This is a genomic window from Micrococcus sp. UYEF5, from assembly GCF_040546065.1.
GTDB lineage: Bacteria > Actinomycetota > Actinomycetes > Actinomycetales > Micrococcaceae > Micrococcus > Micrococcus luteus.
On record NZ_JBEPNB010000008.1, the window covers coordinates 1 to 109,963 of the forward strand.

Here is a 109,963-nt window from a genome sequence, read left to right on the forward strand (position 1 = left end):
GAGAGGTTGACTCGAAGGATCACACGGTGGCCGCGTCCACGTCTGGAACGACGTGCCCGACCACCGGGCGCTACACCACTATGCGGGACTCAACTGATCGCTCCCTCGAGGGGGCCGAGCCTTACGACGAGGACAAGGTCAATGTGGAGCGGTTCAACCGCGGAGGCATGAGTCAGGGCCTCGTCCATCTGCCCTGGTGGGAGGACCAGGCCATCCCCCTCCTCCTCGACCGCTGGGGAGCCTGGGCGGACACCCGGGGTCTCCTCGGCCCGGAGGACTACATCGGGAGCTGGTGACCCGACAGTGTGTGGTGCCTGCCGCCGTCCTCGATGGCCTCCTTCGCCACCGGCCGGGTGACGTGGGGCGCACAGGGAAGGGCCACGTGTTGCCGGTGAGCAGCGCAATGAGCTCCGCGCGGTCCGCGCCGGCGGGGTCGAGACGGGTGATGGCGACGGTCATGGGGCGAGGGTGGGCGCCGGCATCATGGGCGCCTCCCCACCCGGACCCCTTCCGAGTCCGACACAATGCATACATCCATGCATGCATCCGATTACTCTGGCCCGCATGACTCCACTCTCCGACCCCTTATGGGGCAGTCGTGCCACGGCTGCCGGCCGCCTGGCCCACGACGTCGCCTGGCGCATCGTCCGCGGTGAGATCGCCGCGGGGGAGATGCTCACCGAGGTCCAGCTCTCCACGGAGGCCGGCATCTCCCGGACGCCGGCCCGGGAGGCCCTCCTCCAGCTCGAGCGCTGGGGCCTGGTGCGGCTCCTCCCCAAGAAGGGCGCGGCCGTGCAGGCCCTCACGCCGCAGAGCGTGGCCGACCTCACGGCCCTGCGCGGCCTCCTCGAGTCCACCGCCCTCGCCACGGTCGCCGCGCGGCCCGACGCCGTCGGGCCCCTCGTCGCCACGCTCACCGCCAACCTGGAGCAGCAGCGCGCCGCCCTGGACGCCGGCGACCTCGCTGCCTTCTCCGCGCTGGACGTGCGCTTCCACCGGGACGTGATCGCCACGTGCGGCAACGCCGCCTTCGACGAGGTCGTGCGCACCTTCGCCCCCCGCCTGGCACGCCTGATCCACGCCGCCACCGGCGGATCCGTCGACGCCGCCCGCCGCCTCCTCGATGGGCACGCCGAGATCTGCGCCCAGCTGGCCGCCGGGCGCGCCGCAGACGCCCAGCGCGCCCTGCAGGCGCACCTCGACGCCGCGGGGAGCGGCGTCGTCCCCGGCCTGCCGCCAGTGGGCCCGTCCGAGGCAGGTGAACCCCGATGATCGAGGGCCTGCTGATCCTGCTGCTCTGCCAGCTGGCGGGCACGCTCGTGGCCGACACGCTGCACCTGCCGATCCCCGGGGCCGTGCTGGGCATGCTCCTGCTGCTCGGCCTGCTCGCGTGGCGCCGGCCGGCCGAGGACGCGCCGGTGATGACGGCGAGCCATCACCTGCTCCAGCACCTGCCGCTGCTGTTCGTCCCGGCGGGCGTCGGCGTCGTCGCGGTGCTGGGCCTCATCGAGGAACACCGGGCGCTGATGCTGGTCGGCTTCGTGGTGCCCTGGCTGCTGGGGCTGGTGGTCACCGCCGGCGTCGCCGCCCCGCTCGCCCGCCGCCTCACGGACAAGGAGGACGCACAGTGAACGCCGCCGAACTCACCGACTCCCTCGCCGAGGCCTGGGACGCGCTCCTGCACACACCGCTGTTCGGCATCGCGCTGACCCTCGCCGTCGCCGTGCTCTCCCGCCGTCTGTGGCTCGCCGCCCGGCAGACCGCCCTGCTCACGCCCGTGCTCGTGACGATCGTGCTGGTGGCCGCGTTCCTGGCCCTGACCGGCATCGACTACGAGACCTACATGATCGGCGGCAGTTACCTCACCTTCCTGCTGGGCCCCGCCACCGTGGCCCTCGCCGTCCCCCTCTACCGGGCCGGCCCTGACATCCGGAAGCTGCTCCTGCCGGTCGCCGTCGGGGTCACCGTCGGCTCGCTGACCGCCATGGTGAGCGCCGTGCTGATCGTGCGGGCGATGGGCGGGGACGCCGCGCTGGCCGCCACGTTCGCCCCCAAGTCCGCGACGACGCCGATCGCCATGGCGGTGGCCGACGCCGGCGGCGGGATCGTCTCCCTCGCCGCCGTGCTCCCCGTGCTCACCGGCGTGCTCGGCGCCGTGTTCGCCCCCTGGGTGCTCGACCGGCTGCGCGTGCGCGACCCCCGCGTGCGCGGTCTGGCCATCGGCGTGAGCTCCCACGGCATCGGCACCGCCCGCGCCCTCGCTGAGGGGCCGAAGACCGGTGCGTTCTCCGCCCTCGCCATGGCCTGCTCCGGTGTGCTCACCGCCCTGCTGGCCCCGCTGGTGCTGGCGATGACGGGGTGAGGGGCCGGGCGGCCGCCCCCGGCCGGGCAGCCGCCTCGACCCGCTCCGGCCGCGGCGGCCGCCTTACCGTGTCCGCCCCGCCTGCCACCCTGGTCCTCTTCCTTCCCCGCGGGCCGCCCGCCGGCCCTCGCAGGCGCAGTGACGCGGCCCGGTCCTGCGAACGAGAGGACCCCACCCATGATGGGCCCGTCCCACGCGGCCACCGGCGCCGCGGCCTGGCTGGCGCTCACGCACTGGCAGTCGCCGATCGCCGTGCTGCACCTGCCCGCCGAGCTCCAGCTGCTCGGCGCCGTGACCACCGCCGGCGCGGCCATGATCAGCGACTGGGACCACCCCCGCGCCACCGTCGTCCACGCCCTGCCGCCCCTGACCGAGTGGCTGAGCCGCGGCATCCGCCACGTGGCCGGCGGGCATCGGCGCGGCACACACTCGCTGGTGGGGATCGCGGCGTTCACCGCCGTCGCGACGGCGGCCGCCTCCATCCAGGTGCCGATCGCGGGGCACGTCTACACACCGGGGCAGGGGGTCATCGCCGCGTTCCTGGCGGCCGTGGCCGCCAAGGCCCTCCGACTGCTCCCGAACCGGGGATGGAGGGCCGCGTGGGCACTCGGCATCCTGGTCGCGGTGTCGGCGACCGTCCTCAGCGACGGGCTGTGGTGGATCCCCGCCTCCGTGGCCGTCGGCGTGAGCGTGCACATCCTCGGCGACGCCCTCACCAACAACGGGGTGGCCCTGCTCTGGCCGCTCAGCCCGGAGCCTCCCGCGCGCCTGTGGTGGTGGCAGTCCTCCGGACGGTTCCGGCTTCCCCTGCTCGGCCGGACCGGGTCCTGGCGGGAGTGGGCGCTCGTCTCGGTGGTCACCGCGTTCACCGTGGTGCGGGCCGTGCGGCTCGTCCCGCTCGCCGCTCGGGGGGTGGCGGCACTGTTCTGAGCGGCGGCACCCGGCCACCGCCGCCCCCTCACGCCTCCGGGAGCCACCCCGCCCGCACGGTCGCCTCGGTCCCGCGGGGCAGCCTCGGGCGGCCGCCGGCGGCCAGGTCCCGGCAGGCGTCCGTGAGCGCCTCGAACGACCACCCCGGGACCCGGCCCAGCGCCTCGGCCGTGCCGTCCTCGCGCCAGTGCACGTGCCAGTCCCGGCGCCGCAGCCCATGACGGCCCCGCAGGCTCACCCCCGTCCCGACCGCGTGCACGACCGCCTGGTCCACGGCCTCGAGCAGCTCATCCGACCCGGGGTCGCAGGCGTCGCATCCGCAGTCCGGGAGCAGCGCGTGCACCTGCCCCGGGGCACCGACCGCCACCCGGAGCACCGGCAGGACGCCGCCGTCGTCGTCCTGGGGCACGTCCGTCTCCAGCAGCCACCAGGGGGAGGCGCCGTCGACGCAGGCCGGCGGCGCCACCCGCAGCGCCCGGTCCACGGGGGCCGCCAGGTCGGCGCGCCCGGCCTCGTCGAGCGGGATGCCACGCACCGGGTCCGGCACGACGACGGCGCCCGCCTCCGCGAGCACCTCGGCCCACACGCGGGCCCGGGCGCCCGCGATCCGATACCGCTGCGGGTCGGTCACCCGGGAGTACTCCTCCTCCCGAGGCGGGGCGCCGTCCGGGTGCGGGGCAGGCCAGGCGGGCAGGTCGAGGGCGGCGTACCGCCGGGCCACCTCCGCCCGCAGACGCGGCAGGGTCGTCATGGGAGGCTCACCCGTGTGTCCGGCCCGGGCGGTCACCCCGCTCACTCCGCCGGCGTCAGTTCCCGCTTGAGGATCTTGCCGGTGGCGGTCTTGGGCAGCCCGTCCCGCACGGTCACGGTGCGCGGGTACTTGTAGGGCGCCACCTGGGACTTCACGTGCTGGATCAGCTCCTCCTCCGTGGCGTGCGCACCGGGGGCGAGCACCACGTGCGCGGCGACCTCCTGGCCGAGCTCCGGGTGGGGCACCCCCACCACGGCGGCCTCCGCGACGGCCGGGTGCTCGTAGAGCACCTCCTCGATCTCGCGCGGGTACACGTTGAGCCCGCCGCGCAGGATCATGTCCTTCGTGCGGTCCACGATGTAGTAGTTGCCCGCGGCATCGCGCCGGGCGAGGTCGCCGGAGCGGAACCAGCCGTCCTCGGTGATGGCCTGGGCGGTGGCCTCCGGCTTGCCCCAGTAGCCCTTCATCACGTTCTCCCCGCGGATCCACACCTCGCCCAGGGTCTCCTCATCGCCCTCGGGCACCACGGCCCCGTCCGGCGTCACCAGCTGCAGTTCGCACCCGCGGACGGCGCGTCCGATCGAGCCCGGCTGATGCTCCTCACCCGGATGGTTGAAGCACGCCACCGGGGAGGTCTCGGACAGGCCGTAGCCCTCGAGGATCTCGCAGTCGAAGGTGGCCTCGAAGCGGCGCAGCAGCTCCACGGGCAGGGCCGATCCGCCGGAGACGCCCAGGCGCAGGCTGGCCAGGTCCTCCGGATGGTCCTTGGCCGCGGCCAGCACGGCCCCGTACATGGTGGGCACGCCGATGAACACGTCCACCGCGCACTCCCGGACGGTCTGCGCGGCCACGGCGGGATCGAAGCGGGGGATCAACGCCAGGCTGGCGCCCGTCGTCACGGGCGCCATGAGCGCGCACGTGAGGCCGAAGACGTGGAACAGCGGCAGGCAGCCGAGCACGGTCTCCCCGTGCTGGAGCTGGATCAGCGTCTCCGCCGCGGTGTCCGCGTTGGTGCCCATGTTCCGGTGGGTCAGCTGGGCGCCCTTGGGGCGGCCGGTGGTGCCGGAGGTGTAGAGGATGACGGCGTCGTCCTCGAGGTCCCGCTCGACGGTCTCGGTCACCGGGCCGGGGCTCGCCGCGAGGTGCGGGGCGAGGCCGTCCTCGCCGAGGGTGCGCAGCGGCACACCGCGCTCGCGGGCGCCCTCCACGGCTTCCTCGGACGGCACGGACCACAGCATCGACGCGCCCGAGTCCTCCAGGTAGTACTCGATCTCGCGGCGCTTGAACAGCGGGTTCATCGGGACGACGACGGCGCCCAGCTGCAGGGCCGCGAAGAACACCACCGGGAACGCCGGGATGTTCGGCACCATGAGCGCCACGCGGTCCCCGGGGCCGATGCCCTCCTGCCGCATGAGCCCGGCCAGACGCTGGGACTGGTCCTGCAGCTCGGCGTACGTCATGCGGTTCTCGCCGAGGATCAGGGCGGTGGAGTTCGGGTGCTCGGCGGCGGTGCGCTCGAGGCGGGCGGGCAGGGTGAGGGTCACGACGGGCCTCCGAGGGGAGTCGGATGTGATGGGAACCACAGCGTAACGCCCGGCGGTGCTCGTTCGCTGTGAGCCGAGCGGGGTGTGTCGGCGGACCTCACGCCAGCGACATCACCGCGGTTCTGCCCGGCGGTGATGTCGCTGGCGCGCGGTCATCCACCGGCCCCGCCTGCGACGTCGATGTGTCGTCTCCACGGCTCAGGGGCGCAAGACTGGTCCCCGCACACCGCCGCCCGGACCGCCGGGCCAGACCGGAGGACAGACCATGACCGCACAGACCCCCGCCACCCCTGCCATCCCCGAGACGATGAAGGCCGTCGTCATGCGCGCGCCGGGCGACGTCGTCGTGGAGGAGGTGGACACCCCGCGCGTCGCTCAGCCCACGGACGTCGTCCTGAAGCTGGCCGCCGCGTGCGTGTGCGGCTCGGACCTGTGGCCCTACCGCGGTCACAACGACGTCGACCACCGGCGCATGGGCCACGAGTACGTCGGCACGATCGTGGAGAAGGGCGAGGACGTCGCCACCCTCGAGGTCGGTGACTTCGTGATCGGCTCGTTCATGCTCTCGGACAACACGTGCGAGATCTGCCAGGCCGGCTACCAGTCCCGCTGCGTCAACGCCGGCGAGTACACGGGCAGCCAGGCGCAGTACATGCGTGTCGAGCTCGCGGACGGCTCCCTCGTGAAGGTGCCCGGGGGTGAGCCCTCGGACCCGGACCGCCTGGCCGACTACCTCGCCGCCTCGGATGTGCTCGGCACCGGCTGGTACGCCGCCGTCGCCGCGCAGGCCGGCCCCGGCAAGACCATCGCCGTGGTCGGCGACGGCGCCGTCGGCCTGTGCGCCGTCCTGGCCGCCAAGACCCTCGGCGCGGAGCAGGTCATCGTGTTCTCCCGCCATGAGGATCGGGCCGCGCTCGCCCGTGAGTTCGGCGCGGACGTCGTGATCGCCGAGCGCGGCGAGGAGGGCGCCGCCCAGGTGCGCGAGCTCACCGGCGGCTACGGCGCGCACGGGGTGTGCGAGGCCGTCGGCACGCAGGGCTCCATGGACCAGGCCCTGGCCTCGGTGCGCCCCGGCGGGTACGTCGGGTTCGTGGGCGTCTCCCACGACCAGACCCTCGACGGCTCCGACCTCTTCGCCCGGGAGATCCACCTCGAGGGCGGGCCCGCCCCCGTCCGCCGCTTCCTACCCGAGCTGATCGAGCGCATCCAGTCCGGCGAGATCCAGCCCGGCCGCGTGTTCACCGCGCGCATGCCGCTCGACGACGCCGCCGAGGCGTACCAGGCCATGGACGAGCGCCGCGAGATCAAGGTGCTGCTGGAGGTCTGAGCCCCCTGCGGAGTGCGGAGGTGCCGAGGGGCTCCTCCGCCCCTCAGCCCTTCTTCACGGTGATCGTCCACTCCGCGGCGCCGCGCTTCACGAAGTCGGTGACCTCGTGGCCGTTCTCCGCGGCCCAGCGGGGCAGGGAGTCGGTGGCCTGGGTGCAGTCGAAGTCGATCACGAGCTCGTCCCCGGAGGGGATCTGCTGCATCGCCTGGTTGGCCTCCACGAGCGGGAAGGGGCAGACCTGGCCGTCGGTCTCGAGCAGGTGCTTCGCCATGATGTTCTCTCCTTGGTGTCGGTGGTCAGAGGTCGTTCGTGGGCGGGTCGGCTCAGCCGATCGGCGTGAGCTTCACGGGGCGGGCCGCCCCGGCGTCCGCCGCCGCGCCCTCGGCCGAGGTGAGGCCAGAGCCGGAGGTGGGGGCCGGCGTCGTGCCCTTGCCGCGGTGGTTGAGGATGAAGAGCTTGGCCGCCAGGCCGGTGCCCAGCACCATGAACACGAGGGCGGTCCAGCCCTGGAAGCTGAAGGTCGCGGTGTTCACCATCGCGTTGCCGATGGTGCAGCCGCCGGCCCACGCCGCGCCCCAGCCCATGCCGAGGCCGCCGATGATCGAGCGGACGGTGGTCTGCGCGTCGGGAACGCGGACGCGGAACTCGCCGGAGGCCTTCGCGGCGATGAACGAGCCGATCAGCAGGCCCGTCACCATCAGCACGCCCCAGTCCACGAGCTCGAGTTCGCCCGTGCCGATGAACGCGCCGATGTTCGCGGACGGGCCGGTGATGCCCAGGCCGGACTCGCGGCCGGTCGCCCAGGAGAGCGGCCACGCGAGGATCGCCAGCACGCCGATGATCGCGGCGGTGACGAACGGGTGCCACGCCTTCTCGGTGAGCACGTGCGCGAGGCCGGTCTTGGCGGCGGGCAGGCGGAAGCGGGTCATGGCCGCCTCGCGGCGCAGGTGATGACGCACGGCCAGGCCGACGCCGGCCACGAGCAGCGCCACGAACACCCACGGGGACAGCCCCGTGAGCTGCTGGAACGAACCCGTCTGCGTCTCGACGGAGCGGACGGCCTCGGTGGTGCCGGCCAGCGGGCCCTTGCGGAACGCGGTGGCGCCCACGATGTAGAAGATCAGCGCGAACCACGAGCCCACGAGGCCCTCGCCCGCGCGGTAGTACGTGCCGGTGGCACAGCCGCCCGCGAGCACGATCGAGAAGCCGAAGATCAGGCCGCCGATGATCGTGCCGAGCCACGGGAACGTCTCCGCCTCCAGGGTGATCACGCCGAGCGCGTCGAGGGCGAACACGCCCACCGACTGGACGGCCACGATCACCATGAACGCGGTGAGCCAGCGGGTGGACCGGATGGTGAACAGGTCACGGAAGGCGCCCGTGACGCAGAAGCGTCCGCGCTGGAACACGAAGCCCAGGACGAGGCCGAGGAGGAGTCCGGTGATGATCATGCCTGCCATGAGACAGTGTGCGGCCGGGCCCGCGCGCCGCGCAGGACGCGCGGGGTAACAGTCGCAGAGCTGTGCCGGGGACGGCGCGCGGCGGCGCCGTGGGCGACGCTTGACCCTCCCCTTGGGGGAACGCCCACGCTGGGATCACCTGAGAGAGAGGTCGCCCCATGAGCCCCCTGATGACCGTCGGCGAGTTCGCCCTCGCCACCGGACTGAGCGCGAAGGCGCACGCGGCCGAGCTGCGACGCCGCCGCGACCTCGAGGACCGCGCGCTCGCGCTCGCGGTCGCCGGTGTCTACGCGGCCCCGGATCCCGACGACGACGGCGGCCCCGCCCGTCCCGGCCCCGTGGCGGAGCGCACGGTCGGGCCGACGCCGTGGGCCGGCGTCGTGCAGCGGGTGGCCCTGGACGAGGCCGGTGAGGAGTCGACCACCGAGCGCGCGAACGCCGCCTTCGCGACGCTGTTCCAGGCACTCGCGGAGGCGGGGTCGGCACCCGCCGGGCCGCTGTGGACGGCGCTGCGTCCGGTGCCGGGCGCCGCCGACGTCGTGGAGACCGTCCTGGCCGTCCCGCTGAGCGGCCCGGCTCCCGCGGGTCTCAGGGTCGACGGGCACGAGGTGGTGGCCGGGACGCTGCCGCGCCGCGTGGAGCGGTACGTGGACGTGCGGGCCGACACGGGCGAGGTCGACCTGCTCGACGACGCCCCCGGCGGCGCGCTGCCCCATCCGGATCTGCTGGGGCTCATGGACGCGTTCGACATGGAGGACGCCGGTGCCGCGCCGGAGATCCGCCAGATCCTCGCGGACCCGGAGGCCGGACACATCGAGCTGGCGGTGACAGTGCGGGAGGAGGCGGGAGCGGGGCAGGGGTGAGCCGGTGCGGGGGCGGCACGGCGTGTCTGGCCGGCCGACCCTGCCGGTCCCGCGCGGACCCCCGGGGGCTCAGGGGTGCCCGGGGTGGCCCGAATGTGATGGAGTGCACGGATCCTGTCCGCGACCTGGGAAGTGACCATGGAGCAGTTCGTCACCGCCGCCAACTCGATCATGTGGAGCCTGCCCATGGTCGTCGGGCTCCTCGCCCTGGGCCTGTACTTCACGATCCGCATGGCGGCTCCCCAGGTGCGGCTGCTCAAGGACATGGTGGGCCAGCTGGTCAGGGGAGGATCGTCGTCGGCGGGGATCAGCTCGTTCCAGTCGTTCGCCATGGCCCTGGGCGGGCGCATCGGGGTCGGCAACATCGCGGGCGTCGCGGCCGCGATCTACCTGGGCGGCCCGGGCGCGCTGTTCTGGATGTGGGTGACGGCGATCCTCGGCGCCCCCGTGGCGCTCGTGGAGAGCTCGCTGGCGCAGCTCTACAAGCACAAGGTCCGCGGCGAGTACCGCGGCGGGCCCGCGTACTACATCCTCGAGGGGCTCGGCCGGAACTGGCGGTGGCTGGCGGTCGCGTACGCCGCGGCCACCGTGTTCGCGACGGTCTTCACCGGCCCGCAGATCCAGGCCAACGCCGTCACCGCCGCCACGACCGAGGCATGGGGTTGGGATCCGCTGTGGGTGGGTCTCGGGATGGCCGTGCTGTTCTGCGTGATCGTGTTCGGCGGCATGCACCGCCTGGGCCGCACGGTGGGCCTCGTGGTCCCGTTCATGGCCGGCGCGTACATCCTGGTGGGGCTGCTCGTCGTCGGGCTCATGTGGCAGCAGGTCCCCGCGATGTTCGGGCTGATCTTCTCCAGCGCGCTGGGCCTGGACTCGGTCTACGGCGGCATCCTCGGTGCCGCCGTCGCGTGGGGCGTGCGCCGTGCCGTGTACTCCACCGAGATCGGCACCGGTTCGGGCGCCCAGGCCTCGGCGGCCGCCCACGTCTCCCACCCCGTGAAGCAGGGCCTGGCCCAGGCGTTCTCCGCCTACGTGGACACCCTGTTCGTCTGCACCATGACCGGCCTGATGATCCTCGCCACGAACAGCTTCAACGTGCTGGGCCCGGACGGGGAGAGTCTGCTCGCGGAGCACGTGCCCGGCGTCGAGGAGGGCCCGGCGTGGGTCCAGATCGCCATCGACGAGGCACTGCCCGCCTTCGGCCCGTCCTTCGTGGCGATTGCCGTCTTCCTCTTCTCCTTCACCACCCTGCTCTCCTTCGCGTTCTACGCGGAGACGAATGTCGCCTACCTCATCCCGAACAAGACGGCGCAGCGCGCGGTCATCGCGATCGCCCGGCTGATGCTGGCCGGCTCCATGGTGTTCGGGTCCGTGCAGAGCTCGGCCCTCGTGTGGGCGTTCGCCGACTTCGGCGTCGGCCTCTACACGTGGGTGAACATCGTGGCACTCATCCTGCTGAGCCCCGTGGCCATCCGGCTGTTCAAGGACTACGACCGCCAGCGCCGAGCGGGCCAGGACCCCGTGCTGGATCCGGCGGCGATCGGCGTCCGCAACGCCCGCCTGTGGGAGCAGATCCACGCGGCCTACGAGCGCACCGGGGACGTGGACGAGGCCATGGACCACGTCGCGGACACCGCCCCGGACACCCGGGCCATCACCGTGGTCCCGCGCCGGGAGGGCTGAGGACCGACGACGGCGGCCCGGGGCGCCGGACGTCCGCGACGACGTCGGGCCACGGGCCAGGGCCGTCCGCGCGGCCTGAATCCCGGCAGGCTCACCCCATGGACCACAAGGAGATCCTCCATCAGGGGCTGCGCCGGCAGCGCGACGCCCTCTTCGCGAAGCTGGACGGCCTGCCCGAGCGGGAGGTCCGCCTGCCCCGCACCCCCACCGGCACCAACCTGCTGGGCCTGCTCAAGCACGCGGCCACGTGCGAGCTCGAGTACTTCGGCGAGGTCTTCGGCCGCCCCGCCGGCATCCCCCTGCCCTGGGACGCGCCGGGGGTGGGCGAGGAGAACGGCGCGGACCTGTTCGCCGCCGAGGACGAGACCCTCGAGGACGTCCTCGACTACGCGCGGCGATGCTTCGCGCACGCGGACGCGACCATCGAGGCCCTCGTCCTCGACGCGCGGGGGCGGGTCCCCTGGTGGCCCGCGCACCTGGCCGAGGTGACTCTGGCGCAGATCCTCTCCCACGTGGCCCTCGACGCGGCCCGCCATGCCGGCCACGCCGACATCCTGCGCGAGGGGATCGACGGGCAGGCCGGCCTGCGCGGCCCCGGGGACAACCTGCCCGGCTGGGACGCCGAGCGGTGGGCCGCGCACGTGCGGCGGCTCGAGGGGATCGCCCGGGGTGCGGGCCCGGTGCGCTAGCGTCCGCGGTGATGACTCCCCGCTCGCTCGCCGGTCTGGCCCTCACCGTCGCCGCCCTGATGTCCGCCTTCGTGCTGATGGCGCCGACGGCGCCGGGGCTGTTCGTCGGCGTGCTCACGGTGGGGACCTTCGGGTTCGGCCCGTTCTACGGGGAGCCCTCGCGGCAGCTCGTGGACCGGCCGTGGAGGCGGGACACGCGCTGGCGCGATCTCGCCCGCCGGGTCCGCACCGACTGGCTCTCCCGGCAGCTGGGCGCCGTCGGCTGGAACGCGGCCATCAGCCGCCGCATCACCGGCCGGGCCGACCTGCGGCGCATCCGCACCGCCGCCGTGGGCTCCCTCGTCAGCCACGCCGCCTCCGCGGGTCTGCACGCGGTGGCGGGCGTGGCGCTGGCGGCCGTCGGGCATCCGGTCTGGGGCGTGGTCGCGGTGGCCCTGGGGCTCGTGGTGCACGCCTGGCCAGCCCTGCTGCAGGTCTCCGTGCTCGGGCGCATCGACGGACTCCAGACGCAGATCCGCGGGGACCAGCTGCTCTGGTGACCGGCCGGCACCGGGCGGCCCGGCCGAGCACTTTGTGGGCCGAATCCGACGGATGAGCCCCTGAATCGGGCACGGGAGCGTCGCATTCGGCCCGCAAAGCGGTGGGGAGGGGGCAGCGGGGAGAGGGCGGCGAGGAGAGGGCGGCGGGGAGAGGGCGGCACCGCGCGCTCAGCCCTACGCTCGGACCCATGACCGAGCACACATCCGAGCACACCCCCGAGAACCCCCACGTCGTCCGCCGCGGCTCCGGCGTCCCGCTGATCGCGGTGCACGGCAACAGCGTGGACCACCGGCTGCTGCTGCCGCTCGACGACGCCCTCGCCGAGGCCGGGGAGGTCGAGCGGATCTACGTGGACCTGCCGGGCTTCGGCCGGACCTCGGCCCTCCAGGACGACGGCGGCCTCCCCGAGCTCGCCGCCTGGCTCGTGGACTGGATCCGCGCGGAGGTCGGCGAGCGGCCGTTCGCGGTGCTCGGCAACTCCCTCGGCGGCCTGCTCGCCCGGCACGTGGCGGCCGAGTTCGGCGCGCAGGTGTTGGGGCTGGGGCTGCTCGCGCCCGTCGTCGACCCGGACGAGGACCGGCGCACCCGCACCGACCTGGTGGTGCGCGAGCGCGACGACGCCTTCATGTCTACCCTCGACCCCGACGACGCCGCCCCGTTCCTCGAGATGTCCCCGCGGCTGACGCGGGACACGTGGGAGCGGTTCCGCGAGCACGCGCTGCCGGGCGTCCGCGCCGTGGACGAGGAGGCGCTGAAGCGCCTGTCCGCGCGCTACGTCCTGGACGCCGTGCCGGAGGAGGCCGCGCCGCCGTTCGAGGGGCCCGCCCTGATCCTCACCGGCCGGGAGGACCACCTCGTCGGCTACCGGGACCAGGCCGCGCTCCTGGAGCATTACCCGCGCGCCACCTACGCGGCGCTCGACGCCGCCGGCCACAACGTGCACCTGGACCAGCCGGAGGTCGCCGAGGCGCTCGTCCGCGCGTGGGCGGTGCAGGTGGGCCGCGCGGCGTCGGACTGAGGCGGGGTCAGGGGGAGGGACGGGCCTCCACCCGGGCCTCCGCCTCGGCGCCCGCCCCCACCCCGACGCCGGCCCGCGCCAGCAGGCCGTCGGCCACCCGCAGCAGGGCGGCGACCGCCACGAAGAACACGAGGATCGCCACCACGTAGACGGCGACGCCGTCGTAGCCCAGCCGCGGGACGTCCAGGATCGTGTACGGGTACCAGTCCAGCCACGGCCCGCGCAGCAGCGTGAACGCCAGCCAGGCGAGCGGGATGAGCGTGGACAACCACACCACCCGCCACGTGATCTGCCGCCGCGGCCCGAAGACCGCCCACAGCACCGGGGTGAGGATCGGCGTGACGATGTGCTGCAGGGTGTCGTTGAACCGCTCGACGGCGGTCATCGGGTCGGCGTCCCGCAGCAGCACGTTGAACACCACGCCCGTGATCACGATGCACACCACCCCCGTCACCCGCAGCACCCGGAACAGCGTGCCCGGCCGGTGCAGGCGCAGCGCCAGCAGCAGGGACGTCAGCCCCACCAGGAAGTTCGAGAGGAACGTGAAGTACGTGGGCTGGTTGAGCATGTGCTCCCAGCCGCCCTCGAGCACGCCCGCGTAGCCCGCGTCGGCCGGCAGGTCCGAGGACTTCCACGAGCCGATCCACAGTGAGAGCAGGTTGCCGCCCAGGGACAGGGCCGCGGCGACGGCGAAGGCAGGCCGCGCCGTCGTCGTCCAGCGGCCGGAGGGGGTGGGGAGGGTCATGCGCCCATCCTGCCGGAGCGCGACGCCGCCCCCGGTGCACTGGCCGAGCCGCTCGGGCCGGCGGGCGTGTCCCGGCCGGCGGTCCGGACCCTACGCTCGGCACCATGATCCGGACCCCCTGGACCCGCACCCCCGCCGGCGCGAGGCGCGCGCGCCGCCCCCGACAGTTCCGCCGCGTGACGACGACCGGGCCCGCCGCCGTGGACGTGGCCTGGGCCCGCTACGCCGACCTGCGCCTGTGGCCGCGGTGGGCTCCGCAGATCCGCGCCGTGGAGGCGCCACGGCGCCGGCTGCGGGCCGGGCTTCGCGGCGTGGTCCACGCGCCCCTGGGGCTGCGCGTCCCGTTCGTGGTCGAGGAGGTCGACGACGACGCCCGCACCTGGCGGTGGACGGTGCGGGTGGCCGGGACGGCGGTCTCCATGACGCACGACCTCACCGCCACCCCCCGCGGCACCCGGGCGGGGCTGACGGTCCACGGGCCCGCCGTCGTCGCCCTGGCCTACCGACTGCCGGCCCGCGTGGCGCTGCGGCGGCTGTGCCGGGCGCACCTCTGAGGGCGGACCGCCGGGCCGGGCCTGTGGCCAGGGGCCCCGCCCGCCTCACACCGCCGCGGCGTCGGTCCGCAGCTCGACGCGCGGCCAGTCGGCGAGGTCGGCGAGCATCTGCCGGTCGTGGGTCACCACGACGACGGCCTGCTCCGTGACCTGCAGGGCCTCGGTCATCTCGTCCACGAGCGCGGGGGAGAGGTGGTTCGTCGGCTCGTCCAGCAGCAGCACGTGGGGGCGCTCGATGAGCACCATCGCCAGGTGCAGACGGGCCTGCTGCCCCTGGGACAGGCGTCCGACCGGGGTGTCCGCGGCCTCGGCGGTGAGCAGCCCGAGCGAGGGCAGCGTGGGGGCCGGCAGGGGACGGCCCAGGTCGTCGACGCCGGCCTCGTCCGCGCCGACGCGGCGCACGTGCTCCTCGAACACGGCGGCGGCGGTGCGCTCCTCGTCCCACGCGGGGGTCTCCTGCGCCACGAGGCGCACGCGCACGTCGGCGCCCACGGTCACCAAGCCGCTCGTGGGCTCCAGGTCCCCGGCGAGCACGCGCAGCAGCGTGGACTTCCCGGCCCCGTTCGGGCCCGTCACCAGCACGCGGCCGCCCGGCACGAGGGCCGCGCCCATCGGCTGCTCGAGCCGCCCGGCCACGCGCACGGCGTCCGCGGTGAGCAGGACGTCGTCGCCCGCCGTGCCCGGCCCGCCCGCCGTGCCCGCCGCCGCGTCCGCGCCGTCCCGCGGGTCGCCGTCGGGCATGTCCGCGAACGGCCAGTCCAGGCGCAGGGGCGGCTCGGGCACGGTGATCCGGTGCGCCTCCAGCTCGTCGAAGCGCCGGTTGAACATCTGCACGATCCCCGCCGACCGGCTCGAGCGCTGGTGCTTGCCGGTGCCCTTCGGGGGCCGCCACGAGCCCTGCATCTGCTCCCGCGCGTCCTCCACGGCCAGCTCCAGCCGCTCGCGCTCGGCGTTCTGCTCGGCGTACTCCTGCTCCCAGGCGGCCCGGGCGCGGCGGCGCCCCTTCGCCCAGCCGGCGTACCCGCCGGAGTACCGCCGCGGCCGCCCGTCCTGGCTGGGATCCAGGTCCACGATGTCGGTGCACACGGCGCGCAGCAGGGCGCGGTCGTGGCTGACGACGGCGACCCCGCCCGGGTGCTCCACCAGCCGGCGGGTGAGGAAGTCCAGGGCGACGTCGTCCAGGTGGTTGGTCGGCTCGTCCAGCAGCAGCAGGTCCGGCCGGGAGCCGAGGGTGACGGCCAGGCGCACCCGGTGGCGCTGGCCGACCGAGAGCGATGTGAGGGGGCGCTCGCGGTCCGTGCACGCGTGCAGCCCCTCGAGGTCCATGTCCACGCGCCGGCCGGCGTCCCAGGCGTCGTAGAGGTGGGCCCGCTCCAGCGCGGTGGAGTACCGGTGTCCGGCGCCGGCGTCGTCGGGGGCCTCGGCCAGGGCGGCCGCGGCGGCGTCCAGGGCCTCGAGTGCGGCGTGCGGGCCCGTGAGGGCGTCGCGGACCAGGTCGCCCACCGTGCGGGAGCGCCCGTCGGCCCGCGCCCGCAGCGCCTGCGGGACGAACGCGAGCGTGCCCGCCCGCGTCACGCGGCCGACGTCGGGCGTGATCCGGCCCGTGAGCACGTGGAGCAGCGTGGTCTTGCCGCGCCCGTTCTCACCCACGATCCCGAGCCGCGAGCCGGCGTTGATCCGCACCGTGGCGTCCGTGAGCACGCGGTGCCCGCCGAGCGAGACGGTCAGGTGCTCGCCGCGCAGGTGGGCGGCGGGCCCGGCGGGCAGGGCGGGGGAGGGAGGGCCGGAGGTCATGTCCGCCAGTCTAGGGAGGGGGCGCGCTGCCGCGTCCGGGGTCGGGACTACGCTCGGGGCCATGTCCGCCGCCCCGCCGCCGCCCGCCTTCGGCACCGTCCTGCACCACCGCGCCCACGGGATGGCCCCGGGGGAGTCCATCTCCCCGCCGCTGGTCCACGCGAGCGCGTTCCACCTGCCCGGCGCGGACCCGGACGGCGCCCCCACCGCCCCCGGCGCGGACGTGCCTTTCCAGTACGCGCGCTGGGCCACGCCCACCTGGTCCGCGCTCGAGGCCGCCCTGGGCGCGCTGGAGGACGCCGACGTCGCCGTGGTCCCCTCCGGCATGGCCGCGATCGCCGCCGTCCTGCTGCCCCTGCTGCACCCGGGGGACCGCGCCCTCCTGCCCGCGGACGGCTACGGGCCCACCCGCGCCCTCGCCGCCGAGCACCTCACGCCCCGAGGCGTGCACGTGGACCTGGTCGCCACCCAGGGGCTCGCCCATGCGGACCTGAGCGGCTACGACCTGGTGCTCGTGGAGACCCCCTCCAACCCGGGGCTGCGCGTGGCGGACCTGGCGGACGTCGCCGCCCGCGCCCACGCGAACGGCCGCCGGGACGGCGCGGGGGCCCTCGTGGTGGTGGACAACACGCTGCTGACCCCCCTGGGGCAGCGCCCGCTGGAGCTGGGGGCGGACGTGGTCATGGCCTCGGACACGAAGGCCGTCAACGGGCACACGGACGCCCTCGGCGGGCACGTGGCCAGCCGGGACCCGCAGGTGATGGCGCGGGTGCGCGGCTGGCGGACCCTGGCCGGCGGGATCCTGGGCACCCACGAGGCCTGGCTCATCCACCGCGGTCTCGAGACCCTCGAGGTCCGCTTCGCCCGGATGTGCGCCTCGGCGCAGGCGGTCGCGGAGCTGGCCGCGGGCCACCCGGCGGTGCGCGCCGTGGTCTACCCGGGGCTGGCGGACCACCCGGACGCGGAGGTCGTGGCGCGTCAGATGACGGCGGCGGGCGGCCTCGTCGGGCTGCGGTTCGCGGACGCGGCGGCGGCCGAGCGGTTCATCGCCGCGGCGCAGTACGTGGTGCCGCAGACCAGCTTCGGCGGCACGCACACGGCGGCCGAGCGCCGCGCCCGCTGGGGCGACGACGTCCCGGACGGTTTCGTGCGTCTGTCCGTGGGCGTGGAGCCCACCGCCGAGCTGCTGGCCGACCTGGAACGCGCGATGACCGCCGCGGGCGGCGGGCCGACCGCCTGACCCGCGCCCTCCGCACTTTGTGGGCCGAATACGACTCTCCCGGGGGCTCTGGGGCCCGGGAGAGTCGTATTCGGCCCTGAAAGTGAGCGCCGCCGAGACCTCACCCTGACCCGCGTCCCGGCTACGCTCGCGGACGAGGCCGCCCACCCGCGCCTCGCCCGCCCGCCCCGCCCCAGGAGACCCGCCCCATGCAGCTCGACCTGATCGTGGAGAACGCCCGCCTCATCACCGGCGACCCCGCCCGCCCGTCGGCCTCGCGGCTGGGGGTGTGGCGGGGCGTCGTCGTCGGGGTGGACGAGGAGCTGGACGGCTTGACGGCGCGCGAACGCCTCGACGCGCGGGGGCGCACCGTCCTCGCCGGGTTCAACGACGCCCACGCGCACAGCGTCTGGTTCGGCCAGTCCCGGCTGGACGTGGACCTCGAGGGTGCGCGCACCGCGGAGGAGGTCCACCGCCGGGTCCGCGCCCGCGCCGCCGAGCTCGACCCCGGCGCCTGGGTGACGTGCACCGGCTTCGATCCCGGCCACCTCACCGGCCCCCAGCCGGACCGGGACAGCCTCGACGCCGCCGCCTCCGGGCGCCCCGTGCTCATCCGCCACAACACGGGCCACGCCGTCACGGTGTCCGGGGCGGTGCTGGTCCTGGCCGGCGTGGGGGAGCAGGTGCTGCAGCAGCCCGAGGGCGGGCGGATCCTCACGGACGCCGCCGGCCGGCCCACCGGTCTGTTGGAGGAGACCGCCATGAGCCTGGTGACCCGGCTGCTGCAGCCGGAGTCCCACGAGCACATCGGCGCGTGCCTGGCGCGGGCGTCGCAGGAGTACGCGGCCGAGGGCATCACCTCGGTGACCGATGCGGGGGTGGCCGGCGGGTGGATCGGGCACAGCCCGCTCGAGTTCGGCGCGTATCAGCGCGCCCGGGACGCGGGGCTGCTGCGCACCCGCTTCCAGACGATGGTCGCCCTGGATGCGCTGCGCCCGGTGGACGGCCACCCCGACGACGGCACGCACCTCACCCTCGACGCCGGCGTGCGCACGGGGGTGGGCGACGAGTGGCTGCAGATCGGGCCGGCGAAGGTGTTCACGGACGGGTCGATGCTCGGGCAGACCGCCGCGATGACCGAGGACTACTGCGGGCACGGCCACGGCCGCGGCTACCTGCAGCAGGACGCGGGGGAGATGCGCCGGGCGTGCCTCGGTGCGGCGGCCGCCGGCTGGGCCCTGGCCCTGCACGCGATCGGCGACGCCGCCCTCGACTTCGCCCTCGACGTGATCGCCGAGGCGCGGGGCCGGTTCGGGCGGCCCGTGATGCCGCACCGCGTGGAGCACGGCGGGGTGGTCCGCGACGACCAGGTGGCCCGCATGGCCGAGCTGGAGGTCGTGATGGCCACCCAGCCGAACTTCATCGGTGCGTTCGGCGGGTCGGTGCGGGAGCGGATCGGGCCGGAGCGGGCCGCGCTGTCGTACCCGGCCGGCCGGCTGCTGCGTGCGGGCCTGGTGCTGCCCGGCAGCTCGGACCGCCCCGTGGCCGGCGGCCGCCCGCTGGAGGTCATCCAGGACTTCGTGCTGCGCCGCACCGAGACCGGCGAGCAGTACGGCCCGGACGCGGAGCGGCTCACGGTGGCCGAAGCCCTGCACGCCTACACGGTCGGCTCCGCGGAGGCGACCGGCTGGGGCGGCCGCAAGGGACGGCTCGTCGCAGGCCAGCTCGCGGACTTCACGGTGCTCAGCGAGGACCCGCGCGCGGTGCCGAGCGACCAGATCGCGGCGATCGACGTCGTCGCCACCGCCGTGGGCGGGGAGTTCGTGCACGGCGGGCTGTGACGCCCGGCCCCGGCACCGGCCCCGACTCCTCGCGACGAGCCCTGCGATATGGCCCCTAAACGCGTGGTTTAGGGGCCATATCGCAGGGCTCGTCATCCAGGGGAGCGGGTGGGGCACGTCCGGTGACCCGGGGATCAGCCGTGGCGCCGCCGGGGGGCTGCTCCCTACGCTCGGAGGACGGCGCGCAGACCGCGCGTCGCCCCGAGACCGTGAGGAGCACCCCGTGGCGCACGACGACGCGAACACCACCACCACCGACCAGCTCACCCTGCAGGACCCCACGAAGCGCTACCCCGTGATCAGCCCGCCGGAGCAGTCGCTGCCGGGCACCGGCCTGGACGCGGAGATGACGCCGAAGGCCGACCTGGGTGAGAAGTCCTACCGCGGCACCGGCCGTCTCGAGGGCCGCAAGGCGCTCATCACCGGCGGTGACTCCGGCATCGGCGCGGCCACCGCGATCGCGTTCGCGCGCGAGGGCGCCGACGTCGTCATCAGCTACCTGCCCGAGGAGGAGAAGGACGCCCAGCACGTCCTCGAGGTCCTGCAGGCGGAGGGGCGCACCGCCGCTGGGATCCCCGGCGACCTGCGCGACAAGACGTTCTGCGCCGACCTCGTGGCCCAGGCGGTCGAGAAGCTCGGCGGGCTGGACGTGCTGGTGAACAACGGCGGCAAGCAGGTGGCGCAGGACTCGATCGAGGACATCGACGACGAGCAGCTCGAGGCCACCTTCGACATCAACATCCTGGCCCAGTTCCGCCTGGTCAAGGCCGCCCTGCCGCACCTGAAGCCGGGCTCCACGATCATCAACACCACCTCCGTGGTCGCCTACATGGCCCCGGAGCAGCTGGTGGACTACTCCGCCACGAAGGCCGCCATCAACACCTTCACGAAGGCCCTGGGCCAGCAGCTGGCCCCGAAGGGCATCCGCGTGAACGCCGTGGCGCCCGGTCCGATCTGGACCCCGCTGCAGCCCTCCGGCGGCCAGAAGTCGGAGGACCTGCCGGAGTTCGGCCAGTCCACCCCGCTGGGCCGCGCCGGGCAGCCCACCGAGCTGGCCCCGGCCTACGTGTTCCTGGCCTCGCCGGAGTCCTCCTATGTGGTGGGCGCGACCATCCCGGTGACCGGCGGCATGCCCACCCCGTGACCGGAGTCGGGCGTTCCTGTCCCTGGGCGGTCACACCACCAGGGACAGGAACGCGCCGAGCGCGAAGCCGACCACGGTGAGCAGCCCGGCCTTCTCCCCGCCCTTCTCTCGGGCCTCGGGGATCATCGTGTCGATCAGCATGACCAGCAGGGCGCCGGCCGCGAACCCCTGGATGCCGCCGGTCAGGGTGGGGGAGGCGACGTCGGCGATCAGCCCGCCGCCCCACGTCGCCAGAGCGCAGACCACCGCCACGAGCGACCACTGGACCAGCAGGTGGCGCCGCGTCTTGCCGCCGTCGAGGGAGTCGGCCGTGGCGGCGATGGACTCGGGCAGGTTGGACATGAAGATCGCCACGAGCAGCGCAAGGGAGACGCCCTCGCCCGCGGCCAGCCCGATGCCCAGCACGAGCTGCTCCGGGATGCCGTCCAGCAGCGCGCCCACGGTCAGCGCCGCGCCCGAGGACGAGCCGCCGGACCTCGCGGCGGAGCGCTCCACCGCACGGTCGCCGAGGAAGTAGGCGGCCGCGCCGAGCGTCAGCCCGATGCCGACGGCGGCAGGTCCGGCCGCCTGCACGCCCGCCTCCGCGAGCTCGAAGGACACGGACGCGATCAGGGCGCCGGCGCCGAAGGCGAGCACGAGTCCGATCGTGCCCATGTGCCAGCGGCGCAGGGTCGCCAGGACGGCGCCCACGAGCAGGGAGGACGCGGCGACCGCGCCCCACATCAGGGTCATCACGGCAGCCAGGCTACGCGCTGACCGGGGGCGACGCCGGGCCGCCGCCTCAGCTCACCGCACGACCTCGTCCGCCTCGCCCGTGAGCCCGAGCTTCTCGGCCACGTAGTCCACGTCCTTGTCTCCGCGGCCGGAGAGGTTGACCAGGATCCGCGCGTCCCGGCCCATCTGCGGGGCGAGGCGGATCGCGTGCGCCACGGCGTGCGCGGACTCGAGCGCGGGGATGACGCCCTCGAGCCGCGTGAGCCGCTGGAACGCGTCGAGCACGGCCGCGTCGTCCTCGGCCACGTACCGGACGCGGCCGACGCTCGCGAAGTGGGCGTGCTGTGGACCGACGCCCGGGTAGTCCAGGCCCGAGGCGATCGAGTGCACGGGATCCGGGGTGCCGTCGTCGTCGGCGAGGACGAGGGTGGCCATGCCGTGGAGGACGCCGTCGCGGCCCTGGGTCATGGTCATCGCGTGCTCGCCCTTGGTCGCGGAGCGGCCGCCGGGCTCGACGCCCACGAGCGCGACGTCGGCGTCGTCGAGGAACGCGGTGAACGCGCCCATCGCGTTGGAGCCGCCGCCCACCGCGGCGACGACGGCGCTGGGCAGCGCCCCGAACCGCTCCTGGAACTGGGCGCGGGCCTCGCGGCCGACCACGGACTGGAAGTCGCGGATCATCGTGGGGAACGGGTGCGGGCCCACCACGGAGCCGATCGCGAACAGGTACTTCTCCGGGTTCGCCGCGTACACCTCGAACGCCGAGTCCACGGCCTCCTTCAGGGAGCGGCCCTCGCGCTCCACCGAGACGACCTTCGTGCCGAGCAGGCGCATGCGCACCACGTTGGGGTGCTGCTTGGCCACGTCGATCGCGCCCATGTGGATCTCGCAGTCGAGGCCGACCATCGCGGCCGCCGTCGCCAGGGCCACGCCGTGCTGGCCGGCGCCGGTCTCCGCGATCAGGCTGCGCTTGCCCATGCGCTTGGCGAGCAGCGCCTCGCCGATCGTGTGGTTGATCTTGTGGGCGCCCGTGTGGTTCAGGTCCTCGCGCTTGAGCACGATCCGTGCGCCGCCGAGCTCGTCGGAGAGGCGGTCCAGCGGGGTCAGGGGGGAGGGGCGCCCGACGGCGTCGCGCAGCAGGCGTCGGTATTCGGCGTAGAACTCGGGGTCCTGGCGCGCCTCGGCGTACGCGCGGGCGACCTCGGCCATGGGGCCGGCCAGCTGCGGGGGCAGGTGGGCGCCGCCGTACTGGCCGAACATGCCGTCCGCGGAGACGTCCAGGTCCGGGGTGGTGACGAGGTCGCAGGCCTCGGCGAGGGTGCGGGGCTCGGGGGCGCCTCTCAGGGCGTTGTCCTCGGGGTTGCGGTGGGTCATCGGGGGTCCTCCTGGGATGGGGCCCGCCGGAGCCGCTCATGACCGAGCCGCCCGGCAGGCGAGCGGCTCGTCGTGTCAGATGCGCATGACCGGGGCCGCCCTCAGGCGGTCCACCACTGCTGCGCGCGCATCTGCATGGGGCCAGCGTACTGCACATCGGGCGGCGTGGGTCTCACCATGTGATTGCAAATCTCAGAATATGGACATCGCTCCCCGTCTCAGTGAATCGCGATTCACCCTGGATCCATGACCATCACCGCCGTCGACACCCCGTCCCCGACCGCCGAGGCCGCCGCTGTGCTCGCCGCCACTCCGGGCATGCGGTACGCCGAGTTCCTCACCGCCGCCCCCGCAGTGCCCGGCATCGTGGCCGTGGTGGCCGAGGAGTCAGCCCGTGCCGCCCTGGGCCTCACCCCCGCCGCCGGTGATGTCCTCGCCGTCGACGTGGCCGACGAGAGCCTGCAGCGCCGCGAGGTGCGCGCCGCCTTCCAGTCCGGTCGTACCGGCGTCTCACCGCTGCGCCAGGCGTTCGCCGCCCTGCTGGCGGGCGAGCTCGGCCTGGATGTGGAGCGCACCAGCCCGGGTGCGGCGGGGGTGGGCTTCGCCCTCACCCCGGAGTCCGAGGAGACGCTCACGGCGTGGATGCGGGAGCACCTGACGCTGCGCGCCTGGGTCGCCCAGGACGCCTCCGCCCTCGAGGGGGTCGCCCGAGAGGTGGCCGCCGATCTCGCCCCGGCCCTGCAGCCGGGCGCTCTGGAGGCCCCTGTGGCGCAGCGGGTCGCGGCCATGAGGGCCTCCGCCCGCCGTTCCGCCACGCTCTGAGCCGGCCGGGCGCCGGAGGCGACGCCCTCGTCCGTGGCGCTCGGTCTCGTCGTGCCGGGAGATCACCCCGAGTCCGCTGACAGGATGGGTGCATGAAGCACGAGATCGTCCTCACCCGCGGGGACCTCACCCTGCGCCCCCTCTCACCCACCGACGGCCCCGCCCTGCGCGAGCTCGTCGACGCGGTCATGTGGGCGGGGAACAGCGCGCCTCTGCCGGTGGACGGTGCGGCCATGTCCGCGCACCTCGCCGAGCTGATCGAGCGGGAGGGCACCTTCGCGTTCGCCGTCGAGCAGGGCGGGGAGCTGGTGGGGCGCACGAGCCTCTATGACCTGGTGCCGGGGCTGCGGGTGGAGGTGGGGCACACGGTCTACGCCCGTCGGGTGTGGGGCACCTCCGTGAACCCCGGCTGCAAGCTGCTGTTGTTCGGGCACGCGTTCGAGGAATGGACGCTGGAGCGGGTGGCCCTGCGCTGCGACCACCGCAACGCCCGTTCGCACGCCGCCATCGCCCGTCTGGGGGCGACGTTCGAGGGCACTCTGCGCCGCTTCCGTCCGGCGGCGGACGGCACGATCGCCGACGTCGACTACTTCAGCGTGGTGCGCGAGGAGTGGCCCGCGGTGCGCGCCGGGCTCGAGGCGCGCCTGGCCGCCTAGGGGTGTAGAACGGGGGGATGCCACCCGCATCCTCTGCCCCGTCCGCAGAGCGCGGACGCTCCCGCCCCCGCCCGGCCGACGTCGCCGCCCGCCCGGACGCCCCCTCCCCGCGGGCGACCGCCCTGCTGTTCGCTCTCGCGGTGGCCGCCGGCTCCGTGATGCCGCTGCAGGGCCGCATCAACTCCCGCCTCGCCCACCTGACGGGCGACCCCGTCCTCGCCGCGCTGTGCTCCTTCGCGGCGGGCCTGGTCGTCATGGTGCTCGTGAGCGTGCTGACGCCGCGGGGCCGCCGGGGCCTGGCCCGCATCCGCCCGGCCCTGGCCGCGGGGTCCGTGCGCCCGTGGTACGCGGTGGCGGGCGTGATCGGCGGGCTCCTGGTGCTCACCCAGTCCGCGACGATCGGCCCCCTCGGCGTGGCCGTGTTCACGGTCGCCGTGGTCACCGGGCAGGTGGTCGGCGGAATGGTCGTGGACCGGTTCGGGCTCAGCCCCGCCGGGGTGCAGCGCCTGACGCCGCGGCGCCTCACGGGGGCGGCGCTCGCCCTGGCCGCGGTCGCCCTCGTGGTGTGGCCCTCGCTCGGCGAGGCCGGCGGCGGGCCCGGCTGGGCGCTGCTGGCCCTGCTGCCCCTGCTGACCGGTCTGGCCACCGCCGGGCAGCAGGTGTTCAACGCCCGTCAGACCACGGCCTACGGCACCGCCATCCCGGCGACCCTGGTCAACTTCACTGCCGGCGTCCTCTTCCTCGGGGTCGTGTGGGGCGGGATCGCCCTGGCCTCCGGCCACGGCATGCCCGCGCTGCCGCACGACTGGCGGCTCTACCTCGGCGGCCCGCTGGGGTGCGTGTTCATCGGGGTGGGCGCCATGGTCGTCCCGCGCCTGGGCGTCTTCGCCGCCACCCTCGGCCTGGTCTCGGGCAACCTCCTGGGCTCCCTCGTGGTGGACCTGGTGGCCCCCACCGACGGATCCACGGTCACCACGACGACGGTGCTGGGCACCCTGGGCGCCCTCGCCGCCGTCATGCTCGCGTCCTGGCCGGCGCGGCGCCGGTAGCGTCGCCCGCGGCGGCAGGCCGCCGTCACCGCGCGGGACTCAGGCGCGGGCCACGGTCCCCCGCCGCCCGTGCCGGCGTCCGTGCATCACGAAGTAGTACCCGGCGGCGATCACCAGCACGCCCGCCAGGGCCGCGTACATGGCGCCGTAGCCGGCGGAGGCCACGAGCCCGCCGAGGAGCACGGGGCCCAGGCCCAGCCCCACGTCCGCGAAGAGCATGAGGGTGGAGATGCCGGCGCCGAGCTGGTGGGAGGGCACCGCGTTCACGGCGATCGCCTGGGCCGCGGGCATGAGCGTGCCGTAGCCGAGGCCGCTCAGCGCCCCGGCCAGCACCACCTGCCAGTCGCGCGTGGCGAAGGCCAGCACCAGGAGCGCGGCCGTGAAGCAGAGGAGCGCGGGGTAGACGACGGCGTCGTCCCCCCGGCGGTCCTGCAGGGTGCCCAGGGTGAGGCGCATGACGAGCATCGCCGCGGCGTAGGCCAGGAAGAAGAGGCCGGCGCCGGCCGTGAGCCCGCGCTCCACCGAGTAGGCGTTCAGGTAGGTGAGGATCCCGGCGTAGCTCAGGCCCACCAGCAGCATGAAGCCGCTGATCGGCAGCACCGCCGGGTGCAGCACGGAGCGCAGGCGGAAGCCCACCGCGGGGGCGGGGTGCTCCAGGGGGACCTCGCCGGCGGCGCGCTCGCCGTCGACGTCCGCCGCGGCGGGCGCCTCGCGCACCAGCAGGCCCAGCACGAGGCTGACCACCGTGATCCCCAGAGTCGCCCGGAACAGCCACGCGTAGCCGATGGAGCCGGCGAGGAAGAGTCCCAGGGCGGGGCCGATCGCGGTGGCCAGGGTGGTGCCCAGCGCGAGGTGGCCGGTGGCCTCCGCGCGTCGCCCGTCGGGGATGGCCGCCTGGGCCAGGGCCATGACGGCGGTGCTGGCGAAGGCGTAGCTGGCGCCGTGGAGCATGCGCACCGCCACCAGGGCCGGCAGCGAGGAGGCGACGAGGTAGAGCGTGCAGGACAGCGCGACGGCGACCAGGGCCACCACCAGGACGCGGCGCTTGCCGAAGCGGTCCACCACGTGGCCGGTGACCACGCGGCTGAGGGTGGCGCCGATGACGAAGGCGCTCGAGGCCAGCCCCGCCCCGGCGTCCGAGGCGGCGAACTGCCGGACCGCGTACACAGCCATGGTGGTGACGAGGGCGTAGAACGCGAGGAACTGGAGGAAGGAGACCACCCAGGCGAGGACGAAGGTGGGGGAGGCGATGCGTTCCTGCTCGGCGATTTGCATGATGCAAAAGGTAGCATCGTTTGCATGATGCAATCATCTGAGGGGGCGTGGCCCGACCCGGTCGAAGGGATCATGTACGAGCACATGCTCCTGCTGCGGGTGGCCACGCAGGGGGTGGCACCCTACGGCCGGTCGAGTGCGCTGGAGCGCAGCGCCACCGTGCTGCTCGCCCGCCTGGACGCAGGCGGGGCCATGAGCGTCGGCGAGCTGGCCGAGGCCTTCGACCTCGACGTCTCCACCGTCCACCGGCAGGTGGCCGCCGCCATGAAGGCCGGCCTCGTCGAGCGGGTGGCGGACCCCGACGGCGGCTCCGCCCGGCTGCACCGCCCCACGGAGGAGGGGCGCGCCCGCCTCGCCGCGGAGCTGAGCTCCCGCGCGGACAACGTGGCGCAGATCGTCGCCTCCTGGCCCGCCGAAGACGTCGTCGAGTTCAGCAGGCTCCTGCGGCGTTTCAACGAGGGGGCGGAGGAGCGCCGGGGCCACCCGTGGCCCCGGCCGCAGACGGGCCCCGGTGCGGAGGACCCCCGGCCCTGAGCGCCGCGCCCGCCCTCAGGCGCGACGGATGCGGGCGGCCAGCGCGGCCGATTCCGCCGGGTCCAGCACGGCCGCCGGATGCGGCCCCGCCGCGGCGAGGCGCTCCGTGCAGCCGGCCTCTCCCAGCGGCGCCCCCGCGGCCAGCACGACGTTGCCCCAGTCCAGGCGCTCCAGCATCCCCTGGTCCGCGAGCGTCCACGGGCCGGGCACCCCGGCCTCGGCGGCCGCCTCCTCGAGGGCGCCCAGCTCGGCGCCCAGGAAGTGCAGGCCGGCGTCGTCGCCGATGTTCACCAGCAGCACCCCACCCGCCGTCAGCAGCTCGAGCAGCTCCCCGTAGAACACGGCGCCGCGCAGGTGCTCGGCGCCCTCCTCGCCGGTGCCGATGTCCAGCACGACGGCGTCGAACCGCTCCCCGTCCAGCGCGAGGTCGACGGCGGCCAGGCGCGCGTCCGCGACCACGGAGACGAGGTCCGTGCCCGCCGGCAGGGGCAGCTCAGCGAGCACGAAGGACACGAGCTCCCGGTCCAGGTCGACCACCGTCTGCTCCGAGCCGGGTCGGGTCGCCTGGAGGTAGCGCGGCAGGGTCAGCGCGCCCGCGCCGAGGTGCAGGACCCGCACCGGCGCGCCCGTCGGGGAGGCTACGTCGAGCACGTGGGCCATGCGGCGCAGGTACTCGTAGCGGATGCGAGCGGGGTCGGCCAGGTCCACGTGGGACTGGACAGCCCCGCCGATCTCCAGGACGAACCCGCCGAACTCGTCGGGGGCGATGCGGGCGTCCACGCCCGACGTGGACAGGTGGACGGTGCGGCCGGAGGGGGAGGGCTGGGCGGGCATGCCCCCCAGCATCCCACCCCTCAGTACGCTGGACGGATGAGTCAGAACGTCCTCACCGTCGACGGCGCCGACTGGTGCCGCGACTGCCTGCGCACCCGGCGCCAGAAGGACATCCCCGTGGTCGTGTTCCCCGACGGCGACCACCAGGTGGAGCCGACCAACGAGGAGACCGCGGCCAAGCTCACCGCGCTGGGCCTGATCTGAGATCGGGGGCCGCTCCCCGAGCGAGCCCCGCCGACCCTCTCGGCGGGTGCGCATCGGGGTCTACGCTCTCCCCATGGAGCACATCGACGAGACCGCCCTGCCCGCCCCCGAGGACCGCGTCGTGTCCGCGACCCACCACGTCGACGCCCCGGCCGGCGTCGTCTTCGAGCTGATCGCGGACCCCTCCCGCCAGCCCGAGTGGGACGGCAACGACAACCTGGCCGAGGCCGCCCCCGGGCAGCGGGTGACCGCCGTCGGGGACGTGTTCGTGATGACCCTGCAGAAGGGCGTGGACCGCGCGAACCACGTGGTCGAGTTCGAGGAGGGCCGCCGCATCGCCTGGAAGCCCTCCGAGGTCGGCGGGGAGCCGTTCGGCCAGCTGTGGCGGTGGGAGGTCGAGGGCGACGACGAGGGCGGCTGCCGCGTCACCCACACCTACGACTGGACCGCCCTGACCGACCCGAAGCGCATCCAGAAGGCGCTGCGGACCGGAGAAGAGCAGCTCCGCGCGTCGATCGACCGGCTCGCGGACCTCGCCGAGCGTCAGGACTGAGGGCAGGCGACGCCCGCCGCCGTCACGCCGCCCCGCGCCGCCGTCAGCGGTTGAGTCGCTCGCCGGTGTCGGCGTGGAACAGGTGCACGCGCTCCGGGTCCGGGACCACGTGCACCACGGACCCCTTCTCCGGCGCCGTGTAGCCCACCGTCCGCAGGGTGATGAGCCGCTCCTCGCCGCCGATCGTCGCGTGACCGTACACGTACGCGTCCGCGCCGAGCTCCTCCACGGTGTCCACCTCCACGGGCAGGCCGGCGGCGTCGTCGCTGATCACCAGGTTCTCGGGGCGCACGCCGAGGTCCACCGTCGTGCCGGCGTCGGCCAGATCCTCCCGCGGCACGGGGATGACCGTCTCGCCCCAGTGCACGCCCTCGTGCGTGGCGGGCATGCGGAAGATGTTCATGGCGGGGGAGCCGATGAACCCGGCGACGAACACGTTCATCGGGCGCTCGTAGAGGTTGCGCGGCGTGTCCACCTGCTGGAGGCGGCCCTCCTTGAGGACCGCCACCCGGTCGCCCATGGTCATGGCCTCGGTCTGGTCATGGGTCACGTACACGGTGGTGGTGCCCAGGCGACGGGTCAGGTTGGCGATCTGGGCGCGGGTCTGCACGCGCAGCTTTGCGTCCAGGTTGGAGAGCGGCTCGTCCATGAGGAACACCTGCGGGTCGCGCACGATCGCCCGGCCCATGGCCACGCGCTGACGCTGGCCCCCGGAGAGGGCCTTCGGCTTGCGGTCCAGGTACTCGGTCAGGTCCAGCAGCTTTGCGGCGTCCTCGACGCGGCGGCGCCGCTCGTCCGCGGGGACGCCGGCGATCTTCAGGGCGAAGCCCATGTTGTCCGCCACGGTCATGTGCGGGTACAGGGCGTAGTTCTGGAACACCATCGCGATGTCCCGGTCCTTGGGGTCCACGTCGGTGACGTCCCGGTCGCCGATCAGGATGCTGCCGTGGGAGAGCTCCTCGAGGCCGGCGAGCATGCGCAGGGAGGTGGACTTGCCGCAGCCGGAGGGGCCCACGAGCACGAGGAACTCGCCGTCGGCGATCTCCAGGTCGAGGGAGTCGACGGCGGGGCGGGGGGAGCCGGGGTACTGGCGGCTGGCGGAGCGGAAGGTCACGGAGGCCATGGTGGGGTTCCTTTCACGGGCAGGTACGTGCCCGACGATCCAAGGTGAAGGAGAGGGGTGGGTGAGGGTCGGGGCTGACGGTCTACGGCGGCGCGGTGCTCGCTCTCGGCCGCAGGGCCAGGTGGTGCATGATCCGGTGGGGGTGGGCGGCGCCGTCGAGGGCGCCGAGCGCCAGGCGGACGGCGCGGCGGCCCTGCTCGAGCGGGTTCTGGTCCACGGTGCTGATGCCCAGGCGGGCGGCCTCGGGGTGGCCGTCCAGGCCCATCACGGACACGTCCTCGGGCACGCGCAGCCCCAGGGAGTGGGCTGCCATCCAGGTGCCCATGGCCATCTCGTCCGAGATGCACATGACCGCCGTCGGCCGGCGCCGCGGGTCGGCGAGAAGGGCGCGCGCCTGGTGGTAGGTGCCGCCGATGGTGAAGTCCGCGGGCACCATCCAGTCGGCCGGCGTGCGCACCCCGATGGCGGCGAGGGCGTGCAGGAACCCGCGGGTGCGCTCGGTGCTGACCTGGAACTCGATGTCCTCGTCCACGCGGCCCACGTAGGCGATGTCCCGGTGTCCGAGCTCCAGCAGGTGCTCGGTGGCCATCCGTGCGGCGCGGGCGTCGTCCACCTGGACGGCGGTGAACCAGTCCGGCAGGGTCTCACCCGCCGGCAGGCGGCCGCCGACGGCGATCACGGGCAGGCCGAGGCGTTCGAGTCCGGCGAACTCGAACACGCTCAGCCGGAACGAGAGGGTGATCAGGGCGTCCAGCCGCCGTCGGGGCAGCAGGTCGGAGATGACCGTGGATCGACGCTCCGGGTCCTGGCCGACGTCGTAGAGCGTCAGGTCGTACCCGTGCCGCACGAGCTCGTCCGCGGCGCCCTCGAGCACGGCGGCGAAGAACCACCGGTGGACGGAGGGGGTCACCAGCCCGATGTTGCGGGTGCGGCCCGAGGCGAGCGAAGAAGCGGCGGAGTCCGCCACGTAGCCGAGCGTGGCGACGGCCTCCTGGACTCGGGTGCGCGTGGCGGCCGCCACGGGGCCGGAGCCGGTGAGGGCGCGGGAGGCGGTGGCGGTGGAGACCCCGGCCATGCGGGCGACGTCCTTGATGCCGACCATCGGCGGTCCTCCTCCCGGTTCATGGGGTTCTGCGGCGGGGCGGGTGCACGACGGCGGCGGGCCGGGGGTCGATGCGTGGCACCAGAGTACGGCACGGCAGGCGCGGTGGTGGAAGCGCTTCCATTCCGGTTTCAGCCGGTCTTGACCTCCGCCCCCACTCCCGCATGCCCGTGTTCATGCGGGAGCGCACCTCTGTGTGGCATATCACAGTGGAAGCGTTTACACTCCTGGGGACTGACTCCTTCAGCCGCCGGGGGCAGGCGCCGTCTCACCGCGGGGCCCACGTCGGCGACGCAACGGCCGGCGCATGCCGCGGGCCACCCCTCGTGAAAGGCACATCATGCAGTCGACGACGACCGGCGGCCTCTTCCGCCGCCCGCTCAGCCTGACCCTCACCGCGGCGTTCTCCGCCCTCGCGCTCACCGCGTGCGGCGGCGGCTCCTCCGCCCCGGCGTCCTCCTCCCCGGCCGGCGCCACCGAGCAGGGCACGGCCACCGCGTCCCCGAGCCAGGACCTCTCCGAGGCCGGCGCCAGCACCATCACCATGTGGGTGGACCAGAACCGCCAGGAGCCGCTGCAGGCCGTGGCGGAGGACTTCAAGGAGGACACCGGGATCACGGTGGAGCTCGTGGTCAAGGACAACTCCACGATGAAGGACGACTTCATCACCCAGAACCCCACGGGCGAGGGCCCGGACGTGATCGTCGGCGCCCACGACTGGATCGGCTCGCTCGTGCAGAACGGCACCATCGAGCCCCTTGAGCTGGGCGAGAGAGCCGGCGACTTCGTGGAGTCCTCCGTGCAGGCCGTCACCTATGAGGGTCAGACCTGGGGCGTGCCGTACTCCGTGGAGAACATCGCCATCCTGCGCAACACCGAGCTGGCCGAGTCCACCCCGGCCTCCTTCGACGAGATGATCGCGGAGGGCCGGAAGGCCGTCGACGCCGGCGAGGCCGAGTACCCGTTCGTGGTGGGCCTGGACGCCGTCAACGGCGACCCGTACCACTTGTACCCGTTCCAGACCTCCATGGGCGCCCCCGTGTTCAAGCAGGCCGAGGACGGCTCGTACGACACCGGCTCGCTGGCCATGGGCGGGCCCGAGGGTGAGGCCTTCGCCGAGAAGCTGGCCGAGTACGGCGAGTCCGGGGTGCTGAACCCGAACATGACCGCGGACATCGCCAAGGAGCAGTTCAACTCCGGCAACGCGGCCTACTTCATCACCGGCCCGTGGAACATCGAGGAGGCCGAGGCGGCCGGCGTCGACTTCGAGGTCGAGGCCATCCCGTCCATGGGCGACCAGCCGGCGCAGCCGTTCGTGGGCGTCAACGCCTTCTTCGTCTCCTCAGAGTCCGAGAACCAGCTGGCCGCGAATGAGTTCGTGGTCAACTACCTCTCCACCGAGGCGGCCCAGGACGCGCTCTTCGCCGAGGGCAAGCGTCCCCCGGCGCTGACCGCCTCCTTCGACAAGGCGGCCTCGGACGAGACCGTGAAGGCGTTCGGCGAGATCGGCGAGAACGGCGTCCCCATGCCGGCGGCCCCCGAGATGGGCGCGGTGTTCGAGTTCTGGGGCGGCGCCGAGATGAGCATCATCAAGGGCGAGGGCGACCCGGTCCAGACCTGGCAGAAGATGATCTCCGACATCGAGGGCCGCATCGGCCAGTGATCCGGCGCGGTCCACCTCCGGCGTCCCCGCGGGGACGCCGGAGGCGGACCGTGGCCCTGCGCCCTCGGGGCGCGCATCCCCCCCTTCCACGGCAGGCCCTCGGGCCGGATGAGGAACCATGAGCCCGTCTTCCACCGCGTCGGACCGGTCCGACGCCGCCACCGCCGCCCTCGACGACGCCGCGCGCCGCACCGGCCCGGGCCGCCGTCGTCGTGCGGACGCCCGGGGTACCGAGGGCCTCGGCGGCACGCTGGCCAAGATCGTCCTGCTGGGCCTCGTGGACGCCTTCGCGGCGTTCCTGCTGTTCCAGCTCGCGGCCGCGGGGGACTGGGTGGTGTTCGCGCTGACCCTGGCGGTCACGATCGGCATCAACTGGATCTACCTGCGCCGCGGCGGCCTGCCGGCCAAGTACCTCGCCCCCGGCCTGTTCTTCCTGATGCTGTTCCAGGTGTTCGTGGTGGTCTACTCCTCCTACGTCGCCTTCACGAACTACGGCGCCGGGCACAACTCGGACAAGGCCGCGGCGATCGAGATCATCCAGCGCTCCTCCTCCATCCGCGTGCCGGACTCCCCGGTGTACGACATCACGGTGCTGGAGGAGGGCGGCGACCTCTACCTGCTGACCCTGCGGGACGGGGAGCCCGTCCTCGGCGGCGCGGACCAGGCGCTGGAGCCGGTCGAGGCCCAGATGCAGGACGGGGAGCCGGTGGGGGTGGAGGGGTACACCACCCTGCGGTTCGGCGACCTGCTGCAGCGTCAGGACCAGGTCGCCCGCCTGAAGGTCCCGCTGAGCGACGACGCCGCGGACGGCACCCTGGAGACGCGCGACGGCTCCCGCGGGTACGTGTACGCGCCGCGTCTGGAGTACGACGAGGCCCGGGACACCTTCACGGACCTCGAGAGCGGCGTGGAGTACCGGGACAACGGCGAGGGCCAGTTCCAGGCGGACGACGGCAGCACGCTGCAGACCGGCTGGCGGGTGTTCGTCGGCCTGGACAACTTCACGCGCGCGTTCACCGACCCCGAGCTGCGCGACCCGCTCCTGCGGGTCACCGTGTGGACCTTCGCCTTCGCGTTCCTGAGCGTGGCCACGACGTTCGCCGTCGGGCTGCTGCTGGCGATCGCCTTCAACCGTTCGGACATGCGCGGCAAGAAGGTCTACCGGGTGATGATGATCCTGCCGTACGCGTTCCCGGCGTTCCTGTCCGGCCTCGTGTGGGCCGGCCTGCTCAACCCGGAGTTCGGCTTCGTCAACACCGTGTTCTTCGGCGGCGCGGACATCCCGTGGCTCACCGACCCGTGGCTGGCCCGGCTGTCGGTGCTCGTGGTGAACCTGTGGCTGGGCTTCCCCTACATGTTCCTGGTGACCACGGGCGCCCTGCAGTCCCTGCCCGAGGACGTGGACGAGGCCGCCCGCATGGACGGCGCCGGCCCGTGGCGCATCTTCCGCTCCATCAAGCTGCCCCTGCTGCTGGTCTCGGTGGCGCCGCTGCTGATCTCCTCGTTCGCGTTCAACTTCAACAACTTCAACATCATCTACATGCTGACCGGCGGCGGACCGCGGTTCCCCGACGCGGGCTCGAACATCGGCGCCACAGACCTGCTGATCACGGTCGTCTACAAGACGGCGTTCAGCGGGGTGGGGCGCGACTACGGCCTGGCCTCCGCCCTGTCCATCGTGATCTTCCTGATCGTGGCGACCATCTCGGCGATCAGCTTCCGGCAGACCAAGGCGCTCGAGGAGATCGACAAGTGAGCATCCCCCAGGATTCCGGACGGCCCCGGCCGGACGCCCCGACCTCGCCCCTCGCCGCCGCCCTGGCGCAGCAGGAGACGGACCCGCTGCGCTGGGAGGAGGACCCGGCCCCGCCACGACGCCGCCGCTCGTTCGGCCGCTGGATGCGGGAGCTGGGCTGGCGTCACGCGGTGGGCGTGCTGGCCAGCGCGTTCGCACTGTTCCCGCTGCTGTACGTGCTGTCCGCGTCGCTCGACCCGACCGGCACGATGGCGAGCTCGAACCGGCTGTTCTCCTCGTTCAGCGGGCAGAACTACGTGGACCTGTTCAGCGACCCGAACCGGCCCTTCGGCCGCTGGTTCCTCAACACGATGGTGATCGGCGTCATCACGTCCGTGATGACGGTGTTCCTCGGCGCCCTGGCCGCCTACGCGTTCTCCCGGATGCGGTTCACGGGCCGCCGCGTGGGGCTGCTGACGCTGCTGCTGGTGCAGATGTTCCCGCAGCTGCTCGCGGTGGTGGCGATCTTCCTGCTGCTGACCTACATCGGCAACCTGGTGCCCGTCCTGGGCATCGGCTCGCAGCTCGGCCTCATCCTCGTGTACCTGGGCGGCGCGCTCGGGGTGAACACGTACCTGATGTACGGGTTCTTCAACACCATCCCGCCGTCGCTGGACGAGGCTGCCAAGCTCGACGGCGCCTCGCACGCGCGGATCTTCTTCTCGATCATCCTGCGCCTGGTGACCCCCATCCTCGCGGTGGTGGCCCTGCTGTCCTTCATCACCACGGTCTCGGAGTTCGTGATCGCCTCCGTGGTGCTCACGGACCCGTCCGCGCAGACGCTCGCGGTGGGCCTCTACGGCTACGTCTCGGAGACCCGCTCCGAGAACTGGGGTGTGTTCGCGGCCGGCGCCGTGCTGGCAGCCCTGCCCGTGATGGCGCTGTTCCTGTTCCTGCAGCGGTACATCGTCTCCGGCCTCACGGCCGGCGGCGTGAAGGGCTGAGCCGAGGGCGGCGGTGGGAGGGGCGCCCGCCCCTCCCGCCTCACGGCAGCGCCAGCCGGAACACCTTCTTCCACGCGGAGCCCACCTGCCGCAGCAGCGGGCCGGTCGTGTAGGGCAGGCCGTAGCGGGCGCAGATCTCCCGGACCCTGGGCGCCACCTCGGCGTACCGGCTGGACGGCAGGTCCGGGAACAGGTGGTGCTCCACCTGGTGGGAGAGGTTGCCGGTCATGAAGTGCATCAGCTTCGAACCGGAGATGTTCGCGGAGCCGATCATCTGCCGCACGTACCAGTCGCCGCGGGTCTCGCCGTCCACCATCTCCTCGGAGAACGTCTCCGCACCCTCCGGGAAGTGCCCGCAGAAGATGACCGCGTGCGCCCAGATGTTGCGCAGGCCGTTGGCGAGCAGCGTGCCCACGAGCGCGGCCTTGCCCGAGCCGGTCAGCACCTCGGCGACGGCCGGCGTGGCCACGTAGTCCTTCGCGAACTGCCGTGCGGCCTTGACGCCCACGGAGCGCAGATCCGTCATCAGTTCCTCGCGGGACTTCTCGCCGCTCTGCACGCGGTCCAGCTCGAGGTCGTAGAGCGCGATGCCCCACTCGAAGATCGGCGCCAGCCCCGCATTGATCACGGGGTTGAGCAGGTGGCGGGGCCGCCACGGCTCGGACTCGTCCATGCGCAGGACGTTGTAGCCCACGTCGCGGTCCTTGCCCACCACGTTGGTCCAGCGGTGGTGCAGGTCGTTGTGGGTGTTCTGCCACGCCCGCGACGGCGTCACGAAGTCCCACTCCCACGTGGTGGAGTGGATGTCCGGGTCGCGCATCCAGTCCCACTGGCCGTGGAGCACGTTGTGCCCGATCTCCATGTTCTCCACGATCTTCGCGACCGTGAGCATGGCTGTTCCCGCCACGAACGCGGCGGGGTGGCGTGCGTTGAGCAGGAGGGCGCGGCCGCCGAGCTCGAGCCGGCGCTGCCAGCGGATGACGCGGCGGATGTAGGCCGCGTCGGAGGCGCCGCGGCGGGCGAGCACGTCGTCGCGGATCGCGTCCAGCTCCCGGCCCAGCTCGGCCACCTGCGCGTCCGTCAGGTGGGCGGCGCCGGGCGGGCGCACCGCCGGGCTCCCGACGACGCCCGGCAGCCCCGGCGTCGTGGCGGCGGCACGGGACTCGGCGGTGCGGGGAGCCCAGCTCGTGGTGTCGGGGCGGTCCTGCGGCAGGACCCGGGCGGCGCGGCCGCGCACGGTGGTGCCGGGGATGGCCAGGGCCAGATCGTCCGGGGCGGTGGCGCCGGTGCGGTCGGGGGCGGTGGGGGTCTGGGTCATGTGATGCTCCTGGGGGCGGGAGGCGGGGATGGTCGGGGAGGCCCGGGTCGCGGGCCGGGCGTCAGGTTCACAGGCTGAGGCTCAGCGGGCCGGCGGCGGCGCTCACGCAGGTCTGGACCAGCTCGCCGGGCTCGCCGTGGACCTGCCCGGTCCGCAGGTCCGTGACCCGGCCCGAGCGCAGCGGCGTGAGGCACGCGTGGCAGATGCCCATGCGGCAGCCGGCGGGCGCGGCGACGCCGGCCTCCTCGGCCACCACGAGCAGCGGCACGTCGCCGGGAGCGTCCACCTCCACGTCGGCGTGCTCGAACACCACGCGGCCGCCGGCCCCCGCCACGCCCGGGGCGAAGTCGGCCTGGAACCGCTCGATGGTGAGGTCCGCGGCCGCCTCGCGCCGCCACAGGGCCTCGGCGTCGTCGAGGAACCCGGCCGGCCCGCACGCGTAGCCGGCGCGCTCGCGCCAGTCCGGGCAGAGGCCCTCGAGCTGTGCGGGGGAGGAGAGGTCGAGGCGGCCCGTCTCCGCGGTGTGGTGGTGCACCACGCGCAGGCCCGGGAACTGGTCGGCCAGCTCGGCCAGCTCCTCGCGGAACAGGGCGTCCTCGGGGGTGCGGGAGGAGTGGATGAGCACGACGTCGGCATCCCGGCGCGTCGGCACGAGCGTGCGGATCATGGACATCACCGGGGTCAGGCCCGAGCCGGCGGTGAGCATGAGCAGTGGGCGCGGCTCGTCCGGCAGGGTGAAGTCGCCCTCGGGGATGTCGAGGAAGAGGACGTCGCCGGGCTTCGTGTGGCGCACGAGCGTGCCGGAGACGAGGCCGATGTCGGACACCGTGATCTCGGGGTCGGCGCCCGCGGGAGCGGAGAGCGAGTAGGAGCGCCACTGGCGCACGCCGTCCACGTCCACCCCGATGCGGGCCCACTGGCCGGCGTCGTGGGCCCGCCAGCCCGGGCCCGGGCGGAAGGCGATGGTGGCGGTGCCGGGCGTCTCGCGCGTCACGGAGGTGACCACGCCGCGCAGCTGCCGCGAGGAGTGCACGGGGTCGAGCAGGCTGAGGACGTCCTGCGGGGCGAGCGGGTGCAGGAGCGTCGACGCCAGACGGGAGAACAGAGACGGGCCGACCATGGCTCCAGTCTATGGCTCGGCATGCCGCAGTTCTTCGTCTTCAGCGTACGATCTGGGCCATCACTTCATCGCGAGGAGACAAGATTGAGTGTGACGCAGACCATCCCCGCCCCCGACTGGCGCCCGCCCTGGCAGTCCCTCCCCGACGACCTCGCGGAGCGCCTGGCCCCGGCGATCCCCGGGATCATGGAGCGCATCATCGAGACGGTCCCGGACCAGATCCCCGCCTACGCGGCGGCGCGCGACGGCCACTACGGCAAGAACCTCACCGCCGGCGTGACCACCGCCCTCGAGCAGCTGATGAGCCTGCCCGGCACCACCCGCCCGGCCCTGAACAGCGAGTCCCGCGTCCTCATGGCCCGCCTGGGGGCCGGCGAGTTCCGCGAGGGGCGCTCCATGGACGCCCTGCTCGGCGCGTACCGCACCTCCGCGCGGATCGTGTTCCGCGAGCTCTCCGCCGAGTGCGCGCGCCTGGGCCTGGAGATGTCCGTGGTGATCGAGCTGGGCGAGTCCATCTGGGCGTACATCGACGAGCTCTCCTCCGTCAGCGCCCAGGCGTACGCGGAGGCGCAGTCCGCCCAGGCGGGCGTGCTCGAGCTGCACCGCGCCGCCCTCGCCACCGCCCTGGTCCGGGGCGGGACCGAGGAGAAGGAGGTGCAACGGCTGGCCGCGCTCGCGGACTGGCGGCTGCCGCGCCGGCTGGCGGTGGTGGTGCTGCCCGCGGACGCCGGCGTCGCCGTCCGGGAGAGGCTGGGCCGGGCCGGGCTCGTGGTGGAGCGGGACTCGGAGGTGGTCGCCGTGATCGACGCGACGCCCTCCCAGGGCCGCCGCGAGCGCATGCTGCGCCTGCTGGCGGGGACGGCCGCCGTCGTCGGGCCGGCCGTGGACTGGCCGCTCGTGCCCCACTCCTACCGGGTGGCCCGCACGCTGGCCGTCCAGGAGGCGGCGGGCCGGACGGCGGAGCCCGCGCAGGGGGAGGACGACGACGGCGCCCCGTCCCCGATCCTCGCCGCGGACCACCTGGCGCGCGTGGTGCTGGGGGCCGAGCCGCGCGTCGTGACGCAGCTGGCCGAACGCGTGCTGGCGCCCCTGGACGAGGTGAGCGAGGCGAAGCGGGCGGTGCTGGAGGAGACCCTGCTCGCCTGGCTCACGCACTGGGGCCAGCGGGCGCCGATCGCCGCGGAGCTCGGCGTGCACCCCCAGACCGTGGGGTACCGGGTGGGCCGGCTGCGCGAGCTGTTCGGGGAGGCCCTCGAGGACCCCGACGCGCGGTTCGACCTGGAGATCGTGCTGCGGGCGCGGCGGGACGGGGTCGGGTGAGCGGGGCGGCAGGGGGTGCCGTCTGACGGGGGCCTTCACTAGCGTGGGTGGACCACGCATCCCGACGAGGGACCCCGACGAGAGAAGAGGGACAGTGCCATGACGAACGCCCCGAACCGCGACGAGCTCCCCCTGCCGGACTACGACCACATCCCCAACGGCACGCTGTCGACCCGGATCACCGGCCTCGACGAGTCGCAGGTGGAGCAGCTGCTCGCCTACGAGCGCGCCCACGGCGACCGCCTGCCCGTGGTGCAGGTCCTCGAGACGCGGCTCGAGGCGCTGCGCTCCGGCGCCCAGCCCTCCGGCGATCAGGTGCCGGACACCCCGGAGGTCGGCGGCTCCCGCACCGGCTCGCCCGTGACCCCGGAGACGAGCGGCCCGCCCGTGGAGCCCCTGAGCCGCGGCATCCCGGCCGACCCGCAGCACCCCGGCAACCGCTGAGCCGGCCGGGCGTCGCCTGACAGGGCGGCCCCCCGCGGAACGCGGCCACGACGCCCCGTCTCCTTCCTGTGAGAGGCGACGCGTCGTGGCCGCCTCGCGTTCCGGGCGATCCCGCGGTCCGGCCACGGAGCGCCTGCGAGGGTCCCCGTAGCGTGTTTGTGAGCTGGGTTATATTTCGACACAGCTGCGGCGGGCCTTCGGGCGCTGACGTGCGAGGCTGCCGGATTCCCGGCTGTCCGGCTCCTACTCACGGATGGGTGAAACGGCATGACTGAATTCGAGGACAAGCTTGCGCAAGTGGCTCGGCGAGCCCGCGACTACGCAAGCTCCCTGGACACGGAAGAGGCGACGAAGAACGCGCTCGTCATGCCATTCATCTCGCAGGTGTTGGGCTACGACGTGTTCGATCCCCAGGAGGTCGTCCCGGAGTTCGTCGCAGATCTGGGCCTGAAGAAGGGGGAGAAGATCGACTACGCCATCATGCGGGAGGGGAAGGTCAACATCCTCGTGGAGGCCAAGAAGGTCGGCTCGGAGCTGTCCCTGGCGCACGCGAGCCAGCTGGTGCGCTACTTCCACACCAGTGAAGCGCGGATCGGCGTGCTCACCAACGGGCGGGTGTGGAACTTCTACACGGACCTCGACAAGGCCAACATCCTCGACGAGCGTCCGTTCCTCGTCCTCGATCTTCTGGACATCGACCCGGTCACCGTGCCGAAGCTCGAGCAGCTGGCGAAGGGATCCTTCGATCTCGACTCGGTCATCGCCGCAGCCGAGGAGCTGAAGTACGTATCGGCCATCAAGCGCGAGATTTCTGCCGAGATGGCTGCGCCGAGCGATGAGTTGGTGAAGGTCCTCGCCAAGCGCGTGTACTCCGGGTACATGAACGCCAAGGCGGTGGAGACCTTCACCCGGCTCACCGAGGAGGCTGCGCGCCAGTACATCAACGATCGCGTCAACGCGCGGCTGAAGACTGCCCTGGGCGACCAGGTCGCTCCGGTACTGGCGGCTCCCGCTGAGCCCGTGGCCACCGGCGATCAGACGGTCCTGTCCGACGAGGAGAACGGTCAGGAGGGCCAGCTCAAGCCGGGCGTGGTGACGACCGAAGAGGAGATCGAGGGTTTCCGCATCATCAAGGCGATTCTCGCCGGAATCGTGCCGATGAACCGCGTCTACATGCGCGACGCAGCCTCGTACTGCAGCGTCATCCTGGACGACAACAATCGGAAGCCGATCGCGCGCCTTCACTTCGACGGGAAGGTGAAATATCTGGTGCTGTTCGATGCGGACAAGAACAGGACGCGGGCCGACCTCGAGAACTTGGAGGACATCTACGAATCCGCCGAGGCACTGCGGAGCGTCGTCAGCTCCTACGTCGGGGCCTGAGCGGACTCTGACCCGCCTACTGACCGGATCCGGCCCGCGGGCGGGCAGGACTGTGCCCCGCCGCCGTCGATGCGCCACCCTGGTGCGCACGCCCCGGTGGGACAGACCCGCCGGGCGCCGACCCGAGAGGACGTCATGACCCATCACGAGCGCGACGACCGCCAGGCCCTGGCCGCCGGCGAGACCTACCTGATCCACGTGCTGGAGACCTCCGACCCGCCCGGCAACCCGGACCACTACCGGATCACGGACGCGGTCGAGGCCCACCACGCGTCCACCGGCTCCTACGACGTCGAGGCCGGCGGCCTGGACGCCGCCCGCGAGCTGCTCGCCCGCCACGCCAAGTGAGCGACCGGGGCTGAGACGTCCGGCCGGGCCGCGCCTCACGCGCCCGGCCGGAGCCTCATCCCCAGCACGGTGCGCGCCTCGAGCCCCAGAGCCGCGCGGGCCTCGGGCGCGCCGGTGCGGTCCTCGCCCACCACGGTCATCCCGATCCGCTCGGCCACCCGGCGCGAGGCCGTGTTCTCCGGGTGGATGATCGCCACGAGCTCGTGGTGCCCCAGCACGTCCCGGGCGTGGTCCCGGCAGGCGGCGGCCGCTTCGGTGGCGTAGCCGCGCCCCCACAGGTCGGCCCGCACGTGGTAGCCGACCTCCAGGCGAGGCTCCCCGTTGACCTCCTGCCACGTCAGGCCGCAGTCGCCCACGAAGCCGGGCCCGCCGTCGTCGTGGGTCTCGATGATCCACAGCCCGTGCCCGTCCTGCGCGTACCGGCGCCGGTTGCCCGCGATCCACGCCGCCGCCTCCGCGCGCGTGCGCGGGGCGGGGTAGAAGCGCATCACCACGGGATCGGCGAGGAGGCCGGCCAGGTGGTCGAGGTCGGCGTCGGCCATCTCGCGGAAGCGCAGACGGGCGGTGGGGGCGGGCGGCATGCGCCCAGGCTAGCGGCGGGCGGATGCGCCCCGCCTCTTGTCTGCGCGGGGCCGGGCTGGTCGACTGTGCCCATGCCGCATTCCCTCTCCCTGCGCCCGTTGCGGGTGGATGACGCCGAGGCCATGGCCGCGGTCCTCGCCGACCCGGACCTGTACACGTACACCGGCGGGACGCCGCCGGGCGAGGAGGAGCTGCGGCAGCGGTACGCGATCCTCGCGCGCGGTCGCTCCGAGGACGGCGCGGAGGACTGGGCCAACTGGATCGTGGTGCTGGAGCCGGAGGGCCGGCCGGTCGGCTACGTCCAGGCCACCATCCCCGTGGACGGGGGACCCACGCAGATCGCCTGGCTGATCGGCACGCCGTGGCAGGGCCGCGGGCTGGCGAAGGAGGCCGCCGGCCTCCTCAAGGGCGAGCTGCGGGACCGGGGGGTGCGGCGCCTCGTGGCGGATGTCCACCCCGAGCACACGGCCTCCCAGCGGGTCGCCCAGGCGATCGGCCTGGCGCCGACGGACGAGGTCGTGGACGGGGAGGTCCGCTGGGCCGGGTCCGTGGACGACGGCGGCGGCCCGGTCACCGGCTGAGGCCGCGGCGCCGCTCCGGGTAGGAGCCGCCGAGCTCCACGCCCCGCTCGGCCAGGTAGGCCTCCGGGTCCACCGGCTCGCCGTCCACGCGCAGCTCCAGGTGCAGGTGCACGCCGGTGGCGGCGCCGGTCTGCCCGACGCCGGCCAGGTGGTCCCCGGCGGAGACGCGCTGGCCCGCGTCCACCACGGTGGAGTCCGGGGCGGCGTGCAGGTAGCGCCACACGTGGCCGTCCCCGGCGTCCACGGCGAGCAGGTTGCCGCCCGCGTCCCCGCCGGCCTCCACGAATAGGACTCGGCCGTCGGACACCGAGTGGAAGGGCGTGCCCTCCGGCACCCCGCCGAGGTCCACGCCGTCGTGGCGGGTCAGGGCCTCCTCGGACACCCCCGAGGGCACCACGCCCTCGCCGAACGGGTTGGGGCGGGGCCCGAAGCGGGAGGTCACGCGGCCCTGCACGGGCTCGGCGTACCCCTGCGTGTTCACCGTGGGCGGGGCGGGGGTGAAGCCGCCGTTCCAGCGCCGCCGCTCGGCGCCCGCGCCGGCGTCGTCCCGGCCGGCCGGACCGAACGCGAGGACCAGCGCCAGGACGGTCGCGATCAGGGCCAGCGCCCCCACTGCGGCCAGCACGCCCCCGGCCACACCGCTGCCCGGGGAGCCGGCGCCGGGGGTCGGGGTGGTCATCCCCTCAGTCTGTCATGCAGGGTCGGGACGGCCCCGGCCTTCGCCCACGGCATCCCGGCCCGCCACCAGCTCCCGCCCGCGCTCGTAGTCCTCGTCCGCGTTGTAGGTCAGCACGCCCACCACGCGGTCCTGCGCGTCCATGTACCAGAGAGTGAACCCGCCGGTGCGCTCCACCATGCGGGCCTGCTCGTGGCCGTCGCCCCACGCGGCGTGCTTGAGCGTGTGCTCGCCGATGGTGCTCCAGAACCCGGGCACGGCCTCCCACCGCCGCAGGGACTCCGGGTCCGCCGTCGCCGCGTGGGCCAGCACGGAGGCCTGGCCGGCGCCGCCCGGCACGCCGACCTCGGTGCGGGCCGCGTTGTGCCCGGCGACCTCGCCCATGCCGAGGGCGTCGCCCCAGTGCTCCACGGGGATCGGCCGGCCGGCCACGGCGTGGTGGGCGCGGGCCACGTCCCCGGCCACCCACACGCCCGGCGCCGCCGCCAGGTGCTCGTCCGCCACGATCCGCCCCTCGTGCATGGTCAGCTCGGAGTCCTCGAGCCACCCGCCCCCCGGCTCGACCCCCACCGCGGCGAGGATCAGGTCCGGGGCGAGCGTGGCGCCGTCGTCGAGGTGGACGGTGCGCGGGGCGCGCACCTGCCCCACCCGCACGCCGGTGCGCAGCTCGACGCCGGCGCCGATCAGCCACTGCGCGATCCGATCGCCCGCCTCGCGGCCGAGCCGCTTCTGCTGCGGCACCTCGTCCGGGGTGACCAGCGTGGTGGCCACCCCGCGCAGGGCCAGGGAGGCGGCCGCCTCGCAGCCGATGAACCCCGAGCCGATCACGACGGCGGAGCGCGCGTGCCCGGCGGAGGCCACCAGGCGGCGGGCGTGGTCGAGAGAGCGCAGCAGGTGCACCTCGGCGTCGTCGTCCGCGACGGGCAGGGGCTTCGGGTGCGCGCCGAGGGCGAGGATCAGGCGCTCGAAGCGGACCGGCTCCTCGCCGACCCGCAGCGTCCGGGCACCCAGGTCCGCGTGGGTGACGGTCACGCCCCGGCGCAGCTCGACGGCGTCCGGCAGGTCCTCCAGCACCGTCGGCTCCGGTTCGGCGGTGCCGCGCAGGAGCTCCTTGGACAGCGGCGGACGCTCGTACGGGTGGTCCACGTCCGAGGTGAGCATGAGGACGGGGCCGGGTCCCCCGGCGTCGACGTAGGCGCGGGCGGCGCTGACGCCGGCGGGGCCGCTGCCCACGATCACGAGCGGGAACGGGGTGGAGCTGTGCTGGGCCATGCGGCCAGCATGCGCACCCGTCACGGGCGGAAGCCAGGGCCGACGGACACCCCGGCTCCGGCATACTGCCCGCATGGACCCCTCCCTGGTGTGGCTGCCGGCCGTCGTCGCGCTGGCCGCGATCACCGTGGGCGGCACGCTCCAGCGGGTGAGCGGCATGGGCGTCGGCATGATCGCCGCACCCACGCTGTCCCTGCTCCTGGGCCCGGTGGCGGGGGTGACGCTGTCCAACGTGGCCGCCTCGGTGTCCGCGGTGCTGCTGTTCGCGGTGCTCCACAGGCACGTGGACTGGCCGCGCTTCGTCCGCCTCGCACCCCTGCTCGTGGCCGGCTCGTTCGCGGGGGCGTGGGCCGTGCGGGTCCTGGACGCCCACGCCCTCGAGATCCTCCTGGGGTCCTCCGTGCTGGTGGCCGTGGCCGCCGTCCTGGGCCTGCAGCAGCGCTTCACCGCCCAGGGGAACGGGGCCGTGTTCGCCTCCGGCGCCGTGGCCGGGTTCATGAACACCACCGCGGGCATCGCCGGGCCGGCGCTCGCGGTCTACGCGGTGGCGAGCCGGTGGGACCAGCGCTCGTGGGCGGCCACCCTCCAGCCCGTGTTCCTGCTGGCCAATCTCACCTCGCTGGTCACCAAGTCGCTGTTCGGCGCGGCCGTGCCCGCGGGGCTGCACGTGCCGTGGCCGGTGTGGGTCGCCGTGGTGGTGGGCGGCCCGCTGGGTGTCCTGCCCGGTTCGGTGGTGGCCCGCCGGGTGGACCCCGCGAAGGCGCGCGTCCTCGCGATCTGCCTGGCCGGCGTCGGGGGCACGCTGGCGCTGGTGCGCGGTGTGGCCGGCACCCTGGGCTGAGGCGGGGCCGGCGCGCAGGCGTCAGGGCAGGAGGGAGCGCACGGCCGCGGCCAGCGTGTCCCGCACGTCGTCCACCGTCAGGTCCTCCGGGGCCAGGTGCCGCTCGACCGACAGCGTGTGCACGAGCATCAGGAGCATGGCCGCAGTGTGCGTGACCTGCTCGTCCGGGACGTCGGCCAGCACGCGGTGCTCGCGCAGCAGGCCGGCCAGGAAGTCCCGCCGCCGGACGGTCAGCGTCCGGTAGGCTCTCCCCACGGCGGGCTCGCGCAGGCCCACGGCCTGGAACTCGTGGAGGAGCAGGGGCCAGGAGCCCGTGGTCTCGAGCACGACGTCGGCCAGGGCCTCCGCCACGCGGGCCACCAGGTCCTCGCGCGGCAGGTCGGGGTCGTCCAGGGCGTCGGCGACGCCGTCCATGGCTCGGGTGGTCGCCCGCTCGAACTGGACGGTGCAGGCGGCGGCGAAGAGGTCCGGCTTCCCCGCGAAACCGGAATAGACGGCGCCCTTCGTGTAGCCGGCCTCCGCCGCGATGCGGGCGAGGGAGGAGCGCGCGTAACCCTCCCGTCCGAACACCCGAGCCGCGTGGTCGAGGATGGCCGCGCGGACATCCTCGCGGCGGGGTCGGGTCGCCATGTTGCCCTCTCGATGCCGATGGTATTGAATACCGATGGTATTGAATCCGCCTCGACTCGGCAAAGAGGGCCCATGTCTTCCACTCCCACCGACGCCGATCACCATGGCCCCGGGCCCGCCCCCGACCCGGCGCACCTCGACGACCTCCCGCCCGCCACCCTCGTGGCGCGCGGTCTGACCCTGCGCGGCAGTCGCGGGCCGGTGTTCGGCTCCCTCGACCTCGTGCTGCCCCCGCAGACCCACCTGGCCGTGCTCGGAACCCAGGGCTCGGGCCGCTCGGCCCTGCTGCTCGCCCTCACGGGGCGCCTGCAGGGCGTGCGGGGCGAGCTCGTGCTCACCGGCGGCCCCGTGGACGTCGCCCTGGACGGGCCGGAGCGGCCCGCCGCCCGCGCGTACCGGCCCCCGATCGACGCCGCGCGCCACCCGCACGCCCTGCGCGCCCGCACCGCCGTCGCCCACACCACCGACGTGGTGGAGCTCGAGCCGGCGCTGACCGCGGCCGAGGTCGTGGACGAGCGCTGTCTCACCGACGGCGTGCGCCGCCGCGCCGGCCGCGCACGCTTCGCCCTCCTCGCGGACGCGGTGAGGCTGACCGTGGCGCCGGAGGCCGTCGTCCGGGAGCTGTCCGCGCCCGATCGCGCGCTGCTGGCCGCCGTCGTCGCCTGCCTGCGCCCGGCCCGCCTCGTCACCTTCGACGACGTGGACGCCACCCTGACCATCGATGAGCTGGTCGCGCTCCACGCGGCCCTGGACGTCCTCAAGGACCACGGCCACCCGTTCGCGGTGAGCGCCGTGGCCTCCGCGCCCGTGCCGCGCGACGCCGTCGTCCTCACCCTGCCCCCCGTCCGGGAGAACTGATGCTGTTCCGCTACGAGCTGCGACGCTTCCGCCGTGGCCTGCCCCTGCTCGCCCTGCTGTTCATCTTCCTCGTCCCCGCCATCTACGGCGCTCTGTACCTGTCCGCGAACTGGGACCCCTACGGGGCCATGGACCGTCTGCCGGTGGCGATCGTCAACGAGGACGAACCCGTCCAGCGCGGCGACACCACGCTGCGCACCGGCGCGGACATGACCGAACGCCTCAAGGACGACCGCGCCTTCGACTGGCGCGAGACCACGCGCGAGGAGGCCGAGGAGGGACTGCGGGAGGGCCGGTACTACCTCGTCCTGGAGATCCCCGCCGAGCTCAGTCGTGACCTCGTCAGCCCCGAGGGCGGCGGGACACCGCGGCAGGCGCAGATCACCCTGCGCCGAGACGACGCCAACGGCTTCGTGATCGGCTCCGTCACGAACGCGAGCCAGGCCAAGGTCGAGGCCGCCGTGAACCGGTCCGCGATCGAGGCGTACTTCGAGGCCGTCTTCTCCAGCCTCGGCGAGCTGCGGTCGGGCATGGTGGACGCCGCCGACGGCGCCGCGCAGCTGGCCGACGGCACGGCCTCCGCGGAGGACGGCGCGAGCCAGCTGGAGGACGGGATCGTCCAGGCCCACGACGGCTCGGGCAAGCTGGCCGAGGGCGCGGGCCAGCTCGCCACGGGTGCGGGTGACCTCGCGGACGGCGCCGCCCAGGCCGACGACGGCGCCCAGCGACTCGCCGAGGGCGCCGCGTCCGCGCAGGACGGGGCCGGGCGCCTGGCCGACGGGCTCGACCAGGCGCGCGGGGGCTCCCAGGCCCTCGCCGACGGTGCCGGGCAGCTCGCCGAGAACGCCCCCGCCCTGCGTCAGGGCGCCACGGACCTCTCCGACGGGCTGGCCCAGCTGCAGACCGGATCGGCCGAGCTCACCGACGGCGCCACGCAGGTGGCCGACGGCACCCAGCAGCTCTACGACACGGTGATCCCCGGCCTGGACCAGGTGATCGAGCGGCAGGACGCGGTGGCCGCCGACGTCGCCGCGGTGGACGAGGACGTCCAGCGCGTCGCCGAGGTGGCCGGCACGGCCGAGGACGGCGCGGGCGCCCGCATCGCCGACGCGCAGGCCGCCCTGGCCGAGCTCGCCGAAGAGGACCCGACGCTCGCCGAGTCCGAGCAGTACGCCGCGCTCCAGGAGGCGCTCACCGGCGCGGACGAGCGGGTGACCGCCGTCGCCGGCCGCGCCGAGGAGGCCGCCGCGACCTCCGCGGCCGCCAACGAGCGCGTCCAGGGCTTCGTCGAGGACGACGTCGCCGCCTCCGCCAAGGCGGATCTGACGGACCTCAACGACGGCGCCCACGCCGTGGCCGCGGGCGCGGAGAAGCTGCAGGGCGGGATCGGTGAGGCGAAGGACGGGGCCGACTCCCTCGCCGACGGCGCCGGGAAGTTCGCGGACGGCCTCGAGCAGCTGGGCTCCGGCGCGACCGAGCTCGACGGCGGCCTGGCCCAGCTCCAGGACGGCGCCGGGGAGCTGCAGTCCGGCCTCGGCGAGCTGACGGACGGGGCGACCACCCTCGCCGAGGGCAACGCCGCGCTCCACGACGGGGCGCTGACCCTGCAGGACGGTGCGGGCCAGCTGGAGTCCGGCGCCACCGAGCTCGACGGCGGCCTGGCCCAGCTCCAGGACGGCGCCGGGGAGCTGCGCGCCGGCCTCGGCACCCTCGACGACGGCGCCCACGAGCTCGCCTCCGGGCTCTCCGACGGCGTCGACCGCGTCCCCGCCCTGACCGAGGACGAGCGGGACGAGGCCGCCCTGGTGATGTCCCGGCCCGTGGAGGCCGTGATGCAGGTGGACAACTCCGCGGAGGTCTACGGCCGCGGCATGGCGCCGATGTTCTTCTCCATCGCCCTGTGGGTGTTCGGCATCGCCGCGTTCAACATCATGCGGCCCATCAGCGGGCGGCTGCTGGCCGGGCGCCGCAACCCGGTGGCGATCGCGCTGGCCGCGTGGCTGCCCGTGGGCATCGTGGCCGTGGGCGGCGGCCTGCTCATGCTCGCCGCGACGCTGCCGCTGGGCCTGGCCCCCGTGCACCCGGTGCGGGCCGTGGCCCTGACGGTGCTCGTGGCCGTGGTGTTCTCCCTCATCGCGCACCTGGTGCAGACGGCGCTCGGCACCCCCGGTTCGGCGCTGCTGCTGGTCCTGCTGGTCCTGCAGCTGGCCTCCACCGGCGGCACCTACCCGGCCGAGGTGCTGCCCGGCTTCTTCCAGGCGCTGCACCCGTTCATGCCGATGAGCTACTCCATCGAGGCGTTCCGCAACGCGATCTCCGGCGGTCCGGACCAGCGCTTCTGGGTGCCGGTGGTCGTGCTGATGGGCATCGGGGCGGCGGCGCTCGCCCTGGACGTGCTCGTGGTGCGGCGCCGGCGTCGGTTCCGCATGAAGGACCTGCACCCCGCGCTGCAGGCCTGAGCGGGGATGACTTCCGCACCCCGCGCCGCCGTCGTCCGTCCGGCCCGCCCCGAGGACGCGCCCGCGATCGCCGCGATCGCCGCGGCCACCTTCCCGGACGCCTCCCCGGCCTCGCTGCCGCGTGCCGCGGTGGAGGCGCACATCGCGTTGCACCTGAGTGAGGCCGCCGTGGCCGCGTGGATCGCGGACCCGGAGCGGATCGTGCTCGTGGGCGCCGCGGCCGACGCCCCGGAGACCCTGCTCGGCTACGCCATGTACGAGACCGCCGCGGCCCCCGAGGCACCCGTCACGGAGCGGCTCGGCGACGTGCCGGCCGGCCACCTCTCGAAGCTGTACGTGCTCGCCGAGGGGCGCGGCACCGGGCTGGCCGAGGCCCTCGTGCACGACGGCGTCGAGCGGCTGCGGCGGCTGGGGTTCCGGCACGTGTGGCTCGGCACGAACGCGCAGAACGCACGGGCCAACCGGTTCTACGAGCGCCTCGGCTTCGAGACGGTCGGGGCGCGGCAGTTCGTGGTCGGCGGGGAGCGGGTCGAGGACGACTGGGTGCGGCTGCTGACGGTGGCGTGAGCCGGTCGCCGCTCAGCAGGCCTCCGGGCCGTCCGGGTCCTCGTCGGGGTCGAACCACGCGGACGGGTGATAGTGCACCGCGGCGAGCCCCTCGTCGTCGGCCAGGTGGGTCTGGGCCCCGGGCACGGAATCCGTGTTCTGCCCGGCCACCGCCTCCCACGCCCCGGTCTCGGTGCGGCGCACCACGAGCAGCAGGACGCCGGTGCGCTCGCCGGCCTCGTCGCCGTCGGGCGCGGTCTGCCCCGTCATGGTCCACGGCGCGTGCACCACTGCCACGTCCCCGAGCTCCCGCACCCGCACGCGCCCGAGCTCGAGCCGCGAGTGCGGGAACATCCAGCGGAAGCCGAGCGCGTGGTTCACCCGGATCTGCCGACGCCGCCTCCACCACACGCCCACCACGTTCACGAAGTCCGCGTCCTCGGCGAACAGCTCGGCGAGCGCGTCGGCGTCGGCGGCGTTCCAGGCGGCCGCGAAGGCTTCGGCCACCGCGGCGGGGCCGGTCGGTCGGGCCGCGACGTCGGCGGTGGGGTCCGCGGGGGACATGGCTGCTCCTGGATCGGGGAAGGGCGGGTTCAGCGGGCGGGTCCGTAGGCCAGCGTCAGCACGACGGCGGCGAACAGCACCGCCATCACGGCCAGGACCGTGAGCACGGCGCGCAGGGCCGCACGCGTGCGCGGGTCGGCCGGGGGCGGTGCATCCGGACGTCGGGTCACGCTCGCCAGTGTGGCACGCGGCACGGCGCGAGGGGCGCGTGCGTCGGCGCGCGTCGAAGGCGCCTCCCAGCCGGGGCTCAGTCGACGCTGAAGCTGCGGATGTGGTTGCTGAACACGAAGCGGTCGAACACGGTCCGCGCCGAGCTCGGGTCGTCCGCGTGACCACTCTGGGCCGTCTACGGCGGATCGAGCCCCGCCGCCGGCCGGCCTCCCATGCCCGGCCGGTTCCCACCTCCGCCCGCCCGCCCGGCAGGGGTGGTCCCGGGCCGGGCGGCCTTGGGATGATGGGTGCCCCCGGAGAAAGGTGCCCGATGCCCCCGCCCGTGCCGCAGCCGACCCGCCGACAGATGCTCCTGGCCGGTTCCGCCCTGCTCGGATCGGGACTGCTGGCCGCCTGCGGGCAGGACGGGGAGGACGCGGCGTCGTCGTCCGTGCCGACCTCGTCCGCGCCCACCTCCGCCGCCCCCGCTGGTCCGCCGCCCGCCGGCGAACCGGTGGCCTGGTCGGACGTGGCCCGGGTTCCGCACCTGTTCTTCCACTCCCTCGTGGTGGACCCGGCCCGCGCCTTCGACGGCGACGACAAGGCCGGCGGCTATCTGGACTTCATGGTCACGGTGGACGAGTTCGACGCCGTCATCCGGCAGGTCTACGAGCGCGGTTACGTGCTGGTCTCCCCGCACGAGCTGTACGAGGTGGGGGAGGACGACGTCGTGCGCCCGAAGACCCTCATGGTCCCCGAGGGCCGGACCCCGCTGATCCTCTCCCTGGACGACTGCTCGTACTACCTCTACATGGACGGCGACGGCTTCGCGGACCGCCTGATCGTGGCCGAGGACGGCCGCGTCCGCAACGAGTACACGGACGCCGAGGGCACCACGCACGTCGGGGCGTTCGACGTCGTCCCGCGCCTGGACGACTTCCTCGCCGAGCACCCGGACTTCAGCCTCAACGGCGCCCGCGGCGTGCTGGCCATGACCGGCTACGACGGCGTGTTCGGCTACCGCACCTCGGCCCGCGAGTTCGGGGACAGCCCCACGTTCGACGCCGACGTCGCGGCCGCCACCGAGGTCGCCGACGCGCTCAAGGACAGCGGCTGGGAGTTCGCCTCCCACACGTGGGGCCACCGGACGGTGCCGAAGCTGACCATGGAGGAGCTCGAGTTCGACATGAGGCACTGGCACGAGGAGGTCGAGCCGATCCTCGGCCCCACGGACATGCTCATCTACCCGTTCGGCGCGGACGTCACCGGCCCCGGCAAGTACACGGAGGACAACGAGCGGTACCGCTACTTCCGCGAGCTCGGCTACCGCTCCTTCTTCCTCGTGGACGGCACCTCCAAGGCGTGGGGCCAGCTCGAGCCCGGCTACTACCGCGGCTCGCGCATCAACGTGGACGGCATCAGCCTCGCCGCGGCCGTCTCGGGCGAGCGGCCCGTGCTGGAGGAGTTCTTCGACCCCCGGTCCGTCCTGGACCCGGCCCGCCCCGAGTCCATCCGCGGCCCGAAGAAGCCGAGCCCGGCGCCGTCGTCGCCCGCCGCGGCCCCGAGAACCCCGCGACCCTGAGGAGAGCACCATGTCCATCCCCGCCACCGAGGTCGAGGCCCGCTGGAACGCGGCCGCCGAGCCGTTCACCGCCGTCGTCCGGGAGGTGCGGGACTGGGACGCCGCCACCCCGTGTGAGGGCTGGGACGCGCTGGACCTGCTGGACCACGTGATCGCCGGCCAGCGCGACTTCGCCGCCCGCCAGGGCCGGGAGGTGCCCCTCTTCGACGGGTCCCGCCAGCAGCTGGCCACCCAGTGGGCCAAGCACGCCGCCGCCATGTCCGCCCTCGCCGGTGACGAGGAGTTCATCATGCGGCCCATGAAGACCGCGCTCGGGGAGATGCCCGTGGGTGAGGCGTTGATCCGCTTCCACGCGTTCGACGTGATCGTGCACCGTTGGGACCTGGCCCGCTCGCAGGGCGTGGACGCGCGGTTCACGGACGCGGAGATCGACTGCGTGGAGGAGTCGCTGGAACTGTTCGGCGACGCCGCCTACACGCCCGGCATCCTGGGCGAGCCCGTCCCCGTGGCCGACGACGCCGACCGGCAGACCCGCCTGCTCGGTCGCCTGGGCCGTCGGGGCTGAGACCAGGGCAGGACCCGTCCCCGCACCCCAGGAGGCACCGTGAGCGAGTCCACCGGTTTCAGCGCCGCGGAGCAGGCCGCGATCGCCGAGCGCGCGCAGGAGCTGCGCGCCCAGCGCGGCGGCAGGAAGAAGGCCGACGCCCTGCAGGACCTGCTGGTGAAGATCGAGGAGATGCCCGAGCAGGACCGCGCCATGGCGGTGGGGGTGCACCGGATCGTCACGGAGGCGGCCCCGGAGCTCGAACCCCGCACCTGGTACGGCATGCCCGCCTACGCGCGCGGCACGGACGTGCTCGTGTTCCTGCAGGTCAGCAGCAAGTTCGGCGTGCGGTACACAACCCTCGGCTGACGTCCGGCGCAGAGTGGTCACGACACGCCGCGTCGCGCACGCGGAGACGGCGTGTCCTGACCACTCCGCGGGCTTTCCGGCCCCTCCGAGCCCGCCGGCCCCTCCGCGGCCCGGGCTGCCCGTCGCCAGCGCCGCACCGCCCACAGGGTCAGACCGCCCACGGCGAGCCAGCCCACCCCGAGCAGCACGCCGTTCACGACGCCCGGGCGCACCGCGAACGCCCCCATCGCCACGAGGGAGAGCTGCCCGGGGATCACGCCGACCGCGGTGGAGCCGGCGAAGATCCCCAGCGGCACGGCGAGCGCGCCCGCCCCGTAGTTCACGGGCCAGTACGGCAGCCCCGGGGCGACGCGCAGGGCCAGCAGGGCGAGGAACCCGGTGTCCTCGAGCCGCCGCTCCACGGTCTCGGCGTGGCGGCCGAGCCCGCGCAGGACCACCTCGCGTCCGACCGCGCGCGCGATGCCGTACGCCCCGAGCGAGCCCAGCAGGGCTCCGACGACGGACAGCACCGTCCCCTCGATCGCGCCGAAGAGCACACCGGCGGTGACCGCCATGATCGTCACGGGGATGGGGGTGAGCGCCACGGCCGCGTACAGCACGGTGAACGCCAGCCAGCTCCACCAGCCGAAGCCGTCCAGCTGGGCGCGCAGCTCGTCCACGCCGGGCAGGCGCACGGTGAGTGCCAGCCACACGAACGCCGCCACCACGAGGACGAGGGCGGCGGTGCGCAGGATCGACACCCCGCGGTGCCCTGTGCGGGCGGGCAGGGTGGAGGCGGCGCCGGAGTCGCGCGGCGGCACGGCGGTGGAGGGCATCGGCTCAGGCTACCGGCAGCCGCTCCCTCCGCATGTCCTCCCTGGCCTGCGGTCACGCCCTGCTCTGCTTTGCTGGATCACACGCGTGTGACTCATCCACACCTGTGGACAACTCTGTGGAGAACCCTGTGCACGCGGCCCGCCGGGTGTGGACGGAGGGGCTCAGACGGTGGACGCGCCGGGCGCGTCGTCACCCGGCCGCGCCTCGCCCGGCCCCGCCGCCGGCTCGTCCTCGAAGACGGGACCGCCGTCGTCCTCCCAGGCCGCGGCGGCGTCGTCGTCCCTGTCGGTCTCCTGCACCTGGTCGTGCAGGCGCTCCATGCGGGTGTCCAGGTCCGCAGCCACGCGGGCGGCGGCCACGAGCTCGGTCGCGATGTCCGGGGGCACGCCGCCGTCGAACTTGTAGTTGATCTTGTGCTCGAGCGTGGCCCAGAAGTCCATGGCGCTCGTGCGGAACTGCATCTCCACGGTCACCGGGATCGTGCCGGTGGACAGGTGGATCGGCACCTGCACGAGGCAGTGCAGACTGCGGTAGCCGGAGGGCTTGGGCCGGGAGATGTAGTCCTCCACCTCGAGCACCCGGATGTCCGGCTGCTGCGTGAACTGGCGGAACACGCGGTACACGTCCCGGGCGAAGCTGACGATCACGCGCGCCCCGGCGATGTCCGTGACGTTGGTGCGCAGCGCGTCCAGGTCCAGGGACAGCCCGCGGGCGGAGGCCTTGCGCAGGATCGACTCCGGCGACTTCACCCGCGTGACGATGTGCTCGATGGGGTTGTAGTCGTGCAGGTGCGTGAACTCGTCCCGCAGCACCTCGAGCCGCGCCTCCACCTGGAGCAGGGCCGAGCGGTACTCGAGGTCGAAGCGCTCGACGTCTCGGCGCAGCCGCTCCAGCGCCCCTGACGCCGCGGGGGTGAGCTGCGTCAACTCGGACACGGGGGAGCTGCGCAGCGCCTCGACGTCCGCCGAGGGCGCGGGCGCGTCCGGGGAAGGGTCCTGCTCCATGGCCTCAGAGCCTACGGCGGGATCCTGCGAGACGGCTGGCCGTCCACAGGCCCGACGGCGGCCCGTCAGTCCTCGGCGGGGATCAGCACGCGTTCGAAGACGGCGCGCTCCTCGTCGGAGACGGCCACGGGCCGCCCGGCCGCCGGGTCCACCTGCACGAACACGGCGTCGCACAGCACGCAGCGCCGCCCGTCCTGCCACAGCTCGTGTCGCAGCGTGAAGGACGTCCGGCCGATCCGCAGGATCCACACCCGCGCCGTCACCTCGGGCCCGGCGTAGACCACGGGCGCCTCGTACTGGACCTCCATGGACCGCACGACGCGCTGGACGTCCCCGGACGCCGTCGTCGTGGCCCACGCGCCCAGGGCGCGCACGCGCGCCTCCTCGGTGAGGGTGAGTAGTCGGGCGTTGTTGACGTGGCCGTAGCGGTCCTCGTCGGACCAGCGCAGCTGCAGCCCGACCTCGAACGGGGTCGGCGTGCCGGCGTCGGCGGGGGTCTCGGGGGTGGTCGGCTGCGTCATGGGGTGAACACCTTTCCTGGGTTGAGGATGCCGTGCGGGTCGAACACGGCCTTGATGCGCTGCTGGAGGTCGTGCTGGGCGTCGCCGAGCTCGTCCCGCAGGAACGCGCGCTTGAGCAGGCCCACGCCGTGCTCCCCGGTGAGCGTGCCGCCGAGTTCCAGACCCGCGCGGAACAGCTCGCCGGCGGCCTCCCACACGTCCGCCGGGATCGACGCGGCGTCCTCAGCCGCGCCACCCACCCGCGCCGCCGCGCCGAACAGCAGGATCGGGTGCAGGTTGCCGTCCCCGGCGTGGGCCGTGGTGGGGATGGCGACGCCGGTGCGTGCCTCGATCTCACGGATCCGCGCGAACATCTCGGCCATGCGGCTGCGCGGGACGGCCACGTCCTCCACGAGCGGGGTGCCGAGGCGCTCGAGCGCGGGGAACGCGGTGCGGCGCAGGGCCATGAGGGCCTCCCCCTCGGCGGGGTCCACGGTCACGGTGACGTCCCCGCCGTGGGCGCGCATGAGGGCGGCCATGGCCTCCCCGTCCGCCTCGGCGCCGGCGCCGTCGGCCTGCACCAGCAGGAACGCGCCGGACTCGGGCAGGGCGGCCCCGCGTTCGGGCCCCGCGTGCGCGCGCACCGCGGCGAGCGTCGCCTCGTCCATCAGCTCCATCAGGGCGGGCACGTGACCGGCCCCGGTGATCGCCTCGGCCGCGGCGGCGCCCGCGACGACGTCCGGGAAGAACCCGCCGAGCGTCACCGGCACGCCGCGCACGGCCGGCCGCAGCGCCAGCGTCGCGCCCACGATCACGCCGAGCGTGCCCTCCGAGCCGATCATCAGCGCGACCAGGTCGTAGCCGGTCACCCCCTTGACGGTGCGGTGGCCCAGCCGCAGCAGGGTGCCGTCCGCGAGCACCACGTCCAGGCCCAGCACCGCCTCGCGCGTCACGCCGTACTTGGCGCACAGCAGCCCGCCGGCGTTCATCGCGATGTTGCCGCCCACCGTGGAGATGTCCTTCGACGCGGGGTCCGGGGCCCACCACAGCCCGTGCTCGGCGAGCGCGGCGTTCAGCGCCCCGTTGAGGATCCCCGGCTCGACGACGGCCACGCGGTCCGCGGGGGAGACCTCCAGGATCCGGTCCATCGCGGTCATGTCCAGGACGATCTCGCCCGCCCCCGCGACAGCGCCGCCGGCCAGCCCCGTGCCCGCTCCGCGGGTGACCAGCGGGGTGCGGGTGCCGTGCGCGATCCGGCACGCGGCCTGCACGTCCTCCACCGTCCGTGCGCGGACCACGGCCCGCGGCGCGGCGGGGGAGCGATGCCCCGAGCGGTCCGCCCGGGCGGCCTCGAGTGCGGCGACGGAGACGTCCACGCGGCCGGGAAGCTCCGCCTGCAGACGGGCGACGACGTCGGCGGGTGGGGCGTCCGCAGCGGAGGCCGGGGCGGCCGGGGCGGCGGGGGTCGGGTCGAGCGGTGCGGCGGAGTCCATGCCCACCAGTGTCGCCGATCACACGGGGCGGAACGCTCGTCGGCCGGTCCGATGACGCGCCCGGCCCCGTCCCTAGACTGGGGGCCATGACCTCCCCGGACCCCGCTGCGCCGCGCCCCCGCGTCCACGTGCTCACCCTGCGCCCGGATGGAGCCCGCGAGGACACCGCCCGCCGCGTGGGCGCCGTCCTCGCCGAGGCCTTCGCCACGGACCCGTACACGCTCGGGCTCGTGCCCGAGGACCGGCGCGAGGCCCGCCTCGAGCGCAAGTTCACCGCCGCCGTGCGCCACGGGCTGCGCGCGGGGGCCGACGGCGCCCCGCTCGGCGCCGTGGACGTCGCCGTGGACGCCGACGATGGCACGCTGCTCGGCGCCGCCGTGTGGACCTCCCCCGCCGCACCCCGCGGGGTCGACGTGCCGGGCCTGCTGGCGGGGCTGCCCACCGCCGTCGCCGTCCACGGCCGCCACACCCTCGCCCTGAAGCGGATCCAGGCCGCCTGCGAGCGGGCCCGCCCGGCAGGCCGGCACTGGTACCTTGAGGAGGTCGGCACCGTCCCGTCCGCCCGCGGGCGCGGGGCGGCGAGCGCGCTGGTGCGCCACGGCCAGCGCCGCGCGGCGGGGCTGCCCGTGCACCTCGAGGCGTCCGTGCCCGCCACCGTCCCGTTCTATGAGCGGCTCGGCTTCCGTGCCACCGGCCACGTGCCCGTGCCCGGCGGCGAGCCCCTGACCTGCCTGCGCTGGGAGGCCTGAGATGAGACACCCGATCCCCGACTACCTGGCGAGCCTGGTCACCGAGCTCGGCGCCGTGAACCCGGGCGAGACGGCCCAGTACATCCCCGTGCTCGCGGAGGCGGACCCGGACCGCTTCGGCATCGCGCTGGCCACCCCCACCGGGCGGCTGCACTTCGCGGGCGACGCGGACGTGGAGTTCACCATCCAGTCCGCGTCCAAGCCGTTCACGTACGCGGCCGCGCTCGTGGACCGGGGCTTCGCCGCCGTGGACCGGCAGGTGGGGTTGAACCCCTCGGGCGAGGCCTTCAACGAGCTCTCCCTCGAGGCGGAGTCGCACCGCCCGGACAACGCCATGATCAACGCCGGCGCGCTCGCGGTGCACCAGCTGCTCGTGGGACCGGAGGCGAGCCGGAAGGAGCGGCTGGACCGGGCCGTGGAGATCATGTCCCTGCTCGCCGGGCGTCGGCTCTCGGTGGACCGGGAGACGTACGAGTCCGAGATGGCGGTCTCGGACCGCAACCTCGCCCTGGCGCACATGCTCCGCAGCTACGGGGTGCTGCAGGACTCCGCCGGGGAGATCGTGGCCGGGTATGTGGCGCAGTGCGCCGTGCTCGTCACCGTCAAGGACCTCGCCGTGATGGGCGCGTGTCTGGCGACGGGCGGCATCCACCCGATGACGGGCGAGCGCGTGCTGCCGTCCATCGTGGTGCGGCGCGTGGTGTCCGTGATGACCTCCTCCGGCATGTACGACGCCGCCGGGCAGTGGCTCGCCGACGTCGGGATCCCGGCCAAGTCCGGGGTGGCCGGCGGTGTGCTCGGCGCGCTGCCGGGCCGCGTGGGGATCGGCGTGTTCTCGCCGCGCCTGGACGAGGTGGGCAACTCGGCGCGCGGCGTGCTGGCGTGCCGCCGCCTCTCCGAGGACTTCCGGCTGCACCTCATGGACGGGGACAGCCTGGGCGGCACCGCCGTGCGCTTCGTAAAACGCGAGGGTGACCGCGTGTTCGTGCATCTGCAGGGCGTGATCCGGTTCGGCGGCGCCGAGGCGGTGCTGGACGCGCTCACGGACCTGCACACCGGGGCGGAGAAACCCGGCACCGGGTGGGACGCCGCCGTCTACCCGCGGTGGCAGGAGGCCGCGGCGGACAGCGCGGCGCTCGCGGCCGCGACCAGCGGCGGTGCGGTGCACGAGGCCGCCGCCGTGGCCGCCCGAGACGAGAACGACGGGCCCATCCGCACCGTGGTGCTCAACCTCGAGCGGGTGGACCGGATCGACGACGTCGGCCGGCGGCTGATCGCCGAGGGTGTGCGCCGGCTGCAGGCCGACGGCGTGCGCGTGGAGGTCGAGGATCCGGAGCGCATCCTGCCGCTGGAGGAGGCCGGCGCCCACTGAGGCGGCGGGGCGGGCAGGAGGGGGGCGCGGCGGTGTTCTCCGTCTCGCTCCCTTTCGTTCAACTGCTGTTCATGTGAGAATGGGCGGTCTGTGATCCCTTGACCCGGTTGTTCGAGGACGACCCCCATGCCCCTTTCCACCCTCCGCGTCAGCCTGCCCTCCCTCCGCCGCACCCGCCCCGCCCCGCAGGGGGTCCGTGAGCGGATCGCGCACGCCGTCGTGCCCCGGCTGCAGCCGCGTCCCGTGCCGCCGGTGGACCGTCGGAGCCGCCTGGCGTGGCAGGTCTCGGGGGCACTGCCGCTGATCGGGTGCCTGACCTCGTTCCCCATCGGCATGTCCAAGGACTCCATGGTGATCCCGGGCGTCGGCTATCAGGGCGGTTTCCCCGCGGGCTGGTCCCACGCCCTCAACCAGCCGGCGTACTTCACGTGGCTGTCCAACGCCCTGGTCGCGGGCACGTCGCTGACGCTGGCCGCGCGTCGTGAGGCGCCCACGTCGGACGCGTTCTGGGCCGTGCGCACCGCCGGCCTCGGCTCGGTGATGGTCACGGGGATCGTCTACAACGCGGTGCTGCGCGGCCGCGAACAGGACACCTTCCTCTACCGGCTCAACGACACGCTGCAGCACATCGTCAACCCCGTGCTCGCCCCGGCGGTGTGGGCGCTGTTCGACCCCCGCGGGCAGATCACGCGGCGGCGCGCCGGGCTGGCCTCGGTCATCCCGCTGATGTGGGCGGCGGCGACCATGGCGCGCGGGCCCCGCATCGACTGGTACCCGTACCCGTTCCTCGACGTGCCGCGGCTCGGCCGACGCAGCGTGGGCGTCGTGCTCGCCGGGATCCTGGCCGGCTTCACCGGGCTCATGGGTGTGCTCGGCACCGTGGACCGCCGCCTCGGCCTGGCCTGAGGGGCGGTCCCCGGCGCTGGCGGCCGCCGCCCGGCGCTTTCGAACGTGAGAGAGGGCCTATCTCACGTTCGAAAGCCCCCATTCGCCCCCTTTCACGTTCGAAAGCGCGGGTGGGAGGGGCCGACGACGGCGGCGGCGCGTCAGTCGCCGCGGACGGCCTCGGCCACGGGCACGTCGCCGTCCACGAAGTCGATCTTCCGGCCCACCGTGCCCGGCTCGCTGAGCACGGCCACGATCGCCCGGGCGACGTTGCCGCGGCTGGCCCCACGCTGCGGGGCATCGGAGTCGGAGAGGTCCGGGTCCACGGTGATGCGGCCGGACGGCTCCTCGTCGGTCAGGGCGCCGGGACCGAGGATGGTCCAGGCCAGCCCGGAGTCCCGCAGCGCCTCGTCCGCCTCGGCCTTGGCCTGCGCGTAGGTGTAGAAGGGGTCGTCCTCGGGCACGTCGTGGTGCAGGGACGCGCCGAGGTAGGACACCATCACGTAGCGCCGCACGCCCGCGGCCTCGGCGGCGCGCATGCTGGCGACGGCGGCGTCGTGGTCCACGGCCCGGGTGCGCTGGGCGTCCCCGCCGCCCGCGCCCGCGGAGAACACGACGTTGTCCGCGTCGCGCAGCGCGTGGAGCAGCTCCTCCTGGTCCGCCTTCTCGATGTCCAGGACGAGCGGTTCGGCGCCGGCGGCGCGGACGTCCTCGGCGTGATCGGGGTTGCGGATGATCGAGACGACGTCGTGGCCGGCCTCCGCCAGCAGAGGTGCGGCGAGCAGGGCCACCTTGCCGTGGCCGCCGATGATCACGGTGCGGGTCATGGGAATCTCTCCTTCGGTTCGATCGGGTGCTGAACTCCCACAGTAGGGAGAGCCCGACGCCGGTGCGAGGGCGGAGCGGCGCTCCACCACCCCACTCCTCAGCTCTCCGCCTGGCCCTCCCGCCAGTAGCCCATGAAGGAGACGTGCTTCTTCGGCACGCCGCCGGGGCCCACGCTGAGCCGGCGCAGGGCGCGCACCATCGCGGACTCCCCGGCGAGGAACACGTAGGCCTCGGGCCGTTCGTCGGCCTCGAGGGCGGCGACGGTCCACTCGCGCTCGACGGAGGCCGCGGGCGGCGCGACCGGCCCGCCGGCGTCGTCGGGGTCCACGCCCAGCAGGGCGGCGAGGCGGGCGTGCGCCCAGGACCCCGACGGCGCCCCCGGCGCCCGGCGGCCCACGTGCAGGCGCACGCGGCCCCGGTCCGTCAGCTCCGTCACGGCCCGCCAGTCCCACGGCTCGGGGACGGCCAGGCGCTCGGCGATGAGGTCGGCGGCCTGCCCGTCGTGGGGCAGCTCGAGCACGAGGTCCGCCTCGCCGTCGAACCCGCCGAACGGGTCCGCGAGCTCCTCCGCCACGGACACCAGGGCGGGGACGGCGGTCTCGTCGCCCACGGCCAGCACACGGTGCGCCCCCGTCTGCCGCCAGCCGGACCACGCCGGCGCCTCCGCCGAGGGCACCAGCACGTTCACCGCGTCCCCCGCCTGGACGGCGCGCGCCCAGCGCAGGCCCGGCCCCTGATGCGGGTCGGCGGGGTCGTCCGGGTCGCCGTGCAGCACCACGTCCACGGTCAGCGAGGGCACCTGCCGCCCGTCGAGCCGCACGAGCCCGGCCGAGCGCACCGTGTACGTGCGCATCCAGCCGCGCTCCTCCTCGGGGATGGCCAGGAACCCGGCGCGGAACCCGGCGGACAGGTCCGGGTCCGCCGACGTCCCGCCCGGCGGGGGGATCAGCAGCTTCACATAGGCGTCCCGGCGCGGCCGCGCGCCCCGGTACAGGGCGTGCAGGTCGGCGACGCCGGGCGGCAGCAGTCCCAGCAGGTCCCCGCTGGCGGCCTCCAGGTCCGGGCCCGCCAGCACGATCCGCCGGAACCCGCGGCACGGCTGCTCCACGGACACCACGCGCGTGTGCGCCACGATCATGCCGTCGGCGCTCATCGGCGGTCCCCGTCCCCCCGCGGCAGCACCACGGGGTGGCCCAGCAGCGGGTCGGCCACCACGTCCGCGTCCAGGCCGAACACCTCGGCCAGCACCTCCGGCACGATCACCTCGCCCGGCGTGCCCTGCGCCACCACCCGGCCCGCGGCCATCGCCACGATGTGGTCCGCACTGCGCGCCGCCAGGTTCAGCTCGTGCAGCACCGCGACGACGGTCGCCCGGCCCTCGCCACGCGGGTCCGGGAGCGTGCGCACCAGGTCGAGCACCTCCACCTGATGGCTGAGGTCGAGGTAGCTCGTGGGCTCGTCGAGGAGCACCACCGGGGTCTGCTGGGCGAGCACGAGGGCGAGCCACGCCCGCTGCCGCTGCCCGCCGGAGAGCGTGCCGGCCTCGCGCTCGGCGAGCTCCACGAGGTCGGTGCGCTCGAGCGCCGCGGCGACCGCGGCGTCGTCGCCGGCGGCCCGGCCGCCCAGGAGCCCGCGGTGCGGGTGACGGCCGCGCGCCACGAGCTGCGCCACCGTCATGCCCTCGGGCGCCACGGGATGCTGGGGCAGCAGCGCCACGGTGCGGGCGTAGTCGCGCGCGGACACGCGGGCGGCGTCCCGACCGAGCACCTCGATGCTCCCGGCGCGCGGGGCGAGCTGGCGGGTCAGGCCGCGCAGCAGCGTGGACTTGCCGCAGCCGTTGGCGCCGATGATCGCGGTGACGCGCCCGGCGGGCACGTCCAGGTCGAGGTCCGCGACGATCGGCGGCGCCGAGGCCGGGCCGTAGCCGAGCGTCAGGCCGCGCAGGCGGATCGCGACGTCGTCGGCGGCCCCGGCGCGCGGTGCGGCGGGGGACGGGACGGTGAGCGGGGGAGCGGTCATGCGGAGCGCACGCCTCCTGGGGTCCGGCCCTGGCACAGCAGCAGCCAGAGCATGAGCGGGGCGCCGGCGGCGCCGGTGAGCACACCGGTGGGCAGGGCGGCGCCGGTGAGCAGGGGGACGGCCTCACCGGCCACGAGGTCCGCGAGCAGCACGAGCGCGGCGCCCGTGAGCGCCGCCGCGGGCAGGGAGGGCAGGCCACGGGTGAGCCCGCGCGCCACCGGGGTGGCCAGCAGCGCCACGAACGCCAGCGGCCCCACGACGGCGGTCGCCACGGCGGCCAGCACCGCGCCGAGCCCCAGCGCCGCGGCCGAGGTGGGACGCGGCCGGGCGCCGAGGGCGTGCGCGAGGTCCGGGCCGACGTCGGCGGGGGCCAGCCGCGCGTGGAGCACCCCCGCCAGCGGCAGGGCGACCACGAGCACGCCCGCGAGCAGCGCGATGCGGCCCCACGTGACCCCGTTGAGCGAGCCGGCGATCCAGACGGTGGCCGACTGCAGGTCGTGCTGGGCCAGCGAGAGCATGGCCCCGGCCACCACGGCCTGGCCCGCCGCCGCCACCGCGATGCCGGCCACGACGAACCGCTCGCCCCCCACCGAGCGGGCCGTGGCGAACACGGCGACCACCGCCGCGAGGCCACCGATCAGTGCCGTGGCGGCGCGCATCAGGTCCGATCCTCCGCCGGTCTGCCCGGCGGTCGCCAGCATCCCCAGCACGACCGCCGCCGCGGCGCCCTGGGTGACGCCCAGGATGTCCGGCGAGGCCAGGGGGTTGCGCAGCGTGCGCCGGTAGAGCGCGCCGGCCGCGCCCAGGGCGGCGCCGGTGAGCACTGCGGCCACGGCGCGGGGCAGCTTCTCCTCCAGCACGATGAAGCTCGCTCCCGGGATCGTCTCCCCGCCCAGGATCCGCACGAGGTCCGGGACGGTCACCTGGTACGTGCCCCACACCACGCGCAGCAGGGCGAGGACCAGCACGGCCACGGCGAGGCCCGCGCAGGCCCCTCCGAGGCGGCGCCGGTCGGCGCGGCGCAGGCGGGCGACGACGTCGTCCGGGGCGGTGCACTGGAGGCTCATGCGGCCACCCCCGGGCGGCGCAGCAGCGCCAGCAGCACGGGCACGCCGAGCAGGACGGTGGTCACCCCGAGGTGGATCTCCCCGGGCGCCACGACGAGCCGCCCGGCGAGGTCCGCGAGGATCACGAGGACGGCGCCCCACAGGGCGCAGCCGACCATCAGGGCCCGCGTGCTCGGCGGCCGCAGACGGCGCAGCGCGTGGGGCACGAGCAGTCCCACGAACCCGACCGGCCCGGCCAGCGCCACCGCCGCGGCCGTGAGCAGCACGACCGCGCCCAGCAGCACCGCGCGCACCCGCTCCGGGCGCCCGCCCAGGCCGTGCGCGAGGTCGTCGCCGAGGGCGAGGGCGTCGAGCCCGGGGGCCACGGCGACGGCGGCGAGCAGCCCGACGGCGATGACGGGTGCCAGGGCGAGCGCCTCGCCGAGGTCGGCGCGGGCCACCGTGCCCACGGCCCAGAACCGCAGTCGGTCCTGGACCGTGGGGGAGAGCACGAGCAGCGCCGTGGTGCCGGCGGTGGCGCCGGCGGTGAGCGCCGCGCCGGCCAGCACGAGCGCCATGGGGGAGGGGGCGCCGGGCGTCCGGCCACTCCGTGTGGCGGCCGCCGCCACCGCGTAGCCGAGCGCGGCCGCGACCAGCGTCCCGACGGCGGCCAGCGCCAGCACTCCGAACGTGGACCCGGCGACGCCGAGCGCCATGCCCGCCGCCACGGCCAGCCCCGCGCCGGCGGAGAGCCCGAGCAGCCCCGGGTCGCCGAGCGGGTTGCGGGTGGCCCCCTGCAGGGCGGCGCCGGCCACGGCCAGCGCCGCCCCCACGAGCGCCCCCGTCACCACGCGGGGCACGCGGGAGGCCACGGCCGCCGCCTCGATGCCCTCCGGCACGGGGTGCCCGGTGAGGATCGCGCCCAGGGTGTCGAGCGCCGTCGTCGCCGGCACGGTGCGCGCGCCGAGGGCGACGCCGGCCACGAGCGCCGCCAGCAGCAGCGCCGCGGGCAGGGCGCCCATCAGCACGCCCGCGCGGACGCGGGCCGGGGAGGCCAGGGCCGTGGACGGCATGGGGAGGGATCAGCCCTGCGCGGTCTTCGCGGCCTCGGCGATCGGCGGGACGACCTTCTCGAGCGCGAACGGGATGGACAGCGGGGAGATCGCGGAGACGGAGAGGACCTCCTGCTCGTCCGTCTGCAGGACGAGGGCGCCGGCCTTCACGGCCGGGATCGAGCCCAGCAGGGGGTCGGACTCGATGGCCTCGCGGACCGAGTCCTGGGCGGCCCAGGAGACGAACACGTCCGACTCCAGCTCGTCCGCGCGCTCGGGCGACCACGTGAAGAAGAACGCCTGGTCCTCCGGGGAGTTCTCCGTCACCACCGGCGCCTGCTCCATGCCGAGCAGCTCGAGGAACTTCGGGCGGTTGTCCACGTCCGTGTAGATGCTGATCTGGTCCGCGGCGGCGGGGTCGATGGTGCCGTAGACGAAGGACGCGCCCTGGAGGTCCGCGTGCTTCTCGCCGGCGTCCTTGATCTGCTGCTCGAGGTCCGCGATGAGCTCCTCCGCCTCCTGCTCCTTGCCGAGCACGCGGCCGATGACCTCCGTGGACTGCTGCCACGAGGTGCCGTAGGCGGGGACGTCCTTCGGGTAGGCCACGGTGGGGGCGATCTTCGAGAGGCGGTCGTAGTCCTCCTGCGTGATGCCGGAGTAGACGGCGAGGATGACGTCCGGCTTCACGGCGGCGATCGCCTCGGCGTCGATGCCGGAGGCCTCGGACCACTGCACGGGCTTCTGGGCGCCCTCGGTCTCGGCGAGCTTCGCGTCGAACCAGTCGGTGGACTTCTCCGCGTTCCCCCCGAACTCCACGGCGGCCATGCCCACCGGCACCACCCCGAGGGCGAGGGCCACGTCCTGGTTCACCCAGGACACGGTGGCCACGCGGGTCGGGCGCTGCGGGATCTCGGTGGTGCCGTAGACGTGCTCGATGCTGCGGGGGAACGCGGCGTCCCCGCCCGCGGCGTCCGACGACGACGCACCGGCCGACGAGGACGAGGCCGAGCCTCCGGCCGGGCCGGTGGAGCACGCGGCGAGCAGGAGGGTGAGGCCGACTCCCCCGCCGGCGAGGAGGGAGCGGCGGGACAGGGGGGACGGTGCCATGGTGGTGGCCTTTCACGGTCGCGACGCGCGGGCGCCGGGCGGAGGGGGTCGGGTCTGCGGTCGGAGGATGCGTCGGCCCTGCCGGGCCGGTATTAGCAAACACCGACGTGAGGTAACTCTGGAAGATTAGGGCAACCTAACTCCCCTGTGCAATCCCGGTGAGGGGCGTCGTCGGGGGAGGTGGGCGGGATACGGTGGCCTGGTGAGCCAGAACCCCCTCCCCGCCCCGCGCGGCGACGCGCAGCGCGGCGCCGCCGACCACCACGACCGGGTCTCCGCGATGTTCGACGCCATCGCCGGCCGCTACGACCTGATGAACGCCGTCATGACATGGGGTCAGGAGCCGCGCCTGGTGCGCCGCACGGTGGCGCGGGCCAACATCCCCGCGCAGGCCCGCGTGCTCGACCTGGCCACCGGCACCGGGGACCTCGCGTTCGAGGTGCTCAAGCAGCACCCCGACGCGCAGGTGGTGGGCGCCGACATCGCCGCCGAGATGATGGAGGTCGGCCGTGCCCGCGCGGGCGGGGACCGCATCGAGTGGGTCGTCGCGGACGCCACGGACCTGCCGTTCGAGGCCGGCTCGTTCGACGCCGTGACCCACGGCTACCTGCTGCGCAACGTCGCGGACATCCCGGCGACCCTCGCCGAGCAGTTCCGCGTGCTGCGCCCCGGCGGCTGGGTCGCGGCCCTCGAGACGTCGCCGGCGCCGGACAACGTGCTCAAGCCCTTCTCCTCCTTCTACATCCACCGGGTGATGCCACAGCTGGCGAAGCTGATGGCCGACCGGCCGGAGGCCTACGCGTACCTGTCCTCCTCGACGAAGGCGTTCCACACGCCGGACGAGGTCGCGGACCTCTTCGCGGACGCCGGCTTCGTGAACATCGGGCACGAGACCCACATGTTCGGCACCCTGGCCACGCACTGGGCCATGAAGCCGGTCGACTGACGCCGGCCACGCGGCGCGGCGTGGGCGTGAGGCGGCCCCGGTGGCGCCGCCGGATGTGTCAGGGCTGTGACGAGTCACGCTGATGTCCGCGTTCCGAGAAGACTCTGGGCCGACCCGGCTGGTCCGCGTAGCATGGGGCCCCGTCGAGGGGGATCCGCGCACCCCCGGCCTCCGGTCGCCGCCCGTCCATCATCCCCCGGAACGGCGTCGCCCTCCGTCGCGAGGCGCTCGTCCCCGCAGTCCGCGACGTCCGCGTGGGCACCGTGAACCGTCTCCAGAACGTAGAGGAACCTTGTGAGTCCCATCCAGAGCACCACCGGCCCGTCATCCATGGCGGAGCTGAAGAAGGTCCTGCCCGAGCTCTCGCACCCGGACGGCGCGCCGGTGCGGGTGCTCGTCGTGGACGACGAGCCGATGATCGCCGACCTGCTCTCCATGGGCTTCACCCTCTGCGGCTGGGAGGTGATCGTGGCCCACGACGGCGCGACCGCCGTCGAGCTGGGCACCGCCGGCCGTCCGGACCTGGCGATCCTGGACGTCATGCTGCCGGACATGGACGGCCTGGACGTCCTGGAGCGCCTGCGCGCCCACTGGTCGGAGATGCCCGCCATGTTCCTCACCGCCAAGGACGCGACGGAGGACCGCGTGGCGGGCCTGGCCGCCGGCGGCGACGACTACGTGACCAAGCCCTTCTCCATGGAGGAGGTGCTCATCCGCGCGCACCGGCTCGTGCAGCGCTCCGGCGTGGTCTCGGGCGGCTCCGAGGTGCTCGTGGTCGGCGACCTGGTGATGAACACCCGCACTCACGAGGTGACCCGCGGCGGCGACGAGATCGAGCTGACCGCCACGCAGTACAACCTGCTGAAGTTCCTCATGGCCAACGTCCGCACGGTGCTCTCCAAGGAGCGCATCCTGCAGGACGTCTGGGGCTACGACTTCGGCGGCCGCGCGAACATCGTCGAGCTGTACATCTCCTACCTGCGGAAGAAGATCGACGCGGATCGGGATCCGATGATCCACACCATCCGCGGCGCCGGGTATGTCATCCGGCCTGCCTGAGACCGGCGCGGTCCCGTCGGGGCACGGCAGCACCCGCCGCAGGCGGCCCACGTCGCTGGCCCGCCGCGTCGGCGCCGGCGTCCTTCTGATCCTGGTGGCCACCATCACGGCCTACTCGTTCTTCGCGGCCGGCATCACGAAGGCCCTGCTGACCGAATCCGCCTCCCGGGACGCCTCCGAAGCATGGATCCGCGCCTCGGAGCAGCTGACGGTCCCCTCGCCGGGCGGAGGGGACGACGTCGGCCCCGGGGAGGGGTACCTGCGCGCGCCAGGCACCCTCGGCCAGCCCGAGGGCACGGTGGTCGCGCTCGTCCCGCTCTCCGGTCTGGAGGAGCATCGGCAGGACGCCCTCACCGGGCACCGGGTCGGTGACGCCGGGCAGTCCGTGCCGCTCACGGCGCGGGAGGCCCACGACCTTCTGCGCGCCGTCCGGGACCGGCCGGGTGGGCCGATGCTGGACGCCGTCGTCGGTGACGTCTCCTATCGCGTCCAGGCCCAGACCCTGACCGCGCCGGGCCCCTGGGTGGCCGCGGACCAGGGACTCGTGGTGGGGGCGCCGACCGGCGCCATGTCCGACGTCGCGCGCCAGGCGCTGGTCGCGGTCGCCGTCGGACTGTCCGTCACCGTCCTCACCACCGCGATCCTGGTGACCCTGTGGCTGCGTCGGGGACTGGCCCCGCTGCGCGAGGTCGCCGCCGTCGCCGAGCGGGTCGCCCAGGTGGACATGGCCCGCGCCGGGCTCGATCCGGAGGACTCACGCATGCCGCCTCGGCTCCTGCAAGGGCCGGACGAGGTGGCCGTCGTCGCCCAGGCGCTCGAACGGTTCACCGGCTCGGTCGAGGCGGCCCTGGAGCAGCGACGCGTGCAGGAGCAGCAGATGCGCCGGTTCATGGCGGACGCCTCCCACGAGCTGCGCACGCCGCTCGCCTCGGTGCGCGGCTACGCCGAGATGATCGCGATGACGGAGGAGCTCTCCGCGACCGGCCGGCGGTCGCTCGGCCGGGTGCTGTTCCAGGCCGACCGGATGGCGGCCCTCGTGGACGACATGCTCCTGCTCGAACGGCTCGAGTCCGTCTCGCGCGGCCGGGCCATGGGTCTGGAGCCCTCCGAGGAGGTGGCGCTGGCCGAACAGGTGGACCTGTCCGAGGTGGTCCTCGAGGGCGTGATGGACGCCCGCGCTGCGTGGCCGGACCACACGTGGGTGGTGGACCTGCCCGAGGGGGCGGAGCCGGGCACCCAGCGGTCCGTCACCGGCGACCGGTCGCAGCTGGCCCGCGTGGTCGGCAACCTGCTCTCCAACGCGGCCAAGCACACCCCCGTCGGGACCACCGTCACGGCCTCCGTGCGGGAGGACCGGCCCCGGCCCGGCCTCATGCTCGTCAGCGTCCACGACGACGGCGGCGGCATCCCGGCCGACCGACACGCCACCCTCTTCCACCGCTTCGTCCGCGGCCCCGGGAAGGGCCGGACGGACCCCCCGGGCACGGAGCCGTCCACGGGTCTGGGTCTGGCCATCGTGCGCTCGATCGCGCGCAGCCACGGCGGGGACGTGACCGTGGCGTCCGAGGACGGGTGGACGCGCTTCGACGTCGTCGTGCCCTGCACCCCGGGGCGCGCCGGGCCGGGGGCTGCGGGCTCCTGCTGCGGCTCCGCCCGGGGCGGCCGGCCCTGACCCCGGGTCGGCAACCGTTGACGGACCCCCACCCCCCTGTACGTACGGTGCCTGTGTATGACCGAAAGGGTCGTCCGGGACTTCCGGCCGATCCACCCCGACGCCGGTCGGCGAAGGCCGCCGGTGAGAGGAGCACGAACATGACTGACATCCGCCGAACCGCCACTGCCCTGACCCTCGCCGCCGCCGTCGTCACCGGCCTCGGTGCCCCCGCCGCCGTCGCGCAGACCACGGCCCCGGCCACCGAGGCCGCCACGACGGCACCGGCCTCCGAGTCGCCCGCCCCCCAGGAGGAGGAGAAGGACGACAACGGCAACTGGGGCCTGTGGGGCCTGGCCGGCCTGCTGGGCCTGGCGGGCCTGGCCGGCCGCCGCAAGCGTGAGGTGCACGCCGAGCCCGTGCGCCGCGACCACCACGTGGGCGGCGCGCACCGCGACCATGACGTGCACCGCGTGGACGACCGCGCCGGCGACGTGCGCGCCGAGGGCGCGGACACCCGCCGCCCGGGCACCGGCGACGCCCGCTGACCCGACCCCGGCCGCCCCGAGCGGCCCGTGACCGCGACCCCCGCCCCTCCGGCGGGGGTCGCGGCGCGTCCGGGGCGGGTCTCGAATGCGCCCGTCAGTCCGCGGTGTCCCCCGCCGAGGGCGCGGCGCGCAGCACCGCGTCCGTGAGGCGGTCCAGGGCCGCGGTCCCGGCCGTCCAGCGCTGCCAGTGCAGGTGCACGTCGGCCGCGCCGAGGGCCGGGATCGGCTCGAGGTCGGGGTGCCGGCCCTCGAGCACGCCCGGCGGGATCTGCACCGAGGGGAGCATGCCCCAGCCCAGCCCGAGCTCCACCGCCCGCAGATACGCGTGCACGGACGGCACCAGGTGGGTCGGCGGGACGATCGCGGGGCGGCCCCGGGTGACGCGGCGCAGCACCGTGTGCTGCAGGCCGTCGCGGGGGCCGTAGTCCACGATCGGCAGCGTGCCGAAGTCCACCCGGCCCCGCGCGTCGCGGTGCAGCTCCAGCAGGAAGGACGCGCACACCGCGTGATAGCGCATCGTGCCCAGCGGGGTGGAGGTGCACCCGGCCACGGGCGTGGGGTCGTCCGTCACGGCGGCCACCACCGCACCGTCCCGCAGCAGGACGGCGGTGTGCTCCTGGTCCTCGGACTGCATCTGCAGGACGACGTCGTCCCACGTCGCCGCCTCGCGCAGCACGGGCTCCCACCACGTGTCGAGGGAGTCCGCGTTGAGGGCCACGCGCAGCGGCACGCGGCCGCCGTCGCCCCGGCCGAGTGCGGCGAGCGCCTCGTCCTCGAGTGCGAGGGTCTGCCGGGCGAGGCGGAGCATGCGCTCTCCGGCCGCGGTCGGCCGGACGGGGACGGTGCGGGCCAGGAGCACCTGGCCCACCTGCCGCTCCAGGGCCTTGATCCGCTGCGAGAAGGCCGAGCCGGAGATCCGCAGGGAGTCCGCGGCGGCGTCGAAGGTGCCGTGGTCGACGGCCGCGACGAGTGCGCGCAGGTGGTCGGAGTTCATGCGGTCCAGGGTAGGGGTGGCCATGAAGGATGTCTTCAGATCCTGAAGAAGATCGCGATGGCACGGACGTGGGACGGCTCCTATCCTCGCTCGGTGACCATCTTCGCCACCGGATTCCTGACCTACCTCGCCCTCATCGTCGCCATCGGCGCGCAGACCCTGTTCCTGCTGCGCCAGATCGTCCGACGCGACCGCGTGTGGACCGTCCTGACCGTGTGCTTCGTGGCCGATGTGGCGCTGCTCGTGCTCGGCGCCGGCGGCGTGGGCGTGGTGGCCGAACGCTGGCCGTGGCTCGTGCCCGCGCTGACCGTGGCCGGCGTGGTCTACCTCCTCGCGTTCGCCGTGGGCGCGCTGCGCTCCGCCTGGCGCGGGGACCGGACCCTCAGCACCGCGGCCGCGGACGGCGCGGGGACCGGGCACGGCCCCGACCGCATGGACCTCGCGGTCCTCACCGGCGAGCTGCCCCTGATCGACCCGGCGACCGGCCGCCTGGCCGAGCGCGAGCCGGCCGGGGCCGGCGTCGGGCGTCACGACGACGGCGCGCCCGGCGTCGGCGCCCCCTCGGGCGGCGGATCGGTGGCGGTGCGGCAGCGCGTGCAGCCGCGCCGCGTGGCGCTGGACCGCCCGCAGACGCCGCTGCCGCGGATCATCCTGCTGGCGCTGTCCGTCTCCCTGGTGAACCCGCACGCCATCCTCGACACGGTGGTGATGATGGGCACCTTCGCGCAGACGTTCGGGGCGGCGAAGTGGGCGTACGTGGGCGGCGCGGTGGCGGCCTCGCTCGTGTGGTTCGCCGCGCTCGGCTGGGGCGGCACCAAGCTCGCCCCGTCCATGGACTCGGCGCGGACGTGGCGGATCGTGGACGCCGTGGTGGGCGTGCTCATGCTGGGAATCGCCGTGAAGGTGGGGCTCACGCTCCTCTGAGCCGCCCGGGGAGGATGATGGGGGCATGAGTCCTTCCCCCTCCGACTCCGCCCCCACGCCGACCGTCGCAGCCGGGGAGGTCATCCGCGTCTCCGCCGTCGTGCTGGCCCGCCCGGACCGCCGCGTGCTGACCGTCCGCAAGGCCGGCACCGCCATGTTCATGTTCCCCGGCGGCAAGCACCTGCCCGGCGAGGCCCCCGTGGACACCGCCGTCCGCGAGGTGGCCGAGGAGACCGGGCTGCGCCTGCGCCCGGACGAGCTGACCCGCCTCGGCGCGTGGGACACCGCCGCCGCCAACGAGCCCGGCGCCGCCCTGCACTCGGAGGTGTTCGCGCTGTGGCGGCCCGTCGCCCGGCACGAGGTCCCCGAGCCGACGGACGAGATCGTCGAGCTGCACTGGATGGACCCCGCCGCCCCGGCCGCACCGGGCGGGCACGGCGTGGCCCCGCTGCTGCACCCCGTGCTGGCCGCCGTCGCGGCAGCGCCCCCGTTCTGACCTCCAGGCGGGCCGACCGGCCCGCGCTGACGTCCGCACCGGCCACTAGCCTGGCCGGGTGACGTCGCTGCTCCGCATCCTGCGCTTCGCGCCCCAGCTCCACCGCCTCTACCTCGGCATCGCCGTCAGCTCCGTGCTGGCCGCGGTGCTGGCCCTGGCCACCCCGTTCCTGATCGGTGCGGCCACGGACCGGATCGTCGCCGCCGTCGCGGGGGAGACCGACGTGGCCGAGGCCGTCACCGCGGTGACCTGGCTGGCGGTCGCGTTCCTCGCCGTCGAGGTGGCGACCACCCTGGTGGTGAGCGTGGGCGGCTACTGGGGCGACGTGATGGCCGCGCGCATGCGCACCATCCTCTCCACGCGGTACTTCGAGCAGCTGCTGCACCTGCCCCAGCGGTACTTCGACACCGCGATCACCGGGCGGGTCGTCAACCGGTTGAACCGCACCATCAACGAGATCACCCAGTTCCTGCAGTTCTTCGCGAACAACGCGTTCACCATGCTCGCCACCACCGCCGCGGTGCTCGTGATCACGGCGTTCTACTGGTGGCCGCTGGCGATCCTGCTGGCCGTCGTCTTCCCCGTGTACATGTGGCTCACCGCGCGGACGTCCGCGAAGTGGCAGGTGTGGGAGGGGGAGAAGAACACGGAGGTGGACGTCGCCTCGGGGCGGTTCGCCGAGGTGGTCTCCCAGATGTCCGTGGTGCGGGCCTACAACCGGCAGGACCACGAGCTCACCGGGTTCCGCGACCGGTTCCTGCGGACCGTGGAGATCACCCGGCAGCAGTCCCGGTTCTGGCACGGCATGGACGCCGGGCGCCGGCTCGCCCTGAACGTGGCCTTCGGCGCGATGTACCTGATCGTGTTCGTCCGCACCGCGCAGGGCCTGTTCTCCGTGGGCGACATGGTGATCCTCCTGCAGCTGATGAACATGGCCCGGCAGCCGATCTTCTCCATGAGCTTCCTCGTGGACTCCGCCCAGCGCGCCGTCGCCGGGTCGAAGGACTACTTCGAGGTGCTCGCCGAGGAGCGCGAGCGGGCCGGCGGGGCGGCGCTCGCGGCGGCGAGCGCGGAGGAGCCCCGCGCGCCGGCGGAGCCGCGGGCCGACGTCGTGCCGGGTGCGCCGGACGTCCCCGCGGACGTGCCGGCCGTGCGCTTCGACGAGGTCTCCTTCGCCTACGACGCCGACGCCTCCCGCCCCGTGCTGGACCGCGTGTCCTTCGACATCCCGCGGGGTGCCAGGGTGGCGCTCGTGGGCGAGTCGGGCGGCGGGAAGTCGACCATCGCGCACCTGCTGCTGGGTCTGTACCCGGTGACGAGCGGACGCATCGAGGTGTTCGGACAGGACGTCGCCGGGCTGGACCTGGCCGCGCTGCGCGGGCGGATCGCCACCGTGTTCCAGGAGCCGAGCCTGTTCTCCGGGACGGTGCGCGAGAACATCGCCTACGCGGACCCCGACGCCTCCGACGAGCGCGTCCGGGCCGCCGCCAAGGCCGCGTACGCGCACCGGTTCGTGGAGGCGTTCGACGACGGCTACGAGCAGGTGATCGGTGAGCGCGGGCTGCGGCTGTCCGGCGGGCAGAAGCAGCGGATCGCGGTGGCGCGGGCCGTGCTCAAGGACGCACCGATCCTCGTGCTGGACGAGGCCACCTCCGCACTGGACACGAAGTCCGAACGGCTCGTGCAGGCGGCCCTCGAGGACCTGATGGTGGGGCGGTCGAGCCTGATCGTGGCGCACCGGCTGAGCACGATCGCGTCCGTCGACCGGATCGTCACGCTGCGCGGCGGGCAGGTGCAGGAGATCGGGACCCCGGCCGAGCTGGCCGAGTCAGGCGGGATCTACGCGCAGCTGCTCGAGCTGCAGAGGGCCGGCACCCAGGAGGCCCGGAAGATGCTGAAGGAGTACGGGCTGAGCGGATGATCCCGGAATCTTCTGCGGATCCGACCCTTCCGAGCGCTGCGCGGCGGCCCAGAAGGGTCAGATGTGCAACGGATTCCCAGCGCGCGGCAGGACGTCCACGACGACGTCGGCCCGACGCCTCCGCAGGGCCTGTGGACAACCGGGCCCGCCGACGTCGGGAGCGAGCAGGATCGGGGCCATGCGCGTGCCCGGACCCTTCCCCGCCCACCTCCAGGACGCCCCGTTCACGCGGGCGCAGGCGCTGGCCGCCGGGGTGTCCGGGTCGCGGCTGCGCAGCCGGGACGTCGAACGCGTCGCGCACGGCCACTACCGCTGGATCGGCCCCGTCACCGGGGCGACGCCGCCCGCGCGTCCCCTCGCCACCGAGCTGTCCCGGCTGCAGGACCTGGCGGCGATGCGTCCCGACGTCGTGGTGACCGGAGAGTCCGTGGCCCGGTTGCTGGGCTGGCCCCTCCCGGACGACGTGAAGGCCCGGGTGCGTCCTACCGTCCTGCGGTCCCGCACCCGCCGGGTGCTACGGGAGCCCGGCGTGCGCACCCGGCTCGTGGACCTGGACCGCGTCCTCGTGCGGAGGGACCGGCTGCACGGGCTGCGATGGACCTCGCACGCCGACACCTGGTTCCACCTGGCCACCGTCCTGGACCGAGACGCGCTCGTGGCGGTGGGGGATCGGCTGGCACGGGAGGACGAACGGCGGGGGAAGGTCGCGCTGGCCACCCGCCGGGAGCTCGGCGCCGCGCTCGAGCGGCACACCGGCGAGGCCGGGATCGTGCGGGCGCGGGAGGCGCTCGCGCTCGTGCGCACCGGTTCCGACTCCCCGGCCGAGACCGAACTGCGCCTGGCGCTGATGGCCGCGGGGCTGCCCGAGCCGGACCTGCAGATCGAGCTCTGGGACCCGGACTACTCGCTGTGGCACCCCGCCAGCGCGGACCTCGGCTACCGGTGGTGGCGGATCGCGATCCACTACGAGGGCAAGACCCACGACGGCGCCGCGCAGGTCGGCAAGGACACCCGCCGGGACGCGGTGTTCCTGCGTCAGGGCTGGCTCAACATCCGGGTGGCGGGGACGGACCGGTGGCGGGGATTCGTCGAGACGGCGGGGCTGGTGCGGGCCGCGATCGCGGAGCGTGGCGGTCTCGACGCCGGTGGCGCGGAGGATCGTCTGCGGAACTGACCCTTCTGGGGCGGGAGCGGACGTCCAGAAGGGTCAGGGGCGCAGAAGATTCCGGAAGGCCGACGACGGCGCCGCGTCACGCGACGACGCACCGCGGTCGCGCTCCTACCATGACGGGATGACCGCACCGGATCCCGCCCCCACCGACGCCCGCCGCGCGGAAGACCGCTCCGCACGCATCGCCGTCACCGTCTTCCCGCTGCTGGTGCTCGCCGCCGCGCTCGTGGGCTTCCTCGCCCCGACCGCCGCGAAGACGCTGCTGCCCCAGGTCAACCTGTTCCTCGGGATCATCATGTTCGGCATGGGCCTGACGCTGACCCTTCCGGACTTCGGCCTCGTCGCCCGCCGGCCGCTGCCCGTGCTGCTGGGCGTGGTGGCGCAGTACGCGATCATGCCGCTGCTGGGGCTCGGCGTCGCCGTCGTGCTCCAGCTGCCGCCCGAGCTCGCGGCGGGCGTGATCCTCGTGGGCTCGGCCCCGGGCGGCACGTCCTCGAACGTGGTCAGCTACCTCGCCCGCGCCGACACCGCCCTCTCCGTGGCCATGACCTCCGTGTCCACGCTCCTGGCCCCGCTGCTCACGCCGTTGCTCACCCTGTGGCTGGCCGGCCAGTACATGGCCGTCGACGGCGGCGCCATGGCGAAGTCCATCGTGAACATCGTGCTCCTGCCGGTCCTGGGCGGACTCGTCGTGCGCCTGCTGCTGCGCCGCGTCGTCGACCGCGTGCTGCCCGCCCTGCCGTGGGTCTCGGTGGTGTTCATCGCGCTGGTGGTGGCCGCCGTCGTCGGCAACAGCGCCTCCCGCGTGCTGTCGGCGGGCCTGCTGGTGTTCGCAGCGGTGGTGCTGCACAACGGGCTCGGCTACCTGCTCGGCTACGGCGCGGCGAAGCTGTTCCGGCTGCCCACGCCCGTGGCGCGCACGGTCTCGATCGAGGTCGGCATGCAGAACTCGGGCCTGGCCGCGGGCCTCGCCGCGCAGTACATCTCGCCGGCGGCAGCCCTGCCGGGCGCCGTGTTCTCGATCTGGCATAACCTCTCCGGGGCCGTGCTCGCGATGGCCTACCGCCGTTCCGACGGCCGGCGCGCCGCGCAGGAGTGAGGGCCGCGGCGCAGGTCAGCCCTGCGCGGGCGGCTCGTTGATTTGGAACGTGGCCCCGGCGGGGTCCTGCACGGTGGTGACGCGGCCGAACGGGGAGTCCTGGGGGCCGTCCAGGACCGTGCCGCCGTGCTCGCGGATCACCTCGAGCGCGCGGTCCGTGTCCGCGACGGCGATGTACATGCGCCAGTACCCCACCGCGTTCGGCGGCAGCCAGGCCCGCGCGTCGCACAGGCCCGCGGTCGCGCGGTCGAACGGGTGGTTCGTCGCGTAGCGGGGGCCGTCGTGGGCCGCGTCCTCGGCGTCGGCCGCGGTCTGCGTGTCCTCCGGGGCGCCGTCGTCCCCCAGCGGGGTGGGCTGCCAGCCGGCCACGGCGCGGTAGAACTCGGCGGACTCGTCGAAGCGGGTCGTCATGAGCTCGAACCACACGGAGGTGCCGGGGGTGAGCGGCAGGTCATGGCCGGCCAAGGTGCCGGACTGCCAGAAGCCCACCACCTCGTGGCCCGGGCCCTCGGCCATGGCCATCACACCGAGGTCGCCGACGGGCATGGCGTCCACGAGCACGGCGCCGCCGTTCTCCCGCACGGCGGTGAGGGTGGCGTCCATGTCCTGTGTGCGCAGGTACACGGTCCACGCGGCGGGCGGGGCGTCCTCGCCGGTCATCTGCGAGAGCTGGTCGGCGTCCATGGCGCCGCCCACGGAGGCGCCGTCCTTGGTGATCATGCGGTAGTGGCCGAACTCCTCGCCGGAGTCGGTGAAGGACCAGCCGAAGAGGGCCTCGTAGAAGGCCTGCTGGCGGGCGAAGTCGGGGGCGGTGTAGTCGATCCAGGCGGGGGAGCCGGCGGGGGCGGCAGGGGCAGCGAGGAGGGTCTCGCTCATGCGGCTCAGCGTAGGGCGCGCCCGGGACCCCGTCACGAGGTCTCGGGCGCGTCGCCGGGGCCGCGGACCGGCGCCGAGCTGTGGGGCGCGGCTCGCACGCACCGCGCCCCGCCTGCTCACACCTCGGTGGAGGTGGCGGTGTCCAGGTTGCCGGTGGGCTCGTCCCCGAACACGACGCCCGGTCGGGTGAGCAGGGCGCGGGCGACGGCGACGCGCTGCTGCTGACCGCCCGAGAGCTCGTGCGGGCGGTGGCGCAGGCGGGTCAGGGCGGTGTCGTCCAGTCCTGTGATCTCCGTGCCGCCGATCCTCACGGAGCCCGAGGTCCGCGCGTCCAGCCCGGCCAGGCAGTGCAGGAGCGTCGACTTGCCCGACCCCGAGGGCCCCATGATCGCGGTGAACGCGCCCGAGGCGAAGTCCACGTCCACCCCGCGCAGGGCGTGCACCTGCGCGTCACCGCGCCCGTAGGCGCGGGTGAGGCCGCGGGCGCAGACGGCGGGCGCCGTCGTCGTGGTGGCGGACGACGACGGCGTGCCCGGCCCCGGCGCGACGGGGCCGGGGGTCGTGGGGGAGAAGGGGTGTGCGGGGGAAGAGGTGTCCATGGCGGCCACTCTCCCGCGCGGACCCGGCGGGGCGGATCGGAGGAGGGGACCACCTCCGCGGGCGGCGGGTCATGCCCGGGGATGAGGCGGGCCGGCGAGGCGTGGACCCGAGGGCGTCAGGTCCCCGCCGCCGGGCGGTGCCGGGCGGAGTGGGATGATGGGGACATGAGAGCCGACGCCCGCGCCAACCGCCAGGACCTGCTGGCGGCCGCCGGCCGTCTCATCGCCACCCAGGGGGCCGCGATGTCCCTCCGCGGGGTGGCGCAGGAGGCCGGGGTCGGCGTGGGCACGCTGTACGGGCACTTCCCCACGCGTCGGGATCTGCTGGACGCCGTGCTCGAGGACGTCGTGGCCCGCACCGGAGGGATCCTGCAGGCCTTCCTCGACGGGGCGGCCGGGGACGAGCGCGACGGCGGGGCCGAGGCGCGGTGGCGGCGGCTCGCCGAGGACCTGGGGGCCGTGAACCTGGCCTCGCTCGCGGCGGCCCGGGACGACTTCGACCCAGCCGACCGGCCGCCGGAGGCCCTCATCGCCGAGGCCGAGCGTGTGATCCTCGAGCTCGCGGACCAGGTGGTGGCCGGGGCGCGGCGGGCCGGGCTCGTGGGCCCGGACGTGACCGGGGCGGACTACCTGTTCGGCCTGCTCATGGTCACCCGGTCGCCGGAGTGCGAGCTGCTGGGCCACGGCCCGGGCCAGCGGGGCTGGCTGCTGGACACGTACCTGCGCGGCCTGCGGCCCTGAGGGCGCAGCCGGGTCAGTCGCCCGGGGCGTCGTCCTCCAGGACGGGGCGGGCGGTGGCCCACGCGACGGCGCCGGCGAGCAGGCCGGCGCCCGCGGTGAGTGCCAGGCGGAGCAGCCCCTCGACCCCCGTGAACAGGCTCAGGCCCAGCATCACGACGGCGGCCGTCACCAGCGCCACGAAGAAGGCCACGCATTCACTGTCCCGCTGCGCCTGCTCGGCGGCTGGGTCGGAGGCGCGGGACGTCGTCGGGGTGGGGTGGTCCAGGATGCTGCCGGTCATGGTGCCTCTCCTCCAGTGCGCGTCGGGCCGGGGCGGCCATCGGCGCGTGCACCCCGGCGGCGGACCCGCTGCGGGGCCTGCGTCCAGCATCGCGGAGGGGGTGGGCGCACCGGCAGGGCCATGAGGATGAACCTCGGGGCGTCCGACTCATACCCAGGTATGACCTGTGATTGTGCTGGCAGGTGCCTGGGGAGTGGCTCAGGGAAGGGCCCCGCCGCCCCGGCCGACCGCTGAGGCCGGCCGTTGAGGCCGGCCGTTGAGGCCCGCCGCCCAGGCCCGCAGACACGCCGCTACGACGACGGCGTAGCGGCGCGTCTGCGGGCCTCGACGAGGGGTGGGGCAGGGGCTAGGGCGGGGGCTGCAGGGCGTGCCGGAACGGCGGGTCAGAACTGCACGAGGCCCGCGCGGTGGGCGATGAGCACGGCCTGCACGCGGTCGCGGGCGCCGAGCTTGGCCAACACCCGGCCCACGTGCGTCTTCACCGTCGCCTCGGAGAGCACGAGCTCGGCGGCGATCTCCAGATTCGCGGCGCCCTGCGCCATGAGCACCAGCACCTCGCGCTCGCGCGGGGTCAGCGACGCCACCGCCGCCTGCTGCTCCTCGCACTCCGCGCTGCGGACCTGGTCCGAGCGCAGACGCGGGGCCATGTGCGTCAGGAGCCGGCGCGTCGTGGACGGGGCGATCACGGCGTCGCCCCGGTGCACCGTGCGGATCGCGGCGAGCAGCTCCTCGGGCGGGGCGTCCTTGAGCAGGAAGCCGCTGGCGCCCGCCTCGATCGCGTCGAAGGCGTACTCGTCCAGGTCGAAGGTGGTCAGCACCACGACGCGCGGGGCGTCCGGCCGGCGCAGCAGCGCGCGGGTGGCCTCGATGCCGTCCATCTCCGGCATGCGCACGTCCATCAGCACGACGTCGGCGCCCGCCACGGACACCGACGCCACCGCCTCGCGCCCGCTGCCCGCCTCCGCCACGACCGTCAGGTCCGGCTGCGAGTCCACGAGCATGGCCAGCCCGGACCGGATCAACGCCTGGTCGTCCACCAGGGCCACGCGGACGGGGGCGGTCTCCTCGGAGCTCATGGGGTCATCCTCTCAAGTCGGGCGGGGGCGGCCACCCCTCACACCGCCGAGTACGGCAGGTGGGCGGACACGCGGTACCCGGCCCCCACGCGCGGCCCCGACTCGAGCGTCCCGCCGAACAGGGCCGCCCGCTCGGCGGCCCCCCGCAGACCCTGGCCGCTTCCCCGGGTGGCGGGGTCGGCGGCGGCGCCGCAGCCGTCGTCGTCGATCTGCAGGTCCAGGCCGCGCGCCGTCCAGGCGAGCGTGACGAACGCGTCCGCGTCCGGCCCGCCGTGGCGCAGCGTGTTGGTCAGCGCCTCCTGCACGATCCGGTACGCGGCCAGCTCGCCGCCCGCCGGCAGCGCACGGCGGGGCGTGCCGGTCTCCAGCAGGGACACCTCGAGTCCGGACAGCCGCATCGTCTCCACGAGCGCGGGCAGGTCCGCGAGCCGCGGCTGGGGTCGGCGGCCCGGGGGTAGGCGGGTGCCGCGGCCGTCGGGGGAGGCGTCGGCGGCGGGCCGCCGAGCGTCGTCGTCCGTCACGCCGGGCACCCCGGCCACGGTCTCGCCGGTCTCGCGGAGCACGCCGAGCAGCTGGCGCATGTCCGCGAGCGCGGAGCGGCCGGTCTGGCCGATGGTCTCGAGCGCGGTGACCGCGAGCGCGGGCTTGGCGGCGGCGGCGTACCGGGCGCCGTCGGCCTGGGAGATGACCACCTGCAGGGAGTGGGCGACGATGTCGTGCATCTCCCGGGCGATGTGGCTGCGCTCGTCGGCGGCGGCGAGCTCGCGCTCCTGCCGGGACTGCACCTCGAGGCGGTGGGCGCGGTCCTCGAGGGCGCGCACGGTGAGGCGGCGGTTGCGCACGACGTCGCCGAACGCCCACGCGGTGAGCACCATGAGCCCGCAGCCGATCGCCATGATGACCATGGCCAGCGGCTCCGCGGGGGAGCGGACGGTGAGGCCGTCGGGCGTGACGAACTGCGCCGGGAACAGCCACACCTTCACCCCGTTGGCCACGCCGCCGGCCAGCCCCGTGAGGAGCCCGGCCACGGAGATGCTCCGGGGCGCGTTCGCGGCGAGGTTGTAGACGGTGAGCGGCACCATCAGCAGGGACATGCTGAACTCGGGCCCGGCGAGCAGGTGCAGGACGGCCGCGGCCGTCACGACGGCGGCCGAGGCCACCGGGCGCACCCGACGCACGGCCCACGGCAGGACCATGCCGGCCCCGGCCAGGAGGGAGACGGCCGTCTGCCTGCCCTGGGGGTCCGGGGCGACCATCGGCCCGAGCGCGATCCACGGGAGCGCCACGAGCACGGTGAACAGTGCCGCGGCGGCCATCACGTCGGTGCGCACGGGGTGCAGGCGCGTCCACTGGTCGAGGCGGCGCAGGGGGTTCACGCGGGCCAGCCTAGGCCGCAGGCGGAGGGGCCGGCGTCAGCCCGCGGGATGATCCGGGGCGGTCCTCAGGGCGTGAGGGAGGCGAGGACGTCGACGGCCGGCGCCTCCCGGACCCGGTGCGCCTCGGTGCCGGCCCACAGGTGGACGCGTTCGAGGTCGCCGGCGGCCGCGGCGGCGGCGCGCAGCCCCTTCGTCAGGACGTTGACCTCGGGGTACGCGGCGGGGGCGTCCGGGTGCTCCGCCATGAACGCGGTGGCCAGCGACCGCGCCCACCGCCCCGTGTAGGCGCGGGTCAGGCCGGTGCGGGCCCGGCCGTCGTCAGCGGAGAAGCGTGTCCCGGCCGCACACGCCGCGACGGCGGCCCGGTGCGCCGCCGAGGTGCCCGCCTCCGGGGTGAGGAGGAACGCGGTGCCGGCCGAGACGGCGTCCGCGCCGGCGGTCAGCAGGGCGCGCACGTCCTCGGCGGTGCCCACGCCGCCGGCGGCCACCACGGGCACGGCGCTCGTGGCCCCCGTCCCGACGACGTCGCGCACCGCCGGCAACACCGCCGGCAGCTCGGCGCGGGGCGGCTCCGCGGCCGGGTCCGACGTGCCCCGGTGCCCGCCGGCGCGGTGGCCCTGCACCACGAGGAACGCGGCCCCGTGCTCGAGGGCGGCCCGCGCCTCGGTCGCGTCCGTCACGGTGGCCCCGGCCGGGATGCCCGCGGCGGCCAGCCGGGCGAACACGTCCGCGGCCGGCAGGCCGAACGTGAAGGAGACCAGCGGCCACGCCTGCTCCTCGGCGGCGGTGAGCAGGGCGTCGAAGTCGGCCCGTTCGGCGTCGGGGTCCGGGACCACGTCCGCGGCCGTGGGCAGGTCGGCGGCGCCGTCGGCCGTCAGGTCCGCCCGGTACGCGGCGACGGCCGCCGCCCGCGCCGACCGTGCCGCCTCCGTGCGCGCCGCGTCCGGGATGGCCGTGTTCACCGCGTCCGGCACGAACAGGTTCACGCCCCAGCGGTCCGGCCCCTCCGCGCCCAGCAGCGCGCGCAGCGCGTCCACCTGCGCGCGCATCTGCGCGGCCGTCCGCATGCCGCCGGCGAGGAACCCGCCGCCGCCTGCGCCGACGACGGCGGCGACCAGCTCCGGGGTCGAGGGGCCGCCGGCCATCGGGGCCACCGCCACGGGCACGGGCGGGATCAGGCGGGCGCGGGTGACGTCGTCGGGGTGGGATGGCTGCGTCATGACCCCCAGAGTAAGGGGAGGGGTGTCGGCCCCACCCCGCGCCTACAGTGGGGCGCAGTACACGAGGAGAGGGGGTGCGCCGTGGAGGTGCTGCTCGCGCTCTCACCCATCCTGCTCACCCTCGTGCTGCTGCTCACCCGGCTGCCCGCGTGGGTGGCCCCGGCCGCCGGGACGGCCGTGGCCGTGCTGCTGGCCCTCACGGTCTTCGGCGTGGCCCCGGGCGACCTGGGCGGCGCGGTCGGCGCCGGCGTGCCCACGCTGCTCGAGATCCTGGCGATCATCGCTGGCGGTATCACCCTGTCCCGCGTCATGGAGTACTCGGGCGGGCACGCGCGCCTGGCCGCGTGGCTGTCGGCGGGCAACGGCCCCACGATCGCGACCGCGCTGCTCATGGTGCACGGCGTCATCCCGTTCCTCGAGACCGTGACCGGGTTCGGCGTCTCCCTGATCGTGGGTGTGCCGCTGCTGCTGGGTCTGGGCTACACGGCGTTCCGGTCCGCGCTGATCTCCGTCCTCGCGCTCACCATCGGCCCGTGGGGGTCCATGGCGCCGGGCACGCTCATGGGCGCCCGCCTGTTCGGCCTGGACTTCCGGGAGATCGGGGTCACCGCCGCGGTGTTCAACCTGCCGGCCTGCCTGGTGGCGGGCGTGGCCACGGTGCTGCTGCTGCGCGGGGCGCGCGGCATGCGAGTCGACGTCGGCCCGGCCCGGACACTGCCCTGGCTCGGCGTCGCCGTGCTCTCCGGGGTCGCCCAGTGGGCGCTGATCCTGGGGGCGAACCTCGTGGTCGGCACCGCGCCGGCGGGCGCCGTCGCCACGTTCGTGCTCACCGTGGCCTGGCTGCTCGTGATCCGCGGCGGCCGGCTGCTGCCCGGGCCGGGGCGGGACGTGGTGCCGTACCTGACGCTCATGGCCGGCACCGTGCTGGGCACCACCGTGAAGGGCGCGTTCGGACTCGAGGGGGCGGCGGCCCTCGTGGGGACGCCGGCGCTGTGGGCGTTCGTGGCGGTGGGCGTGGGCGTGCAGCTGCTCCACCTCGACGCCGCCGCCCGCCGCCGCGTCCCCCGCGAGGCCGGGAAGCTGTGGGTGGGCACCGCCATCCCCAACGCGCTCTACGTGGCGTTCGGGCTCATCCTCTCCGCCGGCGGGGTCTCGCAGGCGCTCGCGGGCGCGCTCAGCGGGATGGGGGAGTCCTACCTGGTGGCGATGCCGTTCCTCGGTGCGTTCGCAGGCTTCATCACGGCCTCGAACACCGGGGCCATGGCCCTGATCGGCCCCCTGCAGATGGACACAGGCGCCGCCCTGGGCGTCCCCCCGCCCTGGTCCAACGGCCTGCACAACGCGGCCGCGGGCTGGGGCATCGTCGCCGGGCCCGCTCGCATCCAGGTGGCCCACGGCATGGCCGCGGGGGCGCAGTCGCCGCAGATGCCCGGCTGGGCCGTGACGCGGCGGAACCTGTTCGTGGTGCTGCTGCCGGCCATGCTCGCCGGGATCCTCGGCATGGCCGTGATGGGCTGGTTCCTGCTGCCGCGGTGACGCGCGGGGGGTGGAGCGGGGCCCGGGTGGGGCGGCCCGGTTCCGTGGGCGGAAGCGGCAGGCCAGAGCGTTCCGTGGGCAGAAGTGCCCTCTCTTCTGCCCACGGAGGCGATGGGGTTGTGGGTTCTGCCCACGGAGGCGCCGGGACTGCGGTGGCCGGCCGGGCGCGGGAGCCGGCCCGGTCCGCCCCGAGGCGGGGGCCGACGTCGACCTTCGGTGGACGCGCGGCGGCCTGTGCGCCTCCTAGGCTGGGCGCCATGATCCGAGTAGTCGTGGCCGACGACCAGGCGTTGATGCGCACCGCCCTCGAGCACTTCGTGGCCCAGGCCGAGGACCTCGAGGTGGTCGGCTCCGCCGAGGACGGGGTCCAGGCCCTCGAGGCGGCCCGCACGCTGGCCCCCGACGTCGTGCTGATGGACATGCAGATGCCCCGCATGGACGGCGTCGAGGCCACCGCGCGCATCTCCGCCGAGGCCCCCGGCGTGCGCGTCCTGGCGATCACCACCTTCTCCTCCGAGCAGTACCTCGTGCCCGCCTTGCGCGCCGGCGCCGCCGGCTACCTCGTGAAGGACGCCCCGCCGGCCGAGGTGGTGGACGCCATCCGCCGCGTCCATGCCGGGGACGCCGTGTTCTCCGCCCGCGTGGCCGCGGACCTGGTGGAGGCCGTCACCGCGGCCCCCGAGCACACCGCCCCCTGCCCGGCCGAGCCCCTCGCCCCGCACGAGCGCCTCACCGAGCGCGAGCTGGACGTGGTCCGCGAGCTCGCCAAGGGCGCCTCCAACGCGGAGATCGCCGGCGCCCTGTTCCTCGCGGAGGCCACGGTGAAGTCCCACATCGGCAAGGTCCTGGACAAGTGGCAGGTCCGTGACCGCGTGCAGATCCTCATCCGCGCCGCCCGCGCGGGCCTCGTGGACATCGGATGAGCATCGCGGCGCCCGCCCCGGCTCGGACGACGACGGCGACGTCGCCCCCGCCTGCCGAGTCTCCCCTGGGCTCCCGCCTGCCGGCGATCCTGCGCACGGAACCCGTCTCCCGGCACACGCGGATCGTCCTCTATGTGATCGTCGGGCTCATGGTGCTGGGGGAGATCCTCACCCTGATGCTGGGGCCCACGGTGGCCGCCGGGCTGAGCGCCGACCCCGAACTCGCGGGCATCCTCGAGGAGGACGGCGGGCTGACGGGTGAGGGGCGGGAGCCGCTCCTGCGCTGGGTCCTGTTCCTGGCGAGCGTGCTGGTCACGCTGCTGTTCGGGTGGCAGCCCACCCTCGCGGCGGTGTTCGTGCTGCTCGGGTGCACGTTCGGTCTGGTGGGCCTCGTGGAGGCGGACCACGCGCACCTCACCCCGCAGGCGTTCAGTGGCGGGGTCGTCCTGGGCGCGGCCATGGTGACGCGGTACTCGCACCGGGTGTTCGTCTGGTTCGCCCTGGGCGCCCTCATCCTGCTCACCGTCGCGGGCGAGGTCCTCACCGACGGCACGTGGGCGGACGAGGACAGCCTCAAGGGCGTCATGGTCATCACGCTCATCGTCGCGCTGTGCGTGGCGGTGCCGGCCTTCATGATCCGCCGATCCCGGCATCGGGCCCGGGACCGCGAGGCGGCCCTGCGCCGGGCCGAGGAGGCCGCCGCCTGCGCCGCGGAGGCCGAGCGGCAGCGGATCGCGGCGGAGCTGCACGACGTCGTCGCGCACGGGCTCACCGTGATCTCGATGCAGGCCGCCATGCTGCCCACCCAGAGGGACCCGGACAAACGGGCCGCCGCGGAGAAGGCCATCGAGGAGGCCGCCCGGCAGTCCCTCGTGGACCTGCGCCGCATGCTCACCGCGCTGCGCGGCTCCTCCCGCAACGCGCAGACGGCGGAGGGGGACGCCGTCGTGGACCTGCCGGCCCGCCTCGACGAGTTCGAGGCCCAGCTGCACGCGGCCGGGTTCGCGGTCGAGCGCTCGCTGACCGAGCTGGACGAGCTGCCGCGCTCCCTGGAGCTGACCGTGCTGCGTGTGGTGCAGGAGTCGGTGACGAACATCCTCAAGCACGCCCCGCGCCGCGGCACGGTGCGCCTGACCTCGCAGCTCGAGGGCGCGGACCGCCTCGTGCTGTGCATCGCCAGCCCCATGGACGAGGGCGAGCCCCGCCGCGACCGCGTGGTGGTCGCGATGGCCAGCGGCTTCGGCCTGGCCGGCATGCGCGAGCGCGTGGCCGTGTTCGGCGGCACCCTCACGGCCGGCCCGCTGGGCGGCTGCTGGGTGGTCCGCGCCGAGCTGCCGCTGCGCTGAGCCGGGGCGGCAGCCGCGTCCTCCCGCGTCCTCCCGCGTCCGGGGGCGAAAGTGGGCGGTATCCGCGCGGGATACCGCCCACTTTCGCCCCCAAAGGGACGGGGTGGGGTGGCCGACGACGGCGGCCCTCAGCCCAGCGGGACCGTCAGCTTCTCGCCGGGGGACAGGGTGTGCTCGCGGCCGGCGATGATCATCGGCACGTCGTGCCACATGCCCTCGCCCGCGGCCACCGTCACCTCCCGCTGGGTCATCTGGATGACCACGGGCTGCTGGCGGAACCGGATGGTGAACCGGGCGCCGGGCAGCTGGGCGGGCATGCGGGGGTGCAGCCGGACGACGTCGTCGCGCGTCTCGAGGCCCGCGTAGCAGCGGATCACCGTGTCCACGGTGCCCGCCATCAGGCCCAGGTGGATGCCCTCCTTCGTGGTGCCGCCCTGCGTGTCCGAGAGGTCCGACTCGAGGGCCTCCGTGAACAGGTCCCAGGACCGGTCCGGGTCCGTGCGGGCCGACACCCACGCGTGCACCAGCCGGGAGAGCGTGGAGCCGTGCGTCGAGCGGGCCTCGTAGTACGTGACCATCCGCTCGAACGCCTCCTCGGGCAGCTCGTAGCCCATGCGGCGCAGGATCCGGTCCAGCTCCTCGGCGGAGAACAGGTATCCGAGCATGAGGGTGTCGGCCTGCTTGGAGAGCTTGTACCGGTTGGTGGCGTCGCCCTCGGCCTGCAGGATCAGGTCCATGCGGCCGATGTTCCCGTACTTGGCGCGGTAGGCCTCCCAGTCGAACTCGAGCAGGTCCTGGTAGCCCTCGAACTGGGCGAGGATGCCGGCCTCCTCGCCCTCCTCGAAGAACGGCACGGTCAGACGGGTGCTGACCTCCTCCCAGCGCTCGATCTCCTCCTCGGAGATCTCCATGAGCTCGGGCAGGCCGTCGTCGATCGTGTCCAGCCAGCGGACCAGGCGGGCGGTCTCCGCGAGCACCCACGAGGTCAGCACGTTCGTGTACGCGTTGTTGCGCAGGCCGGAGCCGGGGGTCTCGGGATAGCCGTCGTGGAACTCGTCCGGGCCCATGACGCCGTGGATCTCGTAGCGGTCCGTGACGGCGTTGTGCAGGGTCATGGACATGAAGAACCGGGAGATCTCCACGAGCATCTCCGCGCCGTAGTCCGAGATGAAGGACGTGTCCTTCGTGATCTCGATGTACCGCAGCACCGAGTAGGCGATGTCCAGGGAGACGTGCCGCTGGTTGTGGGAGTTGTCCGGCATCCACATGCGCGAGCGCGGGTTCCACAGCTCGGTGGGCGTCTCCTCGGAGCCGTCCGCCCCGGACTGCCACGGGTACATGGCACCGGCCCAGCCCTCGGCCTGGGCGTTGGCGCGGGCCTCGTTGAGACGCCGGTAGCGGTACATCAGCAGGCCCCGGGTGATCTCGGGGCGGCGCAGCGTGAGCATCGGGTAGACGTAGATCTCGTCCCAGAAGATGTGGCCGCGGTAGCCCTCGCCGTGCAGGCCGCGTGCCCCCACGGAGGCGTCCAGGTCCCGGCGGCGGCCGTAGGCCGTCTGGAGCACGTGGAACGTGTGCAGGTTCAGGGCGAGCTGCTGGCGCAGCGACGCGCCGTCCTTGCCCATCGGGACCGCGGACCCCACCGGGGCCGAGTGGCCGGCGTCGACGACGGGCGGCGCGTATTCGCCGCCGGCCTCCGCCGCCGTGGAGCGGCGCTGATGCCGGTACGGCTCGGCCAGGTCGATGCGCACGGAGAACCGGTCCCAGTTGGTGCCCCAGCGCTGCTCGTGCAGGGTCAGCAGGTTGCGGAAGTTCTGGGCGCGCTGGACGTCCTTCACCGCCGACTCCCACACGGAGGCGTTGGCGTGGTCGTGGCTCGTGGCGACGGCGGCGATCTTCTCCAGCACGAGCGGCACGCCCTCGTCCACGTGGAGGAGGATGTCCTGGCCGACCACCAGGTCCGAGCCGTCCACGGGGCGGCGGATGGGCTCGTGGTGGCCCACCGGCGCCACCTGGCGGGTGCGGGTGGCCACGGCCACGTGGATGCCGGACTGGTTGGTGGCGGTCTCGAGCAGGACGGTCTCGCCGTCGATCTCCCGGGCCTGGACCGGCTCGAGGTGCTGGTTGGCGAGGGTGCGGTCGTCGGAGACGTTGAGGTTGGCCACGCGGCCCTCGATCTTCGAGCGCACCGTGAGGTCCCCGGACCAGTTCTCCGCCACGACGGTCAGCTCGATCGCGGCGAGGTGCCGGTTGGCCAGCGAGGTGAACTGTCGGGTGTGGACCGTGGTGCGCCGGCCCTGCTCGTCCTCGAAGGTCATGGTGCGGGAGAGCACGCCGCGGCGCAGGTCCATCTCCTGGCCGTACTCCACGAGGTTCTCCTCACCCGGCAGCAGCGGGCGGCCGTGGCGCGGGGTCACCACGAGCGGGGTCCAGTCCTGGATGTTGACCATGTGCTCGGTCTCCACGACCCGGCCCTGGACCATCGAGGTCAGCCGGTTGAACACCCCGGCCATGTAGGTGCCGGGGTAGTGGACGGAGGAGATGTGCGTGCCGGGCACAGCGCCGCGGGTGCCCCAGTACCCGTTGGCCAGGGTGCACAGCACCTCGCGCGTGCCCTCGGAGGCCGGGTCGAAGCGGTCCCAGCGCAGCACCCACGCGGGGTCGAACGGGGTGGTGGTGCGGTCCTCCAGATGCAGGGTCCCGTAGTCCTGGACCACCAGGTGGGCGCCGGCCGCCTTGAGTCGGCCCTTGCCGAGCTCGGGCTCGCGGTCCACGCCGATCACGAGGCCGAAGCGGCCGTCCGAGGCGGCCTTCACGCCGGAGACGGCGTCCTCGAGGACCATCGCGTCCGCGACGTCGACGCCCAGCTCGCGGGCGGCCTCCCAGAACATCGCCGGGTCCGGCTTGCCCGGCAGCCCGCGCTCGACGGCGGTGTTCCCGTCCACGATCACGGGGAAGAAGTCCAGCACGCCGCCGGCCGTGAGCACGGCGCGGGAGTTCTTGGAGCTGGTGACCAGTGCGACCGGCACACCCTTGGCCCGCAGCCGCTCGAGGAGGTCCTGGGCCTCCGGGAACACGCGGACGCCGTCGCGCTCGAGGACCTGCTCGAAGTAGCCCTGCTTGCGCTCGGCGAGGGCGAGGACGGTCAGCTCCGGGGCGGCGTCCGCCTCGGGGGCGTCGGCCTCCGGCACCCTCAGGCCGCGGGAGGCGAAGAACGTGCGGACCCCGTCCTCGCGGGGGCGCCCGTCCACGTGGTGCAGGTAGTCGGCGGCGGCGTCGAAGGGACGCAGCACGTCCGGGTCCGCGGCGACGACGGCGGCGTTGGCGGGCAGCGCGCCCACGGCGGGCAGCGCCCCGTCGAAGAGCTCCTTCCACGCCTGCGCGTGCACGCCGGCGGTGTCCGTGATGACCCCGTCCATGTCGAAGATGACGGCGCGGTAGCGGCGGAGCCGGTGACGGCGGGCGTTCAGGTCCTGCGGAGCGGCGGGGGTGAGCGTCTGCGACATGGGAACCAGCCTACGGGCGGGGAAGTGGGGCCGCACGGGGAGTGCCGCGGCGATGTTCACCGCAGCGAGCGCGCCGTCGTTCCGGCCGACCGCACCGCAGCGACATCACAGCGGTTCTCAGCTGCGGTGATGTCGCTGCGGCGCGGTGGGTTCCGGGAATAGGGTCGTGCCGACGGGGCGGACGTGTGCCCCCGCGCGCCGGAAGCGTGGCCCGGGAACGAGCAGGACACACTCGGCGGAGATGGCCGGGGGGCGAAGGGCTCATGAACTGGATGATGAGCAAGTGATGGATGCGAAGCCGACGCGGTTGCGGAAGAAGGCGACGCGGGAGGAGATCCTGGCGAGTCTGCCGGTGCAGGCGCGGGTGCGTCCGGCGCGGTGGTTGCTCCTGTGGCTGATCGTCGTGGTGTGCATCGCGGTGTTCGTGTGGGTGATCTTCCGGCCGCCGGAGGATGTCTCGGCCGGGTTCGGGGTGTGGCGTGTGGCGTCGTTCATCGGGTTGGCGCTGGCGTTGGCGGTGCTTCCCGCCGCGACGATGGGTCTGTTCCGGCCTCGGCATGTCACGTTCGATGAGCGACGGGTGTGGACGCGGGACTGGTCCGTGGACTGGGCGGACGTGAAGGAAGTCCGTGCTGTGGCGCCAGAGTCGGAGCACACGATGAAGGTGGCGCTCAAGGTGGACGAGCGGCTGTGGAACGAGGGTGGTCTGCGCAAGGCCAACCGGTGGGACTCGGGACGGCCGTTGCAGGGTGGCGGGTTGACCCGTGCGCAACCGCTCGTGCTCACGCAACCCGCGCTCGCGCCGTCGGCTCTGACGCTGCTGCAGGTCTTCGTCGAGTTGAAGAAGCGGAACCGTCGGGCGGGGAGCCCGCGGTGACGCGCCCCGGCTTCCGTCACCGCCGGGTCAGCAGCGTGAGCACCTCCGCGTGCCGGGTCTGGGGGAACATGTCGAACACCTGCACCCGCGCCACCCGATAGCTCGGCATCCGGGCCAGGTCCTGCGCGAGCGTCGCCGGGTTGCAGCTGGAGTACAGGACGGTGGGCACACCCGAGTCCTCCAGCGCGTCCGCCAGCTCGGCGCCGATGCCCCGCCGCGGCGGATTCACGACGACGGCGTCCGGGCGGGGCCGCCGTTTCTTGGACGAAAGCGCCTCCGGAGCCCGCCGTTTCTCGAACGAAAGCGCGGAGGTGGCGTCGCCGTCGGAGAAGCGCGCCCGGTCGGCCAGGCCGAGCTCCGCGGCCGTCTCCCGGGCCGCGGCCACCGCCTCGGCGGAGGACTCCATGCCCCACACGTCGCGCACGCCGGCCCGGGCCAGGTGGAACGCGAACCCGCCCACCCCGCAGTACAGGTCCCACGCCGACGCCGGCACACCGCCCTCGGCGACCCACGCCGCCGCCGTCGCGTACAGCCCCTCGGTCACCGCGGTGTTCGTCTGGAAGAACCCCTGCGGGCGCAGCCGCAGGCCGATCCCGTTCAGTTCCATCCGCAGGGTCGGCCCGCCGGCGAGCACGATCTCCTCGTCGCCCTCGGGCAGGGCCACGTGCTCGGGCAGCAGGTTCGCGCTCACCACGGCGGCGGGTGTCCCGCGCGCCGCGAGGTCGTCCAGCAGCCCCGGCACCGCCGCGCGCAGCGCGTCCAGCCGGTCGGCGGAGCGCAGCACGAACCGGACCATCGCCTCCCGGTCGGGGGAGAGCGTCACGATCACGTTCTTCAGCTCGCCCGTGCGGGCGGCGACGTCGTAGGGCTCCAGCCCGGCCGCCGTCACCGCCGCCGCGCACGCGTCGAACACGCCTTCCATGCCGGCCTCGTACAGGCCGCAGTCGCGCAGGTCCACGCCGGCGCCGTCGTGATGCCGGGGGTGCTGGCGCGGGTCCAGGATGCCCAGCCGCGGCGCCGCCGCCGACCCCGTGACCACGAGCTTCGCCTTGTTCCGGAATCCGGCCTCCGCGGAGGCGAACGGCTCGGCCACGACCGTGTCCGCGTCGACCGCGTCCGCCAGGGCGGCCAGGACCGCGGCCTGCTTGTCCGCGAGCTGCCGGGCGTACGGCACGCCCATCAGCGGGCAGGAACGGCACTCGCCGACGTCGAAGTGGGGGCACTGCACGGGCGTCGCCTCAGCCCTCGAGGCTGACCCGCAGGCCGGGCCGGTCCAGGCGGATCGCGAGCTGCTCGAGGGCCAGCTCGGCGGCCGCGGCCAGGTCCGCGTCCACGTCCATCACCATGCCGGTGAGCACGGGCAGGGCGGACTCGAGGTCCTCGGGGCGGGCGAGGGCGCCCAGCGCGGACGCGGCCGACGCGCGGACCTCCGGGTCCGGGTCGGCACAGCCGGCCCGCACCGCGTCCACGAGGGTGCGGTCGACGGCGGCATCGCGGCGCAGCGAGCCGGCGCGGGAGGCGAGCACGAGGTGGGCCGCCGAGCGGACGTCCGCCTCGGGGGCGGTGAGCGCCCCGGTCAGGGCGGGCAGCGCGCTGCGGTGCCACGCGTGCATCAGGGCCAGGGCGCCGGTCGCGGCGGGGCTGAGGTCGCCGTCGTCGCCGGTGAGGGCGCGGGCGGCGCCCGAGGTGACGTCATCGGGAGTGGCCGCGCCGGTCATCAGGCGCACCGCCAGCCCGGCGACGGCGGCCTCCCCGCGCTCGGCGACGGCGGCCTCGGTGCGGCGGCGCAGGCGGTCGTGCGGAGTCTGGGGCTCCGCGGGCAGGGGGAGACGGTCGAAGGCGGTCATGGGTCCATTGTCCCCCGTGCGCGGACCCGCCTGGGGCGCGGCCGGGAGGTTCCCCGCAGACTCCTGGACGGGGCGTGACCGGCCGCACAGGGCCCGGACTCGGGTGATACGTTCGACGGCATGAGACCCCCCGGAGCCCTCGCCCTCGAATTCCGGGCGGACAGCTTCGATCATCCCACCGGCCTGGTGGACGCCGGCACCGTCATCTCCTGGATCGAGAAGGCCGGCTACGCCGTCGCGGCGAGTTGGGCCGGGACGTTCGTGCGTGCCCGCTACATGGGGCACACCCAGTTCCGGCACCCCGTGCCGGTGGACCGCCGCGCTGTGGTGCAGGCGCGCGTGGTCCACACGGACGGCGCCGAGGTGCACGTCCAGACCCGCCTGCTGCTGCCGGAGATCCGCGACGACGACGGCGACCCCGTGGTCGCCACCTCGTCCCTCGTGGTCTACGCCGCGGAGGAGGGCGGGGTGCCCGTGACCGTGCCGGTCTGGGAGCCCTCGACCCCCGGCCAGATCGAGCGCGACGAACAGGCCCGCCGCTCCACCGTGGCCCGCCGCGCCGTCGAGCGCGGCATGGCCCGACTGCCGTTCCCCGCGCCCGGGGAGGCCCCCGAGGAGATGAGCACCCTCGCGTTCCTGGCCCCCAACGCGGAGGCCACCGTGGGCGGCACCATCAACGCGGGCGCGATCCTGCGCTGGGTGGACGAGGCGGCCGCCGTCTGCGCCGCCCGCTGGACCGGACATGAATCCGTGGTCGCGGTGTTCGGCGGCGGTGTGCGCTTCGTGCGGAACATCCACGTGGGCGACCTCGTGCGCGTGGAGGCCCTCCTGGTGAACACCACGGAGCGGTCCATGCATGTGGCGCTGCGCGTCTACGCGAGCCGACGCACCGGGGCGGAGTCCCGCCTGGTGGCGCACTCGATCGCCGTCATGGTGGACGTCTCCGCGGAGGACCAGGCCCAGCGGGTGCGGCAGTACATCCCCGAGAGCGAGAGCGCCCGGAGGCTGCAGGAGACGGCGATCGAACTCGTGCGCATGCGCTCCGAGGTGAGCGCGGCCTGGACCGAGATGCGCCGCTCGACCGATCCGCGCTGACGGGGCCCTGAGTAGACTGAGCGAATGCGTCGACCGTCCCTGCCGTCCCTGTCCCGCCTGCCGGTCCGTCGTCTCCTCCGGGGAGCGGCCGTGGCCGCGGGCGTCGGTCTCGTGGGACTGCCGCTGACGGTCGCCGCCGGGCTCACCGGCGTGGACATGGTCAAGCGCGGCGGCCGAGTGCGCCGACCCGCGCCGAACCCCGGCGTGTTTGACGCCCACGTGGAGGGCTCCGAGCTGCGCATCTTCACCTCGGGTGAGGACCTCTACAAGGAGATGATCGCCGCGATCGACGGAGCGCAGCGGATCATCAAGTTCGAGACCTTCATCTGGAAGGGCGACCCCACGGGCCAGCGGTTCATGGACGCCTTCAACCGGGCGGCCGCGCGCGGCGTGGAGGTCTACGTCTCCTACGACGGGTTCGGGAACCTCGTGGTCCCGCCCCGCTTCTACCGTCAGCTGGACCCGCGCATCCACGTGTTCCGGCTGCCGGCCTTCGCCCGCCCGATCTGGCGAGGCGTGGTCCGGCACAGCGGGTTCAACCACTCGAAGATCATGGTGGTGGACGACGAGGTCGGCTTCGCCGGCGGCTTCAACATCGGCGACGACTACGCCCGCCTGTGGCGGGACACCCACGTGCGTGAGCGCGGCCCGGCGGTGTGGGCGCTGGGCCAGTCGATCTCCATCAAGTGGAACGCCCACCACCGCGCGGGCGAGCAGATGTCCTGGCGCCCCCCGGACACGTGGGACCCGCGCGTCACCGTGGCCGCGAACCAGCCGCCGCTCCTGGTCTACCCGATCCGGCTGAGCTACCTCGACGCCATCCAGCGGGCGCAGCACCGCATCCTCATCAACACGCCGTACTTCATCCCGGACCAGCAGGTCCTCGAGGCGCTGCTGCACGCGGCCCGGCGCGGGGTGGACGTGCAGGTGATGGTGCCGGAGGACTCCAACCACATCGTGGCGGACTGGGCCTCGCGCGGCTTCTTCGGGAAGATGCTCGAGGCCGGCATCACGATCCTGCTGTACAGGGCCAGCATGATCCACGCGAAGACCGCCACCGTGGACGGCATCTGGTCCACCGTGGGCTCGGCCAACGTCGACCGCCTCTCCCTGGGCTTCAACTACGAGTCCAACGTGGTGGTCGTGGACCGCGACTTCGCCGCCCGGATGGAGGAGATCTTCGCTCTCGACGCCCAGCGGGCCGTCCGGATCGACACCCCGCGCTGGGAGGACCGTCACGGCCTCGCCCGCGTGGTCGAGGCCCTGCTGGTACCACTGCGTCCCCTGCTCTGAGGACCCCGGGCGCTGAGCCAGACGTTTCTGCAGTTCTGACGCCCGATCCGCAGCGGAATCATCTGGCTCACGCCCCCCGCCGCGTGAGCCAGACGTTTCTGCCGTTCTGACGCCCGATCCGCAGCGGAATCATCTGGCTCACGCCCCCTGGCGACGTCTCCCGACCGTGCCGTCCCTTCCCGTCGCCGCCCGGGCTCACCCTCTCTCTTGCATACCCCTGGGGGTATACCCTACGCTCGTTCTCGACATACCCCAGGGGGTATCGGATGGACATCGAGACCCCCCGACCCGGAGGAGAACCATGCTGCTCGAGCGCATCTACGACGAGGACCTCGCCCAGGCCAGCTACGTGATCGGCTGCCAGGCGAAGAACGAGGCGATGGTGGTGGACCCCCGCCGCGACATCCAGGTGTACCTGGACCTGGCCGCCAAGAACGGCATGACCATCACCCACGTGACCGAGACCCACATCCACGCGGACTACCTCTCCGGCACCCGCGAGCTGGCCCACGCCACCGGCGCCCAGATCCACCTGTCCGGCGAGGGCGGCGAGGACTGGGCCTACGGCTTCGAGGGCAACCTCCTCAAGGACGGCGACACGGTGACGCTCGGCAACATCACCGTCGAGGCCGTGCACACCCCGGGCCACACCCCCGAGCACCTGTCCTTCCTCGTCACCGACGGCGCCTTCGCGGACGCCCCGGGCTACATGCTCACCGGCGACTTCGTGTTCTCCGGCGACCTCGGCCGCCCGGACCTGCTGGACGAGGCCGCCGGCGGCGTCGACACCCGCTTCGAGGGCGCCCAGCAGCTCTTCGCCTCCCTCAAGGCGAAGTTCCTGACCCTCCCGGACCACGTGCAGGTGTTCCCGGCCCACGGCGCCGGCTCCGCCTGCGGCAAGGCACTCGGCGCGCTGCCCTCCACCACGGTCGGCTACGAGCGCAAGTACGCGTGGTGGTCCGACTACCTGAAGAACGACGACGAGCAGGGCTTCATCGACGAGCTGCTCGACGGCCAGCCCGACGCCCACGCCTACTTCGCCCGCATGAAGCGCCAGAACAAGCAGGGGCCAGCCATCCTGGGCGAGCTGCCCGAGCTCGAGGAGCTGGACGCCGGGGGCGTGCAGGCGACGCTCGCCGAGGGCGCCGTGTTCGCGGACACCCGCGGTGTGGACGAGATCCTCGCCGGCACCGTGCCGGGCGCGCTGGCCTTTCCGTCCCGCGGCAAGGTCGCCACGCACGCCGGCTGGGCCTACGACCCGGAGAGCGACGACGCCGCCCTCGTCCTGCTCGCCGAGGACCGCGAGGACGCGCACACGATGCGCGACCACATGATCCGCGTGGGCGTCGACGCCGCCGCCGCGTTCACCACCTCCGTGGACGGCCTCACGTTGGAGCCGGTGCCCACCGTGCAGGCCGACGAGCTGCGGTCCCGCATCGAGGCCGGCGAGGTCGGCGCGGAGCAGGACACCGTGCTGGTGGACGTGCGCAACAAGACCGAGTTCTCCCACGGCACCGTGGCGGACGCCCGGCAGCTGAACGCCGGCAAGGTGCTCTTCCACCAGGAGGAGCTGCCGAAGGACAAGACCCTGGTGACCTTCTGCCAGTCCGGCCTGCGCAACATCGTGGCCGCCCAGGCGCTGCGCCGCGCCGGGTTCGACGTGATCGAGCTCGAGGGCAGCTACGCCGCCTGGCAGCAGTCCTGACACACCCCCAGACCAACCCCGAGGAGCCCCTCCCATGAGCGTCACCCTGTCCCCCGTCGCCCCGCGCGACCTGAAGGCCGAGCTGGCCGCCCGCCCCGACGCCGTCGTGCTGGACGTGCGCACCCCCGGCGAGTTCGAGACCGAGCACATCGCCGGCTCCTACAACGTGCCGCTGGACCTGCTCCAGGAGCACGCGGACGAGGTCGCCGCCCGCCTGGACGGCACCGCGGTGCTCGTCTGCCAGTCCGGCAGCCGGGCCGGCACCGCCCAGGACCGTCTGGCCCAGGCCGGCTTCACCTCCGCGCGCGTCCTGCAGGGCGGCATCTCCGCCTACGCCGAGGCCGGCGGCGAGGTCGTCCGCAGCGGCAACCGCTGGTCCATGGACCGTCAGGTCCGCATGACCGCCGGGTCCATCGCGCTGGTCGGGGCCGTGGCCTCCCAGGTCGGCTCGAAGCGGTTCGGCCTCATCCCCGCCGCGATCGGCGCGGGCCTGTCCTTCTCCGCCGTGTCCAACACGTGCGCCATGGCGTCCGTGCTGGCCAAGATGCCGTGGAACCGCCCCGCGCAGGAGCGCTCCGCGGGCGACGTGATCGGCCGCATCCCCACCGGCGCGGGGAAGCGGAGCTGACCCGTGATGTGGATCGTCCTCGCCCTGGCCCTCGTGGTCGGCCTGCTGCTCGGCCTCATGGGTGGCGGCGGGTCGATCCTGATGGTGCCCCTGCTGACGTACGTGGCCGGCCTCGAGCCGAAGCAGGCCATCGCGGGCTCCCTGTTCGTGGTGGGTGTGACCTCGCTGGTCTCAGTGCTGCTGCACTCGCGGCACGGCACCGTCCGGTGGCGCACCGGCCTGATCTTCGGCGCGGCCTCGATGGTGGGTGCCCTCCTGGGCGGCGTCGTCGGCGGCTTCCTGCCGGGGACCCTGCTGCTGATCGCCTTCGCGGTGATGATGCTCTTCACGGCGTGGGCCATGATCCGGCCCAAGAAGACGCAGCCGGCGGCCGCCCCCTCAGTGGAGGCCTCGGCTGACGTCGAGCCCCGCCGCCACCCGCTCGGGAAGATCCTGCTGGAGGGCGTCGTCGTCGGCTTCGTCACGGGCATCGTCGGCGCCGGCGGCGGGTTCCTCGTGGTCCCTGCGCTGGTCCTGCTCGGCGGCCTGCCGATGTCCGCTGCGGTGGGCACGTCCCTGCTGGTGATCGCCATGAAGTCCTTCGCGGGCCTCGGCGGCTACCTGACCAGCGTGACGCTGCCGTGGGACCTGCTGCTGTGGGTCACCGGTGTGGCCGTGGTCGGTGCGCTGATCGGCGTTCCGCTCATGAAGCGGGTCCCGGAGAAGGCGCTGAAGAAGGGCTTCGGCTGGTTCGTGCTGGCCATGGGCCTGGTGATCCTCGTCCGGGAGCTCATCGGTCTCCTCGTGTGACATCCGGCGACGTCGCCGGATACCCCTGGGGATATGATTCCCCTCCCCGCCACCGTGACAAAGGAGGTCGCCGTGCGCACCGCCGACGCCGAGACCCAGCGCAAGATCCTCAACCGCCTCAAGCGGGCCCGCGGCCAGCTGGACGCCGTCATCCGCGAGGTCGAGGGCGAGGGTCGCTGCAAGGACGTGGTCACGCAGCTCTCCGCCGTCTCCACCGCGCTGGATCGCGCCGGCTTCGCGGTCGTCTCATCCGCCATGCAGTATTGCCTCGCCGACCCCGAGAAGGCGGAGGACGAGGAGAAGCTCACCGTCGCCGAGCTCGAGAAGCTCTTCATGACCCTGGCCTGACCGGCCACCCCGAAGCCCCCTCGCCGAAAGGATCCCTCATGTGCCGTCCGGCGCGCTGACCCGTCTGCCGCAGGGCCACCTGGGCCGGATGCGGCCGGCACGTCGAGTCCCTCAAGGCCGTCGTCCCCGCGGCGCAGTGGTGCGATGGCCGTCACCCTGATGCCGAGCGCGACGCAGCCCGCGCGGGCCGTGCCGGGGCCGCAAGGTTCTTCGCGAGGCTCTTCGGGCGCTGAGCCAGGCGTTCCGGGGGCGTGAGCCAGATGTTCGTGCTGTTCTGAGGGACCCTCAGCCGCGGAAACGTCTGGCTCACGCCCCCCGTCTGGCGTCGCTCAGTCCTCGTGCGGGTCCGCCAGCGGGTGGTTCGGCAGCCGGCTGTCCGGGGTGCGCCCGCGGCGTCCGACGACGACGGCTGCTGCCCGACCTCCTCGCCCGCGGCTGGGGCACAATGAACCCGGCCCACGTCGGCCCACCTCACTGCAGCCCACGCGGCCGCGCGCCCATCCCGACTCCCTGGGAGCCCCATGCTCTGGACCCTGCTCCGCCGTCACGGCCGGCGCTATCGCGGCGCCGTCGCGGCCGTCGTCGTGCTGCAGCTGATCAGCACGCTGGCCATGCTGTACCTGCCCAGCCTCAACGCCCGCATCATCGACGAGGGCGTAGCCCGCGGTGACACCGCCCGCATCTGGGACATCGGCCTCGTGATGCTCGGCGTCGCGCTGGTGCAGGTGGTCGCCGCGATCGCCGCCGTGTGGTTCGGGGCGAAGGCCTCGATGGGCGTCGGCCGGGACCTGCGCCGCGCCGTCTACACCCGCGTGGACGCGTTCTCCGCGGAGGAGCTCGGCCGCTTCGGCGCCGCGACCCTCATCACGCGCGGCACCAACGACGTCAACCAGGTCCAGATGCTCACCCTCATGGCCCTGAACTTCATGGTGGCCGTGCCGATCATGGCGGTCGGCGGCATCATCATGGCCATCCGCGAGGACCCGGGCCTGTCCTGGCTCGTGTGGGTCTCCGTGCCGGTGCTGCTGGTGATCGTGGCGTGGATCGTCGCCCGTCTCATGCCGCTGTTCCAGCGGATGCAGGACAACATCGACGACGTCAACGGCGTGATGCGCGAGCAGATCCAGGGCATCCGCGTGGTCCGCGCGTTCGTGCGCGAGCGCCACGAGACACGCCGGTTCACGGACGCCAACGCCGCCCTGACGGAGACGTCCGTGCGGATCGGCCGGCTGTTCGTGCTGCTCGGCCCGGTCATCACGATGATCCTCCACCTCGCCACCGCCGCCGTCCTGTGGTTCGGCGGCGAGCGCGTGGACGCGGGGCTCGTGCAGGTCGGCGCGCTCACCGCGTTCATGCAGTACCTGCTGCAGATCCTCATGGCGGTGATGATGGGCACCTTCATGATGATGATGCTCCCGCGCGCCGTGATCTCCGCCCGCCGCATCGGCGAGGTCCTGGACACCGTCCCCACGCTCGCTGAGCCGGTCCGCCCGGTGACCCCCGCGCGTCGCGACGGCGCCGTGGAGCTGCGCCACGTCACCTTCCAGTACCCCGGCGCCGAGGCGCCGGTGCTCGACGACGTCAGCTTCGCCGTCGCCCCCGGCACCACGACGGCGATCATCGGCTCGACCGGCTCCGGCAAGTCCACGCTGATCAGCCTGCTGCCGCGGCTGTACGACGCGACGTCCGGCGAGGTGCTCGTGGACGGTGTGCCGGTGACCGACCTGGCCCGGGCCGAGCTGACCGAGGCCGTGGCCCTCGTGCCGCAGAAGCCGTACCTGTTCTCGGGCACCGTGCGGGAAAACATGCAGTTCGGGGCCCCGGACGCCTCGGACGAGCGCATCTGGGCGGCCCTCGAGACGGCCCAGGCCGCCGACTTCGTGCGCGCCCGCACCACCGGCAAGGCAGAGACGGCGGCCTCCGGTCTGGACTCGCGCCTCTCCCAGGGCGGCACGGACGTCTCCGGTGGCCAGCGCCAGCGCCTGTCCATCGCGCGTGCCCTCGTGGCCGAGCCGCGGATCCTCGTGTTCGACGACTCGTTCTCCGCGCTGGACGTCACCACCGACGCGCGGCTGCGGGCGGCGCTCGACCGCGCGGCGGCCGGGGTGACTCGGATCGTCGTCGCCCAGCGGGTGGCCACCATCACCGACGCCGACCAGATCATCGTGCTGGACGAGGGCCGCGTGGTCGGCCGCGGCACCCACGCCGAGCTGCTGGCGGACAACCAGACCTACCGGGAGATCGTGGACTCCCAGCTGACCGCGGAGGACGTGGCATGAGCGAGCACCTGACGGACGAGGAGATCCTCGAGATCCAGGAGCAGGGCGCCACCGACGACTGGGGCGGCGGGCCGGCCCGCAAGGCCAAGGCGTTCTGGCCGTCCGCGAAGCGGCTCATGAGCCTGTTCCGCACGGAGAAGCTGGGCCTGGTGGTGGTCGCGCTGATGGTGCTGGTCGCCGTCGTGCTCAACGTGTGGGCCCCGCACGTCCTGGGCCGGGCGATGGACGTGATCTTCGGCGGCGTGGTCTCCGCGCAGATGCCCGGCGGGCTGAGCCGCGAGCAGGTCATCGACGGGCTGCGCGCCCAGGGCGAGGACCAGGCCGCGGAGATGCTCTCCGGCATGGCGTTCACACCGGGCGAGGGGATCGACTTCACCGAGCTGGGCCGGCTGATCCTGATCGTGCTGGCCATGTACCTCGTGGCCCAGCTGTTCATGTGGCTGCAGGGCCGCGTGCTCAACGACCTCGTGATGCGCCTCGTGTTCCGCCTGCGCGAGGACATCGAGGCCAAGATCAACCGGCTGCCGCTGAGCCACTTCGACCGCGGGCAGCGTGGCGACCTGCTCTCCCGCACCACCAACGACGTGGACAACGTCCAGCAGGCCCTCCAGCAGGCGTTCGCCTCGCTCGTGTACTCGGCGCTGACCGTGATCGGCATCGTCGGCATGATGTTCTGGCTGTCCTGGCAGCTCGCGCTCATCGCCCTGATCGCCCTGCCGGTGGCCGGTGTGGTGGTGGGCGTGATCGGCAAGAAGTCCCAGGCGCTCTTCTCCGCGCAGTGGCGGGAGACGGGCCGGCTCAACGGGCACATCGAGGAGTCGTTCACGGGGCACGAGCTGGTGACCGTGTTCGGCCGTCAGCGGGACATGGCCGCGCGCTTCGACGAGCGCAACGAGGAGCTGTACGAGGCCGCGTTCACGGCGCAGTTCTACTCGGGGATGATCATGCCGATCATGCAGTGGGTGAACTGGCTGGGCTACGTGGGCATCGCGGTGGTCGGCGGCCTGCGCGTGGCCAACGGGCAGATGACCCTCGGCGCCGTGACCGCGTTCATCCAGTACTCGCGCGAGTTCAACCAGCCGCTTGGGCAGATCGCCGGCATGTCCAACATGCTGATCTCCGGCGTGGCGTCGGCCGAGCGCATCTTCGAGCTCCTCGACGAGCCGGAGGAGACCCCCGACGGCACCCCCGCCCGCACCCCCGACGGCACTTTCGTTTGGGAAACGGCGCCCTCCGAGAGCGCTTTCGTTCGGGAAACGGCGCCCTCCGCCATCCCCGGGCCCGACGGCGTCGCCCACCTCCCGCGCCCGCTGCGCGGTCGCGTGGAGTTCGAGCATGTGCGCTTCTCCTACACGCCGGAGAAGCCGCTCATCACGGACCTGAACTTCGTGGCGGAGCCGGGGCAGACGGTCGCGATCGTCGGGCCGACCGGTGCCGGCAAGACCACCCTGGTCAACCTGATCATGCGGTTCTACGAGGTGGACGGCGGGCGGATCCTGCTGGACGGCGTGGACACCCGCACGGTCAGCCGCGGCGAGCTGCGCGCCGCCACCGGCATGGTGCTCCAGGACGCCGTGCTCTTCGGCGGGACCATCCGGGAGAACATCCGCTACGGCCGACTCGACGCCACGGACGAGGAGGTCGTCGCGGCGGCGAAGGCCACCTACGTGGACCGTTTCGTGCACACCCTGCCCGACGGCTACGACACCGTGATCGAGCAGGACGCCGCCAACGTGTCCGCGGGCGAGCGGCAGCTCATCACCATCGCCCGTGCGTTCCTGGCCCAGCCCTCGCTCCTGATCCTGGACGAGGCCACCTCCTCCGTGGACACCCGCACCGAGGTGCTGGTCCAGGGCGCGATGGCGGCGCTGCGCTCGGACCGCACGAGCTTCGTGATCGCCCACCGCCTCTCCACCATCCGGGACGCGGACGTCATCCTCGTGATGGAGGACGGCGACATCGTGGAGCAGGGCTCGCACGATCAGCTGCTGGCCGCTCGCGGCGCGTACTTCCGGCTGTACAGGAGCCAGTTCCAGGGCGGGGAACAGGCGGAGGAGCAGGACGACGACGGCGCGCCCGCCGCGCGCGAGGACGCCCGCTGAGGCCGGGGCTGGATGGCGCCGGCGCCCAGCCACTGGCCGCTGGCGTCGCTGCGACACGGGACCACCCGATGACCTTCTCGATCCAGGTGCCGGTGAGTTTCACGAGCCCGCACCTCTCCGGAGCCGGAGGTGTACGGGGCTAGGGCGCGCGGCGGTGACGGGAGTATCGAAACCCGATCGTCGGGCCACCCCTGCCGGTGTGGCCGCGCTCATTCGTCCCCTGAGATTGCGCATCCGTCACGCGCAGGACCCTCTTGACTCCCTGGTGGGGCACGTCTGTGGACCGACCGAGAATTCTCTGGACACAGGGCGAGCACCTTCATAGAGTGTGACGCAGATCACGACTGAGCGTGAACCATAAGGAGGAGCGACATGGGTATGAAGCAGCGGATTTCTAAGGTCGGTGCCGGCGTGGCCGTCGCTGGACCGTTGGCCGTCTCCGGTGCGGTGCCAGCGCAGGCGCTGACGGACTCCGGTCGGCAGGACTGCAGCGCAGGACTCCTCCTGTCGGGCACCTACGGCTACTGCTACTACCCGTACTGACTCGCCGGCACCGATGACTTCATTACGCATTCCTGCGACGGCCGCCCTGGTGGCGGCCGTCGCCCTGACCCTCACCGGCTGCGTCGGTCGGGAGTCTGCGGGCCTCGGCGGTTCATCCACGGTCGCCGCTCCCCCCACCGCGACGGCCGAGAAGACCTGGGACGCCTCGCAGTGGGTTCCCACCGAGAGGATCGAACCCCTCCTGACGACGGAGGCGGAGAAGGAGCGCGCCTACCGTGAGCAAGTCGCGCGGCACGCTCAGGGGGCGGGAATGCCCGCGCCGCCTCAGGTGGAGCGCTCCGGGTGGTACGCCACGTCCCTCGAGTCGGACCGCATGGTGTCCACATGCCTGGCCGAGGCCGGGTGGCCGAACTCGGTCGGTCCGACCGGGGGAATTCAGATCGACACCCCACCTGAGTCCCAGAGGTCTGCTTTCGAGGCGGCCTACGTGACCTGCTACGCACAGCACCCGGTGGATCCGAGCTACACCCAGGACTGGACCGATCCGCAGCTCCGCCTCGTCTATGACTACTGGGACCAATACCTCATCCCGTGTCTCGAGGCCTACGGCTACACGGTCGACACCTCCGCGCGCCCCTCCAAAGAGGCATTCGTCTCCGCGTTCTACACTCCAGGCCGCCACCAGTGGTGGCCCTTCGCGGACAGCATGAGGGGCGTGTCGGCAGAACGCCAGGCCGAGGTCGCGCAGACATGCCCGGAGCTTCCGCCGCAGGATGTCTTCTGGGGGTCATCCGGATGAATCGCCCCGCCCGCTGGGCCGCCCTCGTCCTTGCGCTCGTGGCCGTCGCCGCGCTCGCCTTCTGGGCCGGCCGGGTCACGCTCACCCCTCCGGCTCAGGCCGAGCAGCGTCCGGCCGCGAGCGCCCTCGTCACCGTCGCCGAGCAGGAGCTCGGCCGCGTCATCACCCTCGGCGTCTCCGTGTCGCGCGAGCAGACGCCGGCGGCGGTGAACGCGCTGACCGGCGTCGTCACCCGGGCCGGAGAGTCCGGCGAGGTGGCTGCCGGGGAGGTGCTGTACGCCGTCGCCCAGAAGCCCGTGCTCGTCCTCCAGGGCGAGCTTCCCCAGTGGCGCCCTCTCGGGGAGGGCACTTCCGGCGACGACGTCGCCGCGTTCCAGCGCATGCTCGCCGCCACCGGCGCGAAGGTGGAGGCCACCGGCACGTGGGACGAGGCCACCGCGGACGCCTGGGACGACTGGCTCACCGAACGCGGCTACCCCGCCGCGGACACCGTGGAGCTCGGCCAGCTCGTGGTCCTCGACGCCCTCCCCGCGCCCCTCAGCGTGGACGCGAAGACCACCGCCGTCGGCACCACCCTCGCCGGCGGCGAGAACGTGGTGGCCCGCCCCGGCGACCAACCGGACTTCGCCCTCGAGGTCAACCAGGAGCAGGCCGCCCTCATCCCGGCCGGCACCCAGGTCACCGTGCCCCACGGCGAACACGAATGGAAGGCCGTCGCCGGCGAGTCCACCTCCGACGAGCAGGGCCTGATCCGCATCACCCTCACCGCCCCGGACGGCGGCGTGGTCTGCGGCGAGGACTGCGACACCCTGCCCGCCGACGCCACCACCTCCCTGCTCTCCCAGGTCAGCGTGGTCCCGCCCGTCTCCGGGCCCGTGGTCCCCGTGTCCGCCCTGCGCACCCAGCCAGACGGCGCCGCGACGGTCACGGTGGTCCGGGACGGCGCCGCGGAGGACCGCACCGTCACCGTCCTCGGCTCCGCCGACGGCCTCGCCGTCGTGGACGGCGTGGACGCCGGCGAGCAGGTGCGCGTGCTGAACGGCACCCGATGACGGGGCCCGCCACCCCGGGCACGCCCGCCGCCCCCGTCGTCCCCGCCGCCCTCGCCGTCGAGGACCTGCGCTTCGCCTACACCCGCGCCGCCGAGGAGCTGTTCGACGGCCTCACCCACGCGTTCACGCCGGGCGCCGTCACCGCCCTCACCGGACCCTCCGGGCGCGGCAAGTCCACCCTCCTGTACGTGCTCGGGCTCATGCTCACGCCCACCTCCGGAGTGGTGCGCCTCGGCGACGTCGACGCCTCCACCCGCCCGGACCGGGAGCGCTCCCGCCTGCGCGCCGCCTCCGTGGGATTCGTGTTCCAGGACTCGGAGCTGGACCCGTCCCGCCCCATCCTGGACTCCGTGGTGGAGCCCGGCCTCTACGCCGGGCTGGAGCGCCAGACGCTCGAGGACCGGGCACGGGCGCTGCTCGAGCGCTTCGGCCTCGCCCACCGCGCCGACCACCGGCCCGGGCAGGTCTCCGGCGGGCAGGCGCAGCGGGTGGCCGTGTGCCGCGCCCTCGTGAACGCGCCCGTCGTCGTCCTCGCGGACGAGCCCACGGGCAACCTCGACCCGGACAACGCCGGCCTCGTCATGGACGCCCTCGCCGATGCCGCCGCCGAGGGGCGCACCGTGGTGGTCGCCACCCACGACCCCGCCGTCGTCGCCCGCGCCGACGAGGTGGTGCGGCTGTGAACCGGGAGGACCGCCCATGAACCTGCGCACCCTGCTGCGTGAAGCCGTCACCGCCGCACGCACCTCTCCCGTGCCCTCCGCCCTCGTGCTGCTCGTGGTGGCCGCCATGTGCTTCGCCGCCGTGGCCACCGTGGGCAGGCAGGCCGCCACCGAGGCGGCCGTCGCCGCAGAGCTCTCCGGCCCCGGCGCCCGCGTGCTCACCGTCACCGACACCGGCGGCACCGGTTTCCTCACCGGCGCCACCGCGGCCACCCTCGCCGGACTCGACACCGCCGAGGCCGCCCTCGCCCGGGACTCGCCCATGGACGCCGTGAACACCGGGATCGGCCGGGGCGGCGCCCGCGTGGCCGTGACGAACGTGGTCGGCACCCTGGACCGTGGCATCGAGCTGACCCGCGGCCGCCTGCCCGCCCCCGGCGAGGTGGTGGTCCCCGAGGCCAAGCTCGCCGAGCTCGGCCTCGCCCAGCCCTCCGGAGCGATCGAGGCCACGGACGGCCGCCAGTGGGCCGTCGTCGGGGCGTTTCAGGCCCAGGACCCCTTCCAGGACCTCGACGGCTACGCCCTCACCGTCCCCGCCGCCCCGGACGCCCTCGTGATGCAGCAGGTCCGCGTCCTCGCCGCCGACACCGCCGGCACCCGCGCCATGCAGGAGGCCGCGCTCGCCGTGATCGACCCCGACCCGCGCGCCTCCTCCATCCAGACCGCCCGTGCCCTCTCCGCCGGCAACCAGGTGATCACCGGCGAGCTCGCCGGGCTCGGACGCTCCCTGCTGCTGCTGATCCTCGGAGCCGGCGCGTTCTTCGTGTCCATCGTGGTGCTCGCCGACGTCCTCATCCGCCGCCGCGACCTCGGCCGCCGCCGCACCCTCGGCATCGGCCGCGGAGACCTGATCCTGCTCGTGGCCGTGCGCACCGCCGTGCCTGCGCTGCTGGGCGCCGTGCTGGGCTCCGGAGCCGGGTACGCCGTCGTCGCCGGCCAGGGCGGGACGCTGGGGGTGGACTTCGTGGCGGCGGTGGCCGTGCTGGCCGCCCTCACCGCGCTGCTGGCCAGCCTCGCCCCGGCGGCGTTCGCCGCGTTCCGCGACCCCGTGCGGGTGATGCGGACGGCGTGAGGGGTGGCGGGCGGGCCCGCTCACCGGCGGGCACCCCGCCCGCGCACCGCTACCCTCGGGAGCATGCCCGCCTTACCCGCCGCGCCCCCGCCTGCCCTCACGCCGCTCCAGCGGCAGTCCGTCCTGCGCACCCTGCGCAGCCCTCGGCTGCTGGGCACGGAGGTGCTGGCCGCCGTCGTGGTGGCGCTCGCGCTGATCCCGGAGGCCATCGCGTTCTCGATCATCGCGGGCGTGGATCCGCGCGTCGGGCTGTTCGCGTCCTTCACCATGGCCGTCACCACGGCGATCGTGGGCGGCCGGCCCGCCATGATCTCCGCGGCCACGGGGGCGGTGGCGCTCGTCGTCGCACCGCTGTCCCACGCGTACGGGGTGGGGCACCTGCTTGCCGCGATCATCCTCGGCGGCGTCATCCAGATCCTGCTCGGCGTGTTCGGTGTGGCCCGGCTCATGCGGTTCGTCCCGCGCTCGGTGATGGTGGGGTTCGTCAACGCGTTGGCCATCCTCGTGTTCACCTCGCAGCTGCCCGAGCTGATCGGCGTCCCGTGGCTCGTGTACCCGCTCACGGCGTTGGCCCTGGCGATCGTGGTGCTGTTGCCGCGGCTCACCACGGCGGTGCCGGCGACGCTCGTGGCCGTCGTCGTGGTCACCGCCCTGGTGATGGCCGCCGGCCTGGCCGTGCCGCGCGTGGGGGACCGGGGCGCGCTGCCGGATGCGCTGCCCGTGCTCGGCCTGCCGGACGTCCCGCTGACGTGGGAGACCCTCCGGTTGATCCTGCCGTTCAGCGTCGGCATCGCGTTCGTGGGGTTGCTCGAGTCCCTGCTCACCGCGAAGCTCGTGGACGACATCACCGACACCCGCTCGGACAAGACGCGCGAGTCCTGGGGGCAGGGTGTCGCGAACGTGGTCTCGGGGTTGTTCGGCGGCATGGGCGGCTGCGCCGTGGTGGGGCAGACCATGATGAACGTCAAGGCGAACGGCGCCCGCACCCGGATCTCCACGTTCCTCGCGGGCGTGTTCCTGCTGGTGCTCGTGGTGGCCTTCGGCGGCTTCGTGGCGCAGATCCCCATGGCCGCGCTCGTGGGCGTGATGATGTTCGTGGCCGCCGCCACCTTCGATTGGCATTCGGTGCGCCCCGCCACCCTGCGCGCGATGCCGCGCTCGGAGACCGCCGTCATGGTCGTGACCGTGGCGGCCACGGTGCTCACTCACAACCTCGCGATCGGCGTGGGTGTGGGCGTGCTCGCTGCGCTGGTGCTCTTCGCTCAGCGCGTCTCGCGTCTGGTCACGGTGGTCCGCGAGGTCCACGACGACGGCGACGCCGTCACGTATCGCGTGCACGGCGCCCTGTTCTTCGCGTCCTCGAACGACCTCTACTCGCAGTTCGAGTACGCCCTCGACCCGCCGCGCGTCGTGATCGACATGAGTGCCGCGCACGTGTGGGACGCCTCCACTGTGGCCGCGCTCGACTCGGTGCTGACCAAGTACGCCCGGCACGGGATCCACGCCGAGGTGACGGGGCTGAACGAGGCCTCCGCGGCGATGCACGCGCGCCTCACCGGGCGACTCGGCGCCTGAGCCGGCGGGCTCAGGCGGTGACGAACTCCCACTGGTGCCCGTCCGGGTCGACGATCTCGCGGGAGTGCATGCCGGAGTCGGCCATCTCCTCGCGCAGGTCCTCGGGCAGGGGCACCTCGGCGGCGCCGAGCTCGATCGCCCGGTCCGCCAGGGCGTCCACCGCCGCGGCGTCGCCGACGGTCAGCGCCATGAGGGCGGAGTTGGTGGTGAGGCAGTCGGCGATCTCACGGTTGCCGATGAAGTCGGTGTAGTAGCCGGGGCTGAGGTACATCGCGTACGTCGACTCGGTGAGCTCGATGCACACCGAGTGCTCGTCCGAGTAGTCGTCCATTGCGGTGGCGCCCAGGGTCGTCCAGAACTCACGGATCCGCTCGGTGTCCGTCGTCGGGAGGTTGATGAACACCGGCTGGGAGAACAAGGCCATGGGGAGCACCGTAGACGAGGCGTTCGGCCCGCCGCCACCGCGCGCGTGTCGCGGGCGCGCGGGCGTGGCGTGGGCCACGGAGCCGCTCCCGACGACGGCGCCCGCGGCCTGGCGCGTCCGCCCCCGTTGGTAGCGTGGCCGCCATGAGCGTTCCTCCCTCTGGCCCGCCGGCCGGTCCGCCCGCCGGCTGGCCGCCGTCGGGCCGGCCGTCCGCCCGCCGCGCCGCCGTCGCCCCGAGCCTGCACGGGCACCCCGGCGCCCCCGGTGGCGTCCCCGCCGGCTGGCCCGGCCGCCGGCCCGCGGCCCGCCCCGCGCCGGACTGGACCCCGGGTCGGTTCCACTGGGGCGACGCCGTCGTGGTGCTCGTGTACGTGGCGCTCATGGTGCTCGGGCTGGGGCTGTGGCTGGCGGTGTCGCTCGGCCTGGTCCCCGGTGACCTCGAGGCGTTCGACCTGGTCCGCGACGGGTTCACGGTGAACATCGTCAGCTACGCGATCCTCGTGGTGCTCGTGCTGGCCGTGGCCTGGCGCCCGCTCGTGACGTCGCTGCGGGTGTTCCGCACGGGGACGTGGTGGAAGCTGTTGCTGCTGCCCGCCACGTGGCTGGCGTGCATCGTCGTGAACGTGATCGTGCTGAGCCTCATCGGGGAGGCGCAGACCAGCGCCAACCAGGCCGCGCTCGAGGAGATGACCACGCAGGCCCCGCCCGTGCTCATGATCCTCATGACCGTGGTGGCCGCCCCGCTCGTGGAGGAGTACCTGTTCCGCCACCTGCTGATCGGCAAGCTCTCCCGCTGGATCAACGTGTGGGTGTGCGCCGTGGTCTCCGTGCTCGCGTTCACACTCCTGCACTTCCTCGGCACCGGCGGCGACTTCCGGCTCGTGGAGACCGTCCCGTACCTGACCCTCGCGGTGGCGATCACGGTGTCCTACATCCTGATGGGCCGCTCGTTCGGGTACGCGGTGCTGCTGCACATGGTGAACAACGGCATCGCCATCGC

The 109,963-nt window shown here is 74.1% G+C and carries 108 protein-coding genes and 2 pseudogenes (1 of these 110 cut by a window edge); 69 read left to right on the forward strand and 41 right to left on the reverse strand.

Going from position 1 to position 109,963, the window contains the following annotated elements:
- The 5 genes from ABIB16_RS08485 to ABIB16_RS08505 all read left to right on the forward strand — a co-directional run.
- A partial coding sequence (locus ABIB16_RS08485; RefSeq protein ID WP_354436209.1) for a hypothetical protein occupies positions 1-296 on the forward strand: 296 nt, incomplete at its 5' end.
- A gap of 268 nt (positions 297-564) precedes the next feature.
- Positions 565-1,272 (forward strand): GntR family transcriptional regulator, encoded by a 708-nt coding sequence (locus tag ABIB16_RS08490; protein WP_041104849.1) that lies wholly within the window; start codon positions 565-567, stop codon positions 1,270-1,272.
- The gene (locus tag ABIB16_RS08495) at positions 1,269-1,631 is read left to right on the forward strand and encodes a CidA/LrgA family protein (protein WP_036315546.1); all 363 of its coding nucleotides are present in this window, start codon (positions 1,269-1,271) and stop codon (positions 1,629-1,631) included. Before ABIB16_RS08490 ends, ABIB16_RS08495 begins: the two co-directional genes overlap by 4 nt.
- Complete coding sequence (locus ABIB16_RS08500) at positions 1,628-2,362, forward strand: LrgB family protein (RefSeq protein WP_044659364.1); 735 nt, start codon at positions 1,628-1,630, stop codon at positions 2,360-2,362. The genes ABIB16_RS08495 and ABIB16_RS08500 overlap by 4 nt, the downstream gene beginning before the upstream one ends.
- Before the next feature lie 177 nt (positions 2,363-2,539).
- Positions 2,540-3,292 carry a metal-dependent hydrolase gene (locus tag ABIB16_RS08505; RefSeq protein ID WP_044659363.1) on the forward strand — a complete coding sequence of 251 codons (753 nt, stop codon included), beginning with the start codon at positions 2,540-2,542 and terminating at the stop codon, positions 3,290-3,292.
- Between the two features lie 28 nt (positions 3,293-3,320).
- On the opposite strand, the gene ABIB16_RS08510 is transcribed toward ABIB16_RS08505, so the two are convergent.
- Both ABIB16_RS08510 and ABIB16_RS08515 read right to left on the reverse strand, forming a co-directional pair.
- Positions 3,321-4,043: a DUF6226 family protein gene (locus tag ABIB16_RS08510; RefSeq protein WP_044659362.1), complete on the reverse strand. Its 723-nt coding sequence runs from the start codon at positions 4,041-4,043 to the stop codon at positions 3,321-3,323.
- A 41-nt stretch (positions 4,044-4,084) separates the two neighbouring features.
- Positions 4,085-5,587, reverse strand: a complete 1,503-nt coding sequence (locus tag ABIB16_RS08515; RefSeq protein WP_044659361.1) for a long-chain-fatty-acid--CoA ligase — start codon at positions 5,585-5,587, stop codon at positions 4,085-4,087.
- Between the two features lie 265 nt (positions 5,588-5,852).
- Here ABIB16_RS08515 and ABIB16_RS08520 point away from each other — a divergent pair, with 265 nt between their 5' ends.
- A complete protein-coding gene (locus ABIB16_RS08520) occupies positions 5,853-6,914 on the forward strand; it encodes a zinc-binding dehydrogenase (protein WP_044659360.1) in 1,062 nt (353 codons plus the stop codon).
- A 43-nt stretch (positions 6,915-6,957) separates the two neighbouring features.
- Here ABIB16_RS08520 and ABIB16_RS08525 read toward each other — a convergent pair whose 3' ends face one another.
- Both ABIB16_RS08525 and ABIB16_RS08530 read right to left on the reverse strand, forming a co-directional pair.
- Positions 6,958-7,185 carry a sulfurtransferase TusA family protein gene (locus tag ABIB16_RS08525; protein ID WP_002855519.1) on the reverse strand — a complete coding sequence of 76 codons (228 nt, stop codon included), beginning with the start codon at positions 7,183-7,185 and terminating at the stop codon, positions 6,958-6,960.
- Between the two features lie 52 nt (positions 7,186-7,237).
- Complete coding sequence (locus ABIB16_RS08530) at positions 7,238-8,365, reverse strand: YeeE/YedE family protein (RefSeq protein WP_044659359.1); 1,128 nt, start codon at positions 8,363-8,365, stop codon at positions 7,238-7,240.
- Between the two features lie 167 nt (positions 8,366-8,532).
- Here ABIB16_RS08530 and ABIB16_RS08535 point away from each other — a divergent pair, with 167 nt between their 5' ends.
- The 5 genes from ABIB16_RS08535 to ABIB16_RS08555 all read left to right on the forward strand — a co-directional run bounded on the left by ABIB16_RS08535 (position 8,533) and on the right by ABIB16_RS08555 (position 13,167).
- Positions 8,533-9,237 (forward strand): hypothetical protein, encoded by a 705-nt coding sequence (locus tag ABIB16_RS08535; protein ID WP_044659358.1) that lies wholly within the window; start codon positions 8,533-8,535, stop codon positions 9,235-9,237.
- Between the two features lie 138 nt (positions 9,238-9,375).
- Entirely contained in the window at positions 9,376-10,920 is a 1,545-nt protein-coding gene (locus ABIB16_RS08540; RefSeq protein ID WP_044659357.1) for an alanine/glycine:cation symporter family protein, read from the forward strand.
- Positions 10,921-11,018: 98 nt separating this feature from the next.
- Positions 11,019-11,609 (forward strand): DinB family protein, encoded by a 591-nt coding sequence (locus ABIB16_RS08545; protein WP_044659356.1) that lies wholly within the window; start codon positions 11,019-11,021, stop codon positions 11,607-11,609.
- Positions 11,610-11,620: 11 nt separating this feature from the next.
- Complete coding sequence (locus ABIB16_RS08550; protein WP_036315583.1) at positions 11,621-12,148, forward strand: hypothetical protein; 528 nt, start codon at positions 11,621-11,623, stop codon at positions 12,146-12,148.
- Between the two features lie 188 nt (positions 12,149-12,336).
- Positions 12,337-13,167 carry an alpha/beta fold hydrolase gene (locus ABIB16_RS08555; RefSeq protein WP_020627045.1) on the forward strand — a complete coding sequence of 277 codons (831 nt, stop codon included), beginning with the start codon at positions 12,337-12,339 and terminating at the stop codon, positions 13,165-13,167.
- Positions 13,168-13,174: 7 nt separating this feature from the next.
- Here the strand turns inward: ABIB16_RS08555 and ABIB16_RS08560 are convergent, their stop codons facing one another.
- Complete coding sequence (locus tag ABIB16_RS08560) at positions 13,175-13,912, reverse strand: Pr6Pr family membrane protein (RefSeq protein WP_020627044.1); 738 nt, start codon at positions 13,910-13,912, stop codon at positions 13,175-13,177.
- 104 nt (positions 13,913-14,016) lie between these two features.
- On the opposite strand from ABIB16_RS08560, the gene ABIB16_RS08565 reads away from it, so the two are divergent.
- Positions 14,017-14,466, forward strand: coding sequence for an SRPBCC family protein (locus ABIB16_RS08565; protein WP_020627043.1), 450 nt, complete (start codon positions 14,017-14,019; stop codon positions 14,464-14,466).
- A 45-nt stretch (positions 14,467-14,511) separates the two neighbouring features.
- Here ABIB16_RS08565 and ABIB16_RS08570 read toward each other — a convergent pair whose 3' ends face one another.
- On the reverse strand, positions 14,512-16,260 hold the full coding sequence (locus tag ABIB16_RS08570; RefSeq protein WP_036315586.1) for an ABC-F family ATP-binding cassette domain-containing protein: 1,749 nt from the start codon (positions 16,258-16,260) through the stop codon (positions 14,512-14,514).
- A gap of 61 nt (positions 16,261-16,321) precedes the next feature.
- Between ABIB16_RS08570 and ABIB16_RS08575 the strand changes: the two genes are divergently transcribed.
- From ABIB16_RS08575 to ABIB16_RS08585, 3 genes are all read left to right on the forward strand, one after another.
- Positions 16,322-17,500 (forward strand): cystathionine gamma-lyase, encoded by a 1,179-nt coding sequence (locus ABIB16_RS08575; protein WP_095353522.1) that lies wholly within the window; start codon positions 16,322-16,324, stop codon positions 17,498-17,500.
- Between the two features lie 188 nt (positions 17,501-17,688).
- Positions 17,689-19,320 (forward strand): amidohydrolase, encoded by a 1,632-nt coding sequence (locus tag ABIB16_RS08580; protein WP_101967770.1) that lies wholly within the window; start codon positions 17,689-17,691, stop codon positions 19,318-19,320.
- A 223-nt stretch (positions 19,321-19,543) separates the two neighbouring features.
- A complete protein-coding gene (locus tag ABIB16_RS08585) occupies positions 19,544-20,464 on the forward strand; it encodes an SDR family oxidoreductase (protein WP_060973477.1) in 921 nt (306 codons plus the stop codon).
- Positions 20,465-20,494: 30 nt separating this feature from the next.
- Here ABIB16_RS08585 and ABIB16_RS08590 read toward each other — a convergent pair whose 3' ends face one another.
- Entirely contained in the window at positions 20,495-21,196 is a 702-nt protein-coding gene (locus tag ABIB16_RS08590; RefSeq protein WP_044659347.1) for a ZIP family metal transporter, read from the reverse strand.
- Between the two features lie 54 nt (positions 21,197-21,250).
- Entirely contained in the window at positions 21,251-22,552 is a 1,302-nt protein-coding gene (gene trpB, locus ABIB16_RS08595) for a tryptophan synthase subunit beta (RefSeq protein WP_196489411.1), read from the reverse strand.
- A gap of 246 nt (positions 22,553-22,798) precedes the next feature.
- Between trpB and ABIB16_RS08600 the strand changes: the two genes are divergently transcribed.
- The 3 genes from ABIB16_RS08600 to ABIB16_RS08610 all read left to right on the forward strand — a co-directional run bounded on the left by ABIB16_RS08600 (position 22,799) and on the right by ABIB16_RS08610 (position 25,079).
- Entirely contained in the window at positions 22,799-23,374 is a 576-nt protein-coding gene (locus ABIB16_RS08600) for a hypothetical protein (protein WP_044659346.1), read from the forward strand.
- Between the two features lie 92 nt (positions 23,375-23,466).
- The gene (locus ABIB16_RS08605; RefSeq protein ID WP_044659345.1) at positions 23,467-24,030 is read left to right on the forward strand and encodes a GNAT family N-acetyltransferase; all 564 of its coding nucleotides are present in this window, start codon (positions 23,467-23,469) and stop codon (positions 24,028-24,030) included.
- A gap of 17 nt (positions 24,031-24,047) precedes the next feature.
- The gene (locus ABIB16_RS08610; protein WP_082067598.1) at positions 24,048-25,079 is read left to right on the forward strand and encodes a DMT family transporter; all 1,032 of its coding nucleotides are present in this window, start codon (positions 24,048-24,050) and stop codon (positions 25,077-25,079) included.
- Between the two features lie 39 nt (positions 25,080-25,118).
- Here the strand turns inward: ABIB16_RS08610 and ABIB16_RS08615 are convergent, their stop codons facing one another.
- Complete coding sequence (locus tag ABIB16_RS08615; protein ID WP_044659344.1) at positions 25,119-26,354, reverse strand: MFS transporter; 1,236 nt, start codon at positions 26,352-26,354, stop codon at positions 25,119-25,121.
- A gap of 24 nt (positions 26,355-26,378) precedes the next feature.
- On the opposite strand from ABIB16_RS08615, the gene ABIB16_RS08620 reads away from it, so the two are divergent.
- A complete protein-coding gene (locus tag ABIB16_RS08620) occupies positions 26,379-26,888 on the forward strand; it encodes a MarR family winged helix-turn-helix transcriptional regulator (RefSeq protein ID WP_082067597.1) in 510 nt (169 codons plus the stop codon).
- A 15-nt stretch (positions 26,889-26,903) separates the two neighbouring features.
- Here the strand turns inward: ABIB16_RS08620 and ABIB16_RS08625 are convergent, their stop codons facing one another.
- Positions 26,904-27,722 carry a spermidine synthase gene (locus tag ABIB16_RS08625; protein ID WP_044659349.1) on the reverse strand — a complete coding sequence of 273 codons (819 nt, stop codon included), beginning with the start codon at positions 27,720-27,722 and terminating at the stop codon, positions 26,904-26,906.
- A 36-nt stretch (positions 27,723-27,758) separates the two neighbouring features.
- On the opposite strand from ABIB16_RS08625, the gene ABIB16_RS08630 reads away from it, so the two are divergent.
- Positions 27,759-27,926, forward strand: coding sequence for a hypothetical protein (locus tag ABIB16_RS08630; protein WP_160311879.1), 168 nt, complete (start codon positions 27,759-27,761; stop codon positions 27,924-27,926).
- 73 nt (positions 27,927-27,999) lie between these two features.
- Entirely contained in the window at positions 28,000-28,479 is a 480-nt protein-coding gene (locus ABIB16_RS08635) for an SRPBCC family protein (protein WP_044659343.1), read from the forward strand.
- Between the two features lie 43 nt (positions 28,480-28,522).
- On the opposite strand, the gene ABIB16_RS08640 is transcribed toward ABIB16_RS08635, so the two are convergent.
- On the reverse strand, positions 28,523-29,602 hold the full coding sequence (locus tag ABIB16_RS08640; protein WP_041104133.1) for an ABC transporter ATP-binding protein: 1,080 nt from the start codon (positions 29,600-29,602) through the stop codon (positions 28,523-28,525).
- A gap of 82 nt (positions 29,603-29,684) precedes the next feature.
- Complete coding sequence (locus tag ABIB16_RS08645) at positions 29,685-30,704, reverse strand: LacI family DNA-binding transcriptional regulator (RefSeq protein WP_044659342.1); 1,020 nt, start codon at positions 30,702-30,704, stop codon at positions 29,685-29,687.
- A 340-nt stretch (positions 30,705-31,044) separates the two neighbouring features.
- On the opposite strand from ABIB16_RS08645, the gene ABIB16_RS08650 reads away from it, so the two are divergent.
- The 3 genes from ABIB16_RS08650 to ABIB16_RS08660 all read left to right on the forward strand — a co-directional run bounded on the left by ABIB16_RS08650 (position 31,045) and on the right by ABIB16_RS08660 (position 35,106).
- The gene (locus ABIB16_RS08650) at positions 31,045-32,367 is read left to right on the forward strand and encodes a sugar ABC transporter substrate-binding protein (protein WP_044659341.1); all 1,323 of its coding nucleotides are present in this window, start codon (positions 31,045-31,047) and stop codon (positions 32,365-32,367) included.
- 118 nt (positions 32,368-32,485) lie between these two features.
- On the forward strand, positions 32,486-34,123 hold the full coding sequence (locus ABIB16_RS08655; protein WP_020624872.1) for an ABC transporter permease subunit: 1,638 nt from the start codon (positions 32,486-32,488) through the stop codon (positions 34,121-34,123).
- Between the two features lie 62 nt (positions 34,124-34,185).
- Positions 34,186-35,106 (forward strand): sugar ABC transporter permease, encoded by a 921-nt coding sequence (locus ABIB16_RS08660; RefSeq protein ID WP_041104154.1) that lies wholly within the window; start codon positions 34,186-34,188, stop codon positions 35,104-35,106.
- 40 nt (positions 35,107-35,146) lie between these two features.
- Here the strand turns inward: ABIB16_RS08660 and ABIB16_RS08665 are convergent, their stop codons facing one another.
- Positions 35,147-36,424 carry a fatty acid desaturase family protein gene (locus ABIB16_RS08665; protein ID WP_044659333.1) on the reverse strand — a complete coding sequence of 426 codons (1,278 nt, stop codon included), beginning with the start codon at positions 36,422-36,424 and terminating at the stop codon, positions 35,147-35,149.
- Positions 36,425-36,491: 67 nt separating this feature from the next.
- Positions 36,492-37,544 (reverse strand): ferredoxin reductase, encoded by a 1,053-nt coding sequence (locus ABIB16_RS08670; RefSeq protein ID WP_044659332.1) that lies wholly within the window; start codon positions 37,542-37,544, stop codon positions 36,492-36,494.
- Between the two features lie 90 nt (positions 37,545-37,634).
- On the opposite strand from ABIB16_RS08670, the gene ABIB16_RS08675 reads away from it, so the two are divergent.
- The 4 genes from ABIB16_RS08675 to ABIB16_RS08690 all read left to right on the forward strand — a co-directional run bounded on the left by ABIB16_RS08675 (position 37,635) and on the right by ABIB16_RS08690 (position 41,039).
- On the forward strand, positions 37,635-38,864 hold the full coding sequence (locus tag ABIB16_RS08675; protein WP_354436212.1) for a PucR family transcriptional regulator: 1,230 nt from the start codon (positions 37,635-37,637) through the stop codon (positions 38,862-38,864).
- A 99-nt stretch (positions 38,865-38,963) separates the two neighbouring features.
- Positions 38,964-39,308: a DUF8129 domain-containing protein gene (locus ABIB16_RS08680; protein ID WP_041104120.1), complete on the forward strand. Its 345-nt coding sequence runs from the start codon at positions 38,964-38,966 to the stop codon at positions 39,306-39,308.
- A gap of 267 nt (positions 39,309-39,575) precedes the next feature.
- Positions 39,576-40,691 carry a type I restriction endonuclease gene (locus ABIB16_RS08685; protein ID WP_036314529.1) on the forward strand — a complete coding sequence of 372 codons (1,116 nt, stop codon included), beginning with the start codon at positions 39,576-39,578 and terminating at the stop codon, positions 40,689-40,691.
- 135 nt (positions 40,692-40,826) lie between these two features.
- Positions 40,827-41,039 carry a hypothetical protein gene (locus ABIB16_RS08690; RefSeq protein WP_010079881.1) on the forward strand — a complete coding sequence of 71 codons (213 nt, stop codon included), beginning with the start codon at positions 40,827-40,829 and terminating at the stop codon, positions 41,037-41,039.
- A 35-nt stretch (positions 41,040-41,074) separates the two neighbouring features.
- Here ABIB16_RS08690 and ABIB16_RS08695 read toward each other — a convergent pair whose 3' ends face one another.
- On the reverse strand, positions 41,075-41,620 hold the full coding sequence (locus ABIB16_RS08695; RefSeq protein WP_020624710.1) for a GNAT family N-acetyltransferase: 546 nt from the start codon (positions 41,618-41,620) through the stop codon (positions 41,075-41,077).
- A 72-nt stretch (positions 41,621-41,692) separates the two neighbouring features.
- On the opposite strand from ABIB16_RS08695, the gene ABIB16_RS08700 reads away from it, so the two are divergent.
- On the forward strand, positions 41,693-42,202 hold the full coding sequence (locus tag ABIB16_RS08700) for a GNAT family N-acetyltransferase (protein ID WP_044659331.1): 510 nt from the start codon (positions 41,693-41,695) through the stop codon (positions 42,200-42,202).
- On the opposite strand, the gene ABIB16_RS08705 is transcribed toward ABIB16_RS08700, so the two are convergent.
- Entirely contained in the window at positions 42,192-42,881 is a 690-nt protein-coding gene (locus ABIB16_RS08705) for a M23 family metallopeptidase (RefSeq protein WP_020624712.1), read from the reverse strand. The two genes, ABIB16_RS08700 and ABIB16_RS08705, sit on opposite strands and share 11 nt — an antisense overlap.
- A gap of 12 nt (positions 42,882-42,893) precedes the next feature.
- Positions 42,894-44,150 (reverse strand): NAD(P)/FAD-dependent oxidoreductase, encoded by a 1,257-nt coding sequence (locus ABIB16_RS08710; RefSeq protein WP_041104118.1) that lies wholly within the window; start codon positions 44,148-44,150, stop codon positions 42,894-42,896.
- 73 nt (positions 44,151-44,223) lie between these two features.
- Here ABIB16_RS08710 and ABIB16_RS08715 point away from each other — a divergent pair, with 73 nt between their 5' ends.
- Entirely contained in the window at positions 44,224-44,991 is a 768-nt protein-coding gene (locus tag ABIB16_RS08715) for a sulfite exporter TauE/SafE family protein (protein WP_041104117.1), read from the forward strand.
- Between the two features lie 21 nt (positions 44,992-45,012).
- Here ABIB16_RS08715 and ABIB16_RS08720 read toward each other — a convergent pair whose 3' ends face one another.
- On the reverse strand, positions 45,013-45,621 hold the full coding sequence (locus tag ABIB16_RS08720; RefSeq protein WP_020624715.1) for a TetR/AcrR family transcriptional regulator: 609 nt from the start codon (positions 45,619-45,621) through the stop codon (positions 45,013-45,015).
- Between the two features lie 72 nt (positions 45,622-45,693).
- On the opposite strand from ABIB16_RS08720, the gene ABIB16_RS08725 reads away from it, so the two are divergent.
- The 3 genes from ABIB16_RS08725 to ABIB16_RS08735 are packed head-to-tail and all read left to right on the forward strand — an operon-like array spanning position 45,694 to position 49,505.
- Positions 45,694-46,479, forward strand: coding sequence for an ATP-binding cassette domain-containing protein (locus ABIB16_RS08725; protein ID WP_041104115.1), 786 nt, complete (start codon positions 45,694-45,696; stop codon positions 46,477-46,479).
- Positions 46,479-48,938, forward strand: a complete 2,460-nt coding sequence (locus tag ABIB16_RS08730) for a YhgE/Pip family protein (RefSeq protein ID WP_041104113.1) — start codon at positions 46,479-46,481, stop codon at positions 48,936-48,938. Before ABIB16_RS08725 ends, ABIB16_RS08730 begins: the two co-directional genes overlap by 1 nt.
- Before the next feature lie 6 nt (positions 48,939-48,944).
- On the forward strand, positions 48,945-49,505 hold the full coding sequence (locus ABIB16_RS08735; protein ID WP_020624718.1) for a GNAT family N-acetyltransferase: 561 nt from the start codon (positions 48,945-48,947) through the stop codon (positions 49,503-49,505).
- Positions 49,506-49,517: 12 nt separating this feature from the next.
- Here ABIB16_RS08735 and ABIB16_RS08740 read toward each other — a convergent pair whose 3' ends face one another.
- A complete protein-coding gene (locus ABIB16_RS08740) occupies positions 49,518-50,048 on the reverse strand; it encodes an SgcJ/EcaC family oxidoreductase (RefSeq protein WP_020624719.1) in 531 nt (176 codons plus the stop codon).
- Positions 50,049-50,077: 29 nt separating this feature from the next.
- Entirely contained in the window at positions 50,078-50,218 is a 141-nt protein-coding gene (locus ABIB16_RS08745; protein WP_017488522.1) for a hypothetical protein, read from the reverse strand.
- 311 nt (positions 50,219-50,529) lie between these two features.
- Between ABIB16_RS08745 and ABIB16_RS08750 the strand changes: the two genes are divergently transcribed.
- From ABIB16_RS08750 to ABIB16_RS08760, 3 genes are read left to right on the forward strand one after another with little or no spacing between them, the layout of a single operon-like run.
- Positions 50,530-51,780, forward strand: coding sequence for a polysaccharide deacetylase family protein (locus ABIB16_RS08750; RefSeq protein WP_036314515.1), 1,251 nt, complete (start codon positions 50,530-50,532; stop codon positions 51,778-51,780).
- Positions 51,781-51,790: 10 nt separating this feature from the next.
- Entirely contained in the window at positions 51,791-52,345 is a 555-nt protein-coding gene (locus ABIB16_RS08755; RefSeq protein WP_036339014.1) for a TIGR03086 family metal-binding protein, read from the forward strand.
- A gap of 39 nt (positions 52,346-52,384) precedes the next feature.
- A complete protein-coding gene (locus ABIB16_RS08760; RefSeq protein WP_036314546.1) occupies positions 52,385-52,693 on the forward strand; it encodes a hypothetical protein in 309 nt (102 codons plus the stop codon).
- A gap of 17 nt (positions 52,694-52,710) precedes the next feature.
- Here the strand turns inward: ABIB16_RS08760 and ABIB16_RS08765 are convergent, their stop codons facing one another.
- From ABIB16_RS08765 to ABIB16_RS08780, 4 genes are all read right to left on the reverse strand, one after another.
- A complete protein-coding gene (locus tag ABIB16_RS08765) occupies positions 52,711-53,508 on the reverse strand; it encodes a TVP38/TMEM64 family protein (protein WP_020624722.1) in 798 nt (265 codons plus the stop codon).
- 162 nt (positions 53,509-53,670) lie between these two features.
- Complete coding sequence (locus ABIB16_RS08770) at positions 53,671-54,513, reverse strand: GTP pyrophosphokinase (RefSeq protein WP_230278038.1); 843 nt, start codon at positions 54,511-54,513, stop codon at positions 53,671-53,673.
- Positions 54,514-54,578: 65 nt separating this feature from the next.
- Complete coding sequence (locus tag ABIB16_RS08775) at positions 54,579-55,034, reverse strand: acyl-CoA thioesterase (protein ID WP_087113530.1); 456 nt, start codon at positions 55,032-55,034, stop codon at positions 54,579-54,581.
- Positions 55,031-56,506: an FAD-binding oxidoreductase gene (locus tag ABIB16_RS08780; protein ID WP_268259637.1), complete on the reverse strand. Its 1,476-nt coding sequence runs from the start codon at positions 56,504-56,506 to the stop codon at positions 55,031-55,033. The genes ABIB16_RS08775 and ABIB16_RS08780 overlap by 4 nt, the downstream gene beginning before the upstream one ends.
- An 86-nt stretch (positions 56,507-56,592) precedes the next feature.
- Here ABIB16_RS08780 and ABIB16_RS08785 point away from each other — a divergent pair, with 86 nt between their 5' ends.
- The 3 genes from ABIB16_RS08785 to ABIB16_RS08795 all read left to right on the forward strand — a co-directional run bounded on the left by ABIB16_RS08785 (position 56,593) and on the right by ABIB16_RS08795 (position 59,533).
- A complete protein-coding gene (locus ABIB16_RS08785; RefSeq protein ID WP_354436210.1) occupies positions 56,593-57,255 on the forward strand; it encodes a GNAT family N-acetyltransferase in 663 nt (220 codons plus the stop codon).
- A 1-nt stretch (position 57,256) separates the two neighbouring features.
- A complete protein-coding gene (gene glsA, locus ABIB16_RS08790; RefSeq protein ID WP_230278035.1) occupies positions 57,257-58,627 on the forward strand; it encodes a glutaminase A in 1,371 nt (456 codons plus the stop codon).
- A gap of 126 nt (positions 58,628-58,753) precedes the next feature.
- Positions 58,754-59,533: a Pr6Pr family membrane protein gene (locus ABIB16_RS08795; protein ID WP_230278034.1), complete on the forward strand. Its 780-nt coding sequence runs from the start codon at positions 58,754-58,756 to the stop codon at positions 59,531-59,533.
- A gap of 140 nt (positions 59,534-59,673) precedes the next feature.
- On the opposite strand, the gene ABIB16_RS08800 is transcribed toward ABIB16_RS08795, so the two are convergent.
- From ABIB16_RS08800 to ABIB16_RS08825, 6 genes are all read right to left on the reverse strand, one after another.
- Positions 59,674-60,339, reverse strand: coding sequence for an SDR family oxidoreductase (locus tag ABIB16_RS08800; RefSeq protein WP_041104097.1), 666 nt, complete (start codon positions 60,337-60,339; stop codon positions 59,674-59,676).
- Positions 60,340-60,437: 98 nt separating this feature from the next.
- Positions 60,438-61,493 carry a siderophore-interacting protein gene (locus tag ABIB16_RS08805; protein WP_041104096.1) on the reverse strand — a complete coding sequence of 352 codons (1,056 nt, stop codon included), beginning with the start codon at positions 61,491-61,493 and terminating at the stop codon, positions 60,438-60,440.
- Positions 61,490-62,359, reverse strand: coding sequence for an ABC transporter ATP-binding protein (locus ABIB16_RS08810; protein ID WP_069941200.1), 870 nt, complete (start codon positions 62,357-62,359; stop codon positions 61,490-61,492). Before ABIB16_RS08810 ends, ABIB16_RS08805 begins: the two co-directional genes overlap by 4 nt.
- Positions 62,356-63,426 carry a FecCD family ABC transporter permease gene (locus ABIB16_RS08815; RefSeq protein WP_078025656.1) on the reverse strand — a complete coding sequence of 357 codons (1,071 nt, stop codon included), beginning with the start codon at positions 63,424-63,426 and terminating at the stop codon, positions 62,356-62,358. The genes ABIB16_RS08810 and ABIB16_RS08815 overlap by 4 nt, the downstream gene beginning before the upstream one ends.
- On the reverse strand, positions 63,423-64,478 hold the full coding sequence (locus ABIB16_RS08820) for a FecCD family ABC transporter permease (protein WP_078025657.1): 1,056 nt from the start codon (positions 64,476-64,478) through the stop codon (positions 63,423-63,425). Before ABIB16_RS08820 ends, ABIB16_RS08815 begins: the two co-directional genes overlap by 4 nt.
- 9 nt (positions 64,479-64,487) lie before the next feature.
- Positions 64,488-65,564 (reverse strand): iron-siderophore ABC transporter substrate-binding protein, encoded by a 1,077-nt coding sequence (locus ABIB16_RS08825; protein WP_036338987.1) that lies wholly within the window; start codon positions 65,562-65,564, stop codon positions 64,488-64,490.
- A 202-nt stretch (positions 65,565-65,766) separates the two neighbouring features.
- On the opposite strand from ABIB16_RS08825, the gene ABIB16_RS08830 reads away from it, so the two are divergent.
- The 4 genes from ABIB16_RS08830 (at position 65,767) to ABIB16_RS08845 (ending at position 69,768) form a co-directional block, all read left to right on the forward strand.
- Entirely contained in the window at positions 65,767-66,510 is a 744-nt protein-coding gene (locus tag ABIB16_RS08830) for a ubiquinone/menaquinone biosynthesis methyltransferase (RefSeq protein ID WP_127435377.1), read from the forward strand.
- A gap of 330 nt (positions 66,511-66,840) precedes the next feature.
- The gene (locus tag ABIB16_RS08835) at positions 66,841-67,569 is read left to right on the forward strand and encodes a response regulator transcription factor (protein WP_029248286.1); all 729 of its coding nucleotides are present in this window, start codon (positions 66,841-66,843) and stop codon (positions 67,567-67,569) included.
- A gap of 94 nt (positions 67,570-67,663) precedes the next feature.
- Entirely contained in the window at positions 67,664-69,241 is a 1,578-nt protein-coding gene (locus tag ABIB16_RS08840; RefSeq protein WP_230278033.1) for a HAMP domain-containing sensor histidine kinase, read from the forward strand.
- Positions 69,242-69,381: 140 nt separating this feature from the next.
- Entirely contained in the window at positions 69,382-69,768 is a 387-nt protein-coding gene (locus tag ABIB16_RS08845) for a WGxxGxxG family protein (RefSeq protein WP_036314487.1), read from the forward strand.
- 94 nt (positions 69,769-69,862) lie between these two features.
- Here ABIB16_RS08845 and ABIB16_RS08850 read toward each other — a convergent pair whose 3' ends face one another.
- Entirely contained in the window at positions 69,863-70,786 is a 924-nt protein-coding gene (locus ABIB16_RS08850) for an ArgP/LysG family DNA-binding transcriptional regulator (RefSeq protein WP_119217687.1), read from the reverse strand.
- Positions 70,787-70,855: 69 nt separating this feature from the next.
- Here ABIB16_RS08850 and ABIB16_RS08855 point away from each other — a divergent pair, with 69 nt between their 5' ends.
- The 5 genes from ABIB16_RS08855 (at position 70,856) to ABIB16_RS08875 (ending at position 76,373) form a co-directional block, all read left to right on the forward strand.
- Positions 70,856-71,686: a LysE/ArgO family amino acid transporter gene (locus ABIB16_RS08855; protein ID WP_225348783.1), complete on the forward strand. Its 831-nt coding sequence runs from the start codon at positions 70,856-70,858 to the stop codon at positions 71,684-71,686.
- A gap of 25 nt (positions 71,687-71,711) precedes the next feature.
- Positions 71,712-72,182: an NUDIX hydrolase gene (locus ABIB16_RS08860; RefSeq protein WP_036336764.1), complete on the forward strand. Its 471-nt coding sequence runs from the start codon at positions 71,712-71,714 to the stop codon at positions 72,180-72,182.
- Positions 72,183-72,240: 58 nt separating this feature from the next.
- A complete protein-coding gene (locus ABIB16_RS08865; protein WP_354436211.1) occupies positions 72,241-74,103 on the forward strand; it encodes an ABC transporter ATP-binding protein in 1,863 nt (620 codons plus the stop codon).
- A 178-nt stretch (positions 74,104-74,281) separates the two neighbouring features.
- A complete protein-coding gene (locus ABIB16_RS08870) occupies positions 74,282-75,277 on the forward strand; it encodes a hypothetical protein (RefSeq protein ID WP_123244128.1) in 996 nt (331 codons plus the stop codon).
- Between the two features lie 118 nt (positions 75,278-75,395).
- Positions 75,396-76,373 carry a bile acid:sodium symporter family protein gene (locus ABIB16_RS08875; RefSeq protein WP_036382369.1) on the forward strand — a complete coding sequence of 326 codons (978 nt, stop codon included), beginning with the start codon at positions 75,396-75,398 and terminating at the stop codon, positions 76,371-76,373.
- 15 nt (positions 76,374-76,388) lie between these two features.
- Here the strand turns inward: ABIB16_RS08875 and ABIB16_RS08880 are convergent, their stop codons facing one another.
- Positions 76,389-77,249 (reverse strand): VOC family protein, encoded by an 861-nt coding sequence (locus ABIB16_RS08880; protein WP_036382371.1) that lies wholly within the window; start codon positions 77,247-77,249, stop codon positions 76,389-76,391.
- Positions 77,250-77,368: 119 nt separating this feature from the next.
- Positions 77,369-77,848 (reverse strand): annotated as a pseudogene (locus ABIB16_RS08885) (ABC transporter ATP-binding protein); the annotation flags it as partial.
- Positions 77,849-78,013: 165 nt separating this feature from the next.
- Between ABIB16_RS08885 and ABIB16_RS08890 the strand changes: the two are divergent.
- Positions 78,014-78,589 carry a TetR/AcrR family transcriptional regulator gene (locus tag ABIB16_RS08890; RefSeq protein ID WP_061866764.1) on the forward strand — a complete coding sequence of 192 codons (576 nt, stop codon included), beginning with the start codon at positions 78,014-78,016 and terminating at the stop codon, positions 78,587-78,589.
- 13 nt (positions 78,590-78,602) lie between these two features.
- Here ABIB16_RS08890 and ABIB16_RS08895 read toward each other — a convergent pair whose 3' ends face one another.
- The 4 genes from ABIB16_RS08895 to ABIB16_RS08910 form a co-directional block, all read right to left on the reverse strand.
- A complete protein-coding gene (locus ABIB16_RS08895; RefSeq protein ID WP_020625619.1) occupies positions 78,603-78,869 on the reverse strand; it encodes a hypothetical protein in 267 nt (88 codons plus the stop codon).
- A gap of 383 nt (positions 78,870-79,252) precedes the next feature.
- Positions 79,253-79,945, reverse strand: coding sequence for a response regulator (locus tag ABIB16_RS08900; RefSeq protein WP_012751126.1), 693 nt, complete (start codon positions 79,943-79,945; stop codon positions 79,253-79,255).
- A 38-nt stretch (positions 79,946-79,983) separates the two neighbouring features.
- Positions 79,984-81,321, reverse strand: a complete 1,338-nt coding sequence (locus ABIB16_RS08905) for a sensor histidine kinase (protein WP_061866766.1) — start codon at positions 81,319-81,321, stop codon at positions 79,984-79,986.
- A gap of 65 nt (positions 81,322-81,386) precedes the next feature.
- The gene (locus ABIB16_RS08910; RefSeq protein ID WP_036316206.1) at positions 81,387-82,541 is read right to left on the reverse strand and encodes a nitronate monooxygenase; all 1,155 of its coding nucleotides are present in this window, start codon (positions 82,539-82,541) and stop codon (positions 81,387-81,389) included.
- Between the two features lie 81 nt (positions 82,542-82,622).
- Here ABIB16_RS08910 and ABIB16_RS08915 point away from each other — a divergent pair, with 81 nt between their 5' ends.
- From ABIB16_RS08915 to ABIB16_RS08925, 3 genes are all read left to right on the forward strand, one after another.
- A complete protein-coding gene (locus ABIB16_RS08915) occupies positions 82,623-84,077 on the forward strand; it encodes an L-lactate permease (RefSeq protein WP_036316204.1) in 1,455 nt (484 codons plus the stop codon).
- A gap of 257 nt (positions 84,078-84,334) precedes the next feature.
- Positions 84,335-85,000 carry a response regulator transcription factor gene (locus ABIB16_RS08920; RefSeq protein ID WP_036316202.1) on the forward strand — a complete coding sequence of 222 codons (666 nt, stop codon included), beginning with the start codon at positions 84,335-84,337 and terminating at the stop codon, positions 84,998-85,000.
- Entirely contained in the window at positions 84,997-86,346 is a 1,350-nt protein-coding gene (locus tag ABIB16_RS08925; protein ID WP_051995287.1) for a sensor histidine kinase, read from the forward strand. The genes ABIB16_RS08920 and ABIB16_RS08925 overlap by 4 nt, the downstream gene beginning before the upstream one ends.
- Positions 86,347-86,474: 128 nt before the next feature.
- Here the strand turns inward: ABIB16_RS08925 and ABIB16_RS08930 are convergent, their stop codons facing one another.
- A complete protein-coding gene (locus ABIB16_RS08930; RefSeq protein ID WP_036316201.1) occupies positions 86,475-89,852 on the reverse strand; it encodes a beta-phosphoglucomutase family hydrolase in 3,378 nt (1,125 codons plus the stop codon).
- A 286-nt stretch (positions 89,853-90,138) separates the two neighbouring features.
- Here ABIB16_RS08930 and ABIB16_RS08935 point away from each other — a divergent pair, with 286 nt between their 5' ends.
- Positions 90,139-90,729 carry a hypothetical protein gene (locus ABIB16_RS08935; protein WP_036316210.1) on the forward strand — a complete coding sequence of 197 codons (591 nt, stop codon included), beginning with the start codon at positions 90,139-90,141 and terminating at the stop codon, positions 90,727-90,729.
- A 16-nt stretch (positions 90,730-90,745) separates the two neighbouring features.
- On the opposite strand, the gene rlmC is transcribed toward ABIB16_RS08935, so the two are convergent.
- Positions 90,746-91,957 carry a 23S rRNA (uracil(747)-C(5))-methyltransferase RlmC gene (rlmC, locus tag ABIB16_RS08940; RefSeq protein WP_036316199.1) on the reverse strand — a complete coding sequence of 404 codons (1,212 nt, stop codon included), beginning with the start codon at positions 91,955-91,957 and terminating at the stop codon, positions 90,746-90,748.
- Positions 91,958-91,967: 10 nt separating this feature from the next.
- On the reverse strand, positions 91,968-92,576 hold the full coding sequence (locus ABIB16_RS08945) for a HEAT repeat domain-containing protein (RefSeq protein WP_020628173.1): 609 nt from the start codon (positions 92,574-92,576) through the stop codon (positions 91,968-91,970).
- Positions 92,577-92,696: 120 nt separating this feature from the next.
- Here ABIB16_RS08945 and ABIB16_RS08950 point away from each other — a divergent pair, with 120 nt between their 5' ends.
- The 15 genes and pseudogenes from ABIB16_RS08950 to ABIB16_RS09015 all read left to right on the forward strand — a co-directional run bounded on the left by ABIB16_RS08950 (position 92,697) and on the right by ABIB16_RS09015 (position 108,539).
- Positions 92,697-93,671, forward strand: coding sequence for an acyl-CoA thioesterase (locus ABIB16_RS08950; protein WP_036316197.1), 975 nt, complete (start codon positions 92,697-92,699; stop codon positions 93,669-93,671).
- Between the two features lie 24 nt (positions 93,672-93,695).
- Positions 93,696-94,964, forward strand: coding sequence for a phospholipase D-like domain-containing protein (locus tag ABIB16_RS08955; protein WP_036316196.1), 1,269 nt, complete (start codon positions 93,696-93,698; stop codon positions 94,962-94,964).
- Between the two features lie 301 nt (positions 94,965-95,265).
- The gene (locus ABIB16_RS08960; RefSeq protein WP_036384546.1) at positions 95,266-96,669 is read left to right on the forward strand and encodes an MBL fold metallo-hydrolase; all 1,404 of its coding nucleotides are present in this window, start codon (positions 95,266-95,268) and stop codon (positions 96,667-96,669) included.
- A gap of 34 nt (positions 96,670-96,703) precedes the next feature.
- Entirely contained in the window at positions 96,704-97,297 is a 594-nt protein-coding gene (locus ABIB16_RS08965; protein ID WP_052007121.1) for a rhodanese-like domain-containing protein, read from the forward strand.
- 6 nt (positions 97,298-97,303) lie between these two features.
- Entirely contained in the window at positions 97,304-98,086 is a 783-nt protein-coding gene (locus ABIB16_RS08970; protein ID WP_080696032.1) for a sulfite exporter TauE/SafE family protein, read from the forward strand.
- Between the two features lie 72 nt (positions 98,087-98,158).
- Positions 98,159-98,434 (forward strand): metal-sensitive transcriptional regulator, encoded by a 276-nt coding sequence (locus tag ABIB16_RS08975; RefSeq protein WP_044659303.1) that lies wholly within the window; start codon positions 98,159-98,161, stop codon positions 98,432-98,434.
- A 74-nt stretch (positions 98,435-98,508) separates the two neighbouring features.
- Positions 98,509-98,667, forward strand: a pseudogene (locus ABIB16_RS11370) (DUF8730 family Cys-rich protein); the annotation flags it as partial.
- Positions 98,668-98,955: 288 nt separating this feature from the next.
- Entirely contained in the window at positions 98,956-100,713 is a 1,758-nt protein-coding gene (locus ABIB16_RS08980; RefSeq protein ID WP_036384543.1) for an ABC transporter ATP-binding protein, read from the forward strand.
- Positions 100,710-102,815, forward strand: a complete 2,106-nt coding sequence (locus ABIB16_RS08985) for an ABC transporter ATP-binding protein (protein WP_020621743.1) — start codon at positions 100,710-100,712, stop codon at positions 102,813-102,815. The genes ABIB16_RS08980 and ABIB16_RS08985 overlap by 4 nt, the downstream gene beginning before the upstream one ends.
- A 372-nt stretch (positions 102,816-103,187) precedes the next feature.
- Entirely contained in the window at positions 103,188-103,358 is a 171-nt protein-coding gene (locus ABIB16_RS08990) for a hypothetical protein (RefSeq protein ID WP_020621742.1), read from the forward strand.
- 49 nt (positions 103,359-103,407) lie between these two features.
- Complete coding sequence (locus ABIB16_RS08995; protein WP_020621741.1) at positions 103,408-104,118, forward strand: hypothetical protein; 711 nt, start codon at positions 103,408-103,410, stop codon at positions 104,116-104,118.
- Positions 104,115-105,170: a hypothetical protein gene (locus ABIB16_RS09000; protein ID WP_020621740.1), complete on the forward strand. Its 1,056-nt coding sequence runs from the start codon at positions 104,115-104,117 to the stop codon at positions 105,168-105,170. The genes ABIB16_RS08995 and ABIB16_RS09000 overlap by 4 nt, the downstream gene beginning before the upstream one ends.
- Positions 105,167-105,853: an ABC transporter ATP-binding protein gene (locus ABIB16_RS09005; protein ID WP_216882638.1), complete on the forward strand. Its 687-nt coding sequence runs from the start codon at positions 105,167-105,169 to the stop codon at positions 105,851-105,853. Before ABIB16_RS09000 ends, ABIB16_RS09005 begins: the two co-directional genes overlap by 4 nt.
- Before the next feature lie 16 nt (positions 105,854-105,869).
- Positions 105,870-106,964, forward strand: coding sequence for a permease (locus tag ABIB16_RS09010; protein ID WP_020621738.1), 1,095 nt, complete (start codon positions 105,870-105,872; stop codon positions 106,962-106,964).
- 63 nt (positions 106,965-107,027) lie between these two features.
- The gene (locus ABIB16_RS09015; RefSeq protein ID WP_020621737.1) at positions 107,028-108,539 is read left to right on the forward strand and encodes a SulP family inorganic anion transporter; all 1,512 of its coding nucleotides are present in this window, start codon (positions 107,028-107,030) and stop codon (positions 108,537-108,539) included.
- 10 nt (positions 108,540-108,549) lie between these two features.
- Here ABIB16_RS09015 and ABIB16_RS09020 read toward each other — a convergent pair whose 3' ends face one another.
- A complete protein-coding gene (locus ABIB16_RS09020) occupies positions 108,550-108,963 on the reverse strand; it encodes a VOC family protein (protein WP_020621736.1) in 414 nt (137 codons plus the stop codon).
- Positions 108,964-109,106: 143 nt separating this feature from the next.
- Here ABIB16_RS09020 and ABIB16_RS09025 point away from each other — a divergent pair, with 143 nt between their 5' ends.
- Positions 109,107-109,963 carry the 5' portion of a CPBP family intramembrane glutamic endopeptidase gene (locus ABIB16_RS09025; protein ID WP_036317511.1) on the forward strand. Its footprint extends 97 nt past the window's final position, so 857 of the gene's 954 nt are visible here — the first part of the coding sequence; its start codon is at positions 109,107-109,109; the stop codon falls past the right edge of the window.

Bases quoted from the DNA above. Each gene is read 5' to 3' on its own strand.
- ABIB16_RS08575 (WP_095353522.1), top strand. From the start codon at position 16,322: ATGTCCGCCGCCCCGCCGCCGCCCGCCTTCGGCACCGTCCTGCACCAC.
- ABIB16_RS08860 (WP_036336764.1), top strand. From the start codon at position 71,712: ATGAGTCCTTCCCCCTCCGACTCCGCCCCCACGCCGACCGTCGCAGCC.
- ABIB16_RS08705 (WP_020624712.1), bottom strand. From the start codon at position 42,881: ATGACCACCCCGACCCCCGGCGCCGGCTCCCCGGGCAGCGGTGTGGCC.
- ABIB16_RS09000 (WP_020621740.1), top strand. From the start codon at position 104,115: ATGAATCGCCCCGCCCGCTGGGCCGCCCTCGTCCTTGCGCTCGTGGCC.
- ABIB16_RS08785 (WP_354436210.1), top strand. From the start codon at position 56,593: ATGACCTCCCCGGACCCCGCTGCGCCGCGCCCCCGCGTCCACGTGCTC.
- ABIB16_RS08530 (WP_044659359.1), bottom strand. From the start codon at position 8,365: ATGATCATCACCGGACTCCTCCTCGGCCTCGTCCTGGGCTTCGTGTTC.
- ABIB16_RS08550 (WP_036315583.1), top strand. From the start codon at position 11,621: ATGACTCCCCGCTCGCTCGCCGGTCTGGCCCTCACCGTCGCCGCCCTG.
- ABIB16_RS08875 (WP_036382369.1), top strand. From the start codon at position 75,396: ATGACCGCACCGGATCCCGCCCCCACCGACGCCCGCCGCGCGGAAGAC.
- ABIB16_RS08615 (WP_044659344.1), bottom strand. From the start codon at position 26,354: ATGCAAATCGCCGAGCAGGAACGCATCGCCTCCCCCACCTTCGTCCTC.
- ABIB16_RS08645 (WP_044659342.1), bottom strand. From the start codon at position 30,704: ATGGTCGGCATCAAGGACGTCGCCCGCATGGCCGGGGTCTCCACCGCC.
- ABIB16_RS08520 (WP_044659360.1), top strand. From the start codon at position 5,853: ATGACCGCACAGACCCCCGCCACCCCTGCCATCCCCGAGACGATGAAG.
- ABIB16_RS08565 (WP_020627043.1), top strand. From the start codon at position 14,017: ATGATCCGGACCCCCTGGACCCGCACCCCCGCCGGCGCGAGGCGCGCG.
- ABIB16_RS08505 (WP_044659363.1), top strand. From the start codon at position 2,540: ATGATGGGCCCGTCCCACGCGGCCACCGGCGCCGCGGCCTGGCTGGCG.
- ABIB16_RS08630 (WP_160311879.1), top strand. From the start codon at position 27,759: ATGAGTCAGAACGTCCTCACCGTCGACGGCGCCGACTGGTGCCGCGAC.
- ABIB16_RS08910 (WP_036316206.1), bottom strand. From the start codon at position 82,541: ATGACGCAGCCATCCCACCCCGACGACGTCACCCGCGCCCGCCTGATC.
- ABIB16_RS08590 (WP_044659347.1), bottom strand. From the start codon at position 21,196: ATGACCCTGATGTGGGGCGCGGTCGCCGCGTCCTCCCTGCTCGTGGGC.
- ABIB16_RS08770 (WP_230278038.1), bottom strand. From the start codon at position 54,513: ATGGAGCAGGACCCTTCCCCGGACGCGCCCGCGCCCTCGGCGGACGTC.
- ABIB16_RS08670 (WP_044659332.1), bottom strand. From the start codon at position 37,544: ATGGTCGGCCCGTCTCTGTTCTCCCGTCTGGCGTCGACGCTCCTGCAC.
- ABIB16_RS08740 (WP_020624719.1), bottom strand. From the start codon at position 50,048: ATGTCCCCCGCGGACCCCACCGCCGACGTCGCGGCCCGACCGACCGGC.
- ABIB16_RS08765 (WP_020624722.1), bottom strand. From the start codon at position 53,508: ATGCCCTCCACCGCCGTGCCGCCGCGCGACTCCGGCGCCGCCTCCACC.
- ABIB16_RS08685 (WP_036314529.1), top strand. From the start codon at position 39,576: ATGACTGAATTCGAGGACAAGCTTGCGCAAGTGGCTCGGCGAGCCCGC.
- trpB (WP_196489411.1), bottom strand. From the start codon at position 22,552: ATGACCCACCGCAACCCCGAGGACAACGCCCTGAGAGGCGCCCCCGAG.
- ABIB16_RS08695 (WP_020624710.1), bottom strand. From the start codon at position 41,620: ATGCCGCCCGCCCCCACCGCCCGTCTGCGCTTCCGCGAGATGGCCGAC.
- ABIB16_RS08850 (WP_119217687.1), bottom strand. From the start codon at position 70,786: ATGGCCACCCCTACCCTGGACCGCATGAACTCCGACCACCTGCGCGCA.
- ABIB16_RS08825 (WP_036338987.1), bottom strand. From the start codon at position 65,564: ATGGCACCGTCCCCCCTGTCCCGCCGCTCCCTCCTCGCCGGCGGGGGA.
- ABIB16_RS08650 (WP_044659341.1), top strand. From the start codon at position 31,045: ATGCAGTCGACGACGACCGGCGGCCTCTTCCGCCGCCCGCTCAGCCTG.
- ABIB16_RS09010 (WP_020621738.1), top strand. From the start codon at position 105,870: ATGAACCTGCGCACCCTGCTGCGTGAAGCCGTCACCGCCGCACGCACC.
- ABIB16_RS08560 (WP_020627044.1), bottom strand. From the start codon at position 13,912: ATGACCCTCCCCACCCCCTCCGGCCGCTGGACGACGACGGCGCGGCCT.
- ABIB16_RS08640 (WP_041104133.1), bottom strand. From the start codon at position 29,602: ATGGCCTCCGTGACCTTCCGCTCCGCCAGCCGCCAGTACCCCGGCTCC.
- ABIB16_RS09015 (WP_020621737.1), top strand. From the start codon at position 107,028: ATGCCCGCCTTACCCGCCGCGCCCCCGCCTGCCCTCACGCCGCTCCAG.
- ABIB16_RS08735 (WP_020624718.1), top strand. From the start codon at position 48,945: ATGACTTCCGCACCCCGCGCCGCCGTCGTCCGTCCGGCCCGCCCCGAG.
- ABIB16_RS08570 (WP_036315586.1), bottom strand. From the start codon at position 16,260: ATGACCTCCGGCCCTCCCTCCCCCGCCCTGCCCGCCGGGCCCGCCGCC.
- ABIB16_RS08730 (WP_041104113.1), top strand. From the start codon at position 46,479: ATGCTGTTCCGCTACGAGCTGCGACGCTTCCGCCGTGGCCTGCCCCTG.
- ABIB16_RS08870 (WP_123244128.1), top strand. From the start codon at position 74,282: ATGCGCGTGCCCGGACCCTTCCCCGCCCACCTCCAGGACGCCCCGTTC.
- ABIB16_RS08820 (WP_078025657.1), bottom strand. From the start codon at position 64,478: ATGCCGTCCACGGCCCTGGCCTCCCCGGCCCGCGTCCGCGCGGGCGTG.
- ABIB16_RS08880 (WP_036382371.1), bottom strand. From the start codon at position 77,249: ATGAGCGAGACCCTCCTCGCTGCCCCTGCCGCCCCCGCCGGCTCCCCC.
- ABIB16_RS08540 (WP_044659357.1), top strand. From the start codon at position 9,376: ATGGAGCAGTTCGTCACCGCCGCCAACTCGATCATGTGGAGCCTGCCC.
- ABIB16_RS08805 (WP_041104096.1), bottom strand. From the start codon at position 61,493: ATGAGCGCCGACGGCATGATCGTGGCGCACACGCGCGTGGTGTCCGTG.
- ABIB16_RS08525 (WP_002855519.1), bottom strand. From the start codon at position 7,185: ATGGCGAAGCACCTGCTCGAGACCGACGGCCAGGTCTGCCCCTTCCCG.
- ABIB16_RS08680 (WP_041104120.1), top strand. From the start codon at position 38,964: ATGACGAACGCCCCGAACCGCGACGAGCTCCCCCTGCCGGACTACGAC.
- ABIB16_RS08750 (WP_036314515.1), top strand. From the start codon at position 50,530: ATGCCCCCGCCCGTGCCGCAGCCGACCCGCCGACAGATGCTCCTGGCC.
- ABIB16_RS08990 (WP_020621742.1), top strand. From the start codon at position 103,188: ATGGGTATGAAGCAGCGGATTTCTAAGGTCGGTGCCGGCGTGGCCGTC.
- ABIB16_RS08720 (WP_020624715.1), bottom strand. From the start codon at position 45,621: ATGGCGACCCGACCCCGCCGCGAGGATGTCCGCGCGGCCATCCTCGAC.
- ABIB16_RS08810 (WP_069941200.1), bottom strand. From the start codon at position 62,359: ATGACCGCTCCCCCGCTCACCGTCCCGTCCCCCGCCGCACCGCGCGCC.
- ABIB16_RS08725 (WP_041104115.1), top strand. From the start codon at position 45,694: ATGTCTTCCACTCCCACCGACGCCGATCACCATGGCCCCGGGCCCGCC.
- ABIB16_RS08895 (WP_020625619.1), bottom strand. From the start codon at position 78,869: ATGACCGGCAGCATCCTGGACCACCCCACCCCGACGACGTCCCGCGCC.
- ABIB16_RS08600 (WP_044659346.1), top strand. From the start codon at position 22,799: ATGACCATCACCGCCGTCGACACCCCGTCCCCGACCGCCGAGGCCGCC.
- ABIB16_RS08935 (WP_036316210.1), top strand. From the start codon at position 90,139: ATGGATGCGAAGCCGACGCGGTTGCGGAAGAAGGCGACGCGGGAGGAG.
- ABIB16_RS08625 (WP_044659349.1), bottom strand. From the start codon at position 27,722: ATGCCCGCCCAGCCCTCCCCCTCCGGCCGCACCGTCCACCTGTCCACG.
- ABIB16_RS08755 (WP_036339014.1), top strand. From the start codon at position 51,791: ATGTCCATCCCCGCCACCGAGGTCGAGGCCCGCTGGAACGCGGCCGCC.
- ABIB16_RS09005 (WP_216882638.1), top strand. From the start codon at position 105,167: ATGACGGGGCCCGCCACCCCGGGCACGCCCGCCGCCCCCGTCGTCCCC.
- ABIB16_RS08535 (WP_044659358.1), top strand. From the start codon at position 8,533: ATGAGCCCCCTGATGACCGTCGGCGAGTTCGCCCTCGCCACCGGACTG.
- glsA (WP_230278035.1), top strand. From the start codon at position 57,257: ATGAGACACCCGATCCCCGACTACCTGGCGAGCCTGGTCACCGAGCTC.
- ABIB16_RS08900 (WP_012751126.1), bottom strand. From the start codon at position 79,945: ATGAGCTCCGAGGAGACCGCCCCCGTCCGCGTGGCCCTGGTGGACGAC.
- ABIB16_RS08605 (WP_044659345.1), top strand. From the start codon at position 23,467: ATGAAGCACGAGATCGTCCTCACCCGCGGGGACCTCACCCTGCGCCCC.
- ABIB16_RS08800 (WP_041104097.1), bottom strand. From the start codon at position 60,339: ATGACCCGCACCGTGATCATCGGCGGCCACGGCAAGGTGGCCCTGCTC.
- ABIB16_RS08775 (WP_087113530.1), bottom strand. From the start codon at position 55,034: ATGACGCAGCCGACCACCCCCGAGACCCCCGCCGACGCCGGCACGCCG.
- ABIB16_RS08555 (WP_020627045.1), top strand. From the start codon at position 12,337: ATGACCGAGCACACATCCGAGCACACCCCCGAGAACCCCCACGTCGTC.
- ABIB16_RS08955 (WP_036316196.1), top strand. From the start codon at position 93,696: ATGCGTCGACCGTCCCTGCCGTCCCTGTCCCGCCTGCCGGTCCGTCGT.
- ABIB16_RS08960 (WP_036384546.1), top strand. From the start codon at position 95,266: ATGCTGCTCGAGCGCATCTACGACGAGGACCTCGCCCAGGCCAGCTAC.
- ABIB16_RS08620 (WP_082067597.1), top strand. From the start codon at position 26,379: ATGATGCAATCATCTGAGGGGGCGTGGCCCGACCCGGTCGAAGGGATC.
- ABIB16_RS08965 (WP_052007121.1), top strand. From the start codon at position 96,704: ATGAGCGTCACCCTGTCCCCCGTCGCCCCGCGCGACCTGAAGGCCGAG.
- ABIB16_RS08925 (WP_051995287.1), top strand. From the start codon at position 84,997: ATGAGCATCGCGGCGCCCGCCCCGGCTCGGACGACGACGGCGACGTCG.
- ABIB16_RS08510 (WP_044659362.1), bottom strand. From the start codon at position 4,043: ATGACGACCCTGCCGCGTCTGCGGGCGGAGGTGGCCCGGCGGTACGCC.
- ABIB16_RS08710 (WP_041104118.1), bottom strand. From the start codon at position 44,150: ATGGCCCAGCACAGCTCCACCCCGTTCCCGCTCGTGATCGTGGGCAGC.
- ABIB16_RS08690 (WP_010079881.1), top strand. From the start codon at position 40,827: ATGACCCATCACGAGCGCGACGACCGCCAGGCCCTGGCCGCCGGCGAG.
- ABIB16_RS08845 (WP_036314487.1), top strand. From the start codon at position 69,382: ATGACTGACATCCGCCGAACCGCCACTGCCCTGACCCTCGCCGCCGCC.
- ABIB16_RS09020 (WP_020621736.1), bottom strand. From the start codon at position 108,963: ATGGCCTTGTTCTCCCAGCCGGTGTTCATCAACCTCCCGACGACGGAC.
- ABIB16_RS08635 (WP_044659343.1), top strand. From the start codon at position 28,000: ATGGAGCACATCGACGAGACCGCCCTGCCCGCCCCCGAGGACCGCGTC.
- ABIB16_RS08945 (WP_020628173.1), bottom strand. From the start codon at position 92,576: ATGACCGCCTTCGACCGTCTCCCCCTGCCCGCGGAGCCCCAGACTCCG.
- ABIB16_RS08580 (WP_101967770.1), top strand. From the start codon at position 17,689: ATGCAGCTCGACCTGATCGTGGAGAACGCCCGCCTCATCACCGGCGAC.
- ABIB16_RS08780 (WP_268259637.1), bottom strand. From the start codon at position 56,506: ATGGACTCCGCCGCACCGCTCGACCCGACCCCCGCCGCCCCGGCCGCC.
- ABIB16_RS08665 (WP_044659333.1), bottom strand. From the start codon at position 36,424: ATGACCCAGACCCCCACCGCCCCCGACCGCACCGGCGCCACCGCCCCG.
- ABIB16_RS08610 (WP_082067598.1), top strand. From the start codon at position 24,048: ATGCCACCCGCATCCTCTGCCCCGTCCGCAGAGCGCGGACGCTCCCGC.
- ABIB16_RS08835 (WP_029248286.1), top strand. From the start codon at position 66,841: ATGGCGGAGCTGAAGAAGGTCCTGCCCGAGCTCTCGCACCCGGACGGC.
- ABIB16_RS08795 (WP_230278034.1), top strand. From the start codon at position 58,754: ATGCCCCTTTCCACCCTCCGCGTCAGCCTGCCCTCCCTCCGCCGCACC.
- ABIB16_RS08985 (WP_020621743.1), top strand. From the start codon at position 100,710: ATGAGCGAGCACCTGACGGACGAGGAGATCCTCGAGATCCAGGAGCAG.
- ABIB16_RS08950 (WP_036316197.1), top strand. From the start codon at position 92,697: ATGAGACCCCCCGGAGCCCTCGCCCTCGAATTCCGGGCGGACAGCTTC.
- ABIB16_RS08495 (WP_036315546.1), top strand. From the start codon at position 1,269: ATGATCGAGGGCCTGCTGATCCTGCTGCTCTGCCAGCTGGCGGGCACG.
- ABIB16_RS08700 (WP_044659331.1), top strand. From the start codon at position 41,693: ATGCCGCATTCCCTCTCCCTGCGCCCGTTGCGGGTGGATGACGCCGAG.
- ABIB16_RS08815 (WP_078025656.1), bottom strand. From the start codon at position 63,426: ATGAGCCTCCAGTGCACCGCCCCGGACGACGTCGTCGCCCGCCTGCGC.
- ABIB16_RS08890 (WP_061866764.1), top strand. From the start codon at position 78,014: ATGAGAGCCGACGCCCGCGCCAACCGCCAGGACCTGCTGGCGGCCGCC.
- ABIB16_RS08930 (WP_036316201.1), bottom strand. From the start codon at position 89,852: ATGTCGCAGACGCTCACCCCCGCCGCTCCGCAGGACCTGAACGCCCGC.
- ABIB16_RS08490 (WP_041104849.1), top strand. From the start codon at position 565: ATGACTCCACTCTCCGACCCCTTATGGGGCAGTCGTGCCACGGCTGCC.
- ABIB16_RS08545 (WP_044659356.1), top strand. From the start codon at position 11,019: ATGGACCACAAGGAGATCCTCCATCAGGGGCTGCGCCGGCAGCGCGAC.
- ABIB16_RS08715 (WP_041104117.1), top strand. From the start codon at position 44,224: ATGGACCCCTCCCTGGTGTGGCTGCCGGCCGTCGTCGCGCTGGCCGCG.
- ABIB16_RS08980 (WP_036384543.1), top strand. From the start codon at position 98,956: ATGCTCTGGACCCTGCTCCGCCGTCACGGCCGGCGCTATCGCGGCGCC.
- ABIB16_RS08655 (WP_020624872.1), top strand. From the start codon at position 32,486: ATGAGCCCGTCTTCCACCGCGTCGGACCGGTCCGACGCCGCCACCGCC.
- ABIB16_RS08920 (WP_036316202.1), top strand. From the start codon at position 84,335: ATGATCCGAGTAGTCGTGGCCGACGACCAGGCGTTGATGCGCACCGCC.
- ABIB16_RS08970 (WP_080696032.1), top strand. From the start codon at position 97,304: ATGTGGATCGTCCTCGCCCTGGCCCTCGTGGTCGGCCTGCTGCTCGGC.